This window comes from Maritalea porphyrae (genome assembly GCF_027213965.1).
Taxonomy (GTDB): Bacteria; Pseudomonadota; Alphaproteobacteria; order Rhizobiales; family Devosiaceae; genus Maritalea; species Maritalea porphyrae_A.
In genome coordinates, this window is the sequence record NZ_JAPWGX010000002.1 from 228,299 (window position 1) to 343,641 (window position 115,343).

At 50.0% G+C, this 115,343-nt stretch carries 97 protein-coding genes and 1 tRNA gene (2 of these 98 running past the window's edge); 39 read left to right on the top strand and 59 right to left on the bottom strand.

All coding sequences use genetic code 11. The features are described 5' to 3' along the window. The 7 genes from pheT to infC all read right to left on the bottom strand — a co-directional run. On the bottom strand, positions 1–812 hold the 5' portion of the coding sequence (gene pheT / locus O4H47_RS05970; protein ID WP_269393049.1) for a phenylalanine--tRNA ligase subunit beta. 1,615 nt of this gene lie to the left of the window's left edge; the window shows 812 of its 2,427 coding nt (coding positions 1–812); it begins with the start codon at positions 810–812; the stop codon falls past the left edge of the window. A gap of 4 nt (positions 813–816) precedes the next feature. After that, positions 817–1,833 (bottom strand): ASCH domain-containing protein, encoded by a 1,017-nt coding sequence (locus tag O4H47_RS18130; RefSeq protein ID WP_331283669.1) that lies wholly within the window; start codon positions 1,831–1,833, stop codon positions 817–819. Beyond that, on the bottom strand, positions 1,830–2,942 hold the full coding sequence (pheS, locus tag O4H47_RS05980; protein WP_269393050.1) for a phenylalanine--tRNA ligase subunit alpha: 1,113 nt from the start codon (positions 2,940–2,942) through the stop codon (positions 1,830–1,832). The genes O4H47_RS18130 and pheS overlap by 4 nt, the downstream gene beginning before the upstream one ends. Before the next feature lie 168 nt (positions 2,943–3,110). Beyond that, complete coding sequence (gene rplT, locus O4H47_RS05985) at positions 3,111–3,512, bottom strand: 50S ribosomal protein L20 (protein WP_269393051.1); 402 nt, start codon at positions 3,510–3,512, stop codon at positions 3,111–3,113. A gap of 25 nt (positions 3,513–3,537) precedes the next feature. Further along, positions 3,538–3,735 (bottom strand): 50S ribosomal protein L35, encoded by a 198-nt coding sequence (gene rpmI / locus O4H47_RS05990; protein ID WP_027834229.1) that lies wholly within the window; start codon positions 3,733–3,735, stop codon positions 3,538–3,540. 164 nt (positions 3,736–3,899) lie between these two features. Beyond that, the gene (locus O4H47_RS05995) at positions 3,900–4,235 is read right to left on the bottom strand and encodes a VOC family protein (protein ID WP_269393052.1); all 336 of its coding nucleotides are present in this window, start codon (positions 4,233–4,235) and stop codon (positions 3,900–3,902) included. A gap of 90 nt (positions 4,236–4,325) precedes the next feature. Next, positions 4,326–4,871, bottom strand: a complete 546-nt coding sequence (gene infC / locus O4H47_RS06000; protein WP_269393604.1) for a translation initiation factor IF-3 — start codon at positions 4,869–4,871, stop codon at positions 4,326–4,328. 164 nt (positions 4,872–5,035) lie between these two features. On the opposite strand from infC, the gene O4H47_RS06005 reads away from it, so the two are divergent. Next, positions 5,036–5,809 carry an alpha/beta hydrolase gene (locus O4H47_RS06005; RefSeq protein WP_269393053.1) on the top strand — a complete coding sequence of 258 codons (774 nt, stop codon included), beginning with the start codon at positions 5,036–5,038 and terminating at the stop codon, positions 5,807–5,809. On the opposite strand, the gene O4H47_RS06010 is transcribed toward O4H47_RS06005, so the two are convergent. Genes O4H47_RS06010 through O4H47_RS06020 form a run of 3 tightly spaced genes read right to left on the bottom strand, consistent with a single transcriptional unit; the run spans position 5,787 to position 8,442 of the window. After that, positions 5,787–6,638, bottom strand: coding sequence for an SDR family oxidoreductase (locus O4H47_RS06010; RefSeq protein WP_269393054.1), 852 nt, complete (start codon positions 6,636–6,638; stop codon positions 5,787–5,789). The genes O4H47_RS06005 and O4H47_RS06010 overlap by 23 nt on opposite strands. Further along, on the bottom strand, positions 6,635–7,768 hold the full coding sequence (queG, locus tag O4H47_RS06015; RefSeq protein WP_269393055.1) for a tRNA epoxyqueuosine(34) reductase QueG: 1,134 nt from the start codon (positions 7,766–7,768) through the stop codon (positions 6,635–6,637). The genes O4H47_RS06010 and queG overlap by 4 nt, the downstream gene beginning before the upstream one ends. Continuing rightward, the gene (locus O4H47_RS06020; protein ID WP_269393056.1) at positions 7,765–8,442 is read right to left on the bottom strand and encodes a glutathione S-transferase family protein; all 678 of its coding nucleotides are present in this window, start codon (positions 8,440–8,442) and stop codon (positions 7,765–7,767) included. The genes queG and O4H47_RS06020 overlap by 4 nt, the downstream gene beginning before the upstream one ends. A 117-nt stretch (positions 8,443–8,559) precedes the next feature. On the opposite strand from O4H47_RS06020, the gene O4H47_RS06025 reads away from it, so the two are divergent. Further along, a complete protein-coding gene (locus O4H47_RS06025; protein ID WP_269393057.1) occupies positions 8,560–9,372 on the top strand; it encodes an undecaprenyl-diphosphate phosphatase in 813 nt (270 codons plus the stop codon). A 17-nt stretch (positions 9,373–9,389) separates the two neighbouring features. Here O4H47_RS06025 and O4H47_RS06030 read toward each other — a convergent pair whose 3' ends face one another. Beyond that, positions 9,390–10,364: a complex I NDUFA9 subunit family protein gene (locus O4H47_RS06030; RefSeq protein WP_269393058.1), complete on the bottom strand. Its 975-nt coding sequence runs from the start codon at positions 10,362–10,364 to the stop codon at positions 9,390–9,392. Between the two features lie 194 nt (positions 10,365–10,558). Between O4H47_RS06030 and O4H47_RS06035 the strand changes: the two genes are divergently transcribed. Then, a tRNA-Leu gene (locus tag O4H47_RS06035) sits at positions 10,559–10,645 on the top strand. Positions 10,646–10,681: 36 nt separating this feature from the next. On the opposite strand, the gene O4H47_RS06040 is transcribed toward O4H47_RS06035, so the two are convergent. From O4H47_RS06040 to O4H47_RS06050, 3 genes are all read right to left on the bottom strand, one after another. Beyond that, complete coding sequence (locus tag O4H47_RS06040; RefSeq protein WP_269393059.1) at positions 10,682–12,040, bottom strand: TRAP transporter large permease; 1,359 nt, start codon at positions 12,038–12,040, stop codon at positions 10,682–10,684. Continuing rightward, positions 12,033–12,566, bottom strand: a complete 534-nt coding sequence (locus O4H47_RS06045; protein ID WP_269393060.1) for a TRAP transporter small permease — start codon at positions 12,564–12,566, stop codon at positions 12,033–12,035. The genes O4H47_RS06040 and O4H47_RS06045 overlap by 8 nt, the downstream gene beginning before the upstream one ends. Before the next feature lie 155 nt (positions 12,567–12,721). Continuing rightward, on the bottom strand, positions 12,722–16,306 hold the full coding sequence (locus tag O4H47_RS06050) for a hydantoinase B/oxoprolinase family protein (protein ID WP_269393061.1): 3,585 nt from the start codon (positions 16,304–16,306) through the stop codon (positions 12,722–12,724). A gap of 139 nt (positions 16,307–16,445) precedes the next feature. On the opposite strand from O4H47_RS06050, the gene O4H47_RS06055 reads away from it, so the two are divergent. The 3 genes from O4H47_RS06055 (at position 16,446) to O4H47_RS06065 (ending at position 19,318) form a co-directional block, all read left to right on the top strand. After that, the gene (locus tag O4H47_RS06055; protein ID WP_269393062.1) at positions 16,446–17,420 is read left to right on the top strand and encodes a TRAP transporter substrate-binding protein; all 975 of its coding nucleotides are present in this window, start codon (positions 16,446–16,448) and stop codon (positions 17,418–17,420) included. A gap of 64 nt (positions 17,421–17,484) precedes the next feature. Next, on the top strand, positions 17,485–18,024 hold the full coding sequence (locus tag O4H47_RS06060; protein ID WP_269393063.1) for a TRAP transporter small permease: 540 nt from the start codon (positions 17,485–17,487) through the stop codon (positions 18,022–18,024). Continuing rightward, the gene (locus tag O4H47_RS06065; protein ID WP_269393064.1) at positions 18,017–19,318 is read left to right on the top strand and encodes a TRAP transporter large permease; all 1,302 of its coding nucleotides are present in this window, start codon (positions 18,017–18,019) and stop codon (positions 19,316–19,318) included. Before O4H47_RS06060 ends, O4H47_RS06065 begins: the two co-directional genes overlap by 8 nt. A gap of 4 nt (positions 19,319–19,322) precedes the next feature. On the opposite strand, the gene O4H47_RS06070 is transcribed toward O4H47_RS06065, so the two are convergent. From O4H47_RS06070 to O4H47_RS06135, 14 genes are all read right to left on the bottom strand, one after another. Beyond that, complete coding sequence (locus O4H47_RS06070; protein WP_269393065.1) at positions 19,323–19,829, bottom strand: winged helix DNA-binding protein; 507 nt, start codon at positions 19,827–19,829, stop codon at positions 19,323–19,325. 136 nt (positions 19,830–19,965) lie between these two features. Next, complete coding sequence (locus O4H47_RS06075; RefSeq protein WP_269393066.1) at positions 19,966–21,123, bottom strand: aminotransferase class V-fold PLP-dependent enzyme; 1,158 nt, start codon at positions 21,121–21,123, stop codon at positions 19,966–19,968. Between the two features lies 1 nt (position 21,124). Further along, on the bottom strand, positions 21,125–22,018 hold the full coding sequence (locus O4H47_RS06080; protein ID WP_269393067.1) for an ABC transporter permease: 894 nt from the start codon (positions 22,016–22,018) through the stop codon (positions 21,125–21,127). 2 nt (positions 22,019–22,020) lie between these two features. Continuing rightward, entirely contained in the window at positions 22,021–22,947 is a 927-nt protein-coding gene (locus O4H47_RS06085; RefSeq protein ID WP_269393068.1) for an ABC transporter permease, read from the bottom strand. Continuing rightward, on the bottom strand, positions 22,944–23,903 hold the full coding sequence (locus O4H47_RS06090) for an ATP-binding cassette domain-containing protein (protein ID WP_269393069.1): 960 nt from the start codon (positions 23,901–23,903) through the stop codon (positions 22,944–22,946). The genes O4H47_RS06085 and O4H47_RS06090 overlap by 4 nt, the downstream gene beginning before the upstream one ends. Further along, on the bottom strand, positions 23,900–24,865 hold the full coding sequence (locus O4H47_RS06095) for an ABC transporter ATP-binding protein (RefSeq protein WP_269393070.1): 966 nt from the start codon (positions 24,863–24,865) through the stop codon (positions 23,900–23,902). The genes O4H47_RS06090 and O4H47_RS06095 overlap by 4 nt, the downstream gene beginning before the upstream one ends. Before the next feature lie 83 nt (positions 24,866–24,948). After that, a complete protein-coding gene (locus tag O4H47_RS06100) occupies positions 24,949–26,553 on the bottom strand; it encodes a peptide ABC transporter substrate-binding protein (RefSeq protein ID WP_269393071.1) in 1,605 nt (534 codons plus the stop codon). Between the two features lie 137 nt (positions 26,554–26,690). Next, positions 26,691–27,437, bottom strand: coding sequence for a FadR/GntR family transcriptional regulator (locus O4H47_RS06105; RefSeq protein WP_269393605.1), 747 nt, complete (start codon positions 27,435–27,437; stop codon positions 26,691–26,693). Positions 27,438–27,704: 267 nt separating this feature from the next. Then, positions 27,705–29,498 carry an aminopeptidase P family protein gene (locus O4H47_RS06110; protein WP_269393072.1) on the bottom strand — a complete coding sequence of 598 codons (1,794 nt, stop codon included), beginning with the start codon at positions 29,496–29,498 and terminating at the stop codon, positions 27,705–27,707. Positions 29,499–29,506: 8 nt separating this feature from the next. Next, a complete protein-coding gene (locus O4H47_RS06115; RefSeq protein WP_269393073.1) occupies positions 29,507–30,499 on the bottom strand; it encodes an ABC transporter ATP-binding protein in 993 nt (330 codons plus the stop codon). Further along, positions 30,500–31,513 (bottom strand): ABC transporter ATP-binding protein, encoded by a 1,014-nt coding sequence (locus tag O4H47_RS06120; protein WP_269393074.1) that lies wholly within the window; start codon positions 31,511–31,513, stop codon positions 30,500–30,502. 2 nt (positions 31,514–31,515) lie between these two features. Next, positions 31,516–32,358 carry an ABC transporter permease gene (locus tag O4H47_RS06125; RefSeq protein WP_269393075.1) on the bottom strand — a complete coding sequence of 281 codons (843 nt, stop codon included), beginning with the start codon at positions 32,356–32,358 and terminating at the stop codon, positions 31,516–31,518. Continuing rightward, on the bottom strand, positions 32,358–33,299 hold the full coding sequence (locus O4H47_RS06130) for an ABC transporter permease (protein ID WP_269393076.1): 942 nt from the start codon (positions 33,297–33,299) through the stop codon (positions 32,358–32,360). Before O4H47_RS06130 ends, O4H47_RS06125 begins: the two co-directional genes overlap by 1 nt. 60 nt (positions 33,300–33,359) lie before the next feature. Further along, positions 33,360–34,940, bottom strand: a complete 1,581-nt coding sequence (locus tag O4H47_RS06135; protein WP_269393077.1) for an ABC transporter substrate-binding protein — start codon at positions 34,938–34,940, stop codon at positions 33,360–33,362. A 208-nt stretch (positions 34,941–35,148) separates the two neighbouring features. Here O4H47_RS06135 and O4H47_RS06140 point away from each other — a divergent pair, with 208 nt between their 5' ends. Together O4H47_RS06140 and O4H47_RS06145 are read left to right on the top strand one after the other, a co-directional pair. Continuing rightward, on the top strand, positions 35,149–35,718 hold the full coding sequence (locus O4H47_RS06140) for a helix-turn-helix domain-containing protein (RefSeq protein ID WP_269393078.1): 570 nt from the start codon (positions 35,149–35,151) through the stop codon (positions 35,716–35,718). Positions 35,719–35,794: 76 nt separating this feature from the next. Then, the gene (locus O4H47_RS06145) at positions 35,795–37,294 is read left to right on the top strand and encodes a GGDEF domain-containing protein (RefSeq protein ID WP_269393079.1); all 1,500 of its coding nucleotides are present in this window, start codon (positions 35,795–35,797) and stop codon (positions 37,292–37,294) included. An 18-nt stretch (positions 37,295–37,312) separates the two neighbouring features. Here the strand turns inward: O4H47_RS06145 and O4H47_RS06150 are convergent, their stop codons facing one another. Both O4H47_RS06150 and O4H47_RS06155 read right to left on the bottom strand, forming a co-directional pair. Beyond that, positions 37,313–38,332, bottom strand: coding sequence for an amino acid ABC transporter substrate-binding protein (locus O4H47_RS06150; RefSeq protein ID WP_269393080.1), 1,020 nt, complete (start codon positions 38,330–38,332; stop codon positions 37,313–37,315). Between the two features lie 123 nt (positions 38,333–38,455). Continuing rightward, complete coding sequence (locus tag O4H47_RS06155; RefSeq protein ID WP_269393081.1) at positions 38,456–39,349, bottom strand: LysR family transcriptional regulator; 894 nt, start codon at positions 39,347–39,349, stop codon at positions 38,456–38,458. A 176-nt stretch (positions 39,350–39,525) separates the two neighbouring features. Between O4H47_RS06155 and O4H47_RS06160 the strand changes: the two genes are divergently transcribed. From O4H47_RS06160 to O4H47_RS06190, 7 genes are all read left to right on the top strand, one after another. Then, positions 39,526–40,914, top strand: coding sequence for a CmpA/NrtA family ABC transporter substrate-binding protein (locus O4H47_RS06160; protein ID WP_269393082.1), 1,389 nt, complete (start codon positions 39,526–39,528; stop codon positions 40,912–40,914). A 77-nt stretch (positions 40,915–40,991) separates the two neighbouring features. Continuing rightward, complete coding sequence (locus O4H47_RS06165; protein WP_269393083.1) at positions 40,992–42,068, top strand: ABC transporter permease; 1,077 nt, start codon at positions 40,992–40,994, stop codon at positions 42,066–42,068. 10 nt (positions 42,069–42,078) lie between these two features. Continuing rightward, on the top strand, positions 42,079–43,836 hold the full coding sequence (locus O4H47_RS06170; protein WP_269393084.1) for an ABC transporter ATP-binding protein: 1,758 nt from the start codon (positions 42,079–42,081) through the stop codon (positions 43,834–43,836). A gap of 9 nt (positions 43,837–43,845) precedes the next feature. Then, positions 43,846–46,296, top strand: a complete 2,451-nt coding sequence (nirB, locus tag O4H47_RS06175; protein WP_269393085.1) for a nitrite reductase large subunit NirB — start codon at positions 43,846–43,848, stop codon at positions 46,294–46,296. A gap of 17 nt (positions 46,297–46,313) precedes the next feature. Continuing rightward, positions 46,314–46,637 (top strand): nitrite reductase small subunit NirD, encoded by a 324-nt coding sequence (gene nirD / locus O4H47_RS06180; protein ID WP_269393606.1) that lies wholly within the window; start codon positions 46,314–46,316, stop codon positions 46,635–46,637. Beyond that, entirely contained in the window at positions 46,637–49,294 is a 2,658-nt protein-coding gene (locus tag O4H47_RS06185; RefSeq protein ID WP_269393086.1) for a nitrate reductase, read from the top strand. The genes nirD and O4H47_RS06185 overlap by 1 nt, the downstream gene beginning before the upstream one ends. Continuing rightward, positions 49,266–50,270, top strand: coding sequence for an NAD(P)-dependent oxidoreductase (locus O4H47_RS06190; RefSeq protein WP_269393087.1), 1,005 nt, complete (start codon positions 49,266–49,268; stop codon positions 50,268–50,270). The genes O4H47_RS06185 and O4H47_RS06190 overlap by 29 nt, the downstream gene beginning before the upstream one ends. Here the strand turns inward: O4H47_RS06190 and O4H47_RS06195 are convergent. Genes O4H47_RS06195 through O4H47_RS06230 form a run of 8 tightly spaced genes read right to left on the bottom strand, consistent with a single transcriptional unit; the run spans position 50,216 to position 59,240 of the window. Further along, a complete protein-coding gene (locus tag O4H47_RS06195; RefSeq protein WP_269393088.1) occupies positions 50,216–51,127 on the bottom strand; it encodes an FAD:protein FMN transferase in 912 nt (303 codons plus the stop codon). The two genes, O4H47_RS06190 and O4H47_RS06195, sit on opposite strands and share 55 nt — an antisense overlap. Beyond that, positions 51,124–51,651 (bottom strand): nitrous oxide reductase accessory protein NosL, encoded by a 528-nt coding sequence (locus O4H47_RS06200; RefSeq protein ID WP_269393089.1) that lies wholly within the window; start codon positions 51,649–51,651, stop codon positions 51,124–51,126. The genes O4H47_RS06195 and O4H47_RS06200 overlap by 4 nt, the downstream gene beginning before the upstream one ends. Then, positions 51,648–52,469: an ABC transporter permease gene (locus O4H47_RS06205; protein ID WP_269393090.1), complete on the bottom strand. Its 822-nt coding sequence runs from the start codon at positions 52,467–52,469 to the stop codon at positions 51,648–51,650. Before O4H47_RS06205 ends, O4H47_RS06200 begins: the two co-directional genes overlap by 4 nt. After that, complete coding sequence (locus O4H47_RS06210; RefSeq protein ID WP_269393091.1) at positions 52,466–53,365, bottom strand: ABC transporter ATP-binding protein; 900 nt, start codon at positions 53,363–53,365, stop codon at positions 52,466–52,468. The genes O4H47_RS06205 and O4H47_RS06210 overlap by 4 nt, the downstream gene beginning before the upstream one ends. Next, positions 53,365–54,621, bottom strand: a complete 1,257-nt coding sequence (locus tag O4H47_RS06215) for a nitrous oxide reductase family maturation protein NosD (protein ID WP_269393092.1) — start codon at positions 54,619–54,621, stop codon at positions 53,365–53,367. Before O4H47_RS06215 ends, O4H47_RS06210 begins: the two co-directional genes overlap by 1 nt. A gap of 14 nt (positions 54,622–54,635) precedes the next feature. Then, complete coding sequence (gene nosZ / locus O4H47_RS06220; protein WP_269393093.1) at positions 54,636–56,549, bottom strand: TAT-dependent nitrous-oxide reductase; 1,914 nt, start codon at positions 56,547–56,549, stop codon at positions 54,636–54,638. Between the two features lie 25 nt (positions 56,550–56,574). Then, positions 56,575–58,779 (bottom strand): NosR/NirI family protein, encoded by a 2,205-nt coding sequence (locus tag O4H47_RS06225; RefSeq protein ID WP_269393094.1) that lies wholly within the window; start codon positions 58,777–58,779, stop codon positions 56,575–56,577. Further along, a complete protein-coding gene (locus O4H47_RS06230) occupies positions 58,776–59,240 on the bottom strand; it encodes a hypothetical protein (RefSeq protein WP_269393095.1) in 465 nt (154 codons plus the stop codon). The genes O4H47_RS06225 and O4H47_RS06230 overlap by 4 nt, the downstream gene beginning before the upstream one ends. A gap of 224 nt (positions 59,241–59,464) precedes the next feature. On the opposite strand from O4H47_RS06230, the gene O4H47_RS06235 reads away from it, so the two are divergent. Further along, positions 59,465–59,902 carry a c-type cytochrome gene (locus O4H47_RS06235; RefSeq protein WP_269393096.1) on the top strand — a complete coding sequence of 146 codons (438 nt, stop codon included), beginning with the start codon at positions 59,465–59,467 and terminating at the stop codon, positions 59,900–59,902. Positions 59,903–60,023: 121 nt separating this feature from the next. Here the strand turns inward: O4H47_RS06235 and O4H47_RS06240 are convergent, their stop codons facing one another. Next, the gene (locus O4H47_RS06240; RefSeq protein WP_269393097.1) at positions 60,024–61,139 is read right to left on the bottom strand and encodes a glycosyltransferase; all 1,116 of its coding nucleotides are present in this window, start codon (positions 61,137–61,139) and stop codon (positions 60,024–60,026) included. Further along, positions 61,108–62,247, bottom strand: coding sequence for a glycosyltransferase family 4 protein (locus O4H47_RS06245; protein WP_269393098.1), 1,140 nt, complete (start codon positions 62,245–62,247; stop codon positions 61,108–61,110). Before O4H47_RS06245 ends, O4H47_RS06240 begins: the two co-directional genes overlap by 32 nt. Before the next feature lie 320 nt (positions 62,248–62,567). On the opposite strand from O4H47_RS06245, the gene O4H47_RS06250 reads away from it, so the two are divergent. Both O4H47_RS06250 and O4H47_RS06255 read left to right on the top strand, forming a co-directional pair. Then, positions 62,568–64,295 (top strand): type I secretion system permease/ATPase, encoded by a 1,728-nt coding sequence (locus O4H47_RS06250; protein WP_269393099.1) that lies wholly within the window; start codon positions 62,568–62,570, stop codon positions 64,293–64,295. An 18-nt stretch (positions 64,296–64,313) separates the two neighbouring features. Next, on the top strand, positions 64,314–65,624 hold the full coding sequence (locus tag O4H47_RS06255; RefSeq protein WP_269393100.1) for an HlyD family type I secretion periplasmic adaptor subunit: 1,311 nt from the start codon (positions 64,314–64,316) through the stop codon (positions 65,622–65,624). Between the two features lie 99 nt (positions 65,625–65,723). Here O4H47_RS06255 and O4H47_RS06260 read toward each other — a convergent pair whose 3' ends face one another. Further along, the gene (locus O4H47_RS06260; RefSeq protein ID WP_269393101.1) at positions 65,724–65,927 is read right to left on the bottom strand and encodes a DUF6447 family protein; all 204 of its coding nucleotides are present in this window, start codon (positions 65,925–65,927) and stop codon (positions 65,724–65,726) included. 1,411 nt (positions 65,928–67,338) lie between these two features. Then, a complete protein-coding gene (locus O4H47_RS06265; RefSeq protein ID WP_269393102.1) occupies positions 67,339–70,872 on the bottom strand; it encodes a DUF4214 domain-containing protein in 3,534 nt (1,177 codons plus the stop codon). 831 nt (positions 70,873–71,703) lie between these two features. On the opposite strand from O4H47_RS06265, the gene O4H47_RS06270 reads away from it, so the two are divergent. Together O4H47_RS06270 and O4H47_RS06275 are read left to right on the top strand one after the other, a co-directional pair. After that, positions 71,704–72,006 (top strand): helix-turn-helix domain-containing protein, encoded by a 303-nt coding sequence (locus O4H47_RS06270; RefSeq protein ID WP_269393103.1) that lies wholly within the window; start codon positions 71,704–71,706, stop codon positions 72,004–72,006. Between the two features lie 98 nt (positions 72,007–72,104). Next, positions 72,105–73,769: a hypothetical protein gene (locus tag O4H47_RS06275; protein WP_269393104.1), complete on the top strand. Its 1,665-nt coding sequence runs from the start codon at positions 72,105–72,107 to the stop codon at positions 73,767–73,769. Positions 73,770–73,781: 12 nt separating this feature from the next. Here the strand turns inward: O4H47_RS06275 and O4H47_RS06280 are convergent, their stop codons facing one another. From O4H47_RS06280 to O4H47_RS06295, 4 genes are read right to left on the bottom strand one after another with little or no spacing between them, the layout of a single operon-like run. Then, the gene (locus tag O4H47_RS06280; protein ID WP_269393105.1) at positions 73,782–77,438 is read right to left on the bottom strand and encodes a glycosyltransferase; all 3,657 of its coding nucleotides are present in this window, start codon (positions 77,436–77,438) and stop codon (positions 73,782–73,784) included. Next, positions 77,435–77,725 carry a hypothetical protein gene (locus tag O4H47_RS06285; RefSeq protein WP_269393106.1) on the bottom strand — a complete coding sequence of 97 codons (291 nt, stop codon included), beginning with the start codon at positions 77,723–77,725 and terminating at the stop codon, positions 77,435–77,437. Before O4H47_RS06285 ends, O4H47_RS06280 begins: the two co-directional genes overlap by 4 nt. Then, on the bottom strand, positions 77,725–78,963 hold the full coding sequence (locus O4H47_RS06290; RefSeq protein ID WP_269393107.1) for an ABC transporter ATP-binding protein: 1,239 nt from the start codon (positions 78,961–78,963) through the stop codon (positions 77,725–77,727). The genes O4H47_RS06285 and O4H47_RS06290 overlap by 1 nt, the downstream gene beginning before the upstream one ends. Continuing rightward, positions 78,960–79,754, bottom strand: a complete 795-nt coding sequence (locus O4H47_RS06295) for an ABC transporter permease (protein ID WP_269393108.1) — start codon at positions 79,752–79,754, stop codon at positions 78,960–78,962. Before O4H47_RS06295 ends, O4H47_RS06290 begins: the two co-directional genes overlap by 4 nt. Before the next feature lie 289 nt (positions 79,755–80,043). Here O4H47_RS06295 and O4H47_RS06300 point away from each other — a divergent pair, with 289 nt between their 5' ends. Continuing rightward, positions 80,044–81,084 (top strand): Leu/Phe/Val dehydrogenase, encoded by a 1,041-nt coding sequence (locus tag O4H47_RS06300; RefSeq protein ID WP_269393109.1) that lies wholly within the window; start codon positions 80,044–80,046, stop codon positions 81,082–81,084. 59 nt (positions 81,085–81,143) lie between these two features. Here O4H47_RS06300 and mscL read toward each other — a convergent pair whose 3' ends face one another. Next, positions 81,144–81,569 carry a large conductance mechanosensitive channel protein MscL gene (gene mscL / locus O4H47_RS06305; protein ID WP_269393110.1) on the bottom strand — a complete coding sequence of 142 codons (426 nt, stop codon included), beginning with the start codon at positions 81,567–81,569 and terminating at the stop codon, positions 81,144–81,146. A 227-nt stretch (positions 81,570–81,796) separates the two neighbouring features. Here mscL and O4H47_RS06310 point away from each other — a divergent pair, with 227 nt between their 5' ends. The 5 genes from O4H47_RS06310 (at position 81,797) to rpoN (ending at position 85,966) form a co-directional block, all read left to right on the top strand. After that, positions 81,797–82,411 (top strand): ribonuclease D, encoded by a 615-nt coding sequence (locus O4H47_RS06310; protein WP_269393111.1) that lies wholly within the window; start codon positions 81,797–81,799, stop codon positions 82,409–82,411. 17 nt (positions 82,412–82,428) lie between these two features. After that, positions 82,429–83,079: a hypothetical protein gene (locus O4H47_RS06315; protein WP_269393112.1), complete on the top strand. Its 651-nt coding sequence runs from the start codon at positions 82,429–82,431 to the stop codon at positions 83,077–83,079. Then, complete coding sequence (locus O4H47_RS06320; RefSeq protein ID WP_269393113.1) at positions 83,076–83,570, top strand: LptA/OstA family protein; 495 nt, start codon at positions 83,076–83,078, stop codon at positions 83,568–83,570. Before O4H47_RS06315 ends, O4H47_RS06320 begins: the two co-directional genes overlap by 4 nt. Before the next feature lie 2 nt (positions 83,571–83,572). Further along, on the top strand, positions 83,573–84,316 hold the full coding sequence (gene lptB / locus O4H47_RS06325) for an LPS export ABC transporter ATP-binding protein (protein ID WP_269393114.1): 744 nt from the start codon (positions 83,573–83,575) through the stop codon (positions 84,314–84,316). A gap of 135 nt (positions 84,317–84,451) precedes the next feature. Beyond that, positions 84,452–85,966, top strand: a complete 1,515-nt coding sequence (rpoN, locus tag O4H47_RS06330) for an RNA polymerase factor sigma-54 (RefSeq protein WP_269393115.1) — start codon at positions 84,452–84,454, stop codon at positions 85,964–85,966. A 19-nt stretch (positions 85,967–85,985) separates the two neighbouring features. Here the strand turns inward: rpoN and O4H47_RS06335 are convergent, their stop codons facing one another. Then, positions 85,986–86,921, bottom strand: coding sequence for a glutaminase (locus O4H47_RS06335; RefSeq protein ID WP_419719601.1), 936 nt, complete (start codon positions 86,919–86,921; stop codon positions 85,986–85,988). Positions 86,922–87,282: 361 nt separating this feature from the next. Here O4H47_RS06335 and hpf point away from each other — a divergent pair, with 361 nt between their 5' ends. The 3 genes from hpf (at position 87,283) to O4H47_RS06350 (ending at position 88,825) form a co-directional block, all read left to right on the top strand. Beyond that, the gene (hpf, locus tag O4H47_RS06340) at positions 87,283–87,849 is read left to right on the top strand and encodes a ribosome hibernation-promoting factor, HPF/YfiA family (RefSeq protein ID WP_269393116.1); all 567 of its coding nucleotides are present in this window, start codon (positions 87,283–87,285) and stop codon (positions 87,847–87,849) included. A 39-nt stretch (positions 87,850–87,888) separates the two neighbouring features. Next, entirely contained in the window at positions 87,889–88,356 is a 468-nt protein-coding gene (gene ptsN / locus O4H47_RS06345; RefSeq protein WP_269393117.1) for a PTS IIA-like nitrogen regulatory protein PtsN, read from the top strand. 85 nt (positions 88,357–88,441) lie between these two features. Continuing rightward, positions 88,442–88,825, top strand: coding sequence for a YbhB/YbcL family Raf kinase inhibitor-like protein (locus O4H47_RS06350; protein ID WP_269393118.1), 384 nt, complete (start codon positions 88,442–88,444; stop codon positions 88,823–88,825). A gap of 20 nt (positions 88,826–88,845) precedes the next feature. Here O4H47_RS06350 and O4H47_RS06355 read toward each other — a convergent pair whose 3' ends face one another. Together O4H47_RS06355 and O4H47_RS06360 are read right to left on the bottom strand one after the other, a co-directional pair. Continuing rightward, positions 88,846–89,103: a DUF1150 family protein gene (locus O4H47_RS06355; protein ID WP_269393119.1), complete on the bottom strand. Its 258-nt coding sequence runs from the start codon at positions 89,101–89,103 to the stop codon at positions 88,846–88,848. A gap of 69 nt (positions 89,104–89,172) precedes the next feature. Continuing rightward, the gene (locus tag O4H47_RS06360) at positions 89,173–89,595 is read right to left on the bottom strand and encodes an Hsp20 family protein (protein ID WP_269393120.1); all 423 of its coding nucleotides are present in this window, start codon (positions 89,593–89,595) and stop codon (positions 89,173–89,175) included. 210 nt (positions 89,596–89,805) lie between these two features. On the opposite strand from O4H47_RS06360, the gene O4H47_RS06365 reads away from it, so the two are divergent. The 7 genes from O4H47_RS06365 to O4H47_RS06395 all read left to right on the top strand — a co-directional run bounded on the left by O4H47_RS06365 (position 89,806) and on the right by O4H47_RS06395 (position 98,045). Beyond that, on the top strand, positions 89,806–90,654 hold the full coding sequence (locus O4H47_RS06365) for a glycosyltransferase family 2 protein (RefSeq protein WP_269393121.1): 849 nt from the start codon (positions 89,806–89,808) through the stop codon (positions 90,652–90,654). Between the two features lie 157 nt (positions 90,655–90,811). After that, positions 90,812–92,410, top strand: coding sequence for an ABC transporter substrate-binding protein (locus O4H47_RS06370; protein WP_269393122.1), 1,599 nt, complete (start codon positions 90,812–90,814; stop codon positions 92,408–92,410). 72 nt (positions 92,411–92,482) lie between these two features. Then, positions 92,483–93,490, top strand: coding sequence for an ABC transporter permease subunit (locus O4H47_RS06375; protein ID WP_269393123.1), 1,008 nt, complete (start codon positions 92,483–92,485; stop codon positions 93,488–93,490). A 10-nt stretch (positions 93,491–93,500) separates the two neighbouring features. Then, positions 93,501–94,427 carry an ABC transporter permease subunit gene (locus O4H47_RS06380; protein ID WP_419719602.1) on the top strand — a complete coding sequence of 309 codons (927 nt, stop codon included), beginning with the start codon at positions 93,501–93,503 and terminating at the stop codon, positions 94,425–94,427. A 4-nt stretch (positions 94,428–94,431) separates the two neighbouring features. Then, the gene (locus tag O4H47_RS06385; protein ID WP_269393124.1) at positions 94,432–95,283 is read left to right on the top strand and encodes an ABC transporter ATP-binding protein; all 852 of its coding nucleotides are present in this window, start codon (positions 94,432–94,434) and stop codon (positions 95,281–95,283) included. Beyond that, positions 95,280–96,101: an ABC transporter ATP-binding protein gene (locus tag O4H47_RS06390; protein ID WP_269393125.1), complete on the top strand. Its 822-nt coding sequence runs from the start codon at positions 95,280–95,282 to the stop codon at positions 96,099–96,101. The genes O4H47_RS06385 and O4H47_RS06390 overlap by 4 nt, the downstream gene beginning before the upstream one ends. A 489-nt stretch (positions 96,102–96,590) precedes the next feature. After that, the gene (locus tag O4H47_RS06395) at positions 96,591–98,045 is read left to right on the top strand and encodes a protein adenylyltransferase SelO (RefSeq protein ID WP_269393126.1); all 1,455 of its coding nucleotides are present in this window, start codon (positions 96,591–96,593) and stop codon (positions 98,043–98,045) included. A 126-nt stretch (positions 98,046–98,171) separates the two neighbouring features. Here O4H47_RS06395 and O4H47_RS06400 read toward each other — a convergent pair whose 3' ends face one another. The 6 genes from O4H47_RS06400 to O4H47_RS06425 form a co-directional block, all read right to left on the bottom strand. Then, positions 98,172–99,791 carry a TRAP transporter large permease gene (locus O4H47_RS06400; protein WP_269393127.1) on the bottom strand — a complete coding sequence of 540 codons (1,620 nt, stop codon included), beginning with the start codon at positions 99,789–99,791 and terminating at the stop codon, positions 98,172–98,174. Beyond that, positions 99,791–100,480 carry a TRAP transporter small permease gene (locus tag O4H47_RS06405; protein ID WP_269393128.1) on the bottom strand — a complete coding sequence of 230 codons (690 nt, stop codon included), beginning with the start codon at positions 100,478–100,480 and terminating at the stop codon, positions 99,791–99,793. Before O4H47_RS06405 ends, O4H47_RS06400 begins: the two co-directional genes overlap by 1 nt. A 111-nt stretch (positions 100,481–100,591) precedes the next feature. Next, on the bottom strand, positions 100,592–101,587 hold the full coding sequence (locus tag O4H47_RS06410; protein ID WP_269393129.1) for a DctP family TRAP transporter solute-binding subunit: 996 nt from the start codon (positions 101,585–101,587) through the stop codon (positions 100,592–100,594). Positions 101,588–101,805: 218 nt separating this feature from the next. Continuing rightward, the gene (locus O4H47_RS06415) at positions 101,806–103,158 is read right to left on the bottom strand and encodes a sigma-54 dependent transcriptional regulator (protein WP_331283670.1); all 1,353 of its coding nucleotides are present in this window, start codon (positions 103,156–103,158) and stop codon (positions 101,806–101,808) included. Next, complete coding sequence (locus tag O4H47_RS06420; RefSeq protein WP_269393130.1) at positions 103,155–104,888, bottom strand: sensor histidine kinase; 1,734 nt, start codon at positions 104,886–104,888, stop codon at positions 103,155–103,157. Before O4H47_RS06420 ends, O4H47_RS06415 begins: the two co-directional genes overlap by 4 nt. Positions 104,889–104,942: 54 nt before the next feature. After that, on the bottom strand, positions 104,943–106,100 hold the full coding sequence (locus O4H47_RS06425) for a site-specific integrase (RefSeq protein WP_269393131.1): 1,158 nt from the start codon (positions 106,098–106,100) through the stop codon (positions 104,943–104,945). 839 nt (positions 106,101–106,939) lie between these two features. On the opposite strand from O4H47_RS06425, the gene O4H47_RS06430 reads away from it, so the two are divergent. Then, complete coding sequence (locus O4H47_RS06430) at positions 106,940–110,590, top strand: DUF4214 domain-containing protein (RefSeq protein ID WP_269393132.1); 3,651 nt, start codon at positions 106,940–106,942, stop codon at positions 110,588–110,590. 117 nt (positions 110,591–110,707) lie between these two features. Here O4H47_RS06430 and O4H47_RS06435 read toward each other — a convergent pair whose 3' ends face one another. Then, a complete protein-coding gene (locus O4H47_RS06435; RefSeq protein WP_269393133.1) occupies positions 110,708–111,412 on the bottom strand; it encodes a hypothetical protein in 705 nt (234 codons plus the stop codon). Positions 111,413–111,777: 365 nt separating this feature from the next. Here O4H47_RS06435 and O4H47_RS06440 point away from each other — a divergent pair, with 365 nt between their 5' ends. Continuing rightward, on the top strand, positions 111,778–111,996 hold the full coding sequence (locus O4H47_RS06440) for a hypothetical protein (protein WP_269393134.1): 219 nt from the start codon (positions 111,778–111,780) through the stop codon (positions 111,994–111,996). A 125-nt stretch (positions 111,997–112,121) separates the two neighbouring features. On the opposite strand, the gene O4H47_RS06445 is transcribed toward O4H47_RS06440, so the two are convergent. Continuing rightward, entirely contained in the window at positions 112,122–113,489 is a 1,368-nt protein-coding gene (locus O4H47_RS06445; protein WP_269393135.1) for a polysaccharide biosynthesis C-terminal domain-containing protein, read from the bottom strand. Position 113,490: 1 nt separating this feature from the next. After that, entirely contained in the window at positions 113,491–114,750 is a 1,260-nt protein-coding gene (locus O4H47_RS06450) for a GNAT family N-acetyltransferase (protein WP_269393136.1), read from the bottom strand. A gap of 566 nt (positions 114,751–115,316) precedes the next feature. Here O4H47_RS06450 and O4H47_RS06455 point away from each other — a divergent pair. After that, positions 115,317–115,343, top strand: partial view of a methyl-accepting chemotaxis protein gene (locus O4H47_RS06455; protein ID WP_269393137.1) — the start only. 2,268 nt of this gene lie beyond the right edge of the window; only the first 27 of its 2,295 coding nucleotides appear in the window; it begins with the start codon at positions 115,317–115,319; the stop codon falls past the right edge of the window.

Consider the following 115,343-nt stretch of genomic DNA (forward strand, 5'->3'; position numbering starts at 1 on the left):
TGTAGTGGGCGCCCCCGATCATAGGAAATATAATTGGTAATATCTGCCAGCGCATTGATGGGACGAAGGCCAACCGCGATCAGGCGCTTTTGCAACCATTCAGGAGATGGACCGTTTTTGACGCCCTTAAACAATCGACCTGCAAACATTTTACAAGCTTGTGGCTCGTCTTCGCCAAAACGAAAATCGACTGAAACATCGCCCGGGCCCGCCAATGTAGCAGGTACTGATTTAACGGCACCGTCTTTTAGCTCGCCAATACCTGCTGCAGCCAAGTCGCGCGCAATGCCATAAACACCCGTCGCGTCGCCACGGTTTGGGGTAATCGCAATATCAACAACAACATCATCAATACCTGCGTAGTCGACATATTTGGTGCCAACTGGAGCATCTTCTGGCAGATCGATAATGCCGTCGTGTTCGTCCGAGAGCATTAGCTCACGCTCAGAACACAACATGCCATTGCTTTCTTCACCGCGAATATTGCCTTTGGTCAAAGTGAAATCAACGCCCGGCACATAGGTGCCAACCGCTGCAAAAACGCCCTTAAGCCCGGTGCGTGCGTTTGGTGCGCCGCACACGACTTTCACTGGTTCACCAGATCCAGTATTGACCAAACACACCCGCAACTTATCAGCATTTGGATGCTTTTCGGCGCTGATGACTTCGCAGACCGTAAAGTCATTCAGCACATTGGCTTGGTCTTCAACCTCTTCGACCTCAAGGCCGATCATGGTGAGGGTTTCAATGATCTCATCGTTCGACGCTTTTGTGTCCAGATGATCTTTGAGCCAATCAATTGTGAATTTCATCGGTCTACTCTTTTGTTGTCTCTTGTTCGAACGTTTCTACTACTTCAAAACGTTCGCAAACCAGTTTCATATCAGGTGAATACCCGCCGTTGCGGGTGAAAAAATCTATATGTGCATTGCGCCAATACTCAAACGACAGGTCGCCCTCGCCCTCGGCACGCGCAAAATCTTCGTCTATTTCGTCAAAGCGTTTTACTTCTAAGGACGTGGATTTAATGATGCATTTTGGCTGACCTTGCCAATTTGGGACGATGAATTGCTCGCCCACTTTCGGCAGCGGCTCGCCTTCCTCCTCATAGATCGCTAACGATCCGCAGGTTGCCGTCTTTTTGCCCAAAACGATTAGATCCACTAGTTCATCGCGCAGATTTTGGCCATCACCAAACTCTGCGATCTCGAGATCACGATATTTGGCGGCTAAACCACCAACGATAAAAAAGCGCTTTAACAAATGCGCAAAGCCACGCGCATCATCAATTGCAAAGTGCGTGTGTGGCTGATTTCCGATCCATGTGTCTGGCACACGCCGTGTGGTCCAATTATGGTGCGGCGTATTCGCGATTGTGCCCGCTAGCGAATAGATATCGACACAGCCGCCGGCAAAAATCCGCTTTTGCTTGCCCGGCCCACCAAACACGCGCGTGTTGGCAAACTGATCCAAATAATGGTCCATATAGGTTCCATCAAAAATCAACGGTGCAGAGGCGAACGCCATGCGTGCCTTAAAACCTTCCAGCCACGCAACATAGTCAGCCATTGCATCTTCGGGCGCTTTTGGATTGGTTGTGGCCGCAGCATATGCTTCGGGCTCGGTCTTCCACCACTCCATTGTTTCGGGATCAGGCACTCGATCTGAGCGCGGCTCAAGCACCGTTTCAAACTCGCCCAACACATCGCCACGACGATTCATAGCCACGCTCGCAAAACTCAGCATGGAGTTACGCAATGGGCTTGGGCCATCTGTTTCAATGTCTGTGACGATATAGACGGTTTCGTCTATATCGCTCGACGTTGTTGTCACGATGACAAGCCCCCAAACAATGTTGGGAGATCAAGTGGGCGGAAGCCATAGTGTTCCATCCAACGTTTGTCGGCGTCAAAGAAGTCACGCAGGTCTGGCATGCCATATTTCAGCATCGCGATCCTGTCGATCCCCATGCCCCAAGCAAAGCCTTGGTAAATATCTGGATCAAGGCCGCAATTGCGGATGACGTTGGGGTGCACCATGCCGCAACCCAAAATCTCTAGCCAGTCATTGCCTTCGCCAATTTTCACTTCATTGCCCGAACGATCACACTGCACGTCCACTTCCATGGACGGCTCGGTGAAGGGGAAGAAGGATGGGCGGAAGCGCGTTTTGACGTTATCGACTTCAAAATAGGCTTTTAGGAATTCTTCCAGTACCCAACGCAATTGGCCAATGTGTGATGATTTATCAATCACCAAGCCTTCAAGCTGGTGGAACATTGGGGTGTGTGTCTGATCACTGTCGCAACGATATGTGCGACCCGGAATCACCACGCGAATTGGCGGTTCTTGGTTTTCCATGGTGCGAATTTGCACAGGGGACGTGTGCGTGCGCAGTACCATTTTATTGCCATTGCTTTCTTCGCCCTCGGCCACAGGCTTGGCTTTCATGAAAAACGTATCGTGCATTTCACGAGCCGGGTGCCCCTCAGGGAAATTCAGCGCGGTGAAGTTGTAATAGTCGCTTTCAATGTCTGGGCCTTCGGCGATTGCAAAACCCATGTCAGAAAAAATTGCGGTAATTTCATCCAGAGTTTGAGACACAGGGTGAATGGAGCCGCGCTGCATCGGACCTGCTTGAAGTGGCAGGGTCACATCGACCTTTTCTGACGTCAAACGCGCTTCAAGCGCCGCCTTTTTTAGCGTTGCCGATTTGGCTTCAATCAATGCTGCCATATCGTTTTTGAGGCCGTTGATTGCAGGGCCTGCAGTTTGGCGTTCCTCAGGGGACATTTTGCCCAAAGACTTCAGCTGACCTGAGACGGAGCCTTTTTTGCCCAAAGCTGCAACGCGCACAGCGTCTAGCGCTTTCTCGTCACTTGCATTTTCAATGTCAGCGGTAATTTGCTCGCGCAATGTATCAAGTGAGATTACGTCGTTCATTTTGGACCTCTTGTCCCCTCAAATGCATCAAGGTGGGCGTTATTGGCCCATCGGTTATGTTGATTGTAGATTCGGTGTGCACCATACAAACGCACAAAGCCCTGTGCCACCCCTTTAAGGAAGGCACAAGGCTTTTAATTCGGCCTCAGATAGAATGAGGTAAAAGCTTTAAGCTGAAACCCGCTCGTGGGTTACAACGTCAACTTCTTTGAGGTAGTCAAGAGCGGCTCTTGATGCGTCAACCAAAGCTTTGAAGCTTTCAGGGTTACGCACTGCCAAGTCAGCCAATACTTTACGATCTACCGCAATCTCAGCCTTGCTGAGGCCGTCGATAAATCGACCGTATGTTAGGCCGTGCTCACGCACTGCAGCATTGATCCGCTGAATCCACAAAGCACGGAAATTCCGCTTTCTTGCTTTACGGTCGCGATATGCATATTGACCAGCTTTTTCAACTGCCTGTTTAGCAATACGGATCGTATTTTTACGACGGCCGTAATAGCCTTTTGCAGCTTTGATTGTTTTCTTATGACGGGCGTGGGAGGTTACGCCTCTTTTTACACGTGACATGGATCTGTATCCTTAAAAGTCGTTATTAGGCGTAAGGCAGGAATTTTTTCACCGTACGGGCATCTTGAGCACACATGGCGCTCGTACCGCGATTTTGGCGAATATATTTGCCGTTATGGCTGATCAAACGGTGACGTTTGCCTGCTGCTGCTGCCATGACTTTACCAGTACCAGTCACTTTAAAACGCTTCTTCGCGCCAGACTTTGTCTTCAGTTTGGGCATTTTGCTCGTCCTTTTCTTTGCCTTCAGGTTTAACCCCCAAGGCGGGTTCAGCATTATGGATCAACTCGGCATACCCTTCGGCCGGCCGACCCGCTTGAAGTTCAGGGTTATAATCGCACGATTATCAATATGCAAGCATTGAATCGCCGGATTCTGCGTACATGTTACTCGTCGTGCTGGTCGATGAGAATATCGTTGCCATCAGGGTCCGTGAACGCTGCCATTTTTGGATAGTCCTGTCCGCCCATTTGCATGGAGTATTCGATGCCCAGCGCATCCAATTTCTTGTGGATGGGTTTAATATTTTTTGGATTGAACGTCAGTATGTTCTTTTCGAACATGCCTTGGAATATGCCAATTCTTGCATCCCCATTGGCCAACACGAGCCAATTCTGTTCTTCCACACCAGCGACCACTTCAAAGCCGAGACCTTGATAGAATTCTTTTGACTTTTTGATGTCTTTTACGTTCAGGCTAACTGAAAATCGTCCTAGTTCCATTTGTCTCGCCTCCTCTTTTTAAAGACATGTATATAGCACATACAAAAACGGGCCCGAAGGCCCGTTCAAACACTCAAATCTGCGCCCGAATTATTTCTGGGCAGTTGGCGACAAAATCATAATCATTTGCCGGCCTTCAGTTTTGGGTTGAGCTTCAACCTTTGAGATTTCGGTCACTTGATCGCGCACTTTGTGCAACAGCTGCAGGCCAAGCTGTTGGTGAGCCATTTCACGGCCACGGAAACGCATGGTCACCTTAACCTTGTCTCCACCTTCCAAGAACTTCACCACATTGCGCATTTTGACTTCAAAATCGTGCGTATCGGTATTTGGACGCATCTTGATTTCTTTGACGTCAATAATTTTTTGCTTTTTGCGCGCTTCGGCCGCCTTCTTTTGGGCTGCGTACTTGTATTTACCCAAGTCCAAAATTTTACAAACCGGCGGTTTCGCGTTGGGCGATATCTCCACAAGGTCCAAACCAGCTTCGCGCGCGCGTTCCATCGCGTCACGAGTACTTATCGTGCCGTGGTTTGTGCCTTCTTCATCGATGAGTTGAACATCTGGGGAGGTAATTTCTCGATTTGAGCGTGGCCCATCTTTTTGGGGCTGCACGGGTCTTTGGGGACGACGAATGGTGACTTTTCCTTCTTTTGTGAAACCTAGGTGATTTATGCGCATAAAATCTGGTCAAATGGATCTAAAGTCAACCGCCAAACAGAAGAATTGAGCGCTGATTGCGAAATAGTTGCTGCTCTTCTATCAAATAGAGCAGTTTTAGTGAGATTCGGTGACCACAAGTGCAGATTTTATCCCAACATCTAACCCTAGGCGAGGCGAACACCCGTCGCCAGTTGGCGATATTGCATCGTACAGGCAATGGTCCGGGTCTTTTTTGGCTCGGTGGCTACAATTCGGATATGCAAGGCAGCAAGGCTGTGGCGCTTGACCAATTCGGCGCGCAAAACGATCTTCCCGTCACCCGTTTTGATTATATGGCGCACGGTCAATCAACCGGCGATTTCATGCATGCAACAATAAGCACGTGGCTTGAAGACGCGATTGCCGTATTTGAAAACTTCACAGACGGCCCACAAATCCTTGTGGGCTCGTCTATGGGGGGATGGCTTTCTATGTTGCTCAACCAACATCTGCGAGCGCGCAATATTAATTCGGTCACGGCAATGGTTTTGATTGCGCCCGCCATTGACATGACCCGAGAACTGGTGCCGAACCGTTTCACCCAAAAACAGCTGCAAGAGTTAAAGCGAGTTGGTTATTTAGAGGTGCCAAGTGCTTATGCTGACGCGCCCTACATCTACACCCAAAAGCTACTTGATGACGGCGCACAGCATTTGCTTTTTGGCACGCAGATTGAAACGGGATGCCCAGTGCATATTCTCCAAGGGCAGCAAGATCCTGACGTGCCACCGGCCCACGCGCAACGCTTGTTGCAGCATCTTATGTTGGATGAAGCTCACCTAACCCTAGTGCCGGACGGTGACCACCGTCTGTCGCGACCTCAAGACTTGGAAATGCTTAGACGATTGCTTAGCTCTCTTGTTCAAGAATAGAGGCAAGCCCTTCACGGTATGTTGGGAAGTTTAACTTCAGACCTAAATCCTTCTTTAGCCGCGCGTTGCCGCAGCGTTTGTTGTCCCCATAAAATGAGCGCGCCATTGGCGTCATATCCGCCGTTTCAAAGGGCTCTTCGGGAGGCGGAGGCAAATCAATCATCTTCGCCGCAAACTCAATCACCAGATTTGGCGGTGCAGGTTCATCGTCAGCGCCGTTAAATACACCTGTGGCTTTTAGTTGAGCAGCTCTAATGACGATTTGGGCGATGTCTTCAACATGTATTCGATTGAATACTTGCCCCGGCTTTACGATGCGCCGCGATTTTTCAGCACGAATTTTGTCAAAAGTGGAGCGGCCCGGGCCATAAATCCCAGCTAAACGGAAAGTCGCGAATCCAACTCGGTTTGCACTTGCTTGTTTTTGCCATTCTTGTTCAGCGCTTACGCGCCATTGGCCACGTTTAGAGACTGGCTTGGGTTCAGTTTGCTCTGAAATCCAAGCCCCATCAAAATCGCCATAAACCCCGACAGTTGAAAGATAGCCAAGCCATTGAAGATTATTTGCGAGTTTAAAGAAATTTGGGATCGCACTTAGTACCGGATCCCCCTCTTGTGATGGGGAGGCTGAAATGACCACGTGGGTTGCAGTTGCCAAGTGTTCGGCCAATTCGTTTGTCAGTTCACCATCAAAAATGATAACATCTACACCTTGGGACACGAGCTTTGCCCGTTTCTCGGCACTACGGGTGGTACCTACGACTTCGCCGGGCCATTGTTTTGCAATAGCAAGACCTGAATAGCCAATGCCGAAAATCACGAGCTTCATTTTACATCTCCCTGCCACTCGGCCATCACGGTCTCATCGGTTTCAGTTTTTTTTGCCGATTGAGCACAACTTACGAATTCATTTGATGTTACGTGCTGGCTTAAAGCCCAAACCGCAGCGCCGCGCACAATTGGATTATCTTCGTTTAGATGGGCTTTTATGTCGCCAACCACATCATGTCCTTTTGCGTTGCCAAGAGCGATCAACACATTGCGCAAAAATGCATCGCGACCCAACCTTTTTACCGGTGACCCAGCAAAATGGGTTCGAAATGCTACATCATCGAACTTGGCTAAGTCCACAAGATCCGGCGCGCGCAAGTCTTCACGCATTTGCAGCTTAATGTCGGCAGTGGTTTTGGCAAACTTATTCCACGGGCACACTGCCAAACAATCATCGCACCCATAAATGCGATTGCCAATTGGTTTGCGAAACTCAACCGGAATAACGCCCCTAAATTCATTGGTGAGGTAAGCGATACATTTGCGCGCATCCAGTTTGTAGGGTTCTGGAAAAGCGTTGGTTGGGCAAATGTCCAAGCAGCGGGTGCAGGAACCACAGTGATCTGTCTCAACCTCATCAATTGACAGCTCAGCGTCTGTCAGGATCGTGCCTAGAAACAACCAACAGCCTTCTTGCTTTGAAACAAGCACTGTGTGTTTGCCTTGCCACCCGATCCCGGCTTGCTGGGCCAGTGGCTTCTCCATTAAAGGGGCCGTATCGACGAAAACCTTAACGTTGCACGCAGCTTGGCGGCTCAACATCCCGGCCAGCTCTTTCAGCTTGCCTTTAATGATGTCATGATAATCACGGTTACGGGCATAAACTGAAATGATGCCCTTATCTGTTTCCCCCAACATATCCATCGGGTTTGTGTCAGGCGTATAATTGTATGCCAACACAATCGCTGACTTTGCTTCAGGCCAAAGAGCGTTTGGCGACACACGGCGCTCAAATGTCTCTGCCATCCAGTCCATATCGCCATGCCAATTTTTCGCGATCGCGTTTTGCAAATTGGTTTGCCAGTCGGCCGGCACTTTTGCTGAGGCTATGCCAAATTGCACAAACCCCAGTTTTTGTGCACGTTTTTTAAGTTCGGCAACAATTTTGGATGATGGGGCAGGACTCAAAAATCAATGTCCGCATAGGTTGCAGATGCGGGCATGCCAACAACGCGATCAAGCAACAAGGATCTGAACGCTGGGCGCGATTTTAGACGTTGGTACCAATCTTTCACTTCTGGGGCGGTCGCCCATGGCACTTCTGCCAAATAGTCAAGCGAAGACAGTTGAGCGGCAAACGCGAAGTCAGCCATGGTCATTTCGTCACCGGCAAGCCAACGACGCGTGGCCAGTAAATAATTGAAGTAGGCCAAATGTTCGGTCAAGTTCGCCCGCGCAGCACGCAGAACCGTTGTGTCCGGGCTTCCACCAGGTCGATCATTCTTGATGAATTTCTCTTCAATGATATAGCGAGACACATCGTCGGAAAACTTGGTCAGCGCCCAATCCATCAGGCGGCGTGTTTCTGCCCGCATCCTTGGATCAGTCGGCAACAAAATTGGCTGGGTGCCGAATTGCTCTTCGATAAAATAAATAACTGCACTGGCGCCCACCAAGGTCAACTGATCATCGACATTTAGAACAGGCACGTCACCTGCTGGACTTACATCCAAAAAATCTTGTTCACGACGCCATGCTTTTATATGCACCAGTTCGATTTCTTTGCCGTATTCAGCACACATGAGGCGTACCAAACGGCATGTTGGGTCGAGCGTATAATGTAGCAATTTCGGTACAAACATTTTTCGACCCCTTTTTGGCTTTACTCGAGATTGGTACGGATTAAGAGTGGCGTTAGAACAAAGATAACATCTTAACGTTAATTTGCGCCAAATTTTCACCAATTGATAGGAGAACTCATGGCCGCCGATCAAGGCATTTTTGTGCCCCTGATACTTGGAATTGTCGAAGGGTTAACAGAGTTTCTACCTGTCTCCTCAACTGCCCACATTTTATTGTTGGGTGATTGGTTGGGATTTGAAAACCCGGGGCAGTCATTTGAAGTGCTTATTCAGTTGGGTGCAATTTTGGCTATCGTTACGATTTATTTCAAAAAACTGCTGGACCTGTTGCTCGATGCTTTGCGTGGCAAAGCATACGCCCTTCGGTTTGCCGCTGGGGTTTTGTTGGCGTCTTTTCCTGCTGCAATTGCTGGGGTTTTGTTGCATGGCTACATAAAAACCGTCCTCTACAATACGCCCCTAATCATCTGCTCGATGTTGATCACGGGTGGGATCATTTTATTGATCGTTGATCGGATGAAGCTGACGCCCAAATACGACGACATTTATGAATATCCATTGCCCTTATGTTTTGGCATTGGCATTTTTCAGATGCTGGCCCTTGTTCCAGGTGTTTCTCGCTCTGGTGCGACCATTGTGGGGTCAATGCTCATGGGCACGGACAAACGCAGCGCGGCTGAATTCACGTTCTTTATCGCATTGCCGATAATGACCGGCGCGTTTGGTTATGATCTTTATAAGAACATTGACGTCATCACGCTGGACGCGGGTCTCAACATCGCCGTGGGATTTGCGGCCGCCTTCATTGTGGGAGCGATTGTTGTGCGCTACCTGCTCGACTTTGTATCCAAATATGGATTTGCGGTATTTGGCTGGTGGCGCATTATTGTTGGTATCGTTGGTTTGTTTGCGCTTGGCCTAATTGGCTAAGCGCAAACCAATGCCGTCTAATTGGTGCTTGGCATATTTTCTTCGTACTGCCCATTTTTGCAGAAACGCCACAAATATGTGGGAAGAATTGCAGCCATGGTGGTGGCTTCAACACCAAAGGCACTCAACGTACGCTTTTGCTTTTTCGCTTCATCAGACACTACATTATCATTTTGCAGCAAAGTGACTTGATCTGCCGTCAGCCAAGGGTTTGGCAATATTTGCAGAACAGAGCCGACAAATTTTGCGAATGGGGTGGGGATAGGCAACAAAAGGTTGTTGCGACCCGTTTCTGCCAACAAACGATCGAGCAATTGCCGCATTGTTTCAACTTGCGGACCGCCGATTTCGTAAATCTTACCGCCTTTTACGCCGCCGTTTGCCGCAACAGCAAACGCCTCAGCCACATCACCAACGTAGATTGGCTGCATTTTGGTTGCGCCACCCACCAATGGAAGAATTGGAGAAAGGCGCGCAATTGCACCGAACAGATTGAAGAAGCCATCATCAAGGCCAAAGATTATTGACGGGCGTATAATAATCGCATTTGGGAATTCTTTAAGCACCGCTTCTTCGCCCAAAGCCTTTGAGCGTGCATAGTCGCTTTCAGATTCTTTGTTGGCTCCAATGGCAGACATGTGCACAAGGGTTTCAACGCCGGCAACCTTTGCAGCTTCTGCAACGTTTTTTGCGCCCAAATGCTGCACCGCATCAAAGCGTTGTTTGCCACCTTCAAATAGAATGCCCGTGAGATTAATCACGATATCGGCTCCACGGACCGCACGAATAACTGATTCAGGGTAACGCACATTGGCTTGGATTGGCACAATTTGGCCGACACCACCCAGCGGTTTAACATCGCCTGCCAAATCAGGCCGACGCACTGCAACGCGAATACGGTGCCCTTGCTTTGCAAGTTCTTGCACCAGTTGGCGCCCCACAAAACCTGAACCACCAAAAATTGTGATCAATTTGCCCGCGTTGTCGCTCATGTTTTTTGAACCTTTTAATCCATTGCGCGATTAAACAATTGAAGCCCTGCTTCTGTTGTGCCCTGTTTAGCTTGATCCTATTGGCTTTGTCGAGACTTAGAGCCGCGAATAATTGCCGCAAACAAGACCATAAAAACAACAAACCGTGGACAATTGACAAATCAGCTAACGCTCAATAGAGATTTTGCTGTGTTGCCCTGGTGGCGGAATTGGTAGACGCGCTAGCTTCAGGTGCTAGTTTTCGCAAGGAAGTGGAAGTTCGAGTCTTCTCCAGGGCACCAAGTCTTTTTGCACCGATCTGCGCCGAATTTCAGCTGTTAGCCACTCATCACTGTAGGCAGCCAAAGCACCAACATGGGGAACGCTACGAGCAGCGACACCCGCACAAGCTCCACAAAGAAAAACGGCAAGACGCCCTTGAAGGTTTCGCGCATGGGAATATCATCCGCAATTGAGGATATTACAAAGACGTTTAGGCCCACAGGCGGGGTGATCAATCCTAATTCCACCACAATTAGCGCCAACAGACCGAACCAGATTTTCAGATCATCGCTGCTCATCCCAAAGCCAGAACCAAACGCGGCTTGATAAGCACCGCCGTTCAGTTCAAGCAGCACGGGCCAAAAGAACGGGATTGCCAGCAAGATCATTGAAAGTGAATCCATCAGGCAGCCCAAAACAATCAGGCTCAGCAGTAGAATTGAGAGTACAACCAGCGGTGGCAATCCCGATGTCGCCATCCATTCAGCTACCGCTTGGGGCACGCCTGCGCGCGACATGAAAATCTTGAGCATTTCAGCACCCAGCAAAATCAAATAGATCATGCCTGTGGTTTTGGCGGTTTCTTCCAATGCTTCGCGCATTTGGCTAGCGCCCAGTTTCTTGCGAAGTGCGCCATAGGCCCACACAAGAACAACACCAACCGCTGCGGCAGGGGTTGGGTTGAACCATCCCAAATACATACCGCCTATGACAAGACCAAAAATCAAGACGACGGGCAGAACGCCTTTTGTCGCGCTCACCCATTCTTTTGCTGAAACGCGGTCAGCCCTTGGGGCAGCATTTGGGAAAATGCGCGAATATATGCTGATCGTTACAATGAACAAAACAACTGCGAGGATGCCGGGCACCAATGCCGCTTTAAACATGGTGACAATGTTGGCTTCAACAATGATCGAATAGATAATCAACACAACCGAAGGGGGAATGAGAATCCCCAGCACCCCACCAGCGGCCAGCGTGCCCGTTGCCAACGCGCCAGAATAGTTTTGCTTGCGCAATTCGGGCAAGGCGACTTTGCCCATGGTCGAAGCGGTAGCCAAAGAGGACCCACAAACGGCGCCAAACCCGGCGCAAGCGGCAACTGCCGCCATAGCGGAGCCACCACGAAAACGACCAAACCAAGCTTTTGCAGCCCGAAAGAGATCATGGCTTAATCCAGCCCGCGTGGCCAATGCGCCCATAAGCACAAACATGGGCAAGACCGAAAGGTCATAAATGGAGAATTGCCCGTACGCCAGTGTTTTAAGTTGGCTCATAAAAATGTCGACGCCACTGAGCAATGTAACGCCAATTCCACCAACCAAAATCATGGCGTAGGCAATGGGCATGCGCAAAATGATTAAGCCGATCAGCGTAGCCATGCCGGCGAAACCAAGTAGAAGCGGGTCAGTCATTAGCGCTAATCGTCCAAAGGTCAGCAAGGTTTTTTCGCAATGTCATTAGTGCTGACAACGCCAAGAGCAGCAAAGAGGCAAGGATGGGTACAAAAGCGAACCAATGGGGAAGTCGCAAAATTGAAGTGGTGTATCCATAGGCGAATTGGTCAAGCATGCCATAGCTCATGCGCCAGAGCAGAATAAGCGCGAAGGCCAGTGCCACAAAGTCGGCTGCAAGGCGCAACACAGCAACCATCTTCGGCGATGCCCGAGCGGTGAAAATATCAGCGGAAACATTTGCCGTTGTCAGCTGGCAATAGGGCAAAAAGGCAAAGGCGGCGATGGCCACACCCATTTCCGTCAGTTCCAGATCACCGGGAATGGGTCGCCAAATGGTGGCCAGAACTGCGGAGCAGAAGTTGACCAACACAACAGCCAGTAGAATTACACCGCCGAACATTGCCCAACCGTGCACCGCTTTTTGCCAAACAGAGGGCGATTGAGGTGTGCTGCTTGTTACATTGTGGGGGGTGGTGAAACTCATTTTGCCTGTTGCCGTATCAAGTGCAAGTGCTGTCTAAAATACCTGTTGCTCTTTCATACCTCAATTCAAATTGAGATGCTACGAGTTTGCGGCAGCACGAAAAAACCCGGACCAAAAGGCCCGGGCAAAGTTCGCGAAACACCCTTTTTAGGGATCTATTGGCCGTAGCCACCGCCAGATGGGGTTTGAATGATCACCCCTTCCCCTGCTTTGCATTCGATCTGGGAACGGCCATCTACGCTTTCCTTTTCACCGTCGACGCCCAGCTTGAAGTTGGCGCCAACTTGACCATCGCCTCCGCCATTCAGCCCCTTAGGCAGCACGATGCGATGCCCACACAGGAAGGAAACATCCATTGGTTTGAGGAAACAGATTTGACGATGCACACCGTCGCCCCCTGTGAACTGACCGCTGCCACCTGTACTGCGACGAATATGGAAGTCTTCAAGCACCACCGGATATCTTGTCTCGAGCACTTCAGGGTCTGTTAAGCGCGTGTTGGTCATGTGCGAATGCACGGCGTGAGCGCCATTGAAATTGGGACCAGCGCCCGTACCGCCGCAAATGGTCTCATAATATTGATATTGCACATTGCCAAAGTTGAAATTGTTCATGGTGCCTTGCGCGCCCGCCATTGCCCCCATTGCAGCAAACAAGCAATCAGTGACGGCTTGGGAGACTTCCACATTGCCCGCAACTACAGCGGCGGGATATTGAGGGGTGAGCATAGAGCGCTCAGGCAGTCTGATTTCAATTGGGCGCATGCAGCCCGCGTTCATAGGTATGTTTTCATCGACCATACATCGGAAGGCATAAAGAATGGCCGCACGTGTTATGGGTTCTGGCGCATTGAAGTTGTCAGATTGTTGATCGCTGGTACCGGTGAAATCTACAACAGCTTTGCCTTGTGTCTCGTCCACTGAAATCGAGACTGCAATTTTGCACCCTTGATCAAACTCGACCTCGGCGGCGCCATCTTTTAGGTTGGATATGGCACTGCGCACACAAGTTTCTGCGTAATCTTGCACGAACCCCATATAGGCGTTGACCACTTCAAGGCCATAGTTTGCCACCATATTGAGCAGTTCGGCGACGCCCTTTTCGTTGGCCGCGATTTGTGCTTTCAGATCTGCAATATTTTGCGCCGGATTGCGGCAAGGGTATTGGCCACCCGTTAAGGCGCTTTGGATGAAGGACTGTTGGAACTCACCTTGTTTAACCAAGATTTGGTTGTCCAGAATAACGCCTTCTTCTTCAATTGAAGTGGCCAATGGGGTCATCGACCCCGGCGCAATGCCGCCAACATCAGCATGATGTCCGCGTGAGGCGACGAAGAACAAGGGCTTGTTATCCCCTTTGGAGAAGACAGGCGTGACCACCGTGATATCCGGTAGGTGCGTGCCACCATTGTAAGGGGCATTGGTGACAAAGACATCGCCCGCCTTCATTTGAGGATGAGCTTGAATAACACTAGCGACAGAGCGATCCATGGACCCCAAATGCACTGGTGTGTGTGGGGCATTGGCAATTAGGGCACCTTGATTGTCAAAAATCGCACAAGAGAAATCCAAGCGTTCTTTGATGTTTGTTGAGCGCGCGGTATTTTGCAAACGCAGCCCCATTTGCTCCGCGATGGACATGAAGAGATTGTTGAATATCTCTAGCATAACGGGGTCTGCCGTTTTGGCGGATATGAGTTCGCTGGCATGGGCTAACGTTCGCGCCATGATAATCAATCCATTGTTGTTGACCGTTGCGTTCCACCCTGGCTCTACAATGATGGTACCAATAGCTTCAACGATAATGGCTGGTCCGGCCAATTGCTGATCTGAGCGCAAAGCTTCGCGTTTATAGACGCCCGCTTGTTGCCACTCACCGTCAGAGAAAAACTTAGTTTGATCGAACACTTCTGGTGCTGTGTCGATTTTGTCCAACATTGGTTCATCATGTTTAGAGCGACCACCTGCGGCTTCCACTTCTATAAACTCGATCACAATTTCAGCTTCTGGTTCAATAAAACCAAATCGCTCCTTGTGCACTGCCTCAAATTCGGTACGCATTTCAATTTCAGAGGTTAAATCAACCTCAATGGTTGAATCTGTGCCGCGATATTTAAGGTGCGCGGTGTTGCGCACCGTGCAGACGCGGTCTTCAATGCCCTGTTCAGCTAATTGTTGCAGCATGTCGCGACGCAATTGTTTGGCGACATATTTTGTTTCATCGAGAGATTTGACATTGAGGGCTTTTCCGACAGCCCTTTGGGTCGCCGCTTTAATGTCGGCCAAGCCCATGCCATAGGCCGAAAGAATGCCCGAAAATGGATGCACAAGCACAGTGCGCATGCCCAACCGATCAGCAACAGCGCATGCATGTTGCCCGCCTGCCCCACCAAAACAGGTCAGTGCATATTTTGAAATGTCATATCCGCGCTGTACAGAAATCTTTTTGACCGCGTTTGCCATGTTCTCAACAGCGATTTTAAGGAAACCTTCGGCGGCCTCTTCAGGACTTTGCAAACCTGCTTGTTTGGCGATTACGCTAAACTTTTCGCGCACCGCGTCTTGGTCCAGCGGTTGGTTTTGTTCCGGGCCAAATATTGGAGGGAAATACTGAGGTTGTACTTTGTTGAGCATTACGTTCGCATCGGTTACCGCCAAGGGCCCACCACGACGATAGCTTGCGGGCCCCGGATTTGCGCCAGCGGAATGGGGACCAACGGTAAAGCGCCGTCCATCAAACTCGAGAATAGAACCGCCGCCGGCCGCAACAGTGTGAATTTTCATCATAGGGGCGCGCATGCGCACGCCCGCGACTTCTGTTTCAAAATCCTTTTCAAATTCGCCGTTGAAATGGGCCACGTCTGTTGACGTGCCGCCCATATCAAAACCGATGATTTTGTCAAAGCCGGCAAGTTTGCTGGTTTCCACTGCACCAACAATGCCGCCAGCGGGACCCGACAGGATTGCATCGCGTCCTTGGAACATGTGCGCTGCCGTTAGCCCGCCGGAGGACATCATAAACATCAATTTTAAATCTGTGTTTTCTGTGTCGAGTTCTGATGCGACCCGATCAACATAGCGGCGCAGGATTGGGGACAGATAGGCATCAACAACTGTTGTGTCGCCACGCCCAACGAACTTGATCAGGGGCGAAACCTTATGACTTGCTGAAACTTGGGTGAAGCCAATTTCTTGTGCAATTAGTGCCGCTTTTCGTTCATGGTCGGGATATTGAAACGCATGCATAAAGACGATGGCCACAGCGCGAATGCCATTGTCGAATGCAGATTGCAGAGCTGCTTTTGTGGCTTCGCTATCGAATTGTTCAACTTCTTTGCCGTCAGCTTGAATTCGACCGGGCACTTCTGCAACTTGCTCATAAAGCAATTCTGGCTTTTTGATTTCGCGGTCAAAAAGCTTCGGGCGCGCTTGATATCCGATTTCAAGCGCGTCTGCGAATCCCTTGTTGGTGAGAAAAAGAACACGATCGCCTTTTCTTTCAAGTAGGGCATTTGTTGCCACAGTTGTGCCCATTTTGACAGTAGCGATCTGTTCTGATGGAATGGGATCACCGCTTTTAAGCCCCAACATATCGCGAATACCTTGTAGCGCTGCATCCGGGTAAGCCTCTGGATTTTCAGACAAAAGTTTGTGTGGGCGCAGTTCACCGTTGGGTGTACGCGCCACGATGTCGGTGAAGGTGCCACCTCTATCAATCCAAAAATCCCAACGACCGCTCACGATATAATCCTCCAACATCAAAATTCACTTTGCTATTGCTTTATTGATAATTTACTGACATTTTGTCAATGTAACATGACCACTTTTTTTATGTTGGCGAAATGCTAAACTCTAAGAAGGTGGATATCAGGAGGAAGAAATGAATAAGATTTTTAAGGTGGCTGCGGCCGCCGCAATTATTGGTGCCAGTGCAACGTCTTTCAGCTTTGCTGAAGACTGGGATATGCCGACACCTTATCCGGATAAGACATTTCACACAGTGAACATTCAGCAATTTGCTGATGAGGTTCGTGAAGCCACTGGTGGCCAGCTGAACATCAAGCTGCATACAGCTGGTTCTTTGATCAAGCATGGTGAAATCAAAAACTCAGTGCGCAACAAGATCGTGCCAGCGGGTGAGTTTTTCTTGTCACTGCTAGCGAACGAAGATCCAGCGTTTGGCATTGATTCATTGCCATTGGTTGCCACAAGCTACCAAGACGCAGCACGTCTTTGGGAAGCGCAAAAACCTGTTGTTGAAGAGCTTTTGGCCAAGCAACGCTTAATGCCATTGTTCTCTGTGCCGTGGCCCCCACAAGGGCTGTACACCAAGAAGGAAATCAAGACAGTTGAAGACCTCAACGGTTTGAAATTCCGTTCATACAACGCGAACCTTGAAAAGTTTGCGACTATGGTTGGCGCAGCGCCAACACAAGTTGAAGCACCAGACATTGCTCAAGCCTTTGCAACTGGCCAAGTTGAAGCCATGATCACTTCACCTTCCACAGGTGCAAACTCTAAAGCTTGGGATTTCATATCACACTATTCCCCAATCAATGCTTGGGTACCAAAGAACATCGTCGTGGTGAATTTGGCAGCATTTAAGGCTCTTGATGCGGACACGCAAGCTGCGGTTCTTAAAGCGGCAGCCGACGCAGAACAACGTGGGTGGAACATGAGCCAGCGCGAAGCGGAAGAAAAGACGCAAGTTCTCGCAGACAATGGCGTTGTCATAGTTGAGCCATCTGATGAGCTTAAATCGGGTCTTGGCAAAGTCGGTGCAGAATTGCTCCAGGATTGGCGCGCAAATTCAACACCTGCAGCAGATGCAATTGTTGACGTTTATTTCAAATAAATAATCCGCAGGCGGGCGACAACTCCCTTTGTCGCCCGCTTGTTTTTTGGGGAGGGGAAAACCGTTGCGTACAGTTTTGGATCGCATCTATTTGGCGGCAGGCAGCTTGTCCGCCATTTGCATATTGACCATATGCGTCATCGTGACCATGCAAGTGGTCTTCAATCTAATCACCAAATTATTGGGCACACAGTTTGCCTATACAATTCCGTCATATGCAGACTTTGCAGGCTTTTTGTTGGCTGCAGCTTCATTCTTGGCACTCAGCTATACGCTCAAGCATGATGGGCACATACGTGTCACTCTGTTCCGCGACATGATTAAGGGGCCGATTGGTCACCTGATTGAAATCACCACACTCCTGATTTGCGCCGCTGGTGCCGTCTTCATGACCTATTCGATGTTTGGCCATTTGATGGAGTCGATTGAATATGGTGACGTTTCGACGGGCATTATTCCCATTCCTTTGTGGATACCGCAGAGCACTTTGTTGCTGGGGTTAGCCCTGTTCACCCTGGCGCTGATCGACAATACCGTGATTGCCATTTTGGGCAAAAAGCCCCCCGCGATTGATGATATTAAAGAGGAACACCTAGATGTCTGAGTTGATGATGATGGTTGTTCTGGTCGGCGCGCTGTTTACGATGCTGGCAATGGGCATGTGGGTAGGGTTTGCGCTCACTCTAACGGGCGCCTTGGGCATGGTGATGTTCACTTCAGCGCCATTGGGGCCAATTCTGGCCACAACCTTTTGGGGGCATAGCCATTCTTGGGCGCTGGCTGCATTACCGCTGTTCATTCTGATGGGCGAAATATTGCTTAGATCGCGATTGTCAGAAGACATGTTCACCGGCCTCACGCCGTGGCTTGGCAAAGTGCCAGGCAAATTGTTGCACGTAAACATTCTTGGCTGTGCGATTTTTGCTGCCGTTTCTGGCTCGTCTGCAGCCACCGCCGCCACCATCGGCAAAATGAGTGTCCCCGAGCTTAAGAAGCGTGGGTACCCGGACAGTTTGATTTTGGGCACTTTGGCGGGATCAGCTACGCTTGGCCTACTTATTCCCCCTTCGATCATTTTGATCGTCTATGGGGTTTCAACCGAGCAATCCATCGCGCGCCTGTTCATCGCTGGTATATTGCCGGGGATATTATTGGTGGGCATGTTTGCCGCCTACATCGCGGCGATTGCTTTGCTTAAGCCTGAGATTTTCCCAAAGGAAGTATTGAACTTCTCTTTCATGGAAAAGCTCAAAGCATCCAAACGCTTGTTGCCCGTTATCGCGTTGATCGCTGGCGTGATTGGCTCAATTTATGCTGGCATTGCGTCGCCAACAGATGCGGCGGCAGTTGGTGTTGTTTTGGCCCTTGTCTTGTCCTGGTCATCTGGTTCACTAAGCTGGGACATGTTCAAACAAAGCGTGATGAATGCCACCATCACCTCATGTATGATTGCCTTCATTTTGGCCGGTGCTGCATTCCTTACTGTTTCAATGGGGTTCACTGGTATTCCGCGCAACTTGGCGGCTTGGATTGACACCTTAAACTTAGGACCATGGGCGTTACTTGGCGCATTGACCGTTTTCTTTGTGATTTTGGGATGCTTCTTGGATGGCATTTCAGTGGTCGTTCTCACCACAGCCATCATTATGCCAATGATCGATGCAGCGGGAATTGACCCATTGTGGTTCGGCATCTATTTGGTGATCGTTGTCGAGATGAGTCAGATCACACCGCCGGTTGGGTTCAACCTGTTTGTGATCCAAGGATTAACGGGCGACAATATCTTTAAGATTGCAAAAGCAGCGCTGCCGTTCTTCTTTTTATTATTGGCGGCGGTTGTGTTGATCACCATTTTCCCGCAAATCGTTACAGCTTTGCCCAACCTGATGCGGGGCTAAACAACTAGAGTGAGGCCGCTGCGCGTGAGGCTTGATCATAAAGGCCAGATAGCGTCCTCATCATCGCGGCCATTTCGCTGAGCTGATCTTTGTCGACTTCGAGATGGTTGAGACTATCGAGCAAGCATTGCTCACGGATCTCACGATATTTGTCACATAGCTCAAAACCCAGCTCAGTTGTTGAGTAGAACATCTCTTTGCCGCGCTTCTCCCCTTGAATAAGCTCCGCTTTTAGAAGTTTTTTGAGCGCATAATTGACCGTGTGGCTATCATCAATGTTGAGCAAAAAGCAAATATCGGTCAGGCGTTTTTGGCGCTCACGATGATTGACATTGTGCAACACCAAAATCTCAAGCGACGACAACTCTGGATATCCGGATGCGATCATGCATTTGGCCATCCAACGGCTAAAGCCGTTGTAAGCGATGATCAAACCATACTCAAATTCGGAAAGCTGCCAGCCTTCTGCTGAAGCCAAATGACGAGATGAAACAATCCGACGCTTTTTCATATACCTGCTTTTTTCGCTCTTGCGGTGAGAATTTATCCCACCTCGCATTCAAATCGCTGGTATTTTATCAACATCAACTGGCAATTCCAAGCCCTTTTGGATCAGTATTTGCTCCACAATTGGGGCAAAAGGCCAGCTATTTGAAGTAGTCGCGCAGGGCCTCGAGCAGATTATTCAGATCATCTGCGCTGTTGTAGGCGGCCACAGACACACGAACAATGGTCGTCCCCTTCCAATCAAAAACGGGAATTTCGATATTTTTTTCATTCAACAAGAATGATTTTAACGCTTTCGGATCTGATTTTGGCATGGGCATCGCCACCATTTGTGGCGCGCAAAACTGGGGTGAACTCAGTGGTTCCATTTGTGTGAATTCGGTGACCCTTTTGGCGAACTCTTGCGCGCGCTGATTGCAAACGGCGCTCACATCATCCCAATGGTGTGTTTCGCGAAATTCAAGCGCAACGGGAACGGCCAACCAAGCCGAAGGGTCTTGGGTGCCTTGGATTTCAAAACCGTCCAAAAATGCGGTTCGATCCTCTTTGCGGTCTTTCACGTTCCAGCCGTGGCTGATCACCAAAGGCTCTAGCTTTTGGTGCCAATCAGGGCGTGCCCACAAAAATCCGGCCCCTTTGGGGGCCAGCAGCCATTTGTGGCAGTTCCCCACGTAAAAATCTGCACCCAGCTCGTCCAAGTCCAAGTCGATCAAACCGGGGGCGTGCGCGCCATCTATCACAGTGATAATCCCGCGCCGGCGTGCTTCGTCAATTACGCGCTTGATTGGAAACAACAGAGCCGTTGGCGAGGTAATGTGGCTGAGAAGCAAGATCTTTGTGCGCTCGTTCATTTGTGAAACCAGGTCTTCATAGAACTGATCCGCAGAGACAAGTGGCATGGTCACTTGAGCTCGCACAATTTTCGCGCCTACCTTTCGAACCAAAAACTCCCACGTATTCTCAACCGCCGCATATTCATGGTCGGTGGTCAAAATCTCATCGCCTTCCGTCAGCGCAATAGAACGTGCGATAGCGTTAAGTCCTGTAGTGGCATTGGTCACGCGCACCAGGTTTTGAGCTGATGTGTTGAACTCTTGAGCCAACATGTTGCGTGGTTTTGAGAGATTATTGATCAGGTCTCTTTCTTGATCAAGGAATGCAACCGGTTGCTGTTCAAGACGCAGCTGCCAATCTTGGTAGTTCTGGAACACCGGCTTTGGGCACGATCCGAAAGAACCGTGATTGAGAAAAGTCAGCCCTTTGCGCAGCAAGAAATAATCAGCAAGATTTGTCGTCATACTATCTACCTTTAAGCGTTGGGTCCAAGGCATCGCGCAGCCCATCGCCAAACATTGTGACAACTAAAACAGTTATGGCCAGAGCAAGAGTTGGGAACAATGCCAAATGCCAATAAAAGAACATGAAGTTAATCCCCAAATTGATCATTTGCCCCCAGCTTGGCGTCGGCGGCGGAATGCCGACCCCTAAAAAGCTAAGCCCAGCTTCAAGCATCATGGCCAAGGGAATGGCCAAAACAAAGCCCACAATAATCGGAGAAATTGAGTTTGGAATAATGTGGCGCAAGATGATGTACCAAGTGGATCCGCCCAATGCTTGAGCGGCACGTATAAACTCTTTGTTGCGGAAGGCCATCACTTGGGCGCGCACCATCAAACATACTTGCACCCAACCAAATAGCGCGGCAATCAACACGATATTGAAATACCCCCCTTTGGTGAGCGCTGCGAGCAGCAGGGCTGCCAGCAGTGGTGGGACAACCGAGAATATCTCAATAATGCGCATGATGAACCAATCTATTGTGCCACCGAAATAGCCAGCGATTGCCCCAAGCGGCAAACCAATTAACACGCTAAAACTAGCAGCAGCTAATCCAATAGAAATCGAAACCCGCGCCCCGTGAATAATGCGTGTGAAATAGTCGCGGCCCAAATCATCAATTCCAAACCAGTGCTCGGCCGAAGGAAAAGCCAGAGCACTGGTAAGGTATTTTTGCTCATTGGGGCCAACGCCGGTTAGGAACGGCGCAAATACCGCAACAAGCAAAATCAACAACAAGAGCACACCTGCAAATACAGCACCTTTGTTGGCTAAAAATCGATGCCAAGCATAATAGGCAGCGCCTCGAGATTTGTGTGATGCCTCAATGGTCAAAACGGGGGCAACGTCGGCCATGTTTATCTCCCTCCCAAACGAATACGTGGATTGAGCATTGCGTAAGCGATATCTGCCAGAAAATAGGCAATGCAGAACATCAGCGTGATGATGAACACCAGGGCCATTTCAAGTGGATAATCGCGCGATTCAATGCTCGAAACGAAATAGGCACCAAGTCCGGGCACACGGAACATGGCCTCAACGAAAATGCTGCCCGTAGCGGTGCCAATGAACATGGGCAGAAATACTGTCACCATGGGGATCGCTGAGTTACGCAAAACATGCTTGAAAATCACATCGCGTTCTGAAAGTCCCTTTGCACGCAGCACGGTGACGAAAGGTTTATTCAAGGTGTCGAGCATTGCCGAACGCGTGTAGCGGGCATAGGTGGCGAGCGGAATTGCCGCATAGGCAACAATCGGCAAGATCCAATTTCTTGGACTTCCCCAGCCGCTGGCGGGCAACCATCCAAGCCACACCGCAAACACCAAAATCAACAACATTGACGTAACGAACACCGGCACCGTTAGCCCCAATGTGGCAACGGCAGATGCTAAATAGTCGATCCAGCTGTTGCGATTAAGAGCGGCGTAAAGCCCTAGCGCAATGCCCAATGGCGCGCCGATCAGCACTCCGGCTCCCCCGAGCACGAGACTTGGCACCCACGCGCGGCTGAGCAATTCGATCACCGTCTCACCCGGACTTTGGAACGGCACACCAAAGTCGAAGTGCAACACGCCCCACATATATTTCAGATATTGCACATAGAGCGGTTGATCCAACCCATATTGGGCCATAATTTTGGCGCGCACCGCTTCAGATACAGGCATTTCGGTCGCATCAAACGGCCCACCGGGAATGGCATGCATCATGATGAAAACAAGGATTGACACAACGATAAAGGTAACGCTGATGGAGAGAAGGCGACGGACGACATAACCGATCATGATGTTGCTCCTTCAAGCGGCGAGGCATCGACAAAATGGTGGTCTTCGACCTGGGCTAAGTTAGGATTATTCGCCAAAACAAATTGGGCTTTTGGCAAGCGTGGTTTGTTGGCGGTAAGTTCGTTTGCTGAAACAAAAGTCCGTCGACGTCGGTTGTGCGGGTTCAGCACAGGAATACTATCGAGCAAAGATTTGGTGTAAGGATGTTGAGCGTTCTGAAAGATCTGTTCGGTTTGCGCCTGCTCGACGACCCGCCCCCGATGCATCACCACAATTTCATCCACCAAAGATCGCACCACAGACAGTTCGTGGCTGATGAATAGGATCGAAAGCCCCATCTCCTCTTGCAAGTCATGTAGTAAATTGATCACTTGGGCTTTCACTGACACGTCGAGCGCTGATGTTGGCTCATCTGCGATCAGCACTTTTGGCTTTAGAGCCAGAGCCCGAGCGATCGACACCCGTTGGCGTTGCCCGCCGGATAATTCGTGGGGGTATCGATTGGCAAATGCAGCGCCTAGCCCCACGATATCCAGCAGTTCTTTGGCTTTGTTTCGCCGCGTATTGGCGTCATGCATTTTGTGAATAACGAACGGTTCGGCAACAATTTCCCAAAGGGTCATCATAGGGTTGAGCGAAGAGTAACTGTCTTGGAAAATGATCTGCATCTGCGCGCGATGCGGCTTCAACTCTTTAGGCGACAGTTTGGAAATGTCTGTGCCGTTGAGCACAATGTCACCGCTTGTCGGCTCTAGCAATCGCATGGCCATCAGGCCAACAGTCGATTTGCCAGATCCACTTTCGCCCACCAAGCCGACGATCTTTCGTTCGGGCACACAAATAGAAACGTTATCAACGGCGCGATGTTCAACCAATTCAGAACGGAAAAAACCTGCGCTTGATTGCTTTTTATAAAAGCTCTTGGAAAGACCTCTAAGTTCCAGCGCCACGTTCATGATGCCACCTTTAAGCAAGCGGTTGCATTTGTTTGGTCCCAGCGGGTTAAGGGCGGCATTTGATCAATGCAGCTCTGGTCTGCGTTCTCACACCTAAAATGAAATGGGCATCCAGCTGGGGGCGACAGCGGATTGGGCGACTGACCGGGGATTTCTTTGAGCTTTCTTTTGCCAGGCAGCTGCCCGGGAATACTTTCAAGCAATGCCTTCGAGTAGGGATGGCGTGGCGTGTCGAACAGGTCAAAAACAGAGGTCTGCTCCATCACCTTACCGCCGTACATGACAACGATATTGTCGACAGTTTCGGCCACGACACCAAGGTCGTGCGTGATCATAATGAGGCCCATGCCGGTTTCTTGCTGAAGATCACCGATTAGCTGCAATATTTGCGCTTGCACGGTTACATCGAGCGCTGTGGTCGGTTCATCTGCGATAAGAACTTTGGGTTCACACACCAGCGCCATGGCGATCATGGCGCGTTGCAACATGCCACCTGAAAGCTGGTGCGGATAACTGTTTATCACGCGCTTTGAATCTGGCATTTCCACGCGGTCAAGCATCTTTTCCACACGGATAAGTGCTTCGCTTGAAGAGACGTCAAAATGGGTTAAAACGGTTTCTGTGAGCTGATCGCCAATTTTGAACAAAGGATCGAATGAGGCCATAGGGTCTTGGAAAACAAGAGAGGCCACTTTGCCGCGCACTTTTGCCAACTCTTGGCGCGGGCAGGCCAACATATTGACGCCATCAAGCATCAGTTTGTTCGCGTTGATGGTTGCGGATTGCTCAGGCAAAAGGCGCAAAAGGGCCATCAAGGATACCGACTTACCAGAACCACTTTCACCGACAATGCCAAGGCTTTGACCTTCTTCAAGTGCAAGCGAAACATCGCGCACCGCTTGTACTTGCCCGTCAGGACTTGAAAAGTTGACGCTTAGGTTTTCAATTTCAATCAATGCCATTGCGTTGGTTTCCCCACAATAAAAGCTGGTCGCGGCGCCTCACCCATCGGGAGGATTTGCCAAACGCCGCGACCTTTGAAGAACTACTTCGTTACATGTGTGTAGAAGTAGGTCACACGTGCATCCAATGGTGAGAAGCCAAGCGCGTTTGGCGAAGTGCCATCACCCTTCACTTCGTTCTTGATCAAGGAGGTTGTGATGGGGTGCATCAATGGGATGATCGACACATTGTTGATCAATTCCATCTCGGCTTCTTCATACAATCCAAGACGCGCATCCCAATCTGGGTTGCTATCCGCTTGGGCCACCAATTCATCGTAAGATGCGAGGTGGTGCGAGTGACGTCCGCCATTGTAGAAAATGCCGTAGAAGTTGCTTGGGTCCAGATAATCAAATTCATAAGGCGCCAAGAACAAGCTGTTTTTCTTGTTCAACAAGCTATCCATCCACTCTTCCATGCTCATCACTTTGATGTCCATTTGAATGCCCAAGTGTTCTTTGAATTCAGCTTGAAGGTATTGCAACATTGGCGAGGTGATCGCACCGTTATAGCCACCCTGTTTGCGATACCAAACTTCAACAGTTGGGAAACCTTCGCCGTTTGGATAACCGGCTTTTGCCAGGTGCTCACGAGCTTTTTCTGGATCAAACGTGGCGTGTTTGGTCAATTCCTCGTTGTATCCGGGGAAACCAGGGGCCAACAAAGATTTGGCTGGAATGGCCAAGTTTTTCAAAACAGTCGACGTCATTTCATCGCGGTCAACCGCATACCAAAGTGCTTTACGAACATCCAAATTATTAAAGGGCTCAGCATCCAAATCAAATGAGAAATAAGACACCGCAAAAATGGCGTTGGTGCGCAGTTGCTCTTTAAATTTTGCTTCCGCAAACGGAATTTGACCCGCGTTCAGGTTTGTCAAATCTGTGTCGCCAGCTAGGTAGGCTGGGAAACCAACTTCTGGCGCACCAACAGATGGATCAATGGTAACTTTGTCGACCATTGCCGGCCATGGACCGTTGTAGTCAGCACGTTTTGAGAAGACCATTTTGTTGGTGGATTTTTCCCAACTGTCCAACTTGAATGCGCCTGAGGAAACAAGCGTATCAACGTTAGCTGCATAGTCGTCGCCATGCTGATCCCAAATGTGTTTTGGCACCGGATACCAAAGTGAAACAACGCTGGGCAAATAGGGTTTTGCTGTTTCGGTTGTAACCGTTAGCGTATGCGCGTCTGGTGCACCCAGGCCGAGTTCTGAAACGTCAGCCGTGCCTTCAGTTACCAGCTTCCAGTTTTTAATTCCACCGGCAAAATCCCAATACCAAGCAAAATCATAGCCAGATGTTGCGGCACGTTGTAGCGAAAACAAATAGTCAGCTGAGGTGAGCGGTTGCCCGTCAGACCATGTGAGATTGTCCCGTAGATTAATGGTCCAAGTAAGCCCATCATCAGACTGCGACCAGCTTTCAGCAGCCAAACCAACAAGATCATATTCTTTGTCAAAAGCTGTAAGCGGCAACTGCAGCAATTCGGGCTTGCCTGCACGGGCATAGACCGTTTTCATATAGTCCATATAGGTGCCCGATGTTGAATCGTGGAACCCGGTAATGCTGGTTTCTGCAACCGCACTTCCTTGCCCCATCATCAACCCGGCGGCCAAGAGCCCGGCGAGTTTAAACATGTGTTTCATTTTCTTCTCCCTTTTTTCGCAGACATGGCTTTATCGTTCCCAGAAATTGAGTTTTCTGAGTTGGTCTGCGGCTAGATTGGTTGACGCGCTAGATTGTTATTGTCCGAACCACTTTGCGCAAAAAAGGGTCGGTTGAATTATGTCTCTGAGACTGATCGAACCTCCTGCTCCACCAAATCCAGAATTGTTGTGATGGCGGCAATTGCAGCTGCGGGATCGCGGTTTGCAATCGCCTCGCACAGGTTCTCGTGCAAAGGCACAGAACGGAAGCCAAAGACAGGATCTTCAAACGGCGAATTGGAAACCTTTGAAGCGTGGAACGCGTCATCCACATCCCGGATCACCCGTCCAAACATGGTGTTGCCACTTGCTTCATAGATCACAGCGTGAAACTCATGATCTGCTTCGCGCCAGCGCATGCCCTCATTCACCAGTCGTTCCATTTTTTTATAGGCAGCACGCATTTTTTCAATTTGATTGTCCGAAATGTTTTGTGCGGCACGACGCGCCACTTCGTTTTCTAAGGTGCGACGTACATCCAATATTCTGAGCAAGCCTTCGGCTTCAAGTTTCGTTGTGGTCGACCCAAGGCCTTTTGAGGATTTAATGTTGGCGGTAATATAGGTACCCGAGCCACGGCGACGACGCACCAGGCCCAATCCTTCCCACCGGTTCAAGGCTTCTCGAATGGTTGAGCGCCCAACGCCAAGTTGGTCGGCGAGTAGTGTTTCAGAGGGAAGCGTATCGCCAACCTGCAGGTCAGCGGCTTCGATCATTTTCACAAGCGCATCCAAAACTTCTGCGGTTCTGCTTTTGCGTTCGATCTTGGGCAAAAGCATTGCTGCGGACTTGGAACTTTCCTGTTTCTTTGATTTCGACTTCACGTCAGCCAACGGTTCACTCCTCGTATTTATATGATGTAATATGTCTGACAACTTTAAGAGTCAACATTGTTTGTCGATAAAATGCCTGTCAGACGTCAACTTTTCAATAAAAGTCAGACAACTTACTGATTTTTGCGCAGGACTTCCGCAAAGTGATTTGTTGGAAGGCGGCTGGTGGTAGACTGCGAGCGATCATTTGTCCGCAATTAGAAAAGGCGCACCACATTTGGCACGCCTTTATTCTTGGATTGCTCTGTAGAATGCAGTTTACAGCGGCGCGGTCGCCGCCTTCAGAGCGGGCAAGAGCTCGTTTGGTGTCATGGGAGCAAGTTTTTCATGCACCAACTCATGATACGCATTGAGCCAAGAGATTTCGTCTCCGTTTAGCTTTTCGCGCAACACGGGCCCCAAGCCAATTGGGATCATGGAAAGTGTTTCAAACTGCAAATAGCCATCACTTGATTTTGTGACTTCGAACAGGTTTTCAATGCGAATGCCATATTCGCCCGCCACATAGAACCCGGGCTCGATTGAGAGCACCATGCCAGAAACCAACTCAATTTCATTGATGGCACGCCCGATCCGTTGGGGCTGTTCGTGAACAGATAGGTTGTGCCCTACCCCATGGCCCGTGCCATGATCATAGTCTTTGCCCAATGACCAAAGCGGCGCGCGTGCAATTGCATCTAAATGGTGACCATATGTTTTTGCTGGAAATCTAACCTTGGCCAAGGCAATGAACCCTTTGAGCACCGCCGTGTAGTTCTCACAAAACTCTCGTTCTGGTTGCTCAAAAACATAGGTACGGGTTGCGTCGGTTGTGCCGTTTATGAACTGGCCGCCTGAATCGTGCAGGTAAACGTCTGTTGGTGTGATTGGGCGATTAGATTCTTGGTTCACCTTATAGTGGCACATGGCCCCATTTGGTCCTGAGCCCGAAATCACATCGAAACTGAGCTGTTCATACCCCGCGGCTTCGCCACGAAATTCTTCAATTTTTTGCGCCACTTCGAGTTCGGTTATCGGATTTTCGGTTTTTGCCCGAATGGCAATATTTTGATTGAGCCAATGCTCTAGCTTGACCCAAGCAACACCGTCTCGAATGTGGCAGTCGCGCATACCAGCTAGCTCAACAGTATTTTTTTGTGCTTTTGCTAGCGTGGCTGGACTAGGTTGCAATGTGATTTTCTCATCGTCGCCTACCGCAAATTTCACCGCGACTGGCAACATTGCAGGGTCACAAGAAATATTCTGCCCTGCGGCTGCGGCTTGTTCGACGGCTGCAAGAAAGCTCTGTGGTGCGCGAATATTGACCCCGTCAAGTTCGAAGTCAGACCGATCTTGAGGCACCTTTTGTTGATCAACAAACCAATTCACTTCACCCGATTTATCCAAGGTTAGTAGCGAATTCACAAAGGGATTATAGGCAATGTCGTCGCCGCGAATGTTGAGCAACCAAGCGATATTGTCCGGCTGATTTTCAACCAAAAGATCTGCGCCAGATTCTTGAAGTAACTTGGCAATGCGTTGACGTTTGGCGTTTGAATGCTCGCCGCAAAAAGCCTCTCCGAAGGGCCGCGCGGGCACATCGGAAGAGGCTGGCTGGTCGTCCCACAATTGGTCAATGATGTTGTTTTCAGTGGCGACCAAAAAATTGTGCGATGCTTTCAAACTGGCTTTGAAGTCAGCGTGCCATGTAAATGGAATATGCATGGGATCAAATGCAAAGGTCTTGTTGCGATCAGGGCATTTGGCAAACCAGTCTTTGAGCGGTTCATCATGCAGATGGCGGTATTGAAACAGTTCATCCGGGCATTGTTCGCGCACTTGTACTGTGTAGCGTCCGTCCACAAACATAATTGCCTGATCCAAAGTGACAAGTGCAACTCCAGCGGACCCCGAAAACCCGGTTGCCCATTGCAACCGTTTATCGCAAGGGGCGATATATTCAGCCATATGCGCGTCAAATCGCGGGATGATAAATCCATCAAGTCCTTGAGATTTGAGTGCACCACGAATGGCATCAAGCCGCTCTTTTTGGAGCGAAAACTGTTTTAACATATTTGATCCTAGTTATGTGTTGGATCGACAAGGTGGCAGGCCACTTGTCCAGATTCGGGGTGCCCACGTAGCATTGGTTTGGTTTGGCGGCAAATAGGTTCTGCCATGGGGCAGCGGCTGTGGAACGCGCAGCCCGATGGGATGTTGAGCGGGCTGGGTAATTCGCCACTCAGCACAATTTGATTACCCTTTTCGTCCGGGTCAAGTGAGGGAGCGGCGCTCAACAGCGCCTGAGAATAAGGATGCTTTGGCTTGGCAAACAAACCGCTGGCAGATCCGATTTCCACCACAGACCCAAGATAAATCACCGCCACACGATGTGAAACATGGCGCACCAAGCGCAAATCATGCGCAACGAACAGAACCGTTAGACCAAGGTCGTCCTGCAAGCTCAAGAGCAGATTGACCACTTGCGCCTGCACAGATACGTCGAGCGCAGACACCAATTCATCTGCGATAAGGACTTCAGGCTCAACGCTCAAGGCGCGGGCGATGGCTATCCGTTGGCGTTGCCCGCCTGAAAACTCATGCGGTAGCTTATCAGCTGCGTCACGCGGCAAACGCACCAAATCAAGCAGTTCATTGATACGTTCTTCGATCCCTTCAGGCGGGCGCATGTTGTGGACACTAAGGGCTTCGCGCAACATATCTCCCACGCGCAATCGCGGGTTAAGCGAAGAATAGGGATCTTGGAAGATCATTTGCACGCGGCGATTGTACTCTCGAAGCGCGGCCCCCTTATTGCTTGACGTGGAGACACCATGGAACTGGATATCGCCAGATTGGGGCTTATAAAGCCCTGCAATGGCCCGGGCCAACGTTGATTTGCCGCAGCCACTCTCCCCCACAATGCCGAGCGTTTCGCCCTTTTTGAGGTCCAAAGAAACGCCGTTGAGCGCTTTGACAGCCTGGGGTGGTTTGCCGGCAAGCAGATCAATCAAAGAGCGATTTTTCTTGAAGTGCAAAACCAGATTGTCTGTGGCAAGAACGGAAGTAGACATTTAGGCCGCTCCTATAGGCGTTTGGCCCTGATTGACCGGGTTAAAACAGGCAACTTGATGTGCATCGCCGACCAATGGGGGTTTTGCGCGTGAGCACTCATCAACCGCGTGGGCACATCGAGGGGCAAATGCGCACCCTAAAGGCAAGTTCAAAAGACTTGGCGGCGTGCCGGGTAATGAATAGAGTTGCGTGCGTGGCTCAATGTTTTCGGGAACTGATTTAAGCAAGCCCATGGTGTAACGATGCTGCGGTGCGCGCAACACCTCGCGGGTATTGCCAGTTTCAACCAATTTACCACCATACATTACCGCCAGCCGGTCACACGTCTGTGCCGCGACACCCAAATCATGGGTCACCAAAATCACCGCCATGCCGAGGTCTTTTGAAAGGTCTAGGATCAACTTCAGAATTTGTTTTTGGATTGTGACGTCAAGAGCGGTGGTTGGTTCATCAGCCAGCAAAAGTTTAGGATTGGACGCCAACGCGATGGCGATCATTACCCGTTGGCGCATACCGCCTGAGAATTGGTGTGGATAATCGTTAAGCCGATTTACAGCGTCTGGAATACCAACCATTTCAAGCAGTTCGATGGCGCGGTTTTTGCGTCCTCGTTTATCCAAATCTGTATGCTCTGTCAGGTTCTCACCGATTTGCAGACCAACGGTAAGCAACGGATTGAGCGACGACATTGGCTCTTGAAAAATCATCGCAATGTCTTTGCCACGTATTTTTCGTAAGTCGCGCTCTGGCATTGTAACAAGATTGTTCCCTTGCCAGTTCACCTCTCCTGAAACCTGGCCGTAACGGCGTGACAACCCAATGATTGAACGCAAGGTGATGGATTTTCCTGATCCGCTCTCGCCAACAATACCCAAGACTTCACCCTCGTTGACGTGAAAACTCACATCATCGACAGCTCTTAGCTGTTTGGTGCCGGCTGAAAAGCTGGTTGAGAGATTGCTCACCTCCAAAAGGCGGGGGCAGGTGCCAAAATCTGTCTTTGTTTCGGTCATTCCTACCCCCTTGGCCGCATGAGGTCTGCAAGCCCATCGCCGACCAATGAAAACCCTAGCCCGGTCAGAACGATAGCGATGCCTGGCATCAAGCTGAGCCACCATGCGGTTGTTATGAAATTACGCCCTTCGGCGATGAGTACACCCCATTCGGCTTGAGGTGGCTGCGCGCCCAACCCCAAATAGCCAAGCGAAGAGCCCAATAGAATGGCCAACGCCATGTCGGTCATCCAATAAACGATTACTGGGGTGATGGCATTTGGCAGCAGGTGGCGGAAAATGATCCGCCGATCAGAATAGCCCATAACCTTGCCAGCGGCTGCGTAATCATTGGCCATTTGCCCCATGATTTCAGCCCGCATGAGACGGGCATAATAAACCCACCCCACTAGCGTTATGGCGATATACATATTGGTGAGGCCAGGGCCAAGCACTGCGACCACCGCGATTACCAGCACCAAAAACGGAAAGGTAATGATTGCATCTACACAACGGCCAAATATTGCGTCGGCAATGCCACCGTAGTAACCAACCAACGCGCCCACTGTCACGCCTATTACCAGCGCAAAAATCGTAGCAACGAATGCCATTTGCATATTGACAGAATAGGCCCAAATGACGCGCGAAAGGGTATCGCGCCCCAAATTGTCGGTGCCAAACCAATGTTCAAATGAGGGGGGCTGTTTAAGCGCTGAATAATTGAACGCATTGGGTTCGAACGGCGCGAATGCGGCGGGGAAAATCGCCAATGCTAGCGAACCCAAAAGGATGGCAAGTCCAACCAAGAAGCCGGGGCGCAGCAAAACAAGCATTTGAGTTTTGTGCGGCAAAAGTCGTTTAAGCATCATGACACCCGCAATCTTGGGTCAAGCATGGCTTGAATCATATCGGTGAGCAAAAAAATGATAGAAACAAGCACCGCAAAGGTGAGCGTAAGGCCTTGGATCAACGGGTAGTCGCGCGCGAAAATGGCATCGAGCATCAGGCGTCCAACGCCGGGTACGGCAAACACCGTTTCAGTAACCAGAGTGCCACTCATCAAGTTGCCAATAGAAAGCCCCAAAAGAGTAACGGTAGATATCAACGCATTGCGCAACACATGGCGGCCCAAAATAATGTGCTCGGGCAACCCTTTGGCGCGCGCGAACTGCACATATTCTGCATCCACCACTTCAATGACTGAGGAGCGTAAGTTGCGCATGATTATTGCGGAGGTATAGAGCGCAACGGTTAGAGCAGGCAGCAGCAAATGGTGCATATGCTCCCAGAATGTTGCGCCATATCCACCCACAGGGAACCAACGCATCTTCGCAGCTAAAAAGGTGAGCAAGATTAGGCCGATATAAAAAACGGGGGTCGAAAGCCCAATTTGAAAGGCGGATCGAATGGTAATGTCGATCCAGCCATTTCGGTTTAGTGCGGCAACAAATGCCAATGGCCCCGCGATCAGCAAAGAAAACAAAACAGAATATAGGGCCAAAAAGCCCGATGCAGGCAACCGTTCAAAAATCACTTCGGTTACCGGAGCTTTGAGCAAAATCGAGTCACCCAAATTGCCCGTTAGGGTGTTTTTGACGAATAGTCCAAATTGCACCCAGATCGGCTCATTCAAACCAAGCCGTTGGCGGATTTGTTCAAGCTGCTCCGCAGTGGCCTTTGCATCCGCCATGGCGATCGCTGGATCACCCGGCAGGGCACGCACAAGCATGAAAATGATGACCATCACGATCAAGAAAGTCGGGATAATCTGCAATAGTCGAGAGATGAAATAGGAAATTGATGACATGGCGGTCCCAGTTCATACGGGCGCCGAAGCGCCCGTATGAGGGTTAGTCGAGGGGAAAATTTAGCGATCAATCCAAGCTGTCGCAAACTCATTGTTGCCCAGAGGTGTCTGCACATAGCCCTTTACGTCCTGCGAAAGAGCGACTGCAAATGGGGTCTCATACATAAACAACAACGGCGCGGCTTCTGCGTAGATCTCTTGCATACGCGCGTATTGTTCTGCGCGTTTTGCAGGGTCCATCTCCGTGTTAGACGCTTCATAAAGAGAATTGAACTCGGCGTTATCCCAACCCGTGCCAACGGCTTTTGCGGTTGGGTTGTAACCAAGCCATCCAGCAACCTGAGCAGGATCGTTGACGTCATTCACCCAACCATAGGTGTGAATATCAAAATCGCCAGAGCGGTTTTTTGCGCCGCGAGTTGGGCCATCAACTTGGGCAACATTTAGCTTTATGCCAATGTCGGACCACATTTGCTGCAGTGCCGCAAGGATGATCCCATCATCGGCTGAACCTGCCAATGTCGTTAGGGTGATTTCGGTTCCATCTGCAACACCAGCTTCGGCAATAAGCGCTTTTGCTTTGTCCAAATCATATTGATAGAGCGGACCATTGTCAGTTGCCAGCTGGGTTGTTGACGCCATTAGACCAGAGGTCACAGGCTTGCCCGCACCATGCAACACCAATTGCACCAATGCATCTTTGTTGGTGGCAAAGTTGAGCGCCTGACGCAGCTTCACGTTAGCCAATGGGTTTGCACTACCATCAGCACGTTCAGGGCGGGTATTAATTGGCGAATAAATAATGCGCGTTGAGGGGAACAGCTCCATATTGATTTTTGGATCTGCTTGCATTTCTGAAACCCGAGCGAATGGGATGAACTCAGCCGCATCGACTTCGCCAGCCTGCAGTTTCAGAATGCGTGTCGCATCGTCAGGAATAACGAGGAAGTTGATGCCATCAATATAAGGCAAAGCCTTACCATCTTCGCCTTCACGCCAATAATGTGGGTTGGCGGCAAACTGCATCATGGAGCCACGTTGATGAGACTTCATTACAAATGGGCCGGAACCAACAAAACCTTCAATGCTGAGAGAGCTGGATTTGTCCTGATCTGTTTCACCTTCTGCCGCTGCAAATGCATCGGCGGAAACGATTGCCGTATTAAAGGTTGCCAACATCAAAACGATGGTCGGATCGGAGTTTTTTAGCGCGATGTTGATCGTGTTTCCTTCAGCGCTCACGCTATCAACAGATGCCAACAGACCAGCCCAAGGGCTTAGGTCTGGGTTTGCTGCACGTTGCAGTGAAAACACCACGTCTTTGCCTTCGATCGGCGTGCCATCAGAAAACTTGATGCCATCGCGAAGCGTCAGTGAAACGCTCAAACCGTCCTCAGCCACTGCGTAGCTTGACGCCAAGCCAGATGTTACAGTTTTGCCGTCCGCCTCTGTACGCAACAAAGTGTCGTACAAATTTGTGACCATCCAAATATCGGGATTTCGATCGGCATAGATCGGGTCGATCAAAGTCGAATCGTCGTAGCGTGCGAATGTCAATGACCCGCCGCGCTCCAGCGCGCTCGCTGGGAACGCAGACATCATGGCGGCGACAGCCACCGTTGCCATAAGAATTTTTTTCACCTTGCATTTCCTCCCTTGCAGATGAGAGCGCTTGCGCGCCGTTTTGGAGATTGTATCCAAAATCGAATTTTGCACTATCCACATTTGAAGTCAAACTAAAATTTATTATAGTGACAATTCAACTGCCCTTGCGTTGCTTGTCGTAGACGTGCAAATTGGGCCAACCAATGAAGCCAATTGGGACCAATAGAATAGATCGGGTGAGATTTTGAACGCGAAACCTAATGAGCCAAGCAATGAAGATATAGGCCGCTCCATCCGTCGGCGTCGCAAGGCACTTGGTAAGACACTTGTCCAAATTGCTGCGGAAACTGAACTGACCATAGGGTTCATTTCGCAAGTGGAGCGCGGCATATGCGCGCCGTCTTTGTCCTCATTCATGCGCATTGCAAACTCGCTCAACACCAGCATTGAACAATTGCTAAATGTCTCAGAGAATTTTGAGGTTCTAACCAAAGCTGAACATAGGCAAAGCTATAGCTTGGGGGAGGCAGGTCGCTGGTATGAAAAATTGGGTCCCGGGTTTTCTGGTGCGTTATTTTATCCCTGCATCATTTACAGACCGCCAGGACATGTATCCGAACGCATGCACCACAAAGGTGAGGTGTTTTGCTATTTGATCGCCGGAGAACTTGAATATCACTTGGGTGATGCAGTCCATAACATGGTGGCGGGCGACAGTATTCATCACGACACAACCGAAAAGCACTTTTCCAAAGTGGTAAGCGATGTTGAAAGCGTTGAACTTTGGGTGAGTTCACACCCGATCACTGGATAGTCCGAACAGGTCTTTAGTGAAGCATTAAGCGAAAACGTCCTATGATCTTTGCGCGAGGCGCAGCAGGAAATGGGAAATGAACGCCAATTTCGAAAACGAAAACCGTGGTCGGACGGCGATGCTGGTCCGCAGCGTATGGTTTGGGTGCTTTGCGTTTGTCGCCGCGTTTTTGGGCGCCGTTTATTTGACCGTACAATTTGCAGGCGATGCAGCGAACGAGATTAGTACGATCCGTGAACTGCAGCTGGTTGAATTCGAAGTTCAACGCGTTGCACAAAACGCGATTGCAGCACAACAAAGACTCGTAAGGTCCGATGTGCTTTTTTTGGAAACGAAGAAGGCTGAAGAAGACCGTAACCTTGATCGGTTACTGACCCTAAAGCTGGGTCGTGAGCCATTTTCCTTTTTTGGCATTATCGATAGCGATGCTGACCTTGTTTACGCATCAACACAATTCGCCATAAGCCAACAAAAAGACAAAAAACGCGATACCCAAAGACTGATCAATGCAAGCCTTGACTTGGTTCAAGATGCTTACGCAAAATTTGACTCCATGAAAGCGCCGGCCCAAAACGGGTTCGTCATACCATCCCATTTCCTTTATGACGACAGCGCGATGACCGTTTTTGGATTTCGATATCTCGAGAATAAGTTGCACTTAATCGTCGTACAACCGGTATTGGCAAGGACAAGCTACTTACGCACGGACACGCCACACCCATTTGTCAGCATCGCAGCAATCCCTATTCCCAACTTATATTTCTCTCAAACTGCGGCCAAGATCGGCATGAGGGACTTAATGCCATTCCAAACGCGAACGCCCTCGAATGACAAAACATTTCTCGCGCTTCCCAACGCGCAACTGCCCGCTGCTGCTCAACTGGAATGGGATGCAACTTCTCCAAAGCTAACCATTTTGAACGACGCTTTGCCCTATTTGATATTACTTTCACTGATCATTTTGGCGTCTACCGTGCTGGTCGCTCTAAAGTTCTCTAGTGTTCTAAATGCCTTTGGGTTGGTGAACCGTAAGAACAGTTTTATGGCACGCCATTGCGGGCTAACCAGCCTTGCGAACCGCGCAAAATTTGATGAAATGATTTCAGAAGCCATGCAAGGCGCGCCCCAAAACCCATTCACATTACTCACCCTAGATTTGGATAAATTCAAGCCGCTTAATGATACTTATGGGCATGACGCTGGGGACCTCATTTTGGTGAATGTTGCGAAACGTTTCCAGGAGGCTGTGGGAGAATATGGCACCGTTGCCCGCGTTGGCGGCGATGAGTTTATGATTATCCTGAAGGAAAACTTTGGCCGCGAAATCACGTCACAGCTCACGCAAGAACTTATAGAATTGGCCGTTTGGCCCATCCCTACTCCCTATGGAGAATTGAGTGTGGGCTGCTCGATCGGCATTGCAAATGCGCCAAAAGATGGGCGCAATGCACCCGATTTAATGCGCAGGGCTGATGAAGCGATGTATCATTCAAAGCGACAGGGTGGCAATCGAGCGACTTTTGCAGAAGACCGGATCACACCCAATGATATCGAAGTCGATTTTCAAACAGCATAAGTGGTATTCCCATACCTCTTATCTGAACGGTTGCGCATAGAGCAGCCCGCCCTTCTGCCATTGATCATTTAACCCTCTAGAAAGACCAATTGGTGTGCCTTCACCGATATTTCGTTCAAAGACTTCACCGTAGTTGCCAACGCTTTTGATCACCGCAACCACCCAATCGACTTCCAACCCAAGTTGGGTCCCCAGTGCATCTTGCGTCCCCAACAATCGACCAACATCCCTGTGAACAGTTGTCTTTGCCAACATTTCAACGTTCTTAGATGTAACGTTCAGTTCTTCTGCAACAATGAGCGCATTAAGGGTCCAGCGCACCAAATTTGTCCACATTTCATCGCCCTCACGCACAACGGGCCCCAAAGGCTCCTTTGAAATGATCTCGGGCAGAATGGTGTGATCACTTGGGGTTGCCAAAGACGCCCGCGTCGCGGCCAGCGCCGAGGCATCTGCTGTGTAGACGTCGCAGTCACCGCGTCTATAAAGCTCTATTGCTTCTTCAGCGTCCTTAAAACGTATTGGAAAATAGTGAATTCTTTGAGCCTGGAGGAAATCTGATAAATTGTGTTCTGTGGTGGTATCCACTTGCACACAAATCCGCGCGCCTTGGAGATCCAAAGCACTATTGATATTTATCCGCTTGGCAATGAGGAATCCTTGGCCGTCAAAATATGAGGTGCCAGCAAAATTCAGTTTGAGTTTGGTGTCCCGCGAAAATGTCCATGTCGTGTTGCGGGACAGCAGATCAATTTCACCAGATTGCAACGCATCAAACCTTTGCGTAGCGTTCAACGGAATGAAATTCACTGCATTGCTGTCTGCAAAAATCGCTGCGGCCACTGCGCGACAAAAATCAACGTCAAAACCAGTCCAGGTGCCATTGGTCTGTTGAATGGCAAATCCGGGAAGCGACGTATTTACTCCACAAAGCAAATGCCCTCTTTCTCGTACTTGAGAAAGTGTATTTGCCTGCGCAGGCAATATGCACATAATTGCAGAAACGAATATGAAGGCTGCACGAAAAAAAGAACGCATTACCACTCCGACGTTTTAGATTTTCATTGGGCTCAAGGGATTGGCCAATTCGCCTATCTCAAAACACCGAACAGACCACACAATAAGCGCACATGGTTGAGGTATGATTGACGTCCGCCAGATTTAATGGCGATCGATTTGCTTGCGCAGTTCTTCAACAAATTTGCTTGCCGCCACTGGCAGTGTTCGCTTGTGCAGTTGCCCGACAAACAAAAAACCGGGGTCCAACTCCCCAACGTGTAATGGCACTTTCACCAAGCCTTCGCCAACACCATTTTGATCAGCAAGCGAATAGGAAAAGGCAACGCCGCCATTTTGCCGGGCAATATTTTGAATCAGATTTACATCGTCAGCTTCAACTGCAGGCATACAATTAAGGCCCTTCTTAACAGCGGCGGCTTCAATCAACTCCCGCACCCCGTCTCCGCGCGGCGGCAAGATCGCGCCATGTTCCAGGCAATCAACCAACCGCAGTGCCGGACGCTGAGCCAAGAGATGCTTGGGTGACATGACACAATGTATTTCTTGCTGTGTGTGGATAAGAGTTTGAACATCGGCGAGCCGAAGTGGTTGAAAAACAAGGGCGATGTCCGCATCAAGACTATGCAATTGTCGCTCGACTTGCGCGCGAGCAAAGGTTTGAATTGCAAAGGTAACGCCGGGGAAATCGGATCGGTAACTTTGGATGAGGCCGGGCAGTAGATTTGCGCCAATTTCTTTGGTGGTTGCAATGCGCACATGCCCCAATCTCACCCCGGACAAGTCCGCAATCCGCGAACGAACCCGTTCAAGATCCGCCATTTGTGCGCGGATATGTTGGATGAATAATTCGCCTGCACTATTGAGCCGCACCCCCAGCGAATGGCGTTCAAATAACTCGATTCCTAGCTCTTCTTCCACCGTCAGTATCCGTCGGTTCAAAGCTGAAGGTGTAATGGCCAAAGTTTCGGCGGCGGCACGGATCGAGCCCGCCTTCGCCACAGCATCAATATATTTAAGCGCCAGCATGTGCCGCATAGTTCACCTCGTACAATGTGGTGCATTTTTTGCAACACTTAGCGGATTTTTTAGCAGCATACAACATCACGATCATTTGGCATATTGAATTTAGGTCAACCATACTGACGCGAATGGGTCGAATTCCTCCCCGACATTGACCCCAGAAAGGACCGAAATTGACGACCGCGATAACAATGAAGAAATCAATTATCCCCCAACTGACCGCCGCGCTGCTGACCAGCGCCGTTGCGATTTTCAGCCTTAGCACGGATGCATTTGCAGACATGCTGGACGTAGAAAAAGACGAGTTGCGGCTCGGTTTCATCAAGCTAACAGACATGGCCCCTTTAGCGATCGCCTATGAAAAAGGCTATTTCGAAGACGAGGGATTGTTCGTCACGCTTGAACCGCAGGCGAACTGGAAAGTGCTGCTTGATCGCACCATCACAGGTGAGTTGGACGGCGCGCACATGTTGGCGGGCCAACCTTTGGCGGCAACCATTGGCTTTGGCACCAAAGCACATATTGTGACCCCCTTCTCTATGGACTTGAACGGCAACGGCATCACTGTTTCCAATGAGGTTTGGGAATTGATGAAGCCGCATCTTGAATATGACGAAGACGGTAAACCGGTTCACCCGATAAGCGCGGCGGCGCTTAAACCCGTGATCGAACAGTTTAAGACCGATGGCAAAAGCTTCAACATGGGCATGGTATTCCCCGTGTCTACACACAATTACGAATTGCGCTACTGGCTCGCAGCGGGCGGCATTCACCCAGGGTTCTACTCTCCTTCGGATACTTCGGGTCAAATTGACGCTGAAGCTTTGCTTTCAGTCACGCCACCGCCGCAAATGCCCTCAACCTTGGAAGCGGGCACCATCAACGGCTATTGCGTTGGGGAGCCGTGGAACCAAGCCGCGGTGTTTAAAGGCATCGGCGTGCCCGTAATCACCGACTATGAGATTTGGAAGAACAACCCAGAAAAAGTCTTCGGCCTCACCAAAGAGTTCACCGAACAATATCCCAACACCACTCTTGCTCTTACAAAAGCATTGATCCGCGCGGCCAAATGGTTGGACGAAAACGACAATGCCAACCGTGAAGAAGCAGTGGAGATTTTGGCGCGTTCTGAATATGTGGGAGCCGACGCTGAAGTGATCGCCAACTCGATGACCGGCACATTTGAATATGAAAAAGGCGACAAGCGCGCCGTGCCCGATTTCAACGTGTTCTATCGCTACAATGCCACATACCCTTTCTATTCAGACGCTGTTTGGTACCTGACGCAAATGCGCCGCTGGGGCCAAATCGCTGAACAAAAAGACGATGCTTGGTACGACGATGTCGCGAAAAGCGTTTACCGCCCTGATATTTATCTAAAAGCCGCCAAAATGCTTTTGGACGAAGGATATGTTGCAGAAGCAGAGGTCCCTTGGGATAGCGACGGCTACAAGGCACCTACCCCAAGCACCGATATTATCGACGCCATTGCGTTCGATGCGAAACAGCCCAACGCCTACCTTGACAGCTTAAAAATCGGCTTAAAGACCGATCAGCTGGTTGAGGAAAACGGCAGCTAGGGCAAGGAGGGCGCTGGCTGACGGATGGCCCCAAACACCCGTCAGCCAGCGACATTAATAGAATAAGGTTCGACAAAATGACTGACATTTCCACACAACCTGCACGGCCAGAAAACGCTTTTCGCAAAGGCGCTCTTTCTTGGATCAACAAAGCAAGCTCTTGGTTAGAAGCCTTGGGTTTTGCGTGGTTGACGCCCATCTTGAAAATGGCGGCTGGCGAAAGTCCGCGCGAGCAGTTGCCGATTTTGCGGCAAGTATTGCTCATTCCCCTATTTGGGATCGTGATGTTTGTCTTGGCTTGGGCTGCATTGGCCCCCACCGTGCAAACCTCGCTTGGTGCGATTCCCGGCCCCTTGCAAGTCGCAGAACAGGCACAGAACCTTTGGGTGGATCATGTTCGTGAACGCGAAAAAGCAACTGCCTTTTATCAGCGCCAAGATGAGCGCAACGCGAAGCTGATTGCGGATGGAAAGAAAGACAAAGTCAAACACCGCACCTATACGGGTAAGCCAACCTATATTGATCAAATACTCACATCATTGATCACCGTCGCGCTTGGTTTCATCATTGCAACCATTATTGCGGTGCCATTGGGTATTGCGTCTGGTTTGTCGAAAACCTTCAACGGCGCGATCAATCCGTTGATCCAAATATTCAAGCCAGTGTCGCCGCTTGCTTGGTTGCCCATTGTGACCATGATCATTTCAGCCACCTATGTGAACCCAGTTGATTGGTTGTCTAAATCACTGGTCACTTCAGCAGTAACCGTGACCCTATGCTCGCTTTGGCCGACGTTGATCAACACTGCCTTGGGTGTGGCGTCAGTTGATAAAGAACTGATGAATGTGGGCAAGGTGCTGCAACTGCCAACTTACAAAACCATTACAAAATTGGTTCTGCCTTCTTCTTTGCCGCTGATATTCACCGGACTTCGCTTGTCACTTGGCGTTGGTTGGATGGTTTTGATTGCCGCTGAAATGTTGGCGCAAAACCCTGGCCTTGGCAAATTCGTTTGGGACGAGTTCCAAAACGGTTCATCGCAGTCATTGGCAAAAATTATGGTTGCTGTTCTGACCATCGGCATCGTTGGTTTCATGCTCGATCGTTTGATGTTCGCGCTGCAACGCGCCTTCACCTTCTCGGCCAACCGGTAAGGGGTGAACCATGTCGATTTTAGAAATTTCGAAATTGTCAGTGCATTTCGGCGAAGGGGAAAACTGTCAGCGCGTCCTCACTGACATTGACCTTAAGGTCGCCGAGGGAGAATTCATCGCAATCGTTGGGTTCTCTGGCACTGGCAAAACAACTTTGATCTCTGCGCTTGCTGGTCTGCAAAAACCGACCAGCGGTGGGGTGATTTATCGCGGAAAAGAAATTGATGGGCCGGGCGCTGAACGCGGCGTGGTATTTCAGTCATATTCGTTGCTGCCTTGGCTCACCGTTGAGGGCAATGTCAGCTTGGCGGTGGATCAAGTGTTCAAAGACAGGCCAAAAGCTGAACGACAGGAAATCGTTGATCGCTACATTGGCATGGTGGGATTGAGCCACGCTAAAAGCCGAAAGCCTTCGGAACTGTCTGGCGGCATGCGCCAACGGGTGTCGGTTGCCCGGGCCCTCGCCATGCAACCTGAAATCTTGCTGCTTGATGAACCTTTGTCCGCGCTTGACGCCCTCACCCGCGCCAAACTGCAAGATGAATTTGCTGACATTTGTCAGCGCGAGAAAAAGACCATCATCTTGATCACCAATGATGTGGATGAAGCCATTTTGTTGGCGGATCGGATTATTCCGCTCAACCCCGGGCCAAACGCCACCTTGGGCCCGCATTTTGAGGTCGATATTGAGCGCCCGCGCGAACGCACCGCGCTCAATAACGACGAAAGGTTCATCAAATTACGCGCAGCGGTAACTGACTATTTGATTACGGTTGGGGCTGAACGTCAGGATGAAGATGGCGAACAAACAATATTGCCTAATATTGAGCCGGTGCGCCTGGGCAAAAACGAACCCTTGCCAAAAGCTTATGCTGAAATGACCTCTTCCAGCCGCAATGAACGCTATTTGGAGTTTTCGGATCTCACGAAAGTTTACCCGACGCCCAAAGGCCCGCTTACGGTGGTTGATGGGTTCGACATGAAAATTAAAAAGGGCGAGTTCATCACCCTTATTGGTCACTCTGGGTGTGGCAAATCTACGGTTTTGTCGATGGCGGCAGGGCTGAACAAAATAACTGAAGGCGGCATAATTTTAGACGGGCACCACATCTCAAGTGCAGGGCCAGACAAAGCGGTGGTGTTCCAAGCCCCCAACCTGATGCCTTGGCTTACGGCCTACGAGAATGTTGAATTGGGCGTTGATAAAGTCTACCCGAACGCCTGCCGTGCCGAACGTCGAGACGTGGTTGAATATTACCTTTCAAAGCTCGGCCTTAAAGACAGCATGTCCCGCTTGGCGGGTGATTTGTCCAACGGCATGAAGCAACGCGTTGGCATTGCGCGCGCCTTTGCGCTGTCGCCAAAATTGCTTTTGCTCGACGAGCCATTTGGCATGCTCGACAGCCTCACCCGATGGGAGCTGCAAGATGTGTTGATGGACGTTTGGAAACGCACACAAGTGACCGCGATTTGTGTGACGCACGATGTGGATGAAGCGATTTTGCTCGCTGACCGCGTGGTGATGATGTCGAACGGCCCAAACGCCAAAATCGGCAATATCATGGAAGTTGATCTGCCCCGCCCACGCTCCCGCAAGGCCTTGTTGGATCACCCCGATTACTACGCTTATCGCGAAGAATTGCTCGAGTTCTTGGAAGCCTATGAAGGCGGTGCAGACCCAAGTGAAGAGCAACTAATTGCGATCAAAGAAAAACGCGCCACGCGCATTGCGCGCCAGCGTGCAGCGTCAACCGTTGCAGCTGAATAGGAGGCAATAATGGAAAAGCAAAAACTCGTCATTATCGGCAATGGCATGGCCCCGGGGCGGATGCTTGAGCACCTGTTCGACATCTCGCCTGATGCTTATGACGTTACGATTTTTAATGCTGAGCCTCGGGTCAATTATGACCGGATCATGCTCTCTCCTGTTCTCTCGGGCGAAAAGAGCTTTGAAGAGATCATCATCCATGGAGATGGTTGGTACATCAAGCATAACATCATGCTTTATAAGGGCCACAAGATCATCGAGATTGATCGGGAAAACAAAACCGTCACCTCGGATCAATGCACGACCGCGCCTTACGACAAATTGGTGATTGCGACGGGATCTAACCCCTTTATCATCCCCGTCCCCGGCCACAAATTGCCGGGTGTTTTGTCCTACCGTGACCTTGATGATGTGACCGCCATGATGTTGGCGGCGCAAGCGCGGGACAAGGCGGTGGTGATCGGCGGCGGGCTACTTGGATTGGAAGCCGCTGCTGGTTTGCAAAACCGGGGTATGGACGTCACCGTGGTGCACTTGATGCCCACTTTGATGGAGCGTCAGCTCGACCCTTCTGCTGGCTATCTTTTGCAAAAAGAATTGGAAAGCCGTGGCATAGCGGTAAAAACCAGTTCCAATACGAAATGCATTCTGGGTGACAAAAAAGTACAAGGTCTTGAACTTGAGAACGGCGAGGTCATCGACTGCTCGCTAGTTGTAATGGCCGTAGGCATTCGCCCGAACGGCTTTTTGGGCACAGAGGCTGGGCTTGACGTTAACCGCGGCATTGTTGTGGACAAACAAATGCGCACCAGCGACCCGGACATTTTGTCTCTAGGGGAATGCGCTGAAATTGACGGGCAAGTTTATGGACTTGTGGCCCCGCTATACGAAATGGCGCGGATTGCGGCCCATACGCTGAGCGGGGATGATAGCCAATCGTTCCAACACCAAGACACAGCCACAAAACTCAAAGTCACTGGCATTGACCTGTTCTCGGTTGGGGATTTTGCAGAAGGTGAGGACCGTGATGAGATCGTGTTGCGGGACGCAAATGCGGGCATCTACAAACGCGTCATTTTGCAAGACAATAAGATTGTGGGCACCGTTTTATACGGGGAAACAAGCGACGGGGCATGGTTTAACGACCTCAAGAAAAAAGGGACCGATGTCTCAGAAATGCGAGACACCTTAATCTTTGGCCAAGCCTATCAAGGTGGGGCCGCAATGGACCCCATGGCGGCCGTTGCAGCGTTGCCCGATGATGCAGAAATCTGCGGCTGCAATGGCATTTGCAAATCTAAAATCGTCGGCACGATCACTGAAAAAGGCCTAACCACACTTGATGAAGTGCGCGCACATACCAAAGCCTCTGCGTCTTGTGGCACTTGCACAGGCCTCGTTGAACAATTGATGGCACTAACATTGGGCGATAGCTTTGATGCGAATGCCCAGCAATCTATGTGCAAATGCACCGACTTGGGGCATGGCGATGTTCGTCGCCTCATCAAAGCCAAAGAGCTAAAAACCATCCCTGCGGTAATGCAGGAACTGCAATGGAAAACCTCTTGCGGGTGCGCCAAATGTCGACCAGCGCTCAATTATTATTTGGTGTGCGATTGGCCCGATGTTTATGCGGATGATTATCAGTCGCGCTACATCAACGAGCGGGTGCACGCCAATATCCAAAAAGATGGCACCTATTCGGTTGTGCCCCGCATGTGGGGCGGCATGACCTCCTCGTCTGAGCTGCGGGCAATCGCTGACGTCGTAGACAAGTTCGATATTCCAGCCGTCAAGGTTACGGGCGGTCAACGCATTGACATGTTGGGGATCAAAAAACACGACCTGCCTGCTGTTTGGGCTGATTTGGGTAAGGCAGGTTTTGTTTCCGGTCAAGCATATGCCAAAGGCTTGCGCACGGTAAAAACCTGCGTTGGCAGTGACTGGTGTCGGTTCGGCACACAAGACAGCACGGGTTTGGGCATCAAACTTGAAAAGTTCATGTGGGGGTCTTGGACCCCTGCAAAACTCAAGCTCGCGGTTTCTGGTTGCCCGCGCAATTGCGCTGAGGCCACCTGCAAAGATATCGGCATCATCTGCGTCGATAGCGGATACGAAATCCACTTTGCAGGCGCTGCTGGGTTGGACATCAAGGGCACACAAGTGTTGGGCAATGTCTTAAGTGAAAATGAGGCACTGGAACATGTGGTGGCCTTGACCCAAATGTATCGCGAGCAAGGTTTCTATCTTGAACGGATATACAAATGGGCTGCGCGGATCGGGCTTGATGAAATTCGCCAGCAAATCATGGAAAACGACGAACGGCGCAAAGACTATTTCGACCGTTTTGTGTTCAGCCAAAAATTCGCCCAAGTCGACCCATGGTCCGAGCGTGTTTCGGGCAAGGACAAACATGAGTTCAACCCTTTGGCCACACTAGATTTGGAGGCGGCAGAATGAGTGCTGTATCCCTTGCTATGTCTCAATCCCTTGTTGACGTCGGCGCGATCGACGACGTGCCACAAAGGGGCGCACGCTGTGTCAAAAAGGGCGATCGCACTATCGCAATTTTCCGCACACAAGATGATCAGTTCTTCGCGCTTGAAGACAAATGTCCGCATAAAAATGGGCCCCTAAGCCAAGGCATTGTGCATGATGGCTGCGTCACCTGCCCCCTGCACAATTGGGTGATTTCACTCAGTTCCGGCCAAGCCCAGGGGGCTGACGAAGGGGAAACCCGCACCTTCACCGTTGAGGTGCGTGATGGTCGTTTGTTGCTGGATTTGGAGGAAATGGCCTAATGGGCGACACGCCGCCAATTCGCACCACTTGTCCCTATTGTGGGGTCGGCTGCGGGGTTCTTGCCACGCCACGAAGCGATGGCAACGTGACGATTAAAGGCGATCCGGATCATCCAGCGAATTTTGGCCGGCTTTGTTCAAAAGGCATGGCTCTTGGTGAAACATTGGGGTTGGATGGTCGGCTGCTTTATCCTGAAGTCAACGGTCAAAAGACGAGTTGGGATCAGGCGCTCGATCATGTGGCGCAGCGCTTTAGAAACACCATTGAAACCTATGGCCCCGACTCGGTTGGTTTTTATCTCTCCGGCCAGATGCTGACCGAAGATTATTATGTGGCCAACAAACTGATGAAGGGCTTTATCGGTTCGGCCAATGTGGACACCAACTCGCGGCTTTGCATGTCTTCAACGGTGGCGGGCCACAAACGTGCTTTTGGGTCAGACACCGTGCCGGGCAATTATGAAGACTTGGAGCATGCTGATCTTATCGTGCTCGTCGGCTCTAACATGGCCTGGTGCCACCCGGTCTTGTTCCAGCGCATTCTCGCCGCTAAAGACAAACGCCCTGGGCTAAACATCGTGGTAATTGATCCGCGCCGGACGAAAACAGCAGAAATGGCGAACTTGCATTTGCCCATCAATGCGGACGGTGACGTTGCCCTCTTTAACGGGTTGCTGCAACATATTGTCCAAACCCAAATGGTCAACTCCAGCTATGTCGGTGATCATACTGTTGGGTTTAGTAAAGCGGTAAATGCCACACAAATTTCCCAAAGAGACCTGATCAAACGAACAGGCTTGAGCGAGGGACAAATCAATGAGTTTTACTCGCTGTTTGTGAATACTGAAAAAGTGGTCACTTGTTTTAGCCAAGGGGTCAACCAATCCAGTTCTGGCACGGACAAGGTCAACGCCATCATCAATTGCCATTTGGCGACCGGGCGCATTGGGCGCAAAGGCATGGGACCCTTTTCGCTGACCGGGCAACCCAACGCCATGGGCGGGCGCGAAGTTGGCGGTTTGGCCAATATGTTGGCCGCACACATGGACATTGACAATCAAGCGCACCGCGACTTGGTGACAGAGTTTTGGGGAGCGCCGAACCTCGCCCCCAAGCCCGGATTAAAGGCTGTCGAGCTTTTCCGGGCACTTAAATCGGGCGATGTTAAAGCCCTTTGGATCATGGGGACGAACCCCATGGTTTCGATGCCGGATACAAGCTTAGTGGCCGAAGCACTTGCCGCCTGCCCGATGCTTGTTGTGTCTGACATGATGGCCAACACGCCAACGATGGGCTTTGCGCAGGTTAAATTGCCCTCGATTGGATGGGGGGAAAAAAGCGGTACGGTGACAAATTCGGAGCGCCGCATTTCGCGCCAACGGGCATTTTTGCCCGCCCCCGGCATGGCCCGCCCAGATTGGTGGCAAATGGCGCAATTGGGCAAAAAACTCGGGCACGAAGAAGCATTTGGCTTCAAAAATGCGGCGCAAGTCTTCGCTGAACATGCCGCCCTATCGGGATACCAAAACGATGGCACGAGGGATTTTGATATTGGTGTTCATGCTGATGTTTCATCAGAAGAATATGAAGCCCTAAAGCCTTTCCAGTGGCCACAGCCCAAGGAAGCAGAACCATCTGCGACGCGATTTTTTGCTAATGGTAGTTTTTACACTGATGACAAGCGCGGCCGGTTTGTGCCCACCAGACTAGCCGACAAGCAACAGAACAAACCAAAAAGCAAATTTGTTTTGAACACCGGCCGTGTGCGCGACCATTGGCACACAATGACCCGCACCGGCAAAAGCGCCACATTGTCTTCACATATGGGCGAACCCTATTGCGAAATATCGCGGGCAGACGCGCAAAGACTGCACATCAAACCAGCTGATTTGGTCCGCCTTTTCGTCAAGGATCAACAGGTGATCGTTCGCGCACTGATCAGTACCAAACTGAGCGCGGGCCAAGTGTTTTGCCCCATGCATTGGAACAACAATTATGCGTCGATCGGCTCCATCAATCAGCTGGTGAAAGCAGAGCTTGATCCACATTCTGGCCAACCAGCCCTCAAAGCCGCACGCATAAAAGTTGAACGTGCAAACATGTCTGTTTTCGGATTTGCGGTCACTCGAAACGAACCAAAAGACCTAAGCGCCGACTATTGGGCGAAAGCCATTGCAAAAACCGGATGGCGTATTGAGTTCGCCCACCAGCGCGCACGCGATTTGCCACGGTTAGTGCGCGAGTTCGCCAATACTGACGTGACAACCGCCGATGTGGCCTATCATGCGCCTCACGATGATCAACAGCGGCTTGCATGGTTTGATGGTGTGCATTTGCGGACCGCAATTTACATTGCGTCCTCCCCCGTGGAGGTTTCGCGCAGTTGGGCGGCGGGCCAATTGGACACAACATTTAATGAATCCGTCTTGCGCTACAGAATGGTTGCAGGGCGCCCGGGCAAAGATATGCCAGACCCAGGACCAATTGTGTGCAGTTGTTTTTCGGTTGGCGCCAATCAAATCCTAGACGCTGTAAACGCGGGCTGCACTTCCGTTTCGGAAATCGGCAAAACCCTAAGTGCAGGCACCAATTGTGGTTCTTGCAAAGCAGAAATAAGCGAGTTGATCCATGAACGCTCCCTTCTTGCGGCAGAATAGGTCGCAATCAACATCGGAACGCAAACAACGCATTGAACCGCTGAGCGTTTTGCCAGTGTTTTTTAACCTGCAAGCCAAACAAGTATTGGTGATTGGAGGCACAGACGCCGCAGCGTGGAAAGCTGAACTTTTGGCCGCGGCCGGGGCGAAGGTTTATGTACATGCGGCACGTTTGAGTGAAGACTTTGAGGCCCTGATAGCCTCAGCACCGCGCCAGTTTTTCAAACGCAACCAACACCAATTGGCGAGTGATATCGCGGACGCGCATTTGTTGATCTGCGATGCACCAAGTGAAAGCGCAGCGAAACATGTGCGCTCCATTGCAAAACTGCACGGGGTGCCGGTGAATATCATCGATCAGCCCGAGTTCTGTGACTTTCAATTCGGCTCAATCGTCAATCGCTCGCCCGCCGTAATTGCGATTTCAACCAGCGGGGCAGCGCCAATATTTGGCCAAGCGATCCGGCGTCGGATCGAAATGATATTGCCAAAAAACCTCGCACGATGGGCGCAATTGGCGCAAAACCTGCGAGATCAAGTCAATCTATTGCTGAAACCGGGTGCTGCACGACGAACGTTTTGGGAGACGTTTGTTGATCGCGCTTTTTCTCAGGAGGTCACCTCACAGAGCGAAGACGATCTTCTGACAACATGTCGCGACATTGCAATTGATAAGGGACATTCCACAAAACTGACCCGCATTGGTTATTGCACCAGTGATCCTGAACTGATCACCATTAAAGCGATACGCGCATTACAATCGGCAGATGTGATTGTGCATGGACCAAACACCCCAGCACCAATTTTGGAATTGGCGCGCCGGGAGGCCAAGCGCATTTGCGTTGATGATCCAGAGAAAACTGGCAAACCGATAGGCAAACATGTGGTCACCCTGATTGAAGGTGAACCATGCCGATTTGATCAAGCTGAAATAGCGGCACCAAAGACCACTTCATGTGCGCCCGCAACAGCTTGAATTCGAGTTTTATCCATCAGGCAAAATGCCGTCGATAGGCCGTCAGCACGTGCTGCCGACTTATCAATGACGCTTAGGCTTTGCCATTTACCGCCCGGCAATCCAGTTCGTGGATCAAGAATGTGCCCGACAGTACCCGCTTGATCAAAGAATGTGCCGCCCGGCGCAGAGGTGGCAATTGCAGCGTTTGAGAGCTTTAGTTTTTGCCCCCTATCCGCCAAAGTGATTGGCCATGCAGCCCCACTTGGGGAAACGCCAACTGCTGAAATCTCTCCTGTGTTGACGAGAACATTTTGAACTCCTTCTTGGCGCAAAAGATTTGCGACCTTGTCAGCGATGTAACCTTGGGCAATGCCGTTAAATGTGAGTGCCATACCGGGCTTGTTGAACACGATCATTTCAGGTGAAACGGACAAGTTCGACCAACCCGTTTTCGCTTGCGCAGCTTTGATCTCGCTTTGTTTCGGTGCAGAACCCGCGGCGTATTTTTTTGCATAGAGCGCCCACAAAGGCTGAACCGTTGGATCGAATGCGCCAGCTGTTTCTTTGTGAATGCGGTCGCTAATGTTGAGCAAATCAATGAGTTCAAATGCGGGAGCTGTAAGCGTGCCATCTCGGTTTAGAACGGACAATTGGCTGTCGGCTTGATAAAGCGAAAACACCTTTTCAAGTCGCACGATTTCCTTCAGCGCTTTGTTCAGCAATGCATCGGCGTTAGGGTGATCCAACACGATATTCGCGTTTGCCCCTAGTGCAATACCGCGCCAATTGAGCGCTGATGCAGATGCGACAGAACCAAGCACAGGCAAAGCCGCAGCGCCGGCCAATATAGAGATTACACGACGACGAGAAATCATTGATCTGATCCTTCTTGAGTGTCCACCGGCGCAAGCACGGCTTCGGCAGATATTTCGCTTAGCAATTGCACAGTGCCACCACGCAAATTGGCAAACTCGGTCGCTTTGTCTTTGTTCGAAAACGGCGCGAGTTCGGGCGCGCCCATGCCGCCTGTCGCGTCTGAGCCGACAACAAAATAGGCTTCGTCAGCGCGGATCCAGTTCATTTCGCCTGGCTCCGACCAGCTTTTGGCTTCGCCCATATCGTTGACATACATCACCAATATCTCGGCGGATTGCTCAGGGGACTTGATATAAGCCAAACCGTCGCGCACTTGGGAAAACCACAAAGGTTGGGGCATGCCCGCAAGGTACATTTGTGCCTTTGGGCCTTGATGTTCCAAAATCACCATTTGGCAATAATGGCCCGCAGCTTCTTCGGTTAAGGCAATGGGTTCAGGTGTGGGTTGCACCGCAGCTTCGCTTGAGCACCCCGCAAGCACCAATGCAAATGCGAGTGCGAAACCGTTTTTTATTGTGATCATGGTTCCACCTTTCTAAAGGCGAGAAGGGCAAACAGTAGGGCAGCAACGGGCCACAAAAGCAATGAGGTTAATTGGCCAAAGAACCCGGTGACACTGCTTGCGGCACCAAGGCCAGAGGCGAGCATATTGACAGATTGATCAGGCATATTGAGCAAGCGGAATGCATCGGCTGGGTTGGCCACCAGCGCGTAAGGGAAGATGGTTTTTGAAAAGGCACCGCCTGCATCCGTCACCAGCGCGCCGAGCAGACCAAGATCGTAAAGCACCACCGCAATCAACCATAGGCCAATGGCGACGCCTGACGCTGCGCCGGTTTGTTTTACCAATGAAGAGATCGTGTAGCCGAGCCCCAAAAATGTCGCACCAAGGGCAAGCGAAGTGAAATAGAGCGCTGCCAGTGGTCCCCACTCAATTGCGCTGGTGCCATGTCGTGAGACGATGATGGCCGTTGTGAGCGCCAAACCGATGGCGATGGCGACACCAAGCACCACCAGGTGGGCGATGAATTTTCCCAGCAAGATTTCTGCGCGTGACAATGGATATGAAAGCGAAAGCGTAAGCGTGCCGCGTTCAGCTTCCCCCGCAATCGCATCAAACGACAAGAGCAAGCCAATCAAAGGCACCAAATAGACGGATAAGGTGGTGATGGAGGTAATGGCAATGGTCATTGGGCTTGCGCCTAAAACGCCAGTTGGCGCATTGCCAGCAACGGTCAAAACCACATTGAACATGGCCATCAAAATGATGGCTGTGGCCACCCATAGGTTGCGGCGGGCAATCAGCAATTCAAGCCGTGCAATGGATATGATTGATGTCATGATTGTTGCTCCTCAACTCGGGAGAAATGACGGTAAAGCTCTTCAAGGCTAGCCGGGGTTACATCCACATCTTTGACCACAGGGCCGAGCGCTGTGATGGCGGACAAAACACCAATTTTTTCATCCGGTGTGCAAACCAGTTCAAGCGACTGGCAATTGACCCGCTGCCCACCCAATTGTTGGTTGACCCCTTCAATGGTGTCGTTTGTCGCGGTGACTTTGAACTTGATGGGCAAGCTCGCCAGATCACGTAGCTTTTGCAAGCTGTCATTGGCGACCAATTGCCCCTTGGAAAGGATCGCAATTCGGTCCGTGCGCAATTCCAACTCGGTTAGCGCGTGAGAGGACAACATCACAGCGGAGCCATTGTTCGCCAGTTCTTCAACGATATCGTAAAACTCATGGCGGCTCACCGGATCAAGGCCACTGGTGGGCTCGTCCAAGATGGCAAGCTTTGGCTGTCCCAGAACGACCTGCGCCAAGCCAATGCGTTGGCGCATTCCTTTGGAATAGGTGCGGATCTTGCGGTCTGCGGCATGGGCCAACCCTACCCGGTCTAACAGGTCGTCTGCTTCTTTGAGCGGCGTAGATTTTAGGCGTGCAAAATGATGCAATTGTTCGCGCCCGGTAAGTGATCCATGAAAGGCAACGCTTTCGGGCAGATATCCGGTTTGTTTGCGCGCGGCGGCGGAGCCGGGTTGGCACCCCAGCACCTCAATATCGCCAGCAGTGATTGGCATTAGACCAAGCACCATTTTAATGATCGTGGTCTTGCCCGCGCCATTGTGGCCCAAAAGCGCGACGCGCTCCCCGGCTTCCACATTCAGCGAGACATCTGACACCGTTTCAAGCGTGCCATGGCGTTTGATTACATGTTCAATTTTAAGGGCAGGCATTAGTTTTCCTCCCATTGTGTAAGAGTTGGCAGGTCTGGCTGCATTAAAGGGGCGCGGTCCACAACGCCGCCCGGCAACAATGCCGGAAATGCGGATTGTGACCAGCGGATCAATTGCACTGCAGGCGATCCAAGCAAGGATTTGGCCGCAGGTTGGGTCCACAATACGTGATCCATAATATCGTTTGGGCGGTAGGCAGCGTCCGCAATGCCGTTTCCATCCAAGTCAAAGGCAGCATGATCAGACCAATAATTGCCTTTTCCATCAACACTCCAGTCCACCCATTTGGACCCCACATATTTCACCTGCGTGCGGTTTGAAACAAAGGCGTTTGAAACAAATGAGTTGCGCTCTGAGCCAGCGGTAAAATGAATGCCGATTTGGCACTGGGAAAACAGGTTGCGGCTAAAGTCGTTCTTATGTGCATTGTAAATGAACACACATTTTTCACCGCCTTCTTCAATTCGGTTGCCAAGAACAGTGCTTTTGTTGGTATAGTTGAGCATGATGCCATGGTCGCGATCGCCACGGCTTAGATTGCCTTCAATCACCACATTATCCGAATACATGATGGCATAACCAAGGTGATTTCCAAGAGATACATTGTTGCGCACAATAGAGTTATTCGCATGCATATAATGGATTGCAAAACGCAAATCACGCATCCGGTTGCCCGTGAATTCGTTCTTTTTGGAGGTATTGACGAAAATGCCGTCGCGCCCATAGCGAATGTCATTGCCAATGACTTTTGAGCCGGTCGCGTTCCAAACATAGATGCCGTTTCCCCGATCGTTCATGCGATGATCTAAACGGCCTTCGATTTTGTTGTGCTGAACCAGTGCATTTTTGGTGCCGTGGATATCAACCCCCACCAAATTACCCAATAAAATGTTGTTCTCAATCAGCGCACGATCAGCCCCCTTGCCAGTGATAATACCAGCATCGCGGTTTTCGCGATCTGACCCCGACCCCGTGACGGTGACACCGCGTACCGTGACGTCTTTGGCATTGACCACAATGACAGAGCCGTTTTCATTGCCTTTGATGTGGGCATGGCCGAGCCCATCCAGAACCAAAGACACATTAATCTCAATTGGTCCTTGATAGGTACCAGGCGCAAGGCGGATGATGTCACCCGCCTCAGCTTGTTCTAAGGTGATGGCCAATGCATCGCCTTCAGGCACAACTTGCCAGTCGCGAGCCACGGCGGTGGCAGCGCTTGAAATGACCAACAAAAAGGCGAGAAGGCGAAGCATTAGTTTTTCAATCCTTATTTGGGTTCTACAAACATACGGCCGCGCATTTCCATGTGCAGCGCATGGCAGAACCACTGGCAATAGAACCAGTGCACACCAGGACGGCCCGCAATGAAGGTCACAGAAGCGGTGGCTTGTGGGCCAACTTCCATTGCCACATTGTGGTTTGATAGTGAGAAGCCGTGTGTCAGATCATCAATATCATCAAGGTTTGTGACGTAAACCGTTACCTCGTCACCCTGCTTCACAGAGAAGCTTTCAAGTGAGAAGTTAGGCGCCATTGATGTCATATAGACACGAACTTTGTTGCCGTCACGAATGACTTCTTCAGAACCTTCTTCAAGATCCACGCCATCCGCTGCAGCTTGTGCTTTTGCATCATCAAACATTGGATCATTGCGATCCCAAACAGCATTTGGGTTCACTTTTGAAGCATGAACGATGATTGAATCGTGTGGTTCAGCAAAAGTTGGGCCATCGTGAACGATCTTCATTTCATCAGACGAAATGTCGATCAATTGCTCGTTTTCAGGCTTCAAAGGACCAACGTTTAGGAAACGGTCTTTTGAGAACTTGTTCATTGAAACAAGCCATTTGCCATCAGCTTCAGCGGTTTCACCCATTGAAGTTGAGTTGTGACCAGGTTGGTAAGCAACATCAACTTTTGAGATGATTGGATCAACATCTTCACCCGCATAAAGGCGGATGGCTTTGTCGATGTTCCATTTCACCACTTGGCTGTCCAAGAACAAGGTGGTGAAGGCATTGCCTTTGCCGTCGTATGCTGTGTGCAATGGACCTAGGCCCAATTCAGGTTCAGCAACAATAGCTGAACGAGGATCAGCGTCTTCGTTGAACAAGGCGTCAAGTTTTGTCACATCAATAACAGAAACAGTTGGCGACAATTTGCCGGCCACACAAACGTGACGTTTGTCTGGAGCAGTGTTAATGCCGTGTGGGCTGTTTGGAATTGGGATGTAACGTGTGTACTTTTTGTTTGAGCCTTTGCGGCCATCAATGATCGGCACACCGTTGAGCATTTGAACGTCGCCATTGGCCACGCCTTTTTCGATCTCTGCAAGATTGAACACAACAACATGGTCCATCTCGTTTTCGGTCATCTCACCAAGGTTCATACCCATTTCTGAGTTGTAGCTTGTTGAGAAGGCGTATTTGCCTTGGTAATCACAATCGGTGTTATCAAGGTTGCCAGAAACCATGACCTGCCAGCTTACTTTCATCTCATCGCCATCAATGGCTGAGAAGATGTTTGTGTAAGTGGACACATCATGCATGGTTGAGCCGTCGTTCACCAATGGTGCTTCGTGCTCAGAGTTGGCAAACACATAACCGGTACGTGGGAACTTTTGTGGGCGCAAGCCGTGAATATCGTGCGCATTTGGGATCTCAATGATCTTATCGCATTTCATCACGTCAAGACGCACACGGGCTACACGGGTGTTGGCTTTGTCGTTCATGAACAAATAGCGGCCATCATATGTGCCGTCAGTGAAAGACATATGTGGGTGGTGAAGGTCACCATTGTCATATGTTTTCATGCCACTATCAGCGAGGAATTGTTTTGTTTCCTCGGTCAAACCTTCGGTCAAAATTTTCAATGACTCGTTGGTTTGGCCCCAACCTGTTGCAGAACAACGGTTGAACACTGGCACACGCATCAGTTCGCGCATGGACGGCACGCCCAAAATACGCAACTCGCCGGCTTGGCCTGATGACCAGAAACCGTAATATTCGTCCAATTCGCCCGGTGCAAGTGAACTGCTACCTTCAGATGCTGCTGCTGGTGTTGCCAACAAGGCGGCGCCACCGGTTGCAGCTAAGGAGCCAGCGAGAAATGCGCCAGCACCAGTTCCGGAAAGAAGTTCCCGGCGGGATATCCCGTCTTTTTTTGCTTCATTGTCAGACATAGTAGCTCTCCTTTATGCTAATGTCTTAGGATGATTTTTTTGTATTCAGCAGCGCTTCCATTGCTGCTTTTGATGCCGCATCACTTTGTGAGCGACGCTCCCGTCCTTTTCGCTTTTTGATACAGACAGGGCATTTCTGGTCGTCCTGATAAAGCACCTGGCAGTGCAAACAGTTGACGCATTCATTTGGATTGATTTCGCCAGTAGGATGGATCGCCTGAACGGGGCATTCGTTCGAACAAGTTTGGCAGGGGCTGCCGCACTCTTTGTAACGCTTCAGCCAATCAAACATGCGCATCCGGGCAGGGATCGCCAGCGCAGCGCCCAATGGGCACAGATAACGACAATAGAACCGCTCAATGAACAGGCCAGCGCCCAAGATCACCGTTGCAAACACGACAAAGGGCCATGCACGATCAAACTTGAGGATGATAGCGGTCTTGAACGGCTCAATTTCTGCATATTGCTCGGCCATGGGGATTGAAACCAATGACAGGCCGAATAGACCCAAGAAGATCATATATTTGAGTGGCCAAAGGCGCTCGTGCAGTCCCCATGGGAGTTCCCATTGTGGTACTTTGAAAAAACGCGCGATTTGGTTTGAGATTTCTTGCATGGCGCCGAACGGGCAGAGCCAGCCGCAATAGGCGCCGCGTCCCCAGAACAAGAGGGCGGCGGCAACTGAGAACCACAGAATAAACACCAGTGGGTCAAGCAAGAACGCATCCCAGCTGAAACCGCTTTGCAATGAAGCCCCAAGCGCCATCAAATTGACGATAGACAATTGAGCGTTCTGGCCCCAGCCAAGGAAGACCAAAGTCACCACCAAAAAGCTCATGCGGAACCAATAGAAGAAACGCGCATTGCGGGTGAATTGCTTTTGGAAGAAGAAGGTGGCTGTCAGCACTGCGAGCATGACGCCAAGCACCACAATTTCAAATTGCTTGTCGTTCCAAATGCGTTTCCACAATGCAGCACGCGCTGCTTGATCGTCCGTTTGGTCCACGGCCGAAGCGACCGGTGCAACCGCGGGCAAAGGAGCCAGATATTGCTCTGGCAATTTATACCCCAGATCAAAGGTGAGGAAGGTCTTATCTACTGGCCCAACTTCCCGGTGCGACAACAATTGTAGGCGCCAAGGTTTTGTGGGATCAAATTCTGCATCTGAGCGAATTTTGAACAGATCAAGCTCAGTAAAGCTTGGGGCACCATCGGCCGCAATATTGCCCAATCGGCGCTGATCTTTGTCGTGGAAACGAACAGAGATATCGCCTTGAATGAGCTGAATACGGTCAAAAATGCCGCCTCGTACATAGCCCGAGCCTTTGAAGGAATAGAGCCCGCGCCCTGCGATTAAGATGGCGCTTTCACCTTCTTTGAGCCAGCCCTGCAGGTTGGTGTACTCCGCTTCGCCCAACAGGCCTAGGCCAATGCTTGGCGCAGAAACCAAAGCGGTGTGCATGTCAATATATGTGGTTTCAGGATCTTTATTGATAGGGCGTTTGATGGCGCGAGGGTCGCCTGCCTCTTCAAACGCTTCATTGATTTGGCCAACGTCCAAGGTCAGGCGCCGCACAGTGCCATCGCCGGACATGGTCTGCCAATCACTGATCAAGCTCTCATCGGCATTGAGTTCGCGGGCGGGTGTGTTGTCGGCTTTCGCATCGCTCAACCCACCTAACCCAAGCGCACGCGCCACTTTGATTGCTGATCGCACGATGGAATCATCAATAATCATGATGGTTACTGTTGCGCCAGAGATGATGTCTAGATCATGCGCAGAGCCGCCAGCTGCCGCCTCTTTGACGATATCCAATCCCTTGTAGCTGGCAGTAAGCTTTTTGATTTTACTGTCCGGAATACCAATCAGCACAATTGGCTCGGAGTGTTTAACCAGCTCTGCGCCCAACAGTTTGCCGTCTAAATCGATTGCGGCCATCACATGGATTGGCTTGCCCGAATAACCTGTTGTGCCAACAAAGTCAGAGGTGATGAAGGCATAGCCCAAAACGTCTTGCCCGCGCAGAATTGGCGCCACCGGCAGTTGAGCATTTATGTTGCCATAGCTGGTCGCCTCAGGCGCAAAGAATTGCGCTTCCACTTTGGGCAGGAATTTTTCAAGGATAGGTCGCGCGGTTTGTGCGAATGCTGCGCTGGCATTAAATGCAAGGGCAAGCGCCACGACGGCGAGAAGGATAAAGGGTGGAAGTGCTGGTTTGAACTGCCTCATGAGAAATCTCCCATGCGGCGCACGCGTGCTGAAGCGTTGATATACATATTAACTCTATCTTTGACTGATGGCGGGCCGCGCGTCATTGGCGCGCGGTTCTGTGCAGAGCTTTTTGAGGCAATGTTTTGAGCTCGAAGCTGGACGTTAGAGCTTGTCAGCATATGAGCAAAGTTTTGGGTTGGCGGCACAATCACCAGCCGCGATGCGCTGGCCAAACAGTCCGAACATTTGGCGCAGTTTGGGCAAGGGCGTTCATTATCTTCTTCGACGTTGCTACCACCGCTTTGTACCAAGACCACACCTTGCTCACCACAAATCACATCAAAACTTGTCGCCGCTTGAGCGGTAAAGCTTTGTGTGAGCAGCAGCAGCACCGCCACAACGAGCAAAAACTCACCGGCGATCGTTTGAATCGCATGGTGGAGCATTTTTTTGCTGTTGTGTGTGCGGTGCGCAGACATATTTGAACCGTTTCCTGATTACGGTTGCTGGATACGCCTTGCTTGCGGAAGAGACTTTGTTCTAGATCAAATAGGATGGTGTTCGCCAAAAAAATCGACTAATTGGTCAAACACAATTGGTGGCCGCAACTGTTCCTTCATTGCGCTGCATCAAATTGCCGCCTTGATGTTTACGATATGAATGTCCACAACGTCGGTTCAACTAAAACAAAGAGAGTTGTTTCATGAAACTTACACATCTAGCGCTGAGCGGTTTGCTTGCTTTTTCAGCCTTCGGAACTGCCGCTGTAGCGCAGGATTTTGATCGCGCAGCGGAAATCGAAGCAGCAATAGCAGCTGGTGACATCGCTAAGGGCGAAAAAGTATTCAAAAAATGCAAGGGCTGCCATAAGGTCGGTGACAATGCAAAGAACTCTGTGGGCCCGCAGCTAAACCATTTCTTTGGTATCGAAATTGGATCAAGCGCAGATTATAAATATTCAGATCCGCTTTTGGAATTGAAAGCCACGGGTCAAGTTTGGGATATTGAAGCACTTGATGCGTTTTTGAAAAAACCAAAAGACTATATCGCCAAAACCAAGATGACATTTGCCGGGCTGAAAAAAGAAGATGATCGTGCCAATGTTCTTGCCTATTTGGCTAGCATCCAAGTTGCTGAATAATACGGCTATTGCCTACCGGCTTTATGATGATTCAAAAAGGGCGTCCTCGTGACGTCCTTTTTTGTATCTTGCGTTATTCTCATGTTCGAAGGGGTGCAAATTTTGCCGATTGCCCAATCGCTCAGGCCGTTGAAAACAATTCCTTATAAACACCCAAATACGCGCTGGCCATTTGTTCGGCGGTAAAGTGCGCTTGAAAGCGGGCGCGCGCATTGCGCCCAAGTTCCAACGCAAGTCCTTGATCACTCCAAAGCTGATCCATTGCCCAGCGCAATGCATTTGGCTCTGAATGTGGACAGATTAAACCGGTCACATTGGCCAAGTTCACATAGGACGTTCCCGTACCAATTTCACAGGTTATCATCGGTTTGCCAAACATGGCGGCTTCGATAAGAGAAACCCCGAACGCCTCCGATCGCTGATTGGAGGGAAACACAAATCCTGTACAGTTTTTTAGCAGCGCGCTTTTTTCTTCAGCGCTGACCTGGCCTAAGAAATGCACATTGTCTGCGCCAATGGTCTTGGCCAGCGCCTCCAACCCGGCCCTTTCCGGACCGTCCCCAGCAATCGCGATGGGGTAATGGGATGATTTTGCAGCCATCACCAAGTCTTTCAGGCCCTTATAATAGCGCAGCACGCCAACAAACAAGAAATAGCGTTCACCGAGCTGTGGCCGCCACTTCTCAGGCAAGGTAAAAGCTTCACCCTCAATAAGTGTATCTTCAAGCCCCAGCGGGATAACGCTGGTTTTGTTTGGAAACTGTGCCAAGGTCTTGCTTGTATCAACGTAGTTTGGCGAAGTAGCCACCAAGCGGTCGACCTTTTTCAAAAAACGCTTTTTGAGCGGTTCATATACGGCGGACAATAGTTTTTGCCGCACAATGTCTGAATGATAAGTCACAATAGTGGGTTTGGTCGTGCCGCTTGCCAAATAGGCAAGATCAGCAAACGGATATGGATAATGCAAGTGAATGACATCGGCCCATAAGGCGTGTTTCTTGAACTTATCTATAGCCCCGTAAGACATGGGTGTTGAGGCAAAATCTAGTTGTGATTGCGTTTGATGAACCTCATAGTTGTCCATCTGAATTGGTTCTGAAGCCGCATTAGCACTCATGGCCAAAACGCGCGTTTGCACACCTTTGGGCGCAACGTTTTTGGCCACATGGTCGATGAATTGCTCAACACCACCAATTGTGTCTGGCTTATGAGTTTTGTAGAAATGCAGAACTTTCAACAGCTTTGCCCTTTTCAGCCAGTAGATCTCTACACATGATTTCAAAATCGTGTGCGCTTTTTTGCCAGTCAAAACGGGCAGCGTTTAGTTTTGCTTTATCCCCTAATTGGGCACACAAGTGCGGGTCGTCAATTAGTTTCGCCAATCCACGCGTTATCGATTGCGTACTATTTGGGTCAACCAATAATCCCCCCTCGCCCACGACTTCTGGCATAGATGAGCAGTTGGATGTCACCACCGGCTTGCCATATTTTTGCGCCTCAATTATGGGCAATCCAAAGCCTTCAAAAATGGAAGGCAAAACTTGAAAGCGTGCGTTTTCATAAGCTTGTTCCAGCGTATCATCATCAACAAATCCAGCCCAATGGACGTAGTCAGACAGGCCGAGTTCACGGGCGAACGTTTTAAGATGATCTTGTTTCCAACCTGCTGCCCCGATTATTCTGAGATGGCATTGGTCCATTTGATCTGGTGACAGCGCCGCATAGGCACGCAATAGCCCCTCAAGATTCTTACGTGGCTCATGGGTACCCACAAACAACATGTAAGCGGGCCCAATTGCGAAGGGGTTGTTTGCGCTAGGTTGAACTTGATATGTCGTCGTACCGGGATAAATCGTATGCGCGATGTCTTTTGCCCGTACATGTTCACGCACAAGATCGCTCATTGTAAATTGGGACAAGCAAACGATTCTGTCGGCGCGCTTCAGCGCACCGGGCATCAACAGTTTTTCGCCCAACAAGCCTAACTTGGACATGGTCTCAGGATGTTTTTTCCACACAAAGTCATGAATGGTCAGCACCTTGGGGATATGGGCTGGAAATGCGGGCAAACGGTGGGCAGGTCCCCAAAAGACATCAATATTGTGCCTTTTGATGCGATTAGGCAACACCAACTGGCTCCACACTAGGTTACCCATTCGCCCATTCAAATTGCTTGTAACCAAGGTGATATTGGGGTGAATGAGCTGCTTTGCGGTAAGTGGACGAGGCGCAAACAAAACCAACTGCACCCCACGATCAGCAAGGTGTACCACCATGCTCATCACATATCGCGAGATACCAGATAGCGGGCCACAAAGGTTTTTGGCGTCAATTCCGATCTTCAACTGAATTTCCTTTGTGGGGCAGAATGGTCAAAGGTCACGCTCTTATACTGGAGAACCAGCCAGGGCAACCGCTTCAAACCCGCTTATTCTATCACATTATCGGGCTATGAATATAGTTCTCGACTTGGCCCTACTTCCATTAATCTGACTTGTGGGAATTCACATTGTTTCAATTTGCGTTATAATTGGGACGTGGGACATATTGCCTTGCGGTTGTGCATTGTAAGTCATGCAGTTATGGGTTAAATAGCGTCTCTCTTGAATACGCGTGGCGATATACGCCAGTAAGAATAGCGTCGGTTGTTTTAGGTTTGGCATAAATGAAACAGATTTCACCACTTCAACAAGCATATGGAAAGTTCAGCAAAATAATTCTGAGCACCTTGGTTTTCAGTTTCGCGATCAATTGCTTGCTGTTTGTTGGCCCGCTTTACATGTTGCAAATTTATGATCGCGTTTTGTCGAGCAGAAATGAAACCACATTGGTGATGATCTCACTGATCGCTTTGGCGATGTTGATGGTCTACGGCATCATGGAATTTGTGCGCTCGCGCATGCTTGTGCGTGCAGGCTTGCAATTCGATGACGTTTTGACATCTACCATTTTTCCGCGCGTCGTTAAGGCCCGACTTGCAAATCCAAACGGCGGCGCAGACTACATTCTGTCCGACATCGACAAAGTACGCGAGTTTTTGACCGGGCAAGGTATTCTCACATTCTTTGATGCGCTTTGGGTGCCGCTCTTCCTTGTTGTTTGTTATTTGTTTCACCCCATGCTTGGGGCAATTGCGATTTGCGGTGCGGTGGTAATTTTCATTCTTGCTTTCTTGAATGATTTTATGACCAAAACGCAGCTGCAAGAGGCCAACAACGCCGTGCAGGGTGCAAATCAGTTTGCGGGTGCAGTTCTGCAAAACGCAGAGGTCATCCGCTCAATGGGCATGGAAAAACCATTGGGTGAGCGCTGGCGTGATCGCCATGCGACCATGTTGGTTGCTCAGGCGGGCGCAAGTGACAAAGCGGGCGCCATCATGGCGTTTTCGAAGTTCATCAGAATGGCGCTCCAATCTGCTATTCTTGGCGCGGGCGCTTATTTGGCGCTACAGCAACAAGTTTCTCCAGGAGTGATGATTGCCGCTTCCATCATGATGGGCCGCGCGCTTTCACCTGTTGAGCAATCTGTTGCTCAATGGAAACAATTTGTTTCCGCACGCCAAGCCAGTGCCCGGATGAAGCGCTTGTTCGACAGTGTACCTGCCGACCTTGAGCGCACTGAGCTACCAAAGCCATTGGGCGAAATCAGCGTTGAACAGTTTACGACACTTGTGCCGGGTACACGCACGCCGTTGCTCAAAGGCATCAATTTCCAAGTTCCAGCTGGGCAAACACTAGCGGTCGTTGGCCCAAGTGGCTCAGGCAAATCAACACTTCTGCGTAGCCTTGTTGGCGTACAAGCTGCAGCAAATGGCACCATCCGAATTGATGGCGCGGAATTGTCGCAATGGAATGCTGATCAATTGGGTCAATACCTTGGTTATCTACCTCAAGATGTGAAACTATTTTCTGGCACCATTGCCGAGAACATCTCACGCTTTGGCGATGCGGACAGCGATGACGTGGTTCGTGCGGCCAAGATGGCCGGTGTTCATGATATGATTTTGCACCTGCAAGATGGCTATGAAACCCAAATTGGCGACAATGGGCATCAGTTGTCTGGTGGTCAGCGCCAACGCGTTGGGCTCGCACGTGCTTTGTTCGGTCTGCCACAGATCGTCATATTGGATGAGCCAAACTCTAATCTTGATAATGACGGCGAGTTGGCTTTGACGGAGGCGATCCGCTCTTTGAAAGAGATCGGCATCACCATTGTTGTTGCGACCCACAAAACAAATTTGCTTGCCGTATGTGACAAGGTTTTGGTTATGCATGATGGTGCAGTGCGCGCCCTGACAACGCCAAAAGAGCTGCTCAAGCCAGCAGAAAGCGTCGCCCCTGCGCAGGGCGCCACGCCGACGCCCGTCGTCAGTAATGTTGTAAATGTGCAGTAACAAGGCTGTTTGTCGAACATGACTTCATCAGACAATAAAAAGGTGCGGACAAGTCCGCGCGCGTTCGTACTCATTGGTTACGTGGTCATTTTGCTCACCTTTGGTGCGCTTGGCGGCTGGGCGGCTTTTGCCAAAATTGACAGTGCTGTTATTGCCAGTGGCACAATTGCGGTGGAAAGCAACCGCAAAGCCATTCAGCACCTAGAAGGTGGCATTGTTGAAGAGATTTTGGTTAAGGAAGCTGAACGCGTTGTTGAAGGACAGGTTCTCGTGCGTCTGAACAGCGTTCAAGCCCGTTCAACCCTTGAAGTTTTGCAAAACCGTCTGCGGATTGCCCTGGCCAGCGAAGCGCGTTTGCAGGCCGAACGCCATCTAAAGTCGGAAATTGACTTTTCGTCAATTGCCGATTCCATGGACGATCCGCATGTTTCAGCCTCCGTAAATGATCAGGTCGACATATTTAATGATCGCTTTTCAATTTTGAATTCTCAGATCAAAATTCTGAATGGGCGGATCGAACAATTACATAAAGAGATCGATGGTCTTAACATTCAAAAAGAAGCCTTTGTTGAGCGGGTTGATATTTTGAGTAAGCAGCTTGAGCGTTTGCGTGATGGTGTTGCAAAAGAAATCGTGCCTGAAAACATTCTTGCAGCGCGCGAAGAAGAGTTTGTTAGCGTGAAGGCGAACGTTGGCAAAATTGAAACGGAATTGGCAAAGGTTGGCAAATCTATTGGCGAAACCGAATTGCAAATCATTCAAACCGAGCAGCAATATAAAGAGCGGGCGAACGCTGAGTTTAAAGAAGTGAACTCGCAAATTCAGGAACTTCAGGAGAACCTGAAAGTTGCTGTGGAAGTTGTGGACCGTTTGGAAATCCGCGCGCCGGTAAGTGGCAGCGTGCAAAACATTAAGGTGCATACCGCTGGTGGCGTGGTGCGCTCTGGCGAAAAGATGATGGAAATTGTGCCGGTGAATGATCAGTTGGTGATCAACGCCCGGGTGTCGCCGATTGACATTGACAATGTGAGCCCCGGTTTGCGCACAGAGGTACGGTTTGTGGCATTCCAAAGCCGGTTTATGCCGATTGTGCTGGGGACGGTTGAAAGTGTTTCACGCGATGTGATTGTGCCCGAAGATGGCAGCACACAGCCCTACTTCTTGGCCCGAATTGATGTGGTTGAGGACATGGTGCCGATTGAGGTGCAGGGCCGGTTGCGGGCGGGCATGCCCGCTGATGTGATCATTACAACGGGTGAACGCACAGTGATTGACTATTTGGTGGCGCCAATGGCGGATGCGATTGCAAAGTCCATGCGCGAAGAATAAGTGCTATATTTTTGGTGTGGGGGTTTGGCCTCTGCCCTTTACAACAAAAAAAGCCCGATCATTTGATCGGGCTTTTTGTTTAAGACGTTGAAACCAAACTTAGTTGCTTGTTTCAATTTCGCCTTTAAGCACTTGAGCATAGGCATTGCGCGCAGTTTGAGCGATGGCCATTTGCACTTGAAGACGTGAAATTTCTGTGTCTGCTGCTTGCAAATTCCCCAATTGGGCTTTTGCCTGATCTGACAGATCATCAATGCTGAATTCTTTGCCGTCGATTGTGATGGTGTTGTTTTGCTCAGTCATAGTTAACTCTCTGCTTTTCAAAAAATGTCTACCACACTATGCGGCGGCTTGCAGACCGCCAAGCAGCATGCGGCAAAGTCTACGCGCGCCCCCACTTGTGGGGTATTGTGTTCACTGTACAACTTGGTAGCCCAATCTTAAAGGTGTTGCAAGATCGGAATAAGGGCGCAAATTGTGTTGAATGGCGTGGCTATAGACTAAATTGTGCGGCCCGAAAATTCTTGCATCTACGTAGTTTTGCATTTTTCGCAACGCCAATTGGCCCGGCACTGCGCGTAGCAGGCCAAGCAGATGTGAGTTGGGTGAACGAGACGCATATTGGCTCGTTTGAAAGGAAGTGAAAGGAGACAATAAACGCCTCGCCCGATTAAGTTTGACCCAAACCATCCATTCCCCCGGGGTGCTAAACCCTTCTATCCCCTTATTGTGCACTCCACCAAAACTGTTATGGCACGCCTTGGCCATTTGATGATGGTTGAAGCCCCCGTTTGGGCGCTCCTTCCAAGACAGGTAACAGCACCTGCCAAGCGGCTTACAAATTGCCGTCGGTGTCCGGCTGGACAATGAATGATCTGATACATCACTTGCGACCAACTGATGCCTTAACCCTTTCTTTTGGTGCCGCGTGTGGCAACAGGTTTCCCGTCGCCTCAATTTTTCGTTGCACCGCGCCAACCACCCGTCGGCAGCCCCAAGAGCTTCAAAGAAAGTGCAACCATTGTGGCATGGGTTCGCAGTGCGGGGATAAGATTTTGGTTGTTTTGATTTTCAAACTGCATTTTGCGGGTGTTTTATGGGCGTTAGGGGCATAAGAACTGAGCAATATTGTGCATTCCAAGGTTCCCTGTTGCGGGCGGGTTTAGCGGGGATAGGTCCCCCCCCTCATCCTGAGCCTGTCGAAGGGTGGAACGTCAGTGCGCGGTTCTTGATTCCCCCTTCGACAGGCTCAGGATGAGGGGTGGGTTGGCGCAGGGTGTGGGTCTGGGGTCGGTGGAAGGTGAAAAACACCCAATTGAGCGGCTTGGGGATGGTCCTGCCTAGATCCCTGCCTACGCAGGGATGACGGTTTTAGGTGGGGTGGTGTTTATGGTTCAATATCACCCGATCCCGGCTCAGGGCCGGGAATGCCCATAGGGCAAACGCCGCCTACCCGCACCAGCATTCCCACGCTGGCATCCCTCGCACCGGTATTCCCACACTGGCATCCCCGGACTTGATCCGGGGTCAGCTCAGTTCCACCACAGGAACAAATTGGCGGACCAACATCCCCCAGGCACCAGAATCAAAAAATCCCGCCTCTGTTGCCAGAGACGGGACTTAAAGAAGTACCAAGATCTTAAAGTTAAGGACCCGAAGGGCGAGCCCCAAGTCTTAGATCAAATCCCCCCCACCGAAGCGGGGGGAAGTAGGATTATACGAACAAGAAGTCCGCTGCTGCTAGATCAGTAACACCAGTCAACTGGATTGCGTAATCGTTGTTGTCAAGTGTGCCTGAACCGTCAGCATCAACATACAATGTGCTAGTTGATGTATCTAGAACAGCTTGGCCATTGACGCCGCCGCCAGCAAGTGCAGTCAAAACCGCACCGTAGCCAACTGCTTCGCCAGTGTATGTACCCACACCAAGTGTATCGATTGACAGTTTGTCTGTGCCAGATACGAAGTCAGTGATCACATCAACGTTCACAGAGTTTGATTGTGCTGCTGCAGTGTACATGAATGTATCTGCATCTGCACCGCCAGTTAGAGTATCAATACCCAAACCACCCATGATTGTGTCAGTACCAGCACCACCGTTGATTGTGTCGTTACCAGCACCACCATTCAGAACGTCATTGCCTGCATTGCCGTTGATTGTATCGGTTTTGCCTGCAGCTGAGCTACCTGAAAGAACGTCGTTACCAGCGCCACCAGAGATTGTGACGCCTGTTGTTGCAGCAGTTGCAACAGTGACATTTCCAGCAGTTACGCCAGAGGCATCAACTGTAGTCGCAGCTGTCAGTGTAGAGCCAGAAAGGTCGATACCTGCGTTTCCAGTAATTACAACAGATGTTGCAGCAGCGATATTCAATGGTGCAGTAAATACAGAAGTTGCTCCAGCAGTGTCATTCAACGCGATGTTGACTGTTTCAACACCAGCAGCTGAAAGCGTACCAGCGTTTGTGAAACCAGCAGCTGCTGAGAACTTGAGGTTCACAACGTCTGAAGTACCAGTAGCGTCAGCCAATACGATGCTTGAATTACCGCCAACGGCCCCAGTAAATTCAACTGTCGAGTTTGCAACAGCATCGGTGATGTTCAAAACGCCACCAGGCGTTCCAACAAACAACTCACCTGGTGTTGTTTCTGCGATAACAGGAAGAGCAGAGGCACCATTGTGATCTGTGTTATCAACAGCTGTGATGTTTGCGACGTCGCCAGTGTTCACAATATAAGTCACGGTGACAACGCTACCGATTGTGTTGTAGCCAATGGTGTCGATTGTTGGATTTAGAGCTTTAATTGCCGCTGCGTTTGCGGCGATTGTTGCACCAACTTGGTCAGCAGTAAGATTGCCGGCAAGTGAGATTTTAGCTCCACCGATTACAATTTCGCCACCGTCTGCATCTGTGTTGTCGACGACAAACGTTTGAACTTCAGCAGTGCCGTTAGCACCAGGAGTGGTTTCAACAACAGCAGGTTCATTGCCAGCACCAAAGATAGCATCAGCGCCTGTAACAGATGCGTTTGCAGCGATATTGTTGTTTCCTGGAACTTGCTTGTATGTGATCACAACTGTTGAACCAACCACACCTGCAGTAGCCATATTTGCAACTGCTGGATTGTTTGCGCCGATTGCAGCAGTTAGTGCGCCAGCGATTTTGCCAGCAACTGCTGCAGTACCATCTGCAACAAGAACGCTAACATCTACGCCTGCAACAGCAAATGTACCTGTTTGTGCAGCAGCTGTTCCAACAGTGAGTGTTTGAACTTCAGCTGTACCGTTGACACCTGGTGTCGCCTCAGAAACACCGCCAACGAAAGCAACGCCTGCTGGGTTTTCGGCAACTGTGATAAGTGCAACGTCGCCCGCTGTGGCTTTATGGGTGAATATAACTTCACCGGCACCGCCAGTAGTAACACTTTCCAATGTTGGATTAGCAACAAGCAATGCAGCTTGCTGAGCTGCGATCGCAGCCTGAATACCAGCAACAGATAGACCATTGCTAATCAGAATGTCGACACCACCAACTTTGAGAATACCACCATCAGCGTCCGCCACATTAGCGATCGTTAGGGTCTGAACCTCTTTAACCGCAGCATTTACTACGTTCGCCGGAGCAGTACCTGCAGAAACGATAGTTGAGAGACCATCAAGGTTTGACATTTTAACAGTGTCGGTTGCACCGGTAGCGACCGCACCAAGTGACAATGTTTCGAAGTTTGAAACCGCATCACCAAATGTCGTGGTTAGAGAAGCAGTAGCAGCATCAGCAGAAGACATTGCCAATGTGTCAGTGCCCGCACCCGCATCAACGGTACCACCAGTACCAAGAGCGGCACCAGTTGTTACTGTGTCATCGCCGGCACCAGTAGTAGTTGCTTTTGTGTTTAGACCAAGTGTGATTGTGTCAGCTGCACCGCCACCAACGTAGGTAGTGTCGTTATCAAGTGCTGGTGTGATTGTTACAGCAGCAGTTGATGTGTTTGTTACTGTAGCTGCAGTACCATCAGCAAATGTACCAACTGTAAGTGCAACGTCACCTGAAATGTTCACTGCAGTCGCTGAACCGACAGAAAGTGTAGCAGCAGTTGAAGCAGCACCAGTTGCATTAACGTTTACAGTGGTTGCTTGACCATCAATATAACCAGCAGAGTTGTTGAGAGAAACAGCAACTTCACGTGTTCCAACAACAGCACTTAGGTTTGACAATGTGCCTGTGTTGTTTTTCAACATTACAGAGGTCAACGCAGAGCTTGTCACGTTAGACGCACCAGTACCTGTAAGCGAAACGCTTTCCAATGTAGTAGAAACGCCAGTAATGTTTGCTGTACCAGTTGTTGTAACAGAAGCAGACTTAAGGCTGCTTGTTGAAGCAGCAGAAACTGCACCAGCTGCAGAAGCAGCCACATTAAGGTCACTGAAAGTGCCCATGTCAGCAGCATTCAATGCAACGCCAGCTGCAGAAGCAACAGCAAGTTTCTCAACATTAACAATTGAAGAGCCAGCAGGTGAAAGATCACCAGCAACAACAGCACCACCAGCTGATACGTAAGAAAGCGTATCCATGCCATCTGCGCCGTCAACTGAATCAAGTGGTGTCAACGTTGCGTTAGTTGCAGAAATGATGTCAACGCCATCTGTGCCGATGATTGCATCAGTGCCTGTTGTCAAAGCAAAAGCTTGACCAACACCAGCACCAGCAGCAACAAATGCGTCTGTCGCAGCGTTTGCAGCAGTGATTGTGCCTGCAGCGTCTGTTACGCCGTTCAGCGCATCAGAAGCAGCAACTTTAGCAGCCGCGTTGTTTTCGTAGTCAAGACCAGAAACTTCAGAAAGATCTGCAGCGAAGTCAATACCAACAGCAACTTTGTTGTTCAAAGTTGTTAGGTCGTTGCCGTTTGCATCGTCTTTAGCGCCTGACATAATGTCGATGATCATTTGACCAACGGCTTTGCCAGCGGCAAGTTCTGCAACCCAGTGAGCCAAACCAGCAGTATCTGGTGCGCGGTTGAACAAGTTGTTGTAGATTGTTGTCACGAACACGCTTGCAGAAGCTACAAGTGGGTTGTCCAAATATGGGTATTTTGCAATTGATTCTGCTTGAACCGCAAATGAAGCTGCGATTTCTGGCAAAGTCATGCCAGCGTTTGCACGGCCAATCCAGTAGTCCAAACCAGCTGGATCTGGAGCGCGGTCATAGTAACCAACGTAGATCTTGGTGATATCTTCTTTAATGCCCATTAGATAAATCCCTTCCCAATGGAAAATTTTAGTTTTTTTGCTCAATTTGGTGACCACCGCTTAATTGCAAGCCGCCACCCATTCCTCCCAGCCAGTTACGCGCCGATGCGTGCCACTCCTTTTTCAGGGGCAACAACACCAAATGGCGCATCGAAGGTTTGGAGGTCGTTTTTCAACGTTGTGATTGAGCACACAGACGCTGTGCAAAGCGTTGATTTTACAACGTTTTGCAGAGTATCTGTTGATTTTTGGAGAGCGAAAAAAGCACCCAGACTGTTAGTGAGACTAATGATCTGGTCCTTCAAAAAAATCCCCACATTCCCAGCAACTGCAAGAGTTAAAGCCTGAAGGTTTTGTGAAGACGCGACGCGTGAAGTGGTATTTGTGATGTTCGATGATAATACGCAAACCATAATACGACCCTCCCGCAAAGAATTTATTCAAAAAGTACCGCCCTTTCCCTATATGGAAAAGCGACAAAGTTCAATACGCAGCACGCAACAAAACACGCAACTTACAAATGTTGTACACTTACTATTTGAGTGGTGAACTTAAATAACAATCCACCTGCAATGTACAGCACATTTGATACCCGCTTTTTCTTGAGCGTTCAAGAAAAAAAGTACAGTAAAAATCATACACCCCCTGAATGTGGTTTTTTTGTCACAAAATCAACCTGTTAGAGAATACGGGTTTTTCAGTACATGGCGGGGAATGGACAGAATCACTTGAAATTATATTGACGCTGGATTGCCCTATCCGGTATAGTCAAATCAACACTAGAATATATGCGTGTTCGCGCGCGAAAATCTAAGATTTAGGATCTGGATAATGCTTACAAACAAAGCAACGCAAGTAAAAGAAACCAACCAGCTGCGACAGCAAGCTGGGCTTTGGTTTAAAGAATTGCGTGAAGCGAGTGGCTTGTCGCAACGCGAAATGGCAAGCCAGCTGAATTTGGACTATTATACGTTCATTTCGCAGTTGGAAAACGGCCGGGGCCGTGTGCCACAGAATCGCTATCGTGACTGGGCAGAGGTTTTGGATGTGGATCCGAAAGATTTTGTTAGGCAACTCATGTCTTATTATGATCCTGAGACTTTTGACATCTTGTTCGGCGACATTGCGTCTTAAAGCTTGACGTTTTGGGGCGGTTTCTTGCCCTTTATGGATGCAGTGTTTAGAGTTGAGTTTTTAGGATATTGCCACAAATTGTGGTGGCGCGGGGAAAAATGGCCGAAATCATTCTGTTTAATGAAAAGCGTAATGGAAGTGCTGGCAGCTCGTCGAGCGCCGCTGCCTACGCCATTCAGAATCAGGTCAACCAGGATTGGGACAACCAAGAACTCGCCGACCTTTACCGTGTAAACCGGTTGCTGGCCCAAGCTGGCGTTGCAATTGAGACCGATCGCGGGCAAACGGATGAAGGCGACCCGTGGTTTGTGTTCTGCCATCCCAATGGTGATGTGTTTGTGCATCTTTCGCGTTTTGATGGCGAATATTTGCTGGACAGCACAAGCATTGATAGCCCTTTGCGCGGCAGTAGCTTCACAGATTTGATCAATGCATTTGTCGATCGCGCAATTGAAAAACGCGCGGCGAATATTGTGTCCTTGCGCCCTGGCGAAGGTGTGTTTTTGCACCCTGCCATTATGCTCACCGCACTGATTTGGACCTTGTTTGTTGCGTCAGACGAATTGGTGGGCATTGCCCATGGCGCCGAAATTGACCAGTCCGCTGGTGATTTTGATGTGCTGTTGAACGCGCCTTTGAGCGAAACAGACGGCGCATTTGGCATATTGCAGGCCGCATTGACGGAACAAGATGCGCAAGACACTGCCGCCGACGCCACACCAGCAACAAAGAATGCAATAGAGCCCGCCGAGCGCGAAGTGCAGAGCGCGGCGACGTCAGCGATTTTGCCAAATCCAATTTCACTCAGCTTATCTGCGATCGCAGTGACCTTTGGCATGAGCAGCAAATCAAGCTTTGAGTTTTTGCAGAACAGCCAAACAACCACTGAGCAAGACGAACAAACCACTGCGAACAGTTTAGAATTAAGCGCCGCGCAGGCAACAGAGGATGCTCAAGCGGATCGAGACGTGTCCGCGGTTTCAGACGATATGGCTGAAACAAGCGAAGCGAACATCGAACAAGCCAAAAGTGCCGGCGCGCAAGCCCAGTCTCAGCACGACCTTGATGTGTTCAACGTGCCAAATTCAATTGTGCTGACAAAGGGTCTCAGCGGCAATCTGGATGGGGGCGGCTTTGACACTGGCTTGGCCGGTGTTTTTGATGTCTTTGTGTCTCAGACAACCGTGTCGACGGTTGAACAAGGATTTACCGAAGCCAAAACAAGCGTGCAAACCAACCAAAGCGAACCTAAAGCGTCGTCCCCACAAGGTGACGACAATGGCAGCGCACCAAATCTTTCGACCAGCCTTCAGCTTCAGTTCGATTTTGGACAAAATGTAAGCTTGAGCGCCTATAGCATTGCAAATCAGGAACTGTTCGCCAGCTTTGACATATCTTCAATCCAAGGGGTCGACTGGAACAGTATGTTTGGCACTGATCTGCCCATCAGCATCCTGCCAATTGATCATGGCGACCTTGATCATAAGCCTGAAACGCCCACACCAACGGGCCACACCATTCGCGCTTCACAGATTACCGAATATTCGCAAGAAGCGATGACATTTGTTAAATACTTGCTGGCAGAGCGGGACACGGTTGAAATGGTTGTGCTTGAAGGCAAGATCATCTTGGTCGATTTGTCGGCCTTTGATGATGTCACCGACATTAGCTATTTGCGCAGTTGGTCCTATGACGACGTGGGCATTGTTTCAACAATTGGACATTTGTCGGACTTTGAAGCGTTTGACCTTGTGCTGGCATAACCGCCAGCACCATTAGACCTTGCTCTGAACATTCTCACGATGCAGTGCCTGCAACATTCCTGAAAGCCGCCGTGAAATGATGGGATAGCCGTGCGAAGCGCGCCATTTTTTTGCACCTTCAAGCTTTTCAGTGAAGCCTGGCTCCTTCGCATTGCAGGCTTTGATCACTTGCATAACACAATCAGCGATATCGCTCGGTGTTGTACCTTTCATATAATGAACAGCGGCCGAAACATCATCAAAAATCGGCGAGGGTGACACCAGCACGGGCTTGCCCGTGGCGATACCATAACGCACGGCACCGCTTGCTGATTCTCCCGTCGATTTATAGGGGTAGACAATCAAATCTGAGCTTGAGAGCTGGCTCAAACTGTCTTCATCTGCCAAAAACTTAGTGTGGAACTCAACAAATTTGTTCAGGTCCAGTTTTTTGGTCAAGTCTTTGGCCTGCTTGATTAAATCGGCCGAAACTGCCGCTGGGAATTGGGCGTTCACAAGTTTTAAGCGCGCGTTGACCCCACGATCTCGCAAAAGCTTAGTGGCCTCGATCAGCTCCAACAACCCCTTGTTGGGCAAAAAGAAACCATAGGCAGCCAGATGGAGCACTTGCGTGCCCACTGGCATGATTTCACGCGCGAAAACATTGTCCGTAACAAGCGCCCCATGCGGAAAGAGCGCGGCATTCTTGTCGAGCGAAAGCGTTTTCAGCCGATTAAGGTCATTCACCGAATGAACCAACAAACGGTCACAAACACTCAGCCCTTGTTGGATAAATGCCAACTTGCGCGTTTCATCATGAGCCGGATCGATTGTTGAATGCAGCGTTACGACAATGGTGCGCCCCTGCTTTTTCAGGTCGAGCAGCAGTTGATTGAAGTGCTCAAATTCAAAAAAACCATAGTTGAACTGGATCATCACCACGTCAAAATCATGGTGTTCGATCTGCGTTTTAAGGGCCGACAAGTCGTCTGGGCTTCCCTCAGACCAACAAATCTCAATCCGTTCTCGTTCATGTCCTTCTAGCATCGTGCCATCATCGGCAAGGATGACCGTTGGCAAGGACATTTCGCTGAGCAAATGCTCCGAATATGTGGCAATGCCACAACGCTTTCTAAAAGTTGAAACCCACCCAACCGAAGGGGGCAGCATTGGCGCACTAACATGCGCTGCCTTTTTGTGCCGTTGTGCAACGGCGTGCCAACTGAAGCCTTCCAGCAAAGCAGAAACCGCTAAAGGCGGCACACTAACACTGTCGGATTTTTCAAAGGCCTGCTTCATGCTGTTTGCAAGGTCTTGCACATCTGGCTCTGCCCAGACGCTATCAAAGGCGAACTCATGGGTCGACGCTTTGGCATAGGCATAGTCGATCAAACGTACGTTTTGGTCGTTGCAAAATTCAAGCTGCCCGCTCCAACCGGTTGTAATGACACTAAGTCCGCAAAGCATTGCCTCTGCAATTGGCAAACCAAATCCCTCGGCCCGACTTGGCGCCACCAATACATCGCATTGTTCATACAAGGACTTGAGTTGTTCCGCGGCCATATCATCAAATATCAATTTGATGTCCGGGAAGTTCTTGTGCTTTTGCCGCAGTTTTGCGATTTGATCCGCGATGTCGTTGTGCGGGTTTTCGAAGGTTTTGATGATCAAACTGACATCGTCATCACCTGTGAAGCTTTGTGCAAAAGCTTTTACTAAAACATCCGCCCCTTTGCGCGGGAAGCAAGACGAGACATGCAAGAACTTGAAAGATTTCGCCGTCAATTCATAGGATGAATCGGCCTCAATCTTATTCCAATGGTCAACACCATTGCCAACGACGCTAATCGGCACATTGACGCCACTATCGATCAAGAGCTTTTTCACATGTTCTGAGGTCACGCAAATATAGCTCAAACTCTCGTTGAAGCCTTGCGCGAACTCTGCAGGGAACTCTGTTTCTTCCCACGCATAGGTGTGAAGACCTGCATTTGGATGGCGCAGATCTGCAACCCGAGGCGGGTACATGTTTCGACTGATCGAATAAGCCTCATCAATCGGCTGCTCAAGGGCGCGCGCGTACATGGCGCTTAAGTCTGGGTTCTGAGCCAAAAACGTTGGGTTTGCGGGGAAATCTCCGGGCCCTTCAGAGGACAATAGGGCGATAGTTGACCCTGTTTGCTCAAGCGCTCGCGCCAACTCCCGATTAACAAGTGCAAGGCTGTAAGAGCTATCAAAAGGGCCTTCCAAGCGCAGGTTCCCATTGTCGTTCTTTTTTGAACGGGAAAAAGCCAGCCGCTTTTCGCAAGCCCGCCGATTATCAGCCATGAGTTGCGCAATCTTGTTAAAAAATGCGCCATTGTCTTTTTTGGAATTGGCCAACATGTGCAGGAGTGTTTCTGCTGTCTGCTGATCAATTGCATCGAAATGCTTTTGAAACTCGTCCCAAGTTGAAGGAACGTGCGCAGCTGGCGCTGCAAACTCTTCCAAAACAGTTCGGACAACGCTTGCCGTTTTCGCCCAACTGAATTCTTTCGCCCGCGCAAGCCCTTCGTGTGCCAGCTCTTGGCGAAAAGCACTATCTTGCAACACATGGGCCATCATTTGCGACAGCTCAGAGGTATTGTTTGGATCAAATAGTGCTTTGGGATTGCCAACAACTTCAGGGATACTGGAGCAATTGGCGGCAATCGTTGGTGTACCGCACTGCATGGCCTCCAAGGGGGGCAAACCAAACCCTTCATGCAACGACGGGAACACAAATAGGTCGGTTAGATTAAACAGATCGACCAACTCACGGTCAGAAACAAAGCCCAGCAGCTTCAGCTTGTTGCCAACTTTATGCTGTTTTGCCGCTTCAAGTAGCGCTAGCCGCTCTTGCTTTGGTATGCTGCCCGCAAAAACCAAGTCGTATTTTGCGCGCGTTGCTTTTGGCATAGAGCCAAATGCCTCGATCAATCGATAGAGGTTTTTGCGATGGTCTGCGCCTCCGGTGTAAAACACAAAGGGAGCTGATATGTCGAACTTGGCATAAAGCGCATCACGTTCAGCATCGCTAACCTTTATTGGTTTGAACATTGGATCTGCTGCTTCAGACGCATTGATGATGCGCGTTGCCTCAAAGGACAAATGCTGATGCGCTTCCTTAGCGGATGAATCCGAAATCGCCACAAGCGCAGCAGCACTCTCAATTTGATGCAATTTCGCTGTGTAGGCGGCTTTGTACCCGGGGTTTTTCGACAGGTATTCGCCTTTATATAGCAGCGGGATTAGATCGTGGATGGTCACCACCACCGGGCAAGGCAACATATGCTCAAACGAGATTGTCGCGTCATCGACAAAGCCCTCAAAAAAGCTGGGCACGAACAAAACATCTGGCATGATATAGCCAACAAAGGCTTCGTACAGCAGTTCCGCGGCACTGTTTTTTTGCGCATTCCCCGGATCGTTCAGTTGGGTGAGTTTGGGCAATTGTACAATGTGTATTTGCGTCGCGGGCAGCAGCTTGTGGAACTCACGTAAACTCTGAGTAAGCGAGTTCTCCAGCGAAGCGTTAAACAGCAGGTGATATTCATCACCGGGCTGGGCGGATGCAATTAGCGCGCGCGTCAATTCTCTGGCGTAGCGCCCCATGCCCCGCAGCCGACTTTCGGTTTGGCAGGCTTGCATATCGATCAAAATGCGGGTCATTTTTTATCCTTGGCCAAAAGCCTGTCGAACAATGCGCGGTTTAAGCGCGCGCGGGGGCTAAGTTGGCTATTGGCCAACATATTTGAGCGACTGCCGAAAGCCGAATTGGCTGGGTCTGCCAACACAATATTGCGCAAACGGCGCGAAACTGCTGGGCTGAGCGACACCACAGACATCGCAGCTTTACGCAGCAAAGGACGCGACATGACTTGAGGTGCGACGAACCTAATTCCGCGCACGATCACAATTTTAACGGGCAAAATGATCTTCGAAATTACGGCGCGCACTATTTCGTTTCCTTGCCCATTTGTCGCTCGATCGTCAGTTTTGGCGGTATCCAGCTGGTGCCCTCAAACAAGGCATATTTGGTGTTTGCTACGCTAAAGGTCAGCGCGAGATCGCGCCATTCATAGTTTTTGGCGATGTGGCTATCGGCTTGGTGCAACGCCACTTGAATGGAATAGTTGCCATGTCCGATTTTTACGTCAAAATCATATTGGTAGCGATAGGTTTCGCCTGGTTTTAAGTCGGTAATGACTTGTTTGGTGTGAAAACTGTTGGTGCCAAAAACGGCCCGGCCCAGGCGGTCTTTGATCATATAGCCCACCACCAGTTCAGGGATGGGTTCATGCACAGCCAAATCGATGATGATCGAGGCCTTGTCGCCAACCAACAAACTGTCGACGTCCTCGCCCTTTTCATCCACCAATTGGATGTTTTCAATCGTCGCTTCGCCGGTGCCAGAAATGGTGCGCACGCGCCCATCAGCCCCCTTGACCTGCTCAAGTCGACTGCCTTCACGCTGCGCAACGATGGCGTTGTAATAGTCGAGCACTTCTTCGGGGTCACCATCTTTGGCCACTTTGCCGTCGTGGATCAGCAATGCCCGGTCACACAAAGACGCCACAGATGCCCGATCGTGCGAGACCAACAACAAGGTGGTGCCTTGCTCTTGGAACTGGCGAATGCGCGCAAAGCTTTTGTGTTGAAAGTAGGCGTCCCCCACGGACAAAGCTTCATCCACGATCAAAATATCAGGGCGAAAGGCCGTGGCGACCGAAAAGGCCAAACGCACCTGCATGCCGCTTGAATAGGTACGGATCGGCTCGTCAAAATAGGTGCCGATCTCTGCAAAATCTTCAATATCGGCCATTACATCGTCGATTTGGTCTTTGGAAAATCCCATCAGACCCGCGGTATTCCACACATTGGCGCGGCCCGTCATATCGGGATTAAAGCCCATACCCAGTTCCAAAAGCGCGGACACGCGGCCGTTTAGTTCAACGGTGCCCGTATTGGCCTGCATGGTGCCGGAAATGATTTTGAGCAAGGTGGATTTACCCGCGCCATTCTGCCCAATAAGGCCGATGGCTTGGCCCGCCTCAACTTCAAAACTTACGTCTGAAAGAATGGTCTTTTCCGTAAGGGGAGCAATTTCAATTCCTATCCACCCCAGCACACGATGCCATTCAGACTTATAGGTCTTGAACGACTTTGAAATCTTGTCGACGCGTACAATACTCATAGTACATCCACCATATCCGGTCCTGCCCGGCGAAAGACCAAAAGCGCCACCACACTCGCAACAGCACCGATCGCCCCCACAATTAGGACCCCGGTGAATGAAGGTACAATAGATTGAACAATGACCTGGTGATAAAAATCAACCAGTTGAAAAACCGGATTGAGCCGCATCCACGTCATGTATTTTTCAGGGATGATGGTTGAGGGGTAAACGATCGGGGTGAGCCAAAACAACACCTGTAAAATGATCGGGGTAACTTGTTCCACATCGCGAATGAACACATTAACAACCCCCAAGAACAAACCAATGCCCATGGCAAATAGTGCAATGAGCGGGATCATTAAAAAGATCAACAACATTGGCCAACCGGGTGGGTGACCCAAAATTAAAAAGATCACCACCATCACCGCCAACAAGATAATATTGTTGGTGATCGCCGCACCCACTTCAATAATGGGCAGGGTAACGCGGGGGAAGTTGACCTTTTTGATGGCGTTGGCATTGCTCACAAACACTTTAATGCAACGGTCCAAAACCTCGGAAAACAAGTTCCACGCCAAAAGGCCAGACATCAAATAGATCGCATAGCCATAGGTATTTTCAATCCCCGGCACCTTAGCGGACAATAAATTGCTGAGGATGAAAGCATAAATTAGCACTTGGGAAAGCGGTTGAAACACAATCCACGCGGCGCCCAAACGCGATCGCACAAATCGGGCGCGGAAGTCATTCCAAATCGAATTGAGCAAAAAATGTCGATAGGCCCAAAGACTGACGAGAAGGTCTTTCATTCTTACAATTCCTGGTGCCGATCCGGCTTGCGTGTAGGTTACAAAAAATCAGAGCTGACAGTTACGCGCTTGCGGGTCAAATTTCAAGCTTTGCGGCACGGTTTGATGCGCTCGCGTTCAGTGCAATTTGCACACTCACATGTGAATATTCGCACAGACCCTTACGACCTTGGTCGAATATGTCTGCATATATTTGCACCAAACCAGCGAACCGCTGTTGACGCCAGCAGATGAGCGCGCCAAAACAGCTGCAAAAAAAGACAAAAGCTTCACGCTGGGGACTAGGGTTATGAAACTGAAAGAGCTTGACGCACCGGGCTATGAGCGGGTGGTTTTAGCAAGTGATGATGCCACGGGTTTGCGCTCGATTATTGCCATTCACAGCACAAAACTGGGACCTGCGGCTGGTGGTTGCCGTATGTTCAATTATGAAAATATTGACGCAGCCGAAACCGACGCACTGCGCTTGGCCAAGGGCATGACCTACAAAAACGCAGCGGCAAGCTTGCCACTGGGTGGCGGCAAGTCGGTGATTATTGCAGATCCGCGTAAAGACAAAACGCCTGAGTTGATGCAAGCGTTTGGCAAATTCGTCAATGAATTGGCTGGTACTTATTACACCGCAGAGGATGTTGGCATTTCCGTTGAGGACATTGCTGAAGCGGCCAAATTCACCAGTTATGCAGCGGGCCTATCAGATGGTCCATTTGGCAGTGGCGATCCTTCGCCAGTGACCGCGCGGGGTGTGTTTTTGTGCATGCAAGTGGCGGCCAAATACGGTTTAGGGACTAACGACCTTAAGGGCAAAACCGTTGCTGTGCAGGGCCTTGGCCATGTGGGCATGCATTTGTGCGCACATCTGCATGAAGCGGGGGCCAAACTTGTGGCCACAGATATCAATGCGACAGCCATTGAAGAAGCCAGCTCACGCTTTGGCGCAAGGATTGTGGACCCCGATGCCATTTACGGGGTTGAGGCTGATATTTTTGCCCCCTGCGCCATGGGCGCATCAATTTCACCAGGTTCCATCCCCCAGCTTAAAGCAAAAGTTGTTGCTGGGGCGGCCAACAATCAATTGGCAGATGAAAACTGCGGCCAATTGCTGGCAGACAGGGGCATTCTTTATGCGCCCGATTATGTGGTCAATGGCGGGGGCATCATCAATGTGGCCGCTGAAATTTTAAAGATTTCGGAGCAAGCTTGGGTTGAAGAAAAAGTCATTCGGCTGGCCGATACAACGGACCAAATATTGAGCCAAGCAACGACGACACATGCTTTACCCCATATTGTGGCTGATCAGTGGGTCGACAATATTTTGGCAAAAGCCTAAACAAACAAAGAAAAGGGGCCGGCAAGCCGACCCCCTCACTGCATGGAAATGCAAGTGAACTACTTTTTGGCAAGCAGGTCACGAATTTCGCCAAGCAACACTTCTTCTTTTGAAGGTGCGGGCGGCGCAGAAGGTGCGGCTTCTTCTTTTTTCTTCATGGAATTAATGCCCTTGACCACCAAGAAGATGGAAAACGCAATTATCAAGAATTTCACAACTGCATTCACGAACAGGCCAATGTTCATGGTAACGGCACCAGCTTCTTGCGCAGCGGCCAAAGTGGCATAGTTGCCAGCAGCTTCGTCTTTAAGCACAATAAACATGTTGGAAAAGTCCACGCCACCAATCAAAAGACCGATTACAGGCATAAACACGTCGTCCACAAGTGAGCCAACAATGGCACCAAATGCAGCCCCAATGATCACACCAACGGCCAGATCAATCATGTTGCCCTTCATGGCAAACTCTTTAAATTCTTTAAGCATGTTGTTTGTTCAACCCCTATCATTTTAGTATTTCGGTGCGCTCCCCTATTGGCGCCCTCGCGCAAAACAATAACAAAAACTTAATATATTTCAATTGGCTAAACTGTGTGAACAATTCGTTCGGCATTTCGACACAATCAAAGATGTGCGTAAATTAAACCGTTTCTTTTTTTGGTCAGTGCGGTAAAAGATCGTATCAAAGATTTCAACGCGTTAAAGGTGAACCAATGACCATCCGGCAGCATAGCGGCGACCTACCAAACCTAGACAATTATGGGCGCCAAGTGGCAATTGACACCGAAACAATGGGCCTAAACCCATTTCGCGACCGCTTGTGTGTGGTCCAACTTTCCCCGGGCGATGGCACTGCAGACGTGGTGAAAATTGAACTGGGGCAAACCGAAGCGCCAAATCTGCAAAAGCTTTTGGCCGATCAAGAGCGCACCAAACTCTTTCACTTTGCCCGTTTTGATATCGCTGCGCTCTATAATGCCTTTGGCACTGTAACCACGCCATCCTATTGCACCAAAATTGCTTCAAAATTGGTGCGTACCTACACAGATCGACACGGCTTAAAGGACCTTTCGCGCGAACTGTTGGGGGTCGATATGTCCAAACAGCAACAAAGTTCTGATTGGGGCGCGGAAAAGCTGACCAACGCGCAACTCGAATATGCTGCAAGCGATGTCCTATATTTGCACGACTTGCGCCGCCACTTGGACCGTATGCTAAAACGCGAAGGGCGAATGGAAATGGCGCAGGCTTGTTTTGACTTTTTGCCCACCCGCGTGCAGCTCGATTTGGCAGGCTGGCCAGAAACAGATATCTTCGCGCACAGTTAAACAAACCAGGCGCGGCGATGGCCAATCATTCAGCACCAATTGCCCAACGTGATATCGAAAGTGCGTTCAAAGGGATCGCACGACGGCATCTTATCGTCAAATTTCTGCGCATAATTGTACCCATCCTAGGTGCCGTTTTGTTCGCTTATTTGGTGTTGCCAATGGTTTTAAGCACCTTGTTCCCAGCCGCACAATTTGACGCGGTTCGCATCAATAGTGATCGTTTGATAATTGATGCTCCAAGGGCAAAAGGTGCCCTTGGTGATGGGGGGCGCTACCGTATTGCCGCTCACAGCGCTGAAACAGGGTTGACCAATCAAGACAGTGTGGACTTGGTTGATATGGTGGGCGATCTTTGGTTCGCTGATGGCACCACCGCTAAAGCGACTTCAGATGATGGTCGTTACAACTTTTTGGATGAAACCTTAGAAATGCTAACCCCCATTGAAATTTCATCGAGCAATGGAGATAAGGGGCGCCTCGGCAATGGTGTCATTTTCCTTTCTGAGCAGAGATTTACTGGCGGGAATGGGGTGCGATTTGACTTTATTGATGGCTCAACACTTGATGCGGCCACAATGAAGTACAATTCTGCGCAAGGAAAATGGGAATTCACCGATTTTACGCTGGTTTTAATACCCGCGCCCGAAAAGGACGTTTCGCAATGATGCGACTAAAAAGTATAGCCCATCTTGTTTTTGTTGGCATTGTTGTGTTCCTGATAGGAAGCGCAAGCGGATTTGCGCAATCCAGCGAACAGGTCAATATTACCGGGGATCTGTTTGAAATTGACCAGCAGAGCAAAACGGCCACCTTTACTGGCAACGTATACGCCAAACAAAAAACCTTTCAACTCTGGGCCCCACGGCTGATTGCCTCCTATGGAGAGGGCGGCCCTTCAGATTTGAAAAAGGTCACCGCAGATGGCCGCATTCGGGTGGAGTTTGGCAATCAAAAAGCGATTGCTGACCGAGGTATTTATGACCCGTCAACAAAATCACTCACGCTTATTGGGAATGTTTCGACCAGTCAAACGGGGTCAAATGATGTGATCAATTCAAATGAAATGATCATTGACCTGAGCACCAACACCACACGGTTTGAAGGTGGTGGCAAAAACAATGGCCGCGTAACCGCCACTTTTGGGTCTGGGAACTAACCATGGCCGGTGAAGTTGATCCCACAGGTTGGTTGGTTGCCCACTCTCTTGCTAAATCCTATGGCAAAAAAGTGGTTATTCGAGACGTGTCTGTTGCGGTAAACAGAGGCGAAGCGGTTGGCCTATTGGGCCCAAATGGCGCGGGCAAGACCACTGTCTTTTCAATGATCATGGGCATTGTTGCCCCCGACAATGGCGAGATTTTGCTACACGGGCGGCCAATCACTGGCTTACCCCTGTTTCAGCGCGGTCGATTGGGCATGGGGTATTTGCCTCAGGAACCCTCAATATTTCGCGGCATGGACGTTAAAGACAATATTTTGTCCATTCTAGAAGGCCATGTGAAGTCGTCAAAGGCCCGCCACGAACGCTTGGATCAACTGCTTGAAGAGTTTTCCATTACCCACATCCGCGATGTTGATGCGCTTGCCTTGTCCGGCGGCGAGCGTCGTCGCGTGGAAATCGCTCGGGCTTTGGCGGCAGACCCTGCCTTTATGTTGCTCGATGAACCATTTGCCGGGGTTGACCCCATTGCGGTGGGTGAAATTCAAGGGTTGGTCAAACAATTGACCGACAAAGGCATTGGCGTTCTAATCACCGATCATAATGTGCGCGAAACCTTAGGGCTGGTGGATCGAGCCTATATTATCCATGGTGGGCAAGTGATGGTGCAGGGTCGCCCCGAAGATATCACCAATGACAAAGAAGCCCGTCGCGTATATTTGGGCCAAGATTTCCACCTTTAGTCTGGGCCCACCAGCCACATATTCACAAGTTTGAAATATTGTTGTCAGATTGTTTGGCATGAAACTTGTATAGGGCATGCAAATCATGGCATTTTCTCCTTAAAGACCTGATTTCCATTCACGGAGCACCACCAAATGGCGCTGGGCCCACGCCTTGAACTAAGACAAGCACAAACGCTTAAATTGACGCCGCAATTGATGCAGTCAATCAAGCTTTTGCAATTGTCTCATCTTGAGCTGAGCACATTTGTTGAAGCCGAATTGTTGCACAACCCACTGCTGGAGCGCGCGGACCCAAATGCGGATTCTGATGGCGATGGCCCCAGTGAGCAGGATGGCACACCATCAAGCGATGCGGCACAAGATATTTCAAGCCGAACCGAACAAATGGAAAGCGCTGTTTCTGTGGCCAGCGAGATGGATACTGACCCCTCAAATCTGTTTCCCGAACAGGTGGGCCAAGATTCTGTTTCTCAATCCACCACCAGTTACCAAGAAAGCCGCGGACAAGGGGTTGGCCCTGAAAAGGCAGAGATCGACCAATATGTTTCGTCGCAAAAATCCCTCGGCGATCATCTGATTGAACAGGTTCATTTGATTTTGCGCCACCCCGGGGATCTATTGATCGCCAGCGCGATCATTGAGAACCTTAATGAGGCTGGGTACCTAGACAAAGATTTGGACCAAATCGCTGAGCAATTGGGCACAGAACTTGGGCATGTTGAAGCGGTGCTTGAAGCCATTCAAGGGTGCGACCCCATCGGCATATTCGCCCGCAACGTGCCTGAATGTTTGGCCATTCAATTGCGCGAAAAAGACCGTCTGGACCCGATGATGCAGGCGCTTCTGGACAATATAGACCTTGTGGCGGCCCACAAATTCAAAGAATTGATGGCGCTGATCAATTGTGACCAAGATGATCTCAAAGACATGCTTACCGAGATCAAACGGCTCAACCCGCGCCCTGGTGCTTCGTTTGAAGGATCGGCCATTCAACCCGTTGTGCCAGATGTTTACATTCGCGCCGCGAATGGTGGGGGATGGCAAATTGAACTAAACAATGATGTTTTGCCCAACGTTTTGATCAATCGCACCTATTATGCTGAGGTCTCTGCAAAGGCCAAAAAGGGCGAAGAAAAGACCTATTTGCAAGAGTGCATGCAAACCGCTAATTGGTTGACCAAAAGCCTTGATCAACGCGCGCAAACCATCCTTAAGGTCACCAGTGAAATCGCCCGACAGCAAGATGGATTTTTGGTGCATGGGGTGTCACACCTTAAACCGATGACACTCAAAATGGTGGCCGAAGCGGTGGACATGCATGAAAGCACCATCAGCAGGGTGACGGCCAACAAATATGTGTCAACGCCGCGCGGCCTGTTTGAGTTGCGCTATTTCTTCACCAGCGCCATTTCAAGCTCTACAAGTGGCGACGAGGACCATTCAGCCGAAGCCGTGCGGCACGAAATCAGGCAATTGATTGAAGCGGAGGACCCTAAAAAGATCCTCTCTGACGACAAATTGGCGGTGATTTTGAATGACAAATTTCAAATGGGGGTGGCCCGTCGCACAGTCGCCAAATACCGCGAAGCCATGGGCTATCCATCGTCCGTCATTCGGCGTCGACAAAAACGGGACATGATGAGCTAGTTGCGCCCTTTGGCTGGGGTTAAAAAATCGACCAATCTAACTCGTTGACCACTTGCTCCAGCATCTGCGTGCCGATCAATGAGTTGCCATGCTTGTTCAGCCCCGGAGACCAAACAGCAATCGATGCAATATGCGGCACAACCGCCAAGATCATGCCGCTGACGCCGCTTTTTGCCGGCACACCCACCCGATATGCAAAGTCGCCAGATCCATCATAATGCCCACACGTCAACATGATGGCGGCGATACGTTTGGCCCGTTTTGCAGACACCATTTGCCCGTTTTGCGGACCAAGCCCCCCGCCAAAGGCCAAAAAGCGCCCAGCCCGCGAAAGCTGCACGCAAGACATCGATAAAGCGCATTGATGAAAATAAACGCCCAACGTCAGGTCAACTTCGTCGCGCAGATTGCCATGGGAAGCAAGATAATGCGCAAGCGCGCGGTTGCGGTGTCCTGTTTGGGTCTCCGACATGGCAACGGCCTTATCGATATGAATGGTTTCGTCTTCGGCTAACGCGCGGACAAAGCTCACAATTTGGGCCAACGCTTCTTTGGGCTGATAGCTGGTTAAAATCGAATCGGTGACCACAATTGCCCCCGCATTGACGAATGGATTTCGGGGCACCCCATTTTCATGTTCGAGCTGCAAAATCGAATCGAATGCGGAACCCGAGGGTTCTCGCCCAACCCGGCTCCACAATCGATCGCCAACCGTGCCGAGCGCTAGGGCTAGGGTGAAGACCTTGGAGACAGATTGAATGGTGGTTTGCTGGTTGCAGTCCCCAGCGCTAATGGTCTCGCCATTGGCCAAAGTGACCGCAATACCGGCTTTTTGAGGATCGGCTTTTGCCAATTCGGGAATATAGGCGGCGACTTTGCCCCGCTCTTTGGTTTGTTCGGCCCGCTCGATTGCGCGTTGAAGTGCCGATTTGATCTCATCTAACGATTGGCTCACAAAAACTCCTCAACACTAAGCGCTCCACTCAAGCAATTTGAGAGGTGATTGGAAACCCTTGTTTGATGAATTGGTACACAATTGCTCAACCTCAGCACAAAACACGTACTTCCTGATGCAGATCAACGGCAATTGAGGGGAATTTTGCAAAACATTAACTGCGCCGCGAAAAGCGGTGTGATTCACAAGTGCATAGCTAAAGATGGTAGCGTTTTTTTTAATCGCATGGAAGGGATTTAGACGAGATAATCATAAAATTGATTGATTGCGTTTCCGCTGATTTGGGCGTTACACTTTCAATTGTGAGGACTCGTCCTCGGCTATTCAGCCCTTCAATAATTTTAACGAAATGGGGTACAAAATGAACTTACGTGTTTCAGGCAAGAACATGGATGTTGGCGATGCATTGCGCACAAAAGCATTGGATCATCTCGAATCCGCAGTCACCAAATATTTTGACGGCGGCTATGATGGACATCTCACATTGGAACATGAGGGTAAGCGGTTCAGTGCCGATTGTCTCGTTCATTTGGATACAGGCGTTGTGCTGCAAGCTAGCGCCGTGGCAGGTGATGCCACTTCAGCTTTTGAAACAGCTGCGGAGCATATTGAAAAACGGCTTCGTCGCTACAAGCGCAAACTGAAAAACCATCGCCGTGTAGCGGGCAATGTGCCCACCGCACAGTCGTACGTTTTGGCATCGCCAGAATCGCAAGAAGAGGTTGAAGAAGACTTCTCTCCAGCGGTCATCGCCGAATCAACTTCAGACCTACATTCCATAAGTGTTGGTGAAGCTGTTATGGAGCTCGACCTGTCTCAACAGGACGTCTTGGTGTTCCGCCATGCTGGACATGGACGCGTTAATGTGGTTTATCGCCGGGCTGATGGAAATATCGGCTGGGTTGACCCAGCACAGCAAGACGCTTAAAACGCGCCACTTCGGTGTTCGACGAACGAGAGATTTTTAATGGAACTCGCTGACATCCTTACAAAGGAAGCCATTGTGCCCTGTGCCAAGGCGACATGTAAGCGGCAACTGCTGCAACTTGCAGCGGACAAAGCTGCTGAACTTGTTGGCGGTGATGCCCTTCAAATCTTTAAAACGCTGACCGAACGTGAACAACTGGGCACAACGGGGCTTGGCGAGGGAATCGCCATCCCCCACGGCAAAATCGATGGGTTAAAGGGCGTTACTTGCGTCTTTGTGCGACTAGACCATCCTATTGATTTTGACGCTGTTGATGACAAGCCTGTTGATTTGGCGTTTGTGCTGCTCGCCCCCAAAGGCGCGGGCGCCGACCACCTGAAAGCTTTGTCGCGCATCGCCCGTCTGGTGCGCTCAAACAATGTTGCCCAAGAAGCCCGCAAAACCCGCGACGCCAAAGAGCTTTATCAGCTTTTGACCCGCGCTAAGGGCCACTCAGACGCAGCCTAAGCCATTTCTGGCACCCCCAACAAATTGACAATCCCTATCGTGGGGCGCACCATAATTCTTTGTTTTAAGAATATGGGAGCGCCAAATGTTTCGTTTATTGCTCGCTACGGCCATGCTTTTGCCAAGCACGGCAATCGCAATGGATTTATCATTTGAATGGGGCGATACGCCCGCCTGCAATACGGGCTGGCCGGATGTCATTGATAGCCCGGTCTTTGAAGTCAAAGACGTGCCCGAGGGCACGCAGAAACTAAAGTTTAGTTTGAAAGACCTAGATGCACCCGGCTTTAGTCACGGCGGGGGCACCATAAGTTATGATGCAGAAACGCTTATTGACGCCGGTGCTTTTACCTATAAAGGGCCATGTCCGCCTAACGGCAAACACGAATATCAATGGACAATGACCGCCTTGGACTTTTACGGCGACAAATTGGGCACAGCAAAGGCAGTGCGCTATTTCCCCGAATAGGCATCAAAGACTTGTTTGGCTTAGTGCCGCACGGTCACATTGTGACCAGTGTCATCTAACCATTGGCGCAATGCAGCGCTGTCATCAGTGATCAGCACAGGGGTGCCATCTGCTGCGAATAGGGCTTCAAACTCTGCTTGCTCGGGCGCATCTTTTGCCTCTGGAAACATGGTTTTAAGCTGCTTGCCGGTCAGATGACGGCGGTAAACGATTTTATCTTCTCCAAGCGCCAAAAAGTCTTCTTTGCTCAAAGGGGTTTGTTGGGTGTGCTGGGCCATATCTTTACTCCTGACGTAGATTTGGGCGCACTTGATCTGTGATCACGTGCAAAACCCAAGTTGGCTGATTTAATTGGCGGACTTGATTTTGATCCGTTTGGCGACCTTTTCAATATTGGGTCGGCGGATCATGACATTGAGCAAACCATCGCGCAGTTCAGCGCCTTCAACCAACATGGCCTCGGCCAGTAAAAAACTGCGTTGGAATTGTCGCGCGGCAATGCCGCGATGTAAAAACTCGCGTTTTGGATCATCGGACTGTCGTCCGCGGATCAAAAGCTGATTGTCTTCAAGTGTGATTTCCAATTCATCTTCACCAAAGCCAGCCACAGCGATCGAAATCAGAAAGGTTTCTGATCCGTCTTCTGCAGCAACGCGTTCGATGTTGTAAGGTGGATAGCCGTCAGCAGCCTTGGCCAACCGGTCTAATCGCTGTTCAAACTCGTCAAAGCCGAGCAAAAATGGGGAGGAGAAGAATGACATACGTGACATATTGTTTTTCGTAAGAGCATATGCACCAAGGCCAAACGCTCAACCGTCCTTTGTTCAAAGCAACTTTTTAGACCCGCTAAGCGGCGCCTGTATCCATGATATGGTTGGCCTGCGCTAAAGTTCAAGAGTGTAGGATAAAATCCCTTTGACCGCGACGCGCTTGATAAAGGCCTGTTGCCGTTGATGCCCAAAGCCTCATAAGGTTTGTTCATGTTTTTATCCGTCGTTATGCCCGCCTTTAAGGCCCAAAACACAATCATTGCCAGTGTGCACAGCGCCCTGACACAAACACACAAGAATTTTGAGCTGGTGATCTCAAGTGATGATCAATTCAATTATGAAGAGTTTTTGCGCGAAAATGCCATTAATGATGCGCGCCTGGTTTTTACCGAAACGGGCGCGATCGGCACAGGGTCATCGAACGCGCGAAACATCGGCATAAACAAAGCCAAAGGCCGCTATATAGTTGTGCTAGATGCTGACGACCAATTTGTACCAACCAAATTGGAACTGGTGGCCAAAGCGCTAGAGTTTCACCCCCTGGTCACAACGGGCTTAGAAGTTGTGACCAACAAGGGCGAACATTTGCGACAGGTGGGGTGTGTGGGCAAAAACCGCAAGTTGAGCGCAGGCGCGTATAAATTCACCAATATCTCAATGGACAGTATGGTGGCCCACGACCGTGAGAAAATTCCGGTCGAATATGACGTGGAATTGCCGTGTCTTGTTGACCTTGGTTTGATGCTGAGCGCTTTTTGCCATGTGGATGGCAGCTTCCACCTTGCTTTGCCGTTACACCGCTATTTTAAACAGGTCCAATCCATCAGTATGGGGCCTGAAGCGAGCCAGCGGTATGTGCGAATCAAAAGATTGTTGCTGGACCGGCTTCGGTCGGGTTTCTATCCCCTTGCAGGCGGTACAAGTGCCCAAAGCGGCCTGATCTCATTCCTTGAACTCTCACTTAAAGCTGAGAACCAGTTTGATGCGGCAAAACGCCGGAAAAGCGACCTTTTGTTCGAAGATCACCTCGAATCAAGGCTACGAGATTTTACTGGCTGATCAAGATTCAGGGCTTTATTGATAAAATGTGAGTCTTGTCAGACAATTACATCAAAATTTTTTTGATTTGTGGTTGCACCAATCGTCAAAAGAAGCTTTGTTACGTCTGCTTGCGGCGTCCGAGTGCCGCAAATGATAATTGGAGGGAAACATTATCATGAAGAAATTTGGAAAGCTGTTGGCAGCAACGGCTCTCATGAGTGCAACGGTTATGGGCTCAGCCTATGCCAAGACACTCGTATATTGTTCTGAAGGTTCGCCTGAAGGCTTCGACGTTGCACCTTACACAGCAGGTACAACTTTTGATGCGTCTTCTAAGCCACTTTACAACCGTTTGGTTGAATTTAAGCGCGGCACATCGCAGGTTATTCCTGGTTTGGCTGAAAGCTGGGAAGTGTCTGAAGACGGTTTGGAGTATACCTTCAACCTTCGTAAAGGCGTGAAGTTCCACACAACGAGCTTCTTTACACCATCACGCGATTTCAATGCAGACGACGTATTGTTCTCATTTGATCGTCAGCGCAACGCTGATCACCCATGGTACGAATATGTACCAGGCATCTCTTGGGAATATTTCAACGGCATGTCTATGCCTGACCTTATCAGCGATATCGTTAAAGTTGACGATTACACTGTGAAGTTCATTTTGACACGTCCTGAAGCGCCAATGGTTGCAAACCTTGCAATGGATTTTGCTTCAATCGTTTCTGCAGAATATGCAGATCAGTTGACTGCATCTGGCACACAAGAAATGCTCAACCAAGAGCCAGTGGGCACAGGTCCATTTAGCTTTGTTGCATACCAAAAAGATGCAGTGATCCGTTATGCGGCGCACGGCGACTATTGGGGTGGCAAGCAGCCAATCGATGATTTGGTATTCGCAATTACAACTGACGCTGCGGTTCGTGGCCAAAAGTTGAAAGCGGGCGAATGTCACATTGCTCCATATCCTAACCCTGCTGATATTGAAGGCCTAAAAGCTGACAGCAACTTGGTTATGATGGAACAGCAAGGCTTGAACGTTGGTTACCTTGCGTACAACACGCAAGTGGCACCATTTGACAACGCAAAAGTACGTAAAGCGTTGAACATGGCAATCAACAAACAAGCGATCTTGGATGCTGTATTCCAAGGCGCTGGTTCAGCTGCTAAAAACCCAATTCCACCAACCATGTGGTCTTACAACGACGCAATCGTAGACGATGCATATGATCCAGCTGCTTCAAAAGCTATGCTTGAAGCTGAAGGCGTATCTGGTCTTGAAATGGAAGTTTGGGCAATGCCTGTTCAGCGTCCATACAACCCAAATGCTCGTCGTATGGCTGAATTGATCCAAGCCGATTTCGCTGAAGTTGGCGTAAACGTTCAAATCGTTTCTTACGAGTGGGGTGAGTACCTTGCACGTTCGAAAGAATTGGATCGTAAAGGTGCGGTTCTACTTGGTTGGACTGGTGACAATGGTGATCCTGACAACTTCCTAGCGGTTCTTTTGGGCTGTGATGGTGTTGGTGGTTCAAACCGCGCTCAGTGGTGTAACGAAGAGTTTGACGCTTTGACACTTAAAGCGAAAACTGTTTCAGACGCTGCAGAACGTACTAAGCTTTATGAAGAAGCACAGGTTGTGTTTAAGCGTGAAGCACCTTGGGCGACTATTGCGCACTCAACAGTGTTCATGCCAATGTCCAAGAAAGTTAAAGGTTATGTGATGGACCCATTGGGCGGTCACTGGTTTGACGGTGTTGATCTAGACCAGTAGGTCTTGGATCGAACTTAAGGGGACTGAAGCAGGCGCTGTATTGAACAGCGCCTGTTTTCTTAGAAAAAAAGAATGTTCAAATTCATCATCAGTAAGTTGGCCATGATTGTGCCAACATTTTTCGGGATCACGATTGTGGCTTTTGGCTTCGTTCGTGTTCTACCGGGGGATCCAATCCTAGCGCTCGCAGGAGAGCGCGGGGTTAAGCCAGAGCGCTATCAAGAGCTTCTGGTCCAGTTTGGCTTTGATAAGCCAATTTGGGAGCAATATTTCACCTATTTGGTCAACCTGTTTCAAGGTGATTTTGGCACATCGATTGCCACCAAACGCCCTGTTCTGGACGAGTTTTTGACCCTCTTTCCCGCCACAATAGAACTTGCACTTTGTGCGATTATATTTGCGGTATTGTTGGGCATTCCAGCTGGCATTATTTCCGCTGTAAAACGCGGGTCATGGTTTGATCAAACAACCATGGGCATCGCGCTTGCTGGTTACTCTATGCCGATTTTTTGGTGGGGGCTTTTGCTCATCATCTTCTTCTCAGGCACATTGGGGTGGACACCAGTATCGGGCCGGATTTCGCTTCTCTATTATTTCCCACAAGTCACCGGCTTTATGCTGATCGATAGTTTCCTGTCGGGACAACAAGGGGCATTTAAATCCGCCTTTATGCATTTGATCTTGCCAACCATTGTGCTGGGCACAATTCCATTGGCAGTGATTGCGCGCCAAACCCGCTCAGCCATGCTAGAAGTGTTGGGCGAAGACTATGTGCGCACCGCGCGGGCCAAGGGCTTGGGGCAAATGCAGGTTATTGGCGTGCACGCATTGCGTAACGCGCTTATTCCGGTGATCACCACCATCGGCCTACAGGTCGGTGTTTTGCTTGCTGGGGCGATTTTGACCGAAACCATTTTCTCTTGGCCGGGCATCGGCAAGTGGATGGTTGATAGTATTTTTAGACGGGATTACCCGTCTGTGCAGGGTGGCTTGGTGCTGATTGCGCTGATCGTGATGGTGGTAAACCTCACTGTTGACGTGCTCTATGGCTTCATCAACCCGCGCATCAGGCATCAGTGAGGATATCAAGATGACTGATACACAAACAACAAAAGTTGACCAAACCGTTGTCAAAGCAGAAGCGCGCAATGCGCAACTGCAAATGCTCAACGAGTTTTGGCATTACTTTAGCGCCAACAAAGGGGCCGTAATCGGTCTCGTGATTGTTGGCATTATGGTCTTTGTGGCCGCCTTTGCGCCTTGGTTGGCCCCGCACGATGCGGGTCACCAATATCGCGACGCATTTTTGATGCCACCTGTTTGGGAAACTGGTGGCAGCTGGAAATTCATCCTTGGCACCGACGCAGTGGGTCGAGACATGCTGTCTCGCCTAATTCATGGTTCGCGCTTTTCGCTGTTCATTGGGGTAATCGTTGTGTCGATTTCCTTGACCGGCGGCATCATCATTGGCCTTGTGGCGGGTTATTTCCGTGGTTGGGTTGATGGGATCATCATGCGGGTGATGGATATCATCCTTGCGTTTCCATCCTTGTTGATGGCCTTGGTGCTGGTGGCGATTTTGGGCCCAGGCCTTGTGAATGCCATGATCGCAATCGCGATTGTGTTGCAACCTCACTTTGCCCGCTTAACGCGTGCTGCGGTGATGAGCGAAGCCAACCGCGAATATGTGACCTCTGCCAAAGTGGCAGGTGCTGGGCATATGCGGCTTATGTTCAAAACCATTTTGCCAAACTGTCTTGCGCCTTTGATCGTGCAAGCAACCTTGTCGTTTTCAACAGCAATTTTGGATGCGGCAGCGCTTGGCTTCTTGGGCATGGGCGCACAGCCTCCCACCCCTGAATGGGGCACAATGCTTGCTGAAGCGCGTGAATTCGTGTTGCGGGCATGGTGGGTTGTGACCTTCCCAGGCATTGCCATTCTGGTTACCGTTTTGGCCATCAATTTGGTGGGCGACGGCTTGCGCGATGCGCTCGATCCGAAACTGAAGCGGAGTTAGAGCCATGAACGTATTGGAAATCCAAAACCTTACCGTGACCTTTGACACAGCCGATGGCCCGTTTAAGGCCGTTGATGGAGTCAATTTTAGCGTCAACCAAAACGACATTCTCGCCATTGTGGGCGAGAGTGGGTCGGGCAAATCCGTGGCCATGCTTGCAGTGATGGGGCTTTTGCCGAAAACCGCAACCATTACCGCCGACAAGATGACATTTGAAGGCAAGGACATTCAAAACCTTGGCGAAGGCGAACGGCGCGAGCTCATCGGCAAAGACATTTCGATGATCTTCCAAGAGCCAATTGCCAGCCTAAACCCGTGCTTTACGGTGGGCTTTCAAATCGATGAAATGCTTAAGGCGCACACGTCCCTTAATGGGCGCGAACGCCAAGCACGTTCTGTTGAGCTGTTTGAATTGGTGGGCATTCCTGACCCTGCTAAGAAGCTCAAAAGCTACCCGCACCAACTCTCTGGCGGTCAATGCCAGCGGGTGATGATTGCAATGGCCATTTCATGTAGCCCAAAATTGTTGATTGCTGATGAGCCCACAACGGCGCTCGATGTGACCATCCAAAAGCAAATTCTTGATTTGCTGTTGGATATTCAAAAGCAAAACAATATGGCACTGATCATGATCACCCACGATATGGGTGTTGTGGCTGAAACCGCGCAACGGGTTGTGGTGCAGTATAAAGGCCGCCAGATGGAAGAAGCTGGCGTGCTTGAACTGTTTGAAAACCCACAAAGCCTTTACACCAAAGCGCTGCTTTCGGCATTGCCTGAGCGGGCAGAAGGTGATCGGTTGCCAACGGTTTCTGACTTTGCAGATACCTTCGAGCAAGAAGGAGCCTCATCATGAGCGACGCAATTCTAAGAGCCAAAGACATTACCCGTGACTATGTCACCAAGGGGTCAATGTTCAAAGCGGGCGATGTGGTTCACGCCCTCAAGGGCATTAGCTTTGATGTCAAAGAAGGCGAAACACTGGCACTCGTTGGCGAAAGTGGATGCGGCAAGTCTACCCTGGCACGTATCCTCACCATGATTGATGCGCAAACATCGGGCGAGTTGGAAATTGAAGGCAAGAACATTAATATTGCCGATCAAAAACCAACGCCTGAAATGCGCCAGCGCATGCAAATCGTGTTTCAAAACCCATATGGGTCTTTGAACCCGCGCCAAAAAGTGGGCGAAGTGCTTGAAGAGCCTTTGGTGATCAACACCAATATGGGCGCTGAAGAACGTCGTGAACGGGCTATGGAAATGTTGCAAAAGGTCGGGCTTGAGCCTGTGCATTATGGACGTTATCCGCACATGTTCTCCGGTGGTCAACGCCAGCGGATCGCTATCGCGCGGGCTTTGATGTTGCGGCCAAAAATATTGGTACTCGATGAGCCAGTGTCTGCTTTGGACCTATCGGTTCAAGCGCAGATTTTGAACTTGCTTGCTGATTTGCAGGACGAGTTTAACCTCTCCTATATCTTCATCTCGCACGATTTGTCCGTGGTAAAATATATCGCTGACAGGGTGATGGTGATGTATTTTGGTGAGATTGTTGAACAAAATACACGCGAAGAGATCTTCTCTAACCCGCAGCACGAATATACCAAAACCTTGCTGGCGGCGACGCCACGCGCGACGGTTGAATCAATCAAGAAGCGGTTGGGCGTTGCCTAGTTGTTAGATTGATTTTGAGTTTGAAGAAGGCGGGGCTTGGCTCCGCCTTTTTTGTTGCGCCGCCGTTGGGCGCTGCGCTCAGCCTTTGCCGCGCTCTCGCCGCGCAGGCTGGCCCGGCACCTCCGAGCATTTTGCATTGCCGCCGTCGCGAACTGCGTTCGCTTCCCCGGCCCCCCCCCGCCATTTTGCATTGCCGCCGTTGGTCGCTACGCTCCCGACCCCGGCACCCCCGCCGATTGGTGCGTCTCAAAGATTCTGTGCAAGCGAGGGATAAGATGGACGAAACAACTTGTTGTTGAGGACCTCGGCCAACTTTAGGCCGCGCCCGCGCAGGTGAAGCAAATCGCATAGTGCGGACACACTTGTGTGTTTAGCGCGTCATGCAATTTGTGGTACACACCGTGCGCAAAAACAGGCCTCACCTGCTTTTAATTTTGCCGATCAACACTACAATGCTATCAAGCAATCTAGAGATAGGTAGGCTTAACATTGCTAGACAAAACCACCCCAATTTTCGGCGCGCATTATGCACAGCTGCCGGATCGCTTTTACGCTGAGCAACCTGCAACACCGGTTGCTAAACCCAGCTGGATTGCGTTCAATAAGCTATTGGCAGAAGACTTGCAGCTGGATGCCACACAAATGGCCGCTGAGGCCGGCCTTGCCATTTTTGCAGGCAACCAGACCGCGCCCGGCACAGTGCCGCTGGCCATGGCTTATTCGGGGCATCAGTTCGGCCATTGGAACCCAAGTTTGGGTGATGGGCGTGCGCTTTTATTGGGCGACGTTACTGACAAAGCTGGCCAGCGTTTCGATATCCAGCTGAAAGGCTCTGGCCCGACGCCCTTTTCGCGCAACGGGGATGGCCGCGCAGCGCTTGGCCCGGTGTTGCGTGAATATGTTTTGTCTGAAGCCATGAACGCCATGGGCATTGCCACAACGCGCGCCCTTGCCGCTGTATCAACGGGCGAAAAAGTACGCCGAGAAACGCCATTGCCCGGCGCTATTATTACGCGCGTTGCAAAAAGCTTTGTGCGCGTTGGCACCTTCCAATATTTTGTGGCCCATGACGACAAAGAAGGCCTAATGGCGCTCGCCGATTTTTCAATAGAACGGCATGAGCCTGACCTCAAAGGGACCGAATATCCCTATTTAGAACTGCTCAAACGCGTGGTATCGCGTCAAGCCCATCTGATCGCCAGCTGGCAATTGATCGGCTTCATCCATGGGGTTATGAACACCGACAATGTTTCCATTGCGGGCGAAACCATTGACTATGGTCCTTGCGCCTTTATGGATCAATATGACCCGGCAACGGTTTTTAGTTCCATCGATAGTTTGGGCCGCTACGCCTATCAAAACCAACCGCGCATTGGCCAATGGAATCTGAGCGTTCTCGCGCAATCCATGCTGCCAATTTTGCATGAGGATGAAGACCAGGCTTTGGCGCTCGCCCAAGATGCGATCAACGAATTTTCTGCCCAGTTTGACTTGGCGTTTCGCGCCGGTTTGCTCAAGAAAATCGGCATTGTTGAAGAGCAATCTGGAGACTATGAACTCGCCATTGAATTGCTTGATACGATGAAGCAGGCGCGCGCCGATTTTACCAATACGTTCCGTGCCCTTTCGAACTTGGACTTGTCCGCCCCAGAAATTGGAGCGGCGCAATTGCCGCTCACCGATTGGGTCAACAATTGGCTGCGCCATACGGATGGGGGCAAACGGATCGACCAAAACCTAATGCGGTTGGTGAACCCAGCTTTCATTCCGCGCAACCACCGGATTGAAGCAATGATACAAGCCGCAACGCGTGGCGACTTTTCATTGTTTCACGAGTTGATGGAAGTTTTGGCGACCCCTTTTGAGGATAAGCCAATTCACCACGCCTACACGCTACCACCAGCGCCCGATGAGCGTGTGCATCAGACGTTTTGCGGGACCTGAGTTTTCGCGCGTGAGCCATTAATCTCATTGCGATGTGGCGACACTATTCATATCAACAAACGGTGCGCAGTGTGAGGAAAAAAAAGGCGACCCGAGGGCCGCCTTTAGGTGGGAGGATGTTCTTTGTTATCGCGTGACGATTTCTGGTCCCATCATCGCATAGGGCAGTGCGGTTGAAAGCGCTGGCCAATAGGTAACGATGACCAAGAACACCATCAACACTGCCACGAATGGCAGGGCCGCCTTGACCACTTGAAGCAAACTCATGCCCGTTATCCCTGAAGTCACGAACAAGTTGAGCCCAATGGGCGGTGTGATCATGCCAATTTCCATGTTCACCACCATGATGATCCCCAAATGGATTGGGTCAACGCCCAACTCAATAGCGATAGGGAACACAACGGGTGCCACGATCAACAGCAAGCCAGATGGCTCCATGAATTGCCCGCCGATCAACAACAATATGTTGACCGCGATGAGGAACGTGAACCAGTTAAAGCCAGCGCCCAACATCAATTCAGTGATGGCTTGCGGAATACGCTCTGACGTCAAAACATGGGCAAACAGCAAGGCATTGACGATGATGAACATCAACATCAGCGTTGTTTTGGATGCATCCACCAACACTTTGCGGGTGTCATTGTGGAACATGGCCGTTGGGAAATTGCCAAAAATCATGCCAAGGTTGCGGCCCCAAATCGGCAGGCCTGCAACAAGGTGAGAGGGTACCCGCGCCAAGCTGCCTTCAGGATCACGCCAAATCGTATAAGCGATCATAGCCGCAACGCCAGCCCCAAGGCCTGTCCAAAACCGAACAGTGAAACCAACCGCTTCGCTGTCGCCAAAAGCAAAGAATGAAAGGGTCATCCAAAGCCCGAACAAGGAAATGCCATAAACCGTTGCTGAAAAACCGATACGGGTTTTGCTTGGCGCGTCTTCTGGCACCCAAGGGATGTCTTTAAGCGGGCCCATATCTCGGTAAACAAAAATGGCAATGAAGAAGGCATAAATCGCCGCAACAGCTGCCGCTTCTGTTGGGGTAAATACCCCCCCATAAATGCCGCCGATAATGATGACGATCAGGAACAGGCCCCAACCGGCTTGCTTGCCGCCTTGTAAGATTTCGCCGTAACCCTTCCAGGGTTCAGCTGGCAACTTCTTGATGCGCGCAACCACATAAATGGCCAACATCAACATGGCACCTGCCACAAGCCCTGGGATCACCCCGGCCAAGAACATGCGACCAACAGAAACATCCGTTGCTGCAGCATAAACCACCATCACGATTGATGGGGGGATGAGAATGCCCAAGGTACCCGCATTGGCGATAATGCCCGCCGCGAATTCTTTTGAGTAACCCACTTGCATCATGCCCGCGATGGCAATCGTGCCAATAGCCACAACGGTTGCGGGTGAAGAACCCGACAAAGCCGCGAACATCATACAGGCCAAAACAGAAGCCATGGCCAAGCCACCACGGAAATGGCCCACCGCTGCAATGGCAAAGCGGATGATGCGTTTTGCAACGCCGCCTGTTGACATAAAGGACGCCGCCAAAATGAAAAACGGGATCGCCAACAAGGTGTAATGTTGGGCAGAGTTGAACAATTGCAGCGCCACAGATGACATAGAGTCGTGCGACAAAAACGCAATGACGATGATAGAGGACAACCCAAGCGAAACCGCAACCGGCACCCCAAGGAACAAGAGCCCGATGACCAGGGCGAAGAGAATTGTTGCAGCCATTATGCCTGCTCCCCTTTCAAGACGTCTTTGTTTTCAGCAACCAGATCTTCAGCTTCGTGACCCGCAATAATCAGTTCGCGCTCGCCGCGAATTATCTGGATCATGGCTTGCAGTGATCTGAACGCTAAAAGCCCCAACCCGACGGGTAAGATCAAATAGGCCATCCAGCGCTTCACGCGCTCTTCAAGCCCCAAGGGTTCTGAAATCCACGTTGGATATTTAAGGTCTTCAAGACCAAGCTGGAGTTGATACATTTTAGACCAATAAACAACCGCGCCGCCTTTTGAAGTGACGCCAAAAATTTTCATCCAATCAACCGAAATCAGCATAACCGCATAGAGCAGTGTGGCCGCCGCACCAAAGATCGCCACATAGCGCAGGCCTTTGCCCGGCAACATGCGGATAAAGGCGTCAACACCCAGATGTGAGCCCATTTTGACGCCATAGGACATGCCAAAAAGGATGAGCCACGCAAAGATGATCCGCGTCAACTCAAGCGCGCCGCCAAAAGTGGTGTTGAACCCGTAGCGCATAACAACTTGCACAAATGAGATGATGGTGATCAGCGCCAAAAGCGTTGCAAGAATGTTTTCTTCTAATCGCGTTACCGCGCTTTCCCAGCGCCGTTCGGCTAAAAAAAGCGCAAGAATGAGCAGTCCGGTGCCCGCATAAAGCCAGGTCGCAGCCATTGTCTTTCCCCAAAAAAATCGAAATTACGATGCATCATGCTGGGCATCGTGCCAGACTTGGGACCGGAGCGCGAATTTCGCGCTCCGCCCTTGTGTATAACTCAGATGAGTTTACATGCCTGCAGCAACGGCCGCATCGATAACATCTTGGCCGATACCGTCTGCAAACTGTGCCCAAACTGGCTTCATAACATCAACCCAAGCTTGACGTTGTTCAGCTGTAAGTTCACGCACAACGCCACCTGCAGCCACGATGTTCTCGCGCGCCTGTTCGTTCAGTGCTGTTGCTTTTGCGTTTGCCGCAATAACTTCTTCATTGAAAATAGTCAGGAATTGCTCACGAACAGCTGGATCAAGTCCATCAAGCCACTCTGTTGAAGTGATCGCAAGATATGTCAAAAGCTGGTGGTTGGTTACGGTTACACCGTCTTGTACTTCAAAGAATTTCTTTGAGTAGATATTTGACCAAGTGTTTTCTTGACCGTCAACAACGCCTGTTTGCAACGCGCCATAAACTTCAGCAAAAGCTAGTTTTTGGGCAGAACCGCCCATAGCTTCAATCATTGCCACAGCAACATCAGATGTTTGCACGCGGAATTTCAAACCTGCTGCATCAGAAGGTGCAATCAAAGGTTTCTTAGCTGAGAAGTGCTTAAGACCATTGTAGATGTAACCAAGGCCAACATAGCCTTTGTCATTGATCGCGTTCAGCAAATCTTTGCCCACTGGACCTTGCGTGAAGTTGTTTACCGCATTCATGTCTGAGAACAGGAATGGCAAATCAAACACGCGGTATTTTTCGGTGAAGCTTTCAAATTTTGACAATGATGGTGCAGCCACTTGAACGTCGCCCAACAGCAATGCTTCCATTACTTTATTGTCGTCAAACAATGTTGAGTTGGCAAACACTTCCATGCAGGCAGTGCCGTTCATTTCTTCATTGATACGCGCCGCAATCGCTGCTGCTGCTTCACCTTTTGGGTGACCAGTTTCTGCCGTTACGTGGCTAAATTTAATAACGATCTCACCGCTATCGCAGTTCGCAAGAGCTGGTGATGCCATAAGACCTGCGGTTACCGCAGCGCCTACGAGTAGTTTCTTGAACATCGATGTTCCTCCCCAAAGGATGTTTGAGATTTGAACGGTATTATTACCGCTCCTCGCTTCTTACATAGCAAGGGACGTGCCAATATCGGGATGCGCCATAAAACTGTTATTTTTCAATGGATTGACTATTGTTCTGCAATCGCATGGAATGCGCGATACCCGTTTGTGGGTGGAAACCTACACAATGAAATTCATACAATGTGTCGAAATCGACACATCTAATCTTGTTGGCTTGGCACCAAAATATTGTGTTTTTTCATTTTTTCGTAGAGCGCCTTGCGGGAAATGCCAAACGCTTCATAGGTGGATTTAAGGGAACCCTCGTGTTTGGCAATTTCGCTTTCAATTAGCGCTTTTTCGTAAGCTGCCATTTTTTCGGGCAATGTGCTTTCAGAAAAGTCAAACGTTGCAACATCTTCATTGGGCAAGCCAAGTCCCATGCCCAACACAAACCGATCCGCCGAATTGCGCAATTCGCGCACGTTGCCCGGCCAATCGTAGGCATGTAGCTGGGCAATAATTTGCGGGGTGACTTCTGGGATTTCTTTGCGGAAACGCGCCCTTGCTTGGCGCGCCAACCGATAAAACAACATCAAAATATCTTCGCCTCGTTCGCGCAACGGTGGCAAGTCAATCGTGGCCACATTCAAGCGAAAATAGAGATCTTGGCGAAACTCGCCCGTTGTGCTGGCTTGGGCCAAGTCAACTTTACTGGCCCCAACGATCCGGATATTTAAGGGAATAGTTTTGTTGGAGCCCAAACGTTCTAGCGTGCGCGTTTCCACGACCCGCAACAATTTAACCTGCACATCAAGCGGCATGGATTCAATTTCGTCCAAAAACAGGGTGCCGCCATTGGCATATTCAATTTTGCCGATCCGCTTTTGTGTCGCCCCGGTAAAGGCGCCGGCCTCATGACCGAATAATTCGCTTTCAATAATCTCTTTGGGCAAAGCGCCACAATTGACCGCCACAAAGGGTTTGTCTTTGCGCTCGCTATGGTCGTGCAGCGCCCGCGCCACCACATCTTTGCCCGCGCCCGTTTCGCCATTAATCATTATGTCAATGTCGGCGTCGCCAAGCATGACCACCTGCTGACGCACACGCACCAATTGCGCAGATTTGCCGATTAATGTCTCATCTAGCAGACCCTCTGCGTCAATTTCTTCCCGCAGGATCCTATTTTCCAAAACAAGTCGGCGCTTTTCGAGTGCCCGCGAAACCACAGCTGAAAGCTGATTGGGTGGGAACGGTTTTTCGATGAAATCATAGGCCCCATCACGCATGGCACTCACCGCCATAGACACATCCCCGTGCCCGGTGATGAAAATTACCGGAATGGCGGGATCAATTTCCATCACCCGCTTCAAAAACTCTTGCCCCGTCATGCCCGGCATACGCACATCAGAAATGATTGCGCCATGGAATTGCATGGAAACAGAAGGCATGGCAGACGCCGCACTGGCAAAGGCCTTAACGTTCATACCGTCCAATTCAAGCGCCTGCAAAAGTGCATGGCGAAGGTCATTGTCGTCGTCAATCAACAGCACTTGGGGTGAAGATATCGTCACTTAGGCTTGTCCTTCTTGGCGTGGGGTAGTTTTACATAAAAGGCTGCGCCGCCCAATTTGGAGGCCCCCAGTTCAATTTCGCCCCCAAAGTCGTGCACAATATTGTAGGCAATGGAAAGCCCCAATCCCAAGCCTTCACCCACTTCTTTTTGGGTCACAAAGGGGTCAAATATTGTCTCCCGATCTTTTTCACTTACCCCAACACCAGAATCTTCCACGGCGAAAACCACATTCGTATCATCATCGCTGACCGTTAATTTCACCAATTGATCTTTGCTTTCAGCCGCCGCATCAATGGCATTGCTCAACAGATTGACCAAAACTTGCGAGAGGCGCAAACTGCCGCCCCGCACGCTCAATTCAGGATCAACTTCACTTGCCAAAACCTGCACTTTTTTGTCCTTGGCGTGTGGTTCGACAAGCGTCATAGATTCCTTCAAAAGCCCAGCAACCAAAACATCCCGCTGGCTGGTGCCCGGTTTGCGCGCAAAAGACTTAAGAGTTTTGCTCAATTTGGCCATGCGCTCTGTCATGGATGAAATGCGGGTGAGATTTTCCCGCGCGGCGTCCTCGCGAGATTGATCCAGAAAAGCATGGGCATTGTCCGCATAAGCGCGGATCGCCGCAATTGGTTGATTATATTCGTGGGAAAGCGCGGCGGACATTTGCCCGATGGACGCCAGCTTTGCTGACTGCATCAGTTCTGTTTGGGCTTGGCGCAAGGCCGCCTCCGCCAATATACGCTCATCATACTCATTGCGCAGTTCTTTTGTGCGTTCGCGTACTCTTTGCTCAAGCTCCCGGGCGGTTGCTTGTTCTGCGGCCAATCGGATCACCCCGAGATGGCGACGTTGCAGCAAAACAAAAATCATACCCCCAACAACTATTGCGGAAAGCATAATGATCAGGATCGACTGTTCTTTGGCGACAGCGACGGGGGCATAATCTTCAAGCACATTCAAATGCCAATCCAAAAGGTGCAAATATTCGCTGCGCGCTAAAAATTTGATCTCATTGTCTGCCCCTACAACCGTTACCATTTCGCTGGTTTGTGGATAGGTTCGCAAAATTTGTGCGGGCAGGCTGCCGGCCAATTGGTTGCCAACGATCTTTTGTCCAAGTCGGTTGGTCACAAAAATGGGTTCACTTAAGAGACCCCACGCATCACCCAATTCCAGCAAATCCACATAGACAACAACAATGCCGATGACCTCATCGTTCCAGGTGACACCATGGGAAAAGCCATAGGCGCTCGACCCATTGCTGGTCAGCAAAGTTGCCCGTCCCAATCGTCCTTCTGCCCCGGCTCGGATAAGGCGCTCGTCGATAATTTGTGGCGCAAATCCTTGGTTGGTGGATTGTGCCAAAACCGTTCCGTCTGGGTGCGCGAATTGAACATTTGCTGCCCCGGACAAACCAGCATATTGGACCACCAAACGCTGGGCGGTTGATTGTTTTAGCTTTTGATTGTTGGTGCGGAACACCATAGCCACATTCGGCTGGCGCGCCACAATGCCGGTGAGCAGCCGGAATTTATCAAAAATGCCGTTGATGGTTTCCCCCTGCAGGGCCAGCACTTCATCAATTTCAGCGTTTAGCCGTTGGCGTTCTCTCGCTTCGGTCCAGGGCACGCCGAAATATAAGGTCGCCAACGTGCCAACACTCACCAAAACAATGAGCGTGAATATCTGTAGGCGGAAGTTTTTCAAAAACGGATCAATTGCGCTCATAGCGCGACTATCTAATGGGCCATGGGGCTAAGTCAATTGCACAATTAGCTTAGCCTAAGCCGACTTCAAAATTGAGCCAACTACGTTCACCGCGCTTGACAGCGTCTCGTCAGAAAGATGGGCATAGCGTTCGGTGGTCTTAATGTGAGCATGACCAAGCAATCGCTGCACCTCATAAAGTGAGCGGCCCGAGTTCACCAAAAAACTGGCGAATGAGTGGCGCAAGTCGTGCATGCGCACATCGGCAAGCCCGGCGCGTTTTCGGGCCGTATCCCATGCATAAAAGATCGTTCGAAATGGCTTTGCTGTTTCAGGGTTGGGGAACAAATAAACCGATTTCCCCTTAGATTTTAGGCCGCAAAGCAATTCAATCGCCTCATCGCTTAACGGCATTTTGCGTGCCTTACCAGATTTTGTGATCGGGATAATCCAAATACGATTGTTGAAATCAAAATCGGCCCATTGTGCGTCCAAAACCTCACGCTTGCGCGCCCCGGTGAGCAACAAAAGACTAACGATCGGCTCTAGCGCTCTATTGGGCGAGCGCCGGATCTCAACGAATAATTGGTTGACCTCATCCATGGTCAAAAAGCGCTGTTTTTCATTATTCAAGCGGAACAGCTCTACCCCTGCCGAAGGGTTCTTTTCAAGGCCAGCCACCTGCCATTTGGCGGCCAAATTATACATGTAGCGCAGCAAAATCAGCACCCGATTGGCCGAACCAGGCGCATAACCAAGCGCACAAAGGCCGTGGTGGAATTTTGAAATGTCAGCCGTTGTGACCGCATCCATACGCTGGCGACCAAACACGGGCGCTATGTGATTGCGGTAAAGGCTCTCGTCGCTTTTCCAAGAGCGTTTGTAGCCCTTAACAAAGGGCAAATAGCGTTCGGCAAAAAAGGTGTCGAACATTGGCACTTGCCGCATGGCCTTGCGCTCAGCGTGTGGGTCTTCCCCCAATGCCACCTTAGACATGACCTCGATTGTGCGCTGGCGAGCAGCGTCCAAATCAATAACCCCGGCGTCGCCGATTTTGATATTGCGCTGATCCCCATAGTGGTCACGATAACGCACATAGTACGTCTTTCCCCCACTATTGCGCGCTTCCAGCACCAAACCTTTTACTCGGCTATCCGAATAGATAATCTTTTGCTTATCTTGCGGACACTTGCACTTTCTTACAAAAACTCGCGTTAAACTCGTAACTGGCATTTTTTACATATTTCTCATTCATAGAACACTACAAACTCTTCCAAAAACCTCACAATTACTACGCAAAGCCCGCCCCAAGCGCCCAAAAAGGCACTCCACACCTGTTATGCAACACAGGTCGTAGACAAAACTTTGGAGTAAAAATGCGCTAATTGCCTGCAAGAAGGCGATAACCTATTCGTATCGCTGATAATTTTCCTGCAGCGCCCAAAAAGCAAAAATAGATGGGAAAATCTGATAGGCCACCTATCTCGCATTTTCACATATGTTTCAACACTATATCATTGAACAGACTTCTCCATTTTGTGCACAATTGCAGTATTCTTGTGACTCAGCGACAAATTTTGTCAGCATAATTTAAAAATCGAATAGCAACAGACCAGCAAAACTCATCCATTTATTATCAACATAACTGTTAGTCTCACTAACAGTCTGGTACGTAATTCCTATAATACTGTAGTTATATTTAACTACTTAGAATCAACTACAGCAGAATCCAAACATAAATCTGGCTTTAAATCGGGTTATATCAGGTTTTTTGAATGTCGTGATAACCCAATTGGGTCAAGTAAGCCTACTTACGCCAATCCTTTAGTTTCTCTCCAACAGGCGTTGTTTAGCGCTTGTTTGACAGCAGCTAAACTGGCTGGTCGCGCTCTGCCGCGGCTTGCCGATATTCACCTGCTGAAAACTACCTCCAAGAATGTCTCTAGCCACGCCCATTGCAGCCCCGCTGCTTTGGGCGGCTTTTGGCAACTTCGGCAGGTTGGGAGTGTGTCGAACATTTTGCTTGTTGGCACAGCATCTAAAACCAAGACCATTGGGAAGGGAATTATCTAATGGGCGCTAAAGAAACAATTACCCAGATTTACGTGGGCTATTATGACCGGGCACCGGATCCAGACGGTTTGAACTACTGGATCGGTCGTTTAAATGCAGGCATGACCGTTGCTGAAATTGCACAGTCATTTTCTGTTCAACCTGAATCAACTGCCAAGTACCCATATTTGGTGAACCCACTTGTGGTCTCTGCAGAGTCATTCATCGTATCTATCTACCAAAACCTGTTCAACCGCGCACCTGATGATGCGGGTAAAGCCCATTGGCTTGCTGAACTTGCCGGTGGCAAAGCTGTTGGCCAGATGATCATCGACATCATTTCAGGCGCCACAGACAGCGCTGCAGGAAATGATGCGACAACAATGGCTAACAAAGTGGCTGTTGGTGTTGATTGGGCAGAAGACACAGCGCTGCTTTCAGGCTTCGATTATGAGAACAATGCTGCTGCAAAAGCCAACGCAGCCTCTGTTCTTGACAGCGTTGACGATACGGACGCTTCAGTAACTGCTGCAAAAGCGGCTACTGACGTTTTTGTTGCTGGCGGAAGCACCGAGTTCAAGCTCACTAACGACGTTGATGTTGCAACAGCAAATATCTTCGTTGCGAACCGAGTTTACGACCCAGAAGGCGACGACCAAATGAACTCGTTGCAAGACGACGATGTTCTAACGGGTACTGGTACCAACCCAACGTTGAACTTTAGCTTCGTTACAGACAACCAAACTGCAGATTATGACGTATCACCAACGTTGAATGGCATCGAAACGATCAATTTGGCAGCTTCACACTCGGGACCTGTGCAACTTGATTTGCAGGACGCTACAGGTGTCAAAGCGGTCAACATCTCCCGGATGGACTCAACTGTAACAATTGACAACATTCAAGCGCCATTGACCGACATGTCAGTCTCAAATTCAAACGAAGATGGCAACAGCGCCATGTTCTTGTTTGAAGATGCGGCACTTGCTGGCTCTGCTGATGAAGGAAACGTAAAACTTGATGACGCACAGCTCGCTAGCTTGGTTGTTCAAGAACGAGGAACGCCTGATCAGGGCTATGAAACGCTGAACGTTATGTCAAACGGCAGCGCAAACACTGTTGGCACACTTTGGGCTGAAGATCTTCAAACACTAAAGATCACTGGCGACAAAGACCTTAAGTTGGGCGCCGAAGGAAATGTGCTTAATGGCGCAACAACTGAAGCTACATCTTACACTATGGGTCTTGGCAACGTTGCTGGTTCCTTGCAAACTGTTGATGCCACTGGCCTTGACGGAAGCTTGAACTTTGTAATCGCCAATGAACTGAACGCAACTTTGGACAATACATCAGGTGTGGCTGTTCAGTTGGACGTTAAAGGCGGCGCAAAAGACGACAAATTTGTGATTGCTTCTGGTTCAAGCATTGACGGCGCTGCGTCAAACACCGACAAAATTGATGGTGGTGACGGCACTGACACGCTTGTACACCTTGGCGGTGCTGCAGCAGCGATCGTTGCCCCAACAGCGGGTGCAAACCTAACAAGCGTCGAGGCCCTTGAAATTCGGACTGGCCACGATGACGCTGGTGCGATCGCTGAAGTCGCTGATGTTGTTACTGTTGACGCCGATGCCTTTGATTCACTTGCTAGCATTTTTGTACGCAACGAAGGCAACGGCACGCACACTGTAACAGGTATAGCGAACTCTTCTAAAGTTGAAGCAATGACTGTTAACTTGAACGACCTGACCGTCGATCAAGCTAAAGCGGTTACTATTGCCCACGGCACAACCGGCAACAACGGTTTGGCTCAAAACTTGCTAGCTGTTGATCTGAAGTCCGACGCCGGTACTAGCGATTTGACAGAGATCACTATCGTGGATGGTACCAACAACAATCCACGTTTCAACTTTAACTTGGATGCAGACAATATCGAAAGCGTGACACTTCACGACAACGATAGCGAAAGCAACACTGTTGATTTGAACGATGTCGGTGATCACCTTGGCACCATCACTGTTGATGGTGGCAGCGCTGGTACGTTCTTCAACTTGGATTCATTGGCTAACTCAAACCGTAAAGACACGACAGGTGGTACGGCAGACGGTTCTGGCTTTGTCGAAGTTGGCGCTGGTGGTGCAGAACGCATTACCGCATCAACATTTACTTCAACATCAGCCAGTGACATTATTGCGCGCTTCTCAGATGCAGGCCTTGCAGCTGGTGGCTTCACAGCAACTGGCGGTCAATCGATCACAACTGGTGCAGGTAATGATTTTATCATCTTCGATCAAATCAGCGCCGCTGGCAACCAAACTACTGCTGGTTTGACCATCTCTGACACTGTAAACACAGGCGCTGGCACAGATACTTTGGGTATCGACGGAAATGGCGTTTTGGTCAACTTGTCAGCATCTGAATGGACAAACGTATCAAACGTTGAAAACATCCAATTGCTCGGCAATGGCATGGGCGTTGGTGGTGCAGGTGCATTGGGCACAAACAGCTACAACCTGACACTAACCAACGACTTGATTACATCAAACGGTGATGCTTCAGGTTCTGGCCGTGTGATCAACATCATCAACGACAACGATACTGCAAACGGTGTTGGCACTGCTGATACAGCAGGTACTGCGGTTGAAGCTGGTGTAACAATTGATGCACGTGGTTTGGATGCAACACACAACTTTACCTACAATGGTGAAGAAGGTGCGTCGCGGACAAACGATCGCTTCATCATGTCAGATGCCAACGTAAACGGCATGGCTGTTATTGACGGCGGTGCAGTTCTTGGTGGTGGTAACACAACCTCTAACCTAACAAACGGTGATATTCTAGAAATCCGGAATTCATCCGTTGTAACAGTTGGCGACTTGGCTGGCGTTCAAAACGTGGGTTCAATCGAATTCACTAACGACACAGCTGCTGTTCAAAACAATGTTCTTCAGTTGAACAACACAATTGTTGACGCAATGGTAAACAGCACACGTGGTGCGGCAACTGGCTTTGTGGAAACACTGAACGTAACCGCAATCGACAATCCACTGCTTCTAGCCGCAACAACCAGCTTGAACTTGGATGCATCTGGTGTAACCAACGCCTTCCTAAGCCTAAATGTAACGGGTGCTGGCGGTGCTGACACACTTGTTGGTGGTTCTGGTGCTGACACACTTGTCGGCGCAGCTGGCAATGACACCATTACTGGTGGTGCAGGCATTGACACAATCAATGGTGGTGCAGGTGCCGATATTCTGACTGGTGGCACTGAAGTTGATACATTTGTCTATGCAGCAGGGGTTGCCGATACGGTCGCCGCGGCAGCATCATCTGCTGGTGTTGATCGTATTACTGACCTCAACTTGAACGAAGATAAGATCGATCTAACTGCTGTTGTGGCAACATCCCACTCGACGGTTACAGGAACAGTGAGCGAGGCGACATTTATCGCTGACTTAAACACATTGCTAAACGTTGGTGGTGGTGCCGGTTTTGATACTGGCACAGCCGGCGGCGTCTCTTCAGCAATTGTTACTGCGAATGCGGGTACTTTGAACGGCAAATCATATCTTGCTGTTGATCTTGATGGATCTGACACCTTTACCGCCGCCGATTTTATCGTCGAAATCACAGGTGCAACAGGTACGCTCGATATCGCCGACTTCATCTAGGCGCTAATTGTCATCTCCCGTACGCGGGGGGTGATTTGATCTCAATTTGATCACAGAAAACCCCGGGGCCCTCACTGCCCCGGGGTTTTTTGCGTTCAACACTTAAGTTACGTCAAATCAAAGGCTTTTAACGGTCCCGTACATTTGAAGTGCCATTTGCTGCGCTTCTGCTTTGGTGCCAAACCATACGGCGACATTGTCTTTCCAGGCGACATTTGAAAACACACCTTGCGCCGTTTCAATGGGTGCAAATTTTGTTGGATCAATGCCTTTTTGGGTTGTCACGTCAGCGTTCAGAGAAACACCAAATCTTGTGGCCATTTGTTGATTGGCTTCAAGACGTCTCTTCGCCCCCTCGTCTTTCAGCTCAATATTACTGTCTTTGCGCCAATCATAGGCCGTGCCCAACCCACCTTCTGCGAGGTCATTCAAATCAATACCATGATCGGACCCGGTGCCAGGATATAGTTCGTATGGCCTATAGCCAACATTGGCTTCGTCCAGTTTAACCGCCAATTCTTTGAGCGATCCAAGATCGATTTGGAATTTCTCAGAAAGACGCAAAATCGAGTCGGCACTAAAGGCAGATGTGGTGAGTTTTTGACCTGACTTGTCAAAATAGCTAACCCGCGATGGAATTCCTTCTGAATTGAGATCGATGCCAATTCGTCCGGCGGTGAAATCTGCCCGTCCATCAATATTTGGCATTGCAGTTTCAGCCGCGAGTTCGGCAGAAAATGCCCGTTCAGCGGCAACATTTTCCGCCTTACGCGTCGGCGCCATATTGCTGGCTGCAGGTATGTTGGTGGTTTGATATATCATTGCACACTCCTTTGCATTTAACATGCAAGAAAAATGCCAACTTTTTGCTATATTTCAACGGCTTCTGGAAAAATGGCTCGGTGTTTCGCGGCCAATCGCGCGGCTCATTTCCTGCCCTAAGGTCAAGGGTGTTGCATGCAAAATATTTGTCCCTCCCCTTTTTGGGGAGCGAAAAAGCAAAGTTTGGGCAACGCCAAATGAGGTGCAAGTCCAAAATCTTATCCCCGTCCTTTCACCCCATGCCATACTGCCCTCATCTTCTTTGAAGCCTTTGGGGTGCTGACGAGCATTCGGGCGGTGAAAATGGGGAGGCGAACAAGTCCAATATGGCGCTGAACCCAATCACCAAAGGAAGAGGCTAAGATATGACAGGGGTCGCCCTGCATATCGTTTATGTTGATTTATCCAGCCTGACACCGAAGGCAGCTGTAAGCCGCATGGTGGGTATTGTTTCTCACCTTCACCTTTCAAAAGGTGATCATCAAATGATCCAAAGAGATCAAAGCAGTTTTGATGGTGTGCTCGAAAAGGGGATAGAAGGGTTTAGCACCCCGGGGTATTTCAAAATATGCGCTAAAACTTAGTTGCACGAGGCGTTTGTTGTCTCATTTTTACTCTACTCAAACGAGCCAATATGCGCCTCGTGCTCCCAATCTCTTATCACGCAAATGGCTTGCGCCATGTTGCGCTAAAGCTGTTTTTTTCAGAGTTAGCTTGCCTTTGCCGTTAGCACTTTGCGGGGGTCAAAATGGGCAAGAACCGAGACATTGATTTTTGACTTGCAGTAATAATAAAGCAGTGCGGCGCGGATGATTTGGGACGCTGCAGTGCCCACCGCTGCGCCGGCGATACCCATGATGGGCACCAATAAAACCGAAAGTGCAATATTCATGATCAGCGCATAGCCAGCAATTAAGACATTCAACCGTTCGCGCCCAACTACGATCAAAAGATTTGAAGCTTGGCCAACCAATGATTTACCCACCAAGCCAATGCCAATAATCAGCATGATGGTTTGGCCTGATGCAAATTCTTCGCCAAAGAGCGATAGCAAAATCGGGCCGGCAGCCAAGGTGACCAACACTGCAGGAATGGTGAGCCAGAACGTCCAGGTGGAAGCCATATGCACCCGCGTCTGCAATTCGGTCTTATCCCCTTGCGCATTGGCGAGGGAAAATTCGCGGGCGAAAACCATCATAAAGGCATAGTGGATGAAGCCAGCGATCGCCATGCAACGCAGGGCCGCAAAATAGATCGAAACGTTCTCAGAGGGCATCATAAAGCCAAGGATGACGATATCTGACCAATAGAGTAGTTCTTCAACTCCTGTAACAACCACAAGCGGCACCGCGGCATAAATCCAATAGCGGCGCAGGCGTGCGCGGTGGTTCTGGCTGGTTTTGGGCTTAATGCGTCTGACATGCAGCTTGATAAATATTGCCTGCAAACAAACAAGAAAAAGCGTAACCCCAATGGACACCGCCAAAGCAAGCTCTGCGGTTAGCGGGAAACCATTTAGGCTGATCACAAACAGAGTGGCCATGACAATGACGGGGCGAACAATAAAACCGGGCACAACCGCCAGCCAAATCCAGCCAAGCCCACGCGCCACGCCTTCAATATAAAGTTCAAGCGCCAAAACTGGGAGACCAACAGCCAAAACAATTGCCGATCCTGTCATATTATCTGCGAGAAGATCGCTGAAGAAATAAAGCGCAGCACCGCACATCAGAGCGGTTGCGAGGGAAGTTGCAATGATAAACTTCAGCCCATTGCTCATAAAACCATAGATCAAGTCCTCGCGCAGCCGCGTGGCGTAGCGGGGTAAAAACCGCACCGCGCTTTCGGAAAAGCCCATGACGGAAACATGGGTGAGGATAACTTGCCAGGTCCAAAAGGTGACAAATATTCCATAGTGCTCGATGCCCAAGCTCTTGGCCAAATAGATCTGAAAAACATAGGCCAACCCGGCAGCCAAAATGCGAGTAAGCAAAGCGGACATGGCTTGAAGAACGGCTTGAAGCTGCCCTACGCGAGACAGCAGGGTTGCAGTTCTTTGATAGAGTTTCGCAATCAACTTAAGACGCCTTGTGGTTGGCGGTGCCGCGTAATGAGTGAACCAGTTGAATGATTTTTTGGCGCCAATCGTTTGGCAATTGATTAAAGACTGATTTTGCGATTGGACGCACCCGGGTTTGCCACATTATGCCCACCAAAAAACCACGGGCAGAGCTTGCGACAACACGCGTTTGCAGGGCAACTTGGTTGTTGGACCAGGAATCTTTGTAACCAGCTGGTTCTGCAAGCAAATCATAGTTTTTCACACCACATTCAATCGCCCATTTAAGCGCTTCTTCGATTTGTATTTTGCCAACGGAATGCTCACGCATTTCCCAATCGAACGCCCCAATATAGGAGTAGTAGTGACCATGCTGTAATAAGCCAATTTCGACCGCAACCGGTTGACCGTCCAACATCAAGGCACCGGCAACGGCGCCGGACCTTGCTTTGCTATTCCCCTCAAGAGTGCTGATGCACTGGGTCAAACCATCCATGATTAGTTTGGCGTCGTTGCGAGCGGTCCGGCGCAACCAATCACGTTTCATGTGCAAAGCGGTGGCGACCAATTGTGCATATTCGGGTGCATCGGCGAAATGGGTTTGATAGGTCAGATTGCCCAGTCGAGCCAGTTTGTTCTTGCGCTTGTTGCGGTTTCGGCGCGTGGATTTGGATAGGCTGGCCTGATATTGTTCAAAACTCTCGAATTGGCTGAGGTCAAAAATCGAGGCAATTTCGTCGGTTGGGGCAAGCGCACCTTTGTCCCCTAGTGCCAATTGCAATGCGCTACCTTGGGGAATTTTTGCCAAACTCACAAGATCGCCTTCAAATTGGTCAAGCACTTGACCAACGAAATGAGCAAGCGCTGCTTGATCAACAAACGCGGGATCAAAAATAAGGTTGGAGTATTCTGCATGTGGTGATGTGAGCGGCAAGAGCGCTTTCGTGCCCAGAGGCAAGAGATCTTGCATGAGTGGCCAAATGGCCACCAGTTTTTCGCCATGCCATAAAACCATGATTTTGAGCCGCGCGTCGGGATTGAACTGCCCCACTGTGTGCCACCATTTCGAGCACCAATCAAAGCTCTGGAAAACCGCGAACCCGTCCCCATTGATACCATCAAGGTGCTGCCAATCGTTGGCAAGCTGAGCAAATCTTTTGTCGCTTTGGACGCACTCGATAGAGATTGGGTGTTCGTGTCCTGCAATTGCAGGCGGCTTGGTTTTTGCTTTGTCAGCCTGCTCGCGGCCTGGTTGCAGTGCTTTTGGCGCAAAATTCATTGTATTACCTGCCCAGAAGGGACTTCGAACTGTTGTCATTCACTTGGAATCTGCGAGACTATTCGCACAAATGAATATGAGTTTCCTTCTATTTGACAGAAACTGGTAAACTTTGTCGTACCTTCGTCCAGCTTTGGTTAACTCTAGTGCGCTTTTTGGGGCATCCCAAACAAAAAATAACAAACATCCTGGATCGTGAACAGTTTGTGACGAAGGTTTGAATTGATGAAGAATCCATCGATGAAATGAGCAACCGTCAACTAAAGCGATAACAACAAATGACCATCGTTCGACAGGGTTGAATAGTGCCAAGCAATTTCGCAACCCAATGGAAGACTCCTGATTACCAACAGTCACTTCATGTTTAGTCTAAACTATTGATATTAAACAAATAACTCTAAAATCCAATTTCCCTTCTGGTCAAGCTCGGCATTATTCGACCTCCAATTTACACTTCAGAAAGACGTACTACTCTAGGTTTAGTAGTAGGCAATACAGTTACCGGGTCGAATCAAATGTTGAATTCAAAAGGTCTTAGTCGCTTTAAAATCTCTCAAAGGATCTTGATGCTCACCATAACAGGTGGGTTGCTA

What these genes read in the sequence shown, in the direction of transcription:
- pheS (WP_269393050.1), bottom strand. Translation starts at nt 2,942, where the DNA reads ATGAACGACGTAATCTCACTTGATACATTGCGCGAGCAAATTACCGCT.
- rplT (WP_269393051.1), bottom strand. Translation starts at nt 3,512, where the DNA reads ATGTCACGTGTAAAAAGAGGCGTAACCTCCCACGCCCGTCATAAGAAA.
- rpmI (WP_027834229.1), bottom strand. Translation starts at nt 3,735, where the DNA reads ATGCCCAAACTGAAGACAAAGTCTGGCGCGAAGAAGCGTTTTAAAGTG.
- O4H47_RS05995 (WP_269393052.1), bottom strand. Translation starts at nt 4,235, where the DNA reads ATGGAACTAGGACGATTTTCAGTTAGCCTGAACGTAAAAGACATCAAA.
- O4H47_RS06010 (WP_269393054.1), bottom strand. Translation starts at nt 6,638, where the DNA reads ATGAAGCTCGTGATTTTCGGCATTGGCTATTCAGGTCTTGCTATTGCA.
- O4H47_RS06020 (WP_269393056.1), bottom strand. Translation starts at nt 8,442, where the DNA reads ATGTTTGTACCGAAATTGCTACATTATACGCTCGACCCAACATGCCGT.
- O4H47_RS06025 (WP_269393057.1), top strand. Translation starts at nt 8,560, where the DNA reads ATGGCCGCCGATCAAGGCATTTTTGTGCCCCTGATACTTGGAATTGTC.
- O4H47_RS06030 (WP_269393058.1), bottom strand. Translation starts at nt 10,364, where the DNA reads ATGAGCGACAACGCGGGCAAATTGATCACAATTTTTGGTGGTTCAGGT.
- O4H47_RS06040 (WP_269393059.1), bottom strand. Translation starts at nt 12,040, where the DNA reads ATGACTGACCCGCTTCTACTTGGTTTCGCCGGCATGGCTACGCTGATC.
- O4H47_RS06045 (WP_269393060.1), bottom strand. Translation starts at nt 12,566, where the DNA reads ATGAGTTTCACCACCCCCCACAATGTAACAAGCAGCACACCTCAATCG.
- O4H47_RS06055 (WP_269393062.1), top strand. Translation starts at nt 16,446, where the DNA reads ATGAATAAGATTTTTAAGGTGGCTGCGGCCGCCGCAATTATTGGTGCC.
- O4H47_RS06065 (WP_269393064.1), top strand. Translation starts at nt 18,017, where the DNA reads ATGTCTGAGTTGATGATGATGGTTGTTCTGGTCGGCGCGCTGTTTACG.
- O4H47_RS06070 (WP_269393065.1), bottom strand. Translation starts at nt 19,829, where the DNA reads ATGAAAAAGCGTCGGATTGTTTCATCTCGTCATTTGGCTTCAGCAGAA.
- O4H47_RS06075 (WP_269393066.1), bottom strand. Translation starts at nt 21,123, where the DNA reads ATGACGACAAATCTTGCTGATTATTTCTTGCTGCGCAAAGGGCTGACT.
- O4H47_RS06080 (WP_269393067.1), bottom strand. Translation starts at nt 22,018, where the DNA reads ATGGCCGACGTTGCCCCCGTTTTGACCATTGAGGCATCACACAAATCT.
- O4H47_RS06085 (WP_269393068.1), bottom strand. Translation starts at nt 22,947, where the DNA reads ATGATCGGTTATGTCGTCCGTCGCCTTCTCTCCATCAGCGTTACCTTT.
- O4H47_RS06090 (WP_269393069.1), bottom strand. Translation starts at nt 23,903, where the DNA reads ATGAACGTGGCGCTGGAACTTAGAGGTCTTTCCAAGAGCTTTTATAAA.
- O4H47_RS06095 (WP_269393070.1), bottom strand. Translation starts at nt 24,865, where the DNA reads ATGGCATTGATTGAAATTGAAAACCTAAGCGTCAACTTTTCAAGTCCT.
- O4H47_RS06100 (WP_269393071.1), bottom strand. Translation starts at nt 26,553, where the DNA reads ATGAAACACATGTTTAAACTCGCCGGGCTCTTGGCCGCCGGGTTGATG.
- O4H47_RS06110 (WP_269393072.1), bottom strand. Translation starts at nt 29,498, where the DNA reads ATGTTAAAACAGTTTTCGCTCCAAAAAGAGCGGCTTGATGCCATTCGT.
- O4H47_RS06115 (WP_269393073.1), bottom strand. Translation starts at nt 30,499, where the DNA reads ATGTCTACTTCCGTTCTTGCCACAGACAATCTGGTTTTGCACTTCAAG.
- O4H47_RS06120 (WP_269393074.1), bottom strand. Translation starts at nt 31,513, where the DNA reads ATGACCGAAACAAAGACAGATTTTGGCACCTGCCCCCGCCTTTTGGAG.
- O4H47_RS06125 (WP_269393075.1), bottom strand. Translation starts at nt 32,358, where the DNA reads ATGCTTAAACGACTTTTGCCGCACAAAACTCAAATGCTTGTTTTGCTG.
- O4H47_RS06130 (WP_269393076.1), bottom strand. Translation starts at nt 33,299, where the DNA reads ATGTCATCAATTTCCTATTTCATCTCTCGACTATTGCAGATTATCCCG.
- O4H47_RS06145 (WP_269393079.1), top strand. Translation starts at nt 35,795, where the DNA reads ATGAACGCCAATTTCGAAAACGAAAACCGTGGTCGGACGGCGATGCTG.
- O4H47_RS06150 (WP_269393080.1), bottom strand. Translation starts at nt 38,332, where the DNA reads ATGCGTTCTTTTTTTCGTGCAGCCTTCATATTCGTTTCTGCAATTATG.
- O4H47_RS06155 (WP_269393081.1), bottom strand. Translation starts at nt 39,349, where the DNA reads ATGCGGCACATGCTGGCGCTTAAATATATTGATGCTGTGGCGAAGGCG.
- O4H47_RS06160 (WP_269393082.1), top strand. Translation starts at nt 39,526, where the DNA reads ATGAAGAAATCAATTATCCCCCAACTGACCGCCGCGCTGCTGACCAGC.
- O4H47_RS06165 (WP_269393083.1), top strand. Translation starts at nt 40,992, where the DNA reads ATGACTGACATTTCCACACAACCTGCACGGCCAGAAAACGCTTTTCGC.
- O4H47_RS06170 (WP_269393084.1), top strand. Translation starts at nt 42,079, where the DNA reads ATGTCGATTTTAGAAATTTCGAAATTGTCAGTGCATTTCGGCGAAGGG.
- nirB (WP_269393085.1), top strand. Translation starts at nt 43,846, where the DNA reads ATGGAAAAGCAAAAACTCGTCATTATCGGCAATGGCATGGCCCCGGGG.
- nirD (WP_269393606.1), top strand. Translation starts at nt 46,314, where the DNA reads ATGTCTCAATCCCTTGTTGACGTCGGCGCGATCGACGACGTGCCACAA.
- O4H47_RS06185 (WP_269393086.1), top strand. Translation starts at nt 46,637, where the DNA reads ATGGGCGACACGCCGCCAATTCGCACCACTTGTCCCTATTGTGGGGTC.
- O4H47_RS06190 (WP_269393087.1), top strand. Translation starts at nt 49,266, where the DNA reads ATGAACGCTCCCTTCTTGCGGCAGAATAGGTCGCAATCAACATCGGAA.
- O4H47_RS06195 (WP_269393088.1), bottom strand. Translation starts at nt 51,127, where the DNA reads ATGATTTCTCGTCGTCGTGTAATCTCTATATTGGCCGGCGCTGCGGCT.
- O4H47_RS06200 (WP_269393089.1), bottom strand. Translation starts at nt 51,651, where the DNA reads ATGATCACAATAAAAAACGGTTTCGCACTCGCATTTGCATTGGTGCTT.
- O4H47_RS06205 (WP_269393090.1), bottom strand. Translation starts at nt 52,469, where the DNA reads ATGACATCAATCATATCCATTGCACGGCTTGAATTGCTGATTGCCCGC.
- O4H47_RS06210 (WP_269393091.1), bottom strand. Translation starts at nt 53,365, where the DNA reads ATGCCTGCCCTTAAAATTGAACATGTAATCAAACGCCATGGCACGCTT.
- O4H47_RS06215 (WP_269393092.1), bottom strand. Translation starts at nt 54,621, where the DNA reads ATGCTTCGCCTTCTCGCCTTTTTGTTGGTCATTTCAAGCGCTGCCACC.
- nosZ (WP_269393093.1), bottom strand. Translation starts at nt 56,549, where the DNA reads ATGTCTGACAATGAAGCAAAAAAAGACGGGATATCCCGCCGGGAACTT.
- O4H47_RS06225 (WP_269393094.1), bottom strand. Translation starts at nt 58,779, where the DNA reads ATGAGGCAGTTCAAACCAGCACTTCCACCCTTTATCCTTCTCGCCGTC.
- O4H47_RS06230 (WP_269393095.1), bottom strand. Translation starts at nt 59,240, where the DNA reads ATGTCTGCGCACCGCACACACAACAGCAAAAAAATGCTCCACCATGCG.
- O4H47_RS06235 (WP_269393096.1), top strand. Translation starts at nt 59,465, where the DNA reads ATGAAACTTACACATCTAGCGCTGAGCGGTTTGCTTGCTTTTTCAGCC.
- O4H47_RS06250 (WP_269393099.1), top strand. Translation starts at nt 62,568, where the DNA reads ATGAAACAGATTTCACCACTTCAACAAGCATATGGAAAGTTCAGCAAA.
- O4H47_RS06255 (WP_269393100.1), top strand. Translation starts at nt 64,314, where the DNA reads ATGACTTCATCAGACAATAAAAAGGTGCGGACAAGTCCGCGCGCGTTC.
- O4H47_RS06260 (WP_269393101.1), bottom strand. Translation starts at nt 65,927, where the DNA reads ATGACTGAGCAAAACAACACCATCACAATCGACGGCAAAGAATTCAGC.
- O4H47_RS06265 (WP_269393102.1), bottom strand. Translation starts at nt 70,872, where the DNA reads ATGGGCATTAAAGAAGATATCACCAAGATCTACGTTGGTTACTATGAC.
- O4H47_RS06270 (WP_269393103.1), top strand. Translation starts at nt 71,704, where the DNA reads ATGCTTACAAACAAAGCAACGCAAGTAAAAGAAACCAACCAGCTGCGA.
- O4H47_RS06275 (WP_269393104.1), top strand. Translation starts at nt 72,105, where the DNA reads ATGGCCGAAATCATTCTGTTTAATGAAAAGCGTAATGGAAGTGCTGGC.
- O4H47_RS06280 (WP_269393105.1), bottom strand. Translation starts at nt 77,438, where the DNA reads ATGACCCGCATTTTGATCGATATGCAAGCCTGCCAAACCGAAAGTCGG.
- O4H47_RS06290 (WP_269393107.1), bottom strand. Translation starts at nt 78,963, where the DNA reads ATGAGTATTGTACGCGTCGACAAGATTTCAAAGTCGTTCAAGACCTAT.
- O4H47_RS06295 (WP_269393108.1), bottom strand. Translation starts at nt 79,754, where the DNA reads ATGAAAGACCTTCTCGTCAGTCTTTGGGCCTATCGACATTTTTTGCTC.
- O4H47_RS06300 (WP_269393109.1), top strand. Translation starts at nt 80,044, where the DNA reads ATGAAACTGAAAGAGCTTGACGCACCGGGCTATGAGCGGGTGGTTTTA.
- mscL (WP_269393110.1), bottom strand. Translation starts at nt 81,569, where the DNA reads ATGCTTAAAGAATTTAAAGAGTTTGCCATGAAGGGCAACATGATTGAT.
- O4H47_RS06310 (WP_269393111.1), top strand. Translation starts at nt 81,797, where the DNA reads ATGACCATCCGGCAGCATAGCGGCGACCTACCAAACCTAGACAATTAT.
- O4H47_RS06315 (WP_269393112.1), top strand. Translation starts at nt 82,429, where the DNA reads ATGGCCAATCATTCAGCACCAATTGCCCAACGTGATATCGAAAGTGCG.
- O4H47_RS06320 (WP_269393113.1), top strand. Translation starts at nt 83,076, where the DNA reads ATGATGCGACTAAAAAGTATAGCCCATCTTGTTTTTGTTGGCATTGTT.
- lptB (WP_269393114.1), top strand. Translation starts at nt 83,573, where the DNA reads ATGGCCGGTGAAGTTGATCCCACAGGTTGGTTGGTTGCCCACTCTCTT.
- rpoN (WP_269393115.1), top strand. Translation starts at nt 84,452, where the DNA reads ATGGCGCTGGGCCCACGCCTTGAACTAAGACAAGCACAAACGCTTAAA.
- hpf (WP_269393116.1), top strand. Translation starts at nt 87,283, where the DNA reads ATGAACTTACGTGTTTCAGGCAAGAACATGGATGTTGGCGATGCATTG.
- ptsN (WP_269393117.1), top strand. Translation starts at nt 87,889, where the DNA reads ATGGAACTCGCTGACATCCTTACAAAGGAAGCCATTGTGCCCTGTGCC.
- O4H47_RS06350 (WP_269393118.1), top strand. Translation starts at nt 88,442, where the DNA reads ATGTTTCGTTTATTGCTCGCTACGGCCATGCTTTTGCCAAGCACGGCA.
- O4H47_RS06355 (WP_269393119.1), bottom strand. Translation starts at nt 89,103, where the DNA reads ATGGCCCAGCACACCCAACAAACCCCTTTGAGCAAAGAAGACTTTTTG.
- O4H47_RS06360 (WP_269393120.1), bottom strand. Translation starts at nt 89,595, where the DNA reads ATGTCACGTATGTCATTCTTCTCCTCCCCATTTTTGCTCGGCTTTGAC.
- O4H47_RS06365 (WP_269393121.1), top strand. Translation starts at nt 89,806, where the DNA reads ATGTTTTTATCCGTCGTTATGCCCGCCTTTAAGGCCCAAAACACAATC.
- O4H47_RS06370 (WP_269393122.1), top strand. Translation starts at nt 90,812, where the DNA reads ATGAAGAAATTTGGAAAGCTGTTGGCAGCAACGGCTCTCATGAGTGCA.
- O4H47_RS06375 (WP_269393123.1), top strand. Translation starts at nt 92,483, where the DNA reads ATGTTCAAATTCATCATCAGTAAGTTGGCCATGATTGTGCCAACATTT.
- O4H47_RS06380 (WP_419719602.1), top strand. Translation starts at nt 93,501, where the DNA reads ATGACTGATACACAAACAACAAAAGTTGACCAAACCGTTGTCAAAGCA.
- O4H47_RS06385 (WP_269393124.1), top strand. Translation starts at nt 94,432, where the DNA reads ATGAACGTATTGGAAATCCAAAACCTTACCGTGACCTTTGACACAGCC.
- O4H47_RS06390 (WP_269393125.1), top strand. Translation starts at nt 95,280, where the DNA reads ATGAGCGACGCAATTCTAAGAGCCAAAGACATTACCCGTGACTATGTC.
- O4H47_RS06400 (WP_269393127.1), bottom strand. Translation starts at nt 99,791, where the DNA reads ATGGCTGCAACAATTCTCTTCGCCCTGGTCATCGGGCTCTTGTTCCTT.
- O4H47_RS06405 (WP_269393128.1), bottom strand. Translation starts at nt 100,480, where the DNA reads ATGGCTGCGACCTGGCTTTATGCGGGCACCGGACTGCTCATTCTTGCG.
- O4H47_RS06410 (WP_269393129.1), bottom strand. Translation starts at nt 101,587, where the DNA reads ATGTTCAAGAAACTACTCGTAGGCGCTGCGGTAACCGCAGGTCTTATG.
- O4H47_RS06420 (WP_269393130.1), bottom strand. Translation starts at nt 104,888, where the DNA reads ATGAGCGCAATTGATCCGTTTTTGAAAAACTTCCGCCTACAGATATTC.
- O4H47_RS06425 (WP_269393131.1), bottom strand. Translation starts at nt 106,100, where the DNA reads ATGCCAGTTACGAGTTTAACGCGAGTTTTTGTAAGAAAGTGCAAGTGT.
- O4H47_RS06430 (WP_269393132.1), top strand. Translation starts at nt 106,940, where the DNA reads ATGGGCGCTAAAGAAACAATTACCCAGATTTACGTGGGCTATTATGAC.
- O4H47_RS06435 (WP_269393133.1), bottom strand. Translation starts at nt 111,412, where the DNA reads ATGATATATCAAACCACCAACATACCTGCAGCCAGCAATATGGCGCCG.
- O4H47_RS06440 (WP_269393134.1), top strand. Translation starts at nt 111,778, where the DNA reads ATGACAGGGGTCGCCCTGCATATCGTTTATGTTGATTTATCCAGCCTG.
- O4H47_RS06450 (WP_269393136.1), bottom strand. Translation starts at nt 114,750, where the DNA reads ATGAATTTTGCGCCAAAAGCACTGCAACCAGGCCGCGAGCAGGCTGAC.